General features: G+C 67.5%; 97 protein-coding genes and 2 pseudogenes (2 of these 99 running past the window's edge). 51 read left to right on the top strand and 48 right to left on the bottom strand.

All coding sequences use genetic code 11. From position 1 onward, the window contains the following. The 9 genes from AC24R4_RS08105 to AC24R4_RS08145 all read right to left on the bottom strand — a co-directional run. A protein-coding gene (locus AC24R4_RS08105; RefSeq protein ID WP_487522697.1) for an AAA family ATPase crosses the window boundary here: on the bottom strand, positions 1-4453 show its 5' portion. Its footprint begins 1130 nt before the window's first position; the window shows 4453 of its 5583 coding nt (coding positions 1-4453); it begins with the start codon at positions 4451-4453; the stop codon falls past the left edge of the window. A 39-nt stretch (positions 4454-4492) separates the two neighbouring features. Then, positions 4493-4858 (bottom strand): response regulator transcription factor, encoded by a 366-nt coding sequence (locus AC24R4_RS08110; protein WP_487522698.1) that lies wholly within the window; start codon positions 4856-4858, stop codon positions 4493-4495. Positions 4859-5115: 257 nt separating this feature from the next. Next, positions 5116-6210, bottom strand: coding sequence for a porin (locus tag AC24R4_RS08115; protein WP_400394582.1), 1095 nt, complete (start codon positions 6208-6210; stop codon positions 5116-5118). After that, entirely contained in the window at positions 6197-6475 is a 279-nt protein-coding gene (locus AC24R4_RS08120) for a XapX domain-containing protein (RefSeq protein WP_400394581.1), read from the bottom strand. The genes AC24R4_RS08115 and AC24R4_RS08120 overlap by 14 nt, the downstream gene beginning before the upstream one ends. Positions 6476-6537: 62 nt before the next feature. Further along, positions 6538-8154 (bottom strand): MFS transporter, encoded by a 1617-nt coding sequence (locus AC24R4_RS08125; RefSeq protein WP_400394579.1) that lies wholly within the window; start codon positions 8152-8154, stop codon positions 6538-6540. Continuing rightward, entirely contained in the window at positions 8151-8585 is a 435-nt protein-coding gene (locus AC24R4_RS08130; protein WP_400394578.1) for a DoxX family protein, read from the bottom strand. The genes AC24R4_RS08125 and AC24R4_RS08130 overlap by 4 nt, the downstream gene beginning before the upstream one ends. Positions 8586-8633: 48 nt before the next feature. Next, positions 8634-10505 carry an amidohydrolase gene (locus AC24R4_RS08135; protein WP_400394576.1) on the bottom strand — a complete coding sequence of 624 codons (1872 nt, stop codon included), beginning with the start codon at positions 10503-10505 and terminating at the stop codon, positions 8634-8636. A gap of 88 nt (positions 10506-10593) precedes the next feature. Further along, positions 10594-11508, bottom strand: coding sequence for an alpha/beta fold hydrolase (locus AC24R4_RS08140; protein WP_400394584.1), 915 nt, complete (start codon positions 11506-11508; stop codon positions 10594-10596). Positions 11509-11755: 247 nt separating this feature from the next. Continuing rightward, a complete protein-coding gene (locus AC24R4_RS08145) occupies positions 11756-12442 on the bottom strand; it encodes a hydrolase (protein ID WP_153947043.1) in 687 nt (228 codons plus the stop codon). 594 nt (positions 12443-13036) lie between these two features. Between AC24R4_RS08145 and AC24R4_RS08150 the strand changes: the two genes are divergently transcribed. Then, positions 13037-13696 (top strand): response regulator transcription factor, encoded by a 660-nt coding sequence (locus tag AC24R4_RS08150; protein ID WP_487522699.1) that lies wholly within the window; start codon positions 13037-13039, stop codon positions 13694-13696. Between the two features lie 67 nt (positions 13697-13763). Here AC24R4_RS08150 and AC24R4_RS08155 read toward each other — a convergent pair whose 3' ends face one another. After that, on the bottom strand, positions 13764-15017 hold the full coding sequence (locus AC24R4_RS08155) for an Hsp70 family protein (protein WP_400395139.1): 1254 nt from the start codon (positions 15015-15017) through the stop codon (positions 13764-13766). A 570-nt stretch (positions 15018-15587) separates the two neighbouring features. On the opposite strand from AC24R4_RS08155, the gene panE reads away from it, so the two are divergent. Further along, positions 15588-16511, top strand: a complete 924-nt coding sequence (gene panE, locus AC24R4_RS08160; RefSeq protein ID WP_400395137.1) for a 2-dehydropantoate 2-reductase — start codon at positions 15588-15590, stop codon at positions 16509-16511. Between the two features lie 2 nt (positions 16512-16513). Here the strand turns inward: panE and AC24R4_RS08165 are convergent, their stop codons facing one another. Next, the gene (locus AC24R4_RS08165; RefSeq protein ID WP_487522700.1) at positions 16514-18649 is read right to left on the bottom strand and encodes a putative bifunctional diguanylate cyclase/phosphodiesterase; all 2136 of its coding nucleotides are present in this window, start codon (positions 18647-18649) and stop codon (positions 16514-16516) included. Positions 18650-18988: 339 nt separating this feature from the next. After that, the gene (locus AC24R4_RS08170; RefSeq protein WP_487522701.1) at positions 18989-20566 is read right to left on the bottom strand and encodes an EAL domain-containing protein; all 1578 of its coding nucleotides are present in this window, start codon (positions 20564-20566) and stop codon (positions 18989-18991) included. Positions 20567-20799: 233 nt separating this feature from the next. On the opposite strand from AC24R4_RS08170, the gene AC24R4_RS08175 reads away from it, so the two are divergent. The 4 genes from AC24R4_RS08175 to AC24R4_RS08190 all read left to right on the top strand — a co-directional run bounded on the left by AC24R4_RS08175 (position 20800) and on the right by AC24R4_RS08190 (position 24697). Then, positions 20800-22026, top strand: a complete 1227-nt coding sequence (locus AC24R4_RS08175; protein WP_487522702.1) for a cytochrome P450 — start codon at positions 20800-20802, stop codon at positions 22024-22026. A gap of 20 nt (positions 22027-22046) precedes the next feature. Further along, positions 22047-22403, top strand: coding sequence for an antibiotic biosynthesis monooxygenase family protein (locus tag AC24R4_RS08180; protein WP_400397412.1), 357 nt, complete (start codon positions 22047-22049; stop codon positions 22401-22403). 144 nt (positions 22404-22547) lie between these two features. Then, the gene (locus AC24R4_RS08185; protein ID WP_487522703.1) at positions 22548-23675 is read left to right on the top strand and encodes an extracellular catalytic domain type 1 short-chain-length polyhydroxyalkanoate depolymerase; all 1128 of its coding nucleotides are present in this window, start codon (positions 22548-22550) and stop codon (positions 23673-23675) included. 89 nt (positions 23676-23764) lie between these two features. Beyond that, positions 23765-24697 carry a LysR family transcriptional regulator gene (locus AC24R4_RS08190; RefSeq protein WP_487522704.1) on the top strand — a complete coding sequence of 311 codons (933 nt, stop codon included), beginning with the start codon at positions 23765-23767 and terminating at the stop codon, positions 24695-24697. A gap of 92 nt (positions 24698-24789) precedes the next feature. On the opposite strand, the gene AC24R4_RS08195 is transcribed toward AC24R4_RS08190, so the two are convergent. Both AC24R4_RS08195 and AC24R4_RS08200 read right to left on the bottom strand, forming a co-directional pair. After that, complete coding sequence (locus tag AC24R4_RS08195) at positions 24790-25116, bottom strand: 2Fe-2S iron-sulfur cluster-binding protein (protein ID WP_400397584.1); 327 nt, start codon at positions 25114-25116, stop codon at positions 24790-24792. Positions 25117-25120: 4 nt separating this feature from the next. Next, positions 25121-25726, bottom strand: coding sequence for an IMPACT family protein (locus tag AC24R4_RS08200; protein ID WP_400397581.1), 606 nt, complete (start codon positions 25724-25726; stop codon positions 25121-25123). Between the two features lie 196 nt (positions 25727-25922). On the opposite strand from AC24R4_RS08200, the gene AC24R4_RS08205 reads away from it, so the two are divergent. The 4 genes from AC24R4_RS08205 (at position 25923) to AC24R4_RS08220 (ending at position 29994) form a co-directional block, all read left to right on the top strand. Beyond that, on the top strand, positions 25923-27908 hold the full coding sequence (locus tag AC24R4_RS08205) for a PhoX family protein (RefSeq protein ID WP_487522705.1): 1986 nt from the start codon (positions 25923-25925) through the stop codon (positions 27906-27908). A 120-nt stretch (positions 27909-28028) separates the two neighbouring features. Continuing rightward, on the top strand, positions 28029-28652 hold the full coding sequence (locus tag AC24R4_RS08210) for a DUF938 domain-containing protein (protein ID WP_487522706.1): 624 nt from the start codon (positions 28029-28031) through the stop codon (positions 28650-28652). Between the two features lie 122 nt (positions 28653-28774). Further along, the gene (locus AC24R4_RS08215) at positions 28775-29314 is read left to right on the top strand and encodes a hypothetical protein (protein WP_487522707.1); all 540 of its coding nucleotides are present in this window, start codon (positions 28775-28777) and stop codon (positions 29312-29314) included. Next, the gene (locus AC24R4_RS08220; RefSeq protein ID WP_487522708.1) at positions 29311-29994 is read left to right on the top strand and encodes an RES family NAD+ phosphorylase; all 684 of its coding nucleotides are present in this window, start codon (positions 29311-29313) and stop codon (positions 29992-29994) included. The genes AC24R4_RS08215 and AC24R4_RS08220 overlap by 4 nt, the downstream gene beginning before the upstream one ends. A 21-nt stretch (positions 29995-30015) precedes the next feature. Here the strand turns inward: AC24R4_RS08220 and AC24R4_RS08225 are convergent, their stop codons facing one another. From AC24R4_RS08225 to AC24R4_RS08250, 6 genes are all read right to left on the bottom strand, one after another. Then, positions 30016-30780 (bottom strand): sulfite exporter TauE/SafE family protein, encoded by a 765-nt coding sequence (locus tag AC24R4_RS08225; protein ID WP_487522709.1) that lies wholly within the window; start codon positions 30778-30780, stop codon positions 30016-30018. A gap of 233 nt (positions 30781-31013) precedes the next feature. Continuing rightward, entirely contained in the window at positions 31014-31982 is a 969-nt protein-coding gene (locus tag AC24R4_RS08230) for a tripartite tricarboxylate transporter substrate binding protein (RefSeq protein ID WP_400395448.1), read from the bottom strand. A gap of 124 nt (positions 31983-32106) precedes the next feature. Further along, positions 32107-33528 (bottom strand): efflux transporter outer membrane subunit, encoded by a 1422-nt coding sequence (locus AC24R4_RS08235; RefSeq protein ID WP_400395450.1) that lies wholly within the window; start codon positions 33526-33528, stop codon positions 32107-32109. Beyond that, positions 33525-34724 carry an HlyD family secretion protein gene (locus AC24R4_RS08240; protein WP_487522710.1) on the bottom strand — a complete coding sequence of 400 codons (1200 nt, stop codon included), beginning with the start codon at positions 34722-34724 and terminating at the stop codon, positions 33525-33527. The genes AC24R4_RS08235 and AC24R4_RS08240 overlap by 4 nt, the downstream gene beginning before the upstream one ends. After that, a complete protein-coding gene (locus AC24R4_RS08245) occupies positions 34721-36379 on the bottom strand; it encodes an MFS transporter (RefSeq protein WP_487522711.1) in 1659 nt (552 codons plus the stop codon). The genes AC24R4_RS08240 and AC24R4_RS08245 overlap by 4 nt, the downstream gene beginning before the upstream one ends. A 105-nt stretch (positions 36380-36484) precedes the next feature. Further along, positions 36485-37429, bottom strand: coding sequence for a LysR substrate-binding domain-containing protein (locus tag AC24R4_RS08250; RefSeq protein ID WP_400395594.1), 945 nt, complete (start codon positions 37427-37429; stop codon positions 36485-36487). Between the two features lie 156 nt (positions 37430-37585). Between AC24R4_RS08250 and AC24R4_RS08255 the strand changes: the two genes are divergently transcribed. The 5 genes from AC24R4_RS08255 to AC24R4_RS08275 all read left to right on the top strand — a co-directional run bounded on the left by AC24R4_RS08255 (position 37586) and on the right by AC24R4_RS08275 (position 45584). Continuing rightward, on the top strand, positions 37586-38758 hold the full coding sequence (locus tag AC24R4_RS08255; protein ID WP_153947062.1) for a CaiB/BaiF CoA transferase family protein: 1173 nt from the start codon (positions 37586-37588) through the stop codon (positions 38756-38758). A 9-nt stretch (positions 38759-38767) separates the two neighbouring features. Further along, complete coding sequence (locus AC24R4_RS08260; protein ID WP_487522712.1) at positions 38768-39610, top strand: HpcH/HpaI aldolase/citrate lyase family protein; 843 nt, start codon at positions 38768-38770, stop codon at positions 39608-39610. Positions 39611-39984: 374 nt separating this feature from the next. Then, positions 39985-41268 carry a TolC family protein gene (locus AC24R4_RS08265; RefSeq protein WP_153947156.1) on the top strand — a complete coding sequence of 428 codons (1284 nt, stop codon included), beginning with the start codon at positions 39985-39987 and terminating at the stop codon, positions 41266-41268. Continuing rightward, positions 41252-42451: an efflux RND transporter periplasmic adaptor subunit gene (locus tag AC24R4_RS08270; protein ID WP_400394642.1), complete on the top strand. Its 1200-nt coding sequence runs from the start codon at positions 41252-41254 to the stop codon at positions 42449-42451. Before AC24R4_RS08265 ends, AC24R4_RS08270 begins: the two co-directional genes overlap by 17 nt. Positions 42452-42461: 10 nt before the next feature. Then, complete coding sequence (locus AC24R4_RS08275) at positions 42462-45584, top strand: efflux RND transporter permease subunit (protein ID WP_400394639.1); 3123 nt, start codon at positions 42462-42464, stop codon at positions 45582-45584. 85 nt (positions 45585-45669) lie between these two features. Here the strand turns inward: AC24R4_RS08275 and AC24R4_RS08280 are convergent, their stop codons facing one another. Next, the gene (locus tag AC24R4_RS08280; RefSeq protein ID WP_487522713.1) at positions 45670-46929 is read right to left on the bottom strand and encodes an MFS transporter; all 1260 of its coding nucleotides are present in this window, start codon (positions 46927-46929) and stop codon (positions 45670-45672) included. Positions 46930-47040: 111 nt separating this feature from the next. Between AC24R4_RS08280 and AC24R4_RS08285 the strand changes: the two genes are divergently transcribed. Next, the gene (locus AC24R4_RS08285) at positions 47041-47985 is read left to right on the top strand and encodes a LysR substrate-binding domain-containing protein (protein ID WP_487522714.1); all 945 of its coding nucleotides are present in this window, start codon (positions 47041-47043) and stop codon (positions 47983-47985) included. Between the two features lie 26 nt (positions 47986-48011). On the opposite strand, the gene AC24R4_RS08290 is transcribed toward AC24R4_RS08285, so the two are convergent. Beyond that, positions 48012-48368 carry an ElaB/YgaM/YqjD family protein gene (locus AC24R4_RS08290; RefSeq protein WP_487522715.1) on the bottom strand — a complete coding sequence of 119 codons (357 nt, stop codon included), beginning with the start codon at positions 48366-48368 and terminating at the stop codon, positions 48012-48014. Between the two features lie 366 nt (positions 48369-48734). Here AC24R4_RS08290 and AC24R4_RS08295 point away from each other — a divergent pair, with 366 nt between their 5' ends. Then, a complete protein-coding gene (locus tag AC24R4_RS08295) occupies positions 48735-49184 on the top strand; it encodes a hypothetical protein (protein ID WP_487522716.1) in 450 nt (149 codons plus the stop codon). 35 nt (positions 49185-49219) lie between these two features. Here the strand turns inward: AC24R4_RS08295 and AC24R4_RS08300 are convergent, their stop codons facing one another. Both AC24R4_RS08300 and AC24R4_RS08305 read right to left on the bottom strand, forming a co-directional pair. Then, positions 49220-49741 (bottom strand): MarR family winged helix-turn-helix transcriptional regulator, encoded by a 522-nt coding sequence (locus AC24R4_RS08300; protein ID WP_153947070.1) that lies wholly within the window; start codon positions 49739-49741, stop codon positions 49220-49222. Positions 49742-49965: 224 nt separating this feature from the next. Beyond that, a complete protein-coding gene (locus AC24R4_RS08305) occupies positions 49966-50706 on the bottom strand; it encodes an SDR family oxidoreductase (RefSeq protein ID WP_400397159.1) in 741 nt (246 codons plus the stop codon). A gap of 113 nt (positions 50707-50819) precedes the next feature. On the opposite strand from AC24R4_RS08305, the gene AC24R4_RS08310 reads away from it, so the two are divergent. The 3 genes from AC24R4_RS08310 (at position 50820) to AC24R4_RS08320 (ending at position 56018) form a co-directional block, all read left to right on the top strand. Continuing rightward, positions 50820-51743 carry a LysR family transcriptional regulator gene (locus AC24R4_RS08310; RefSeq protein WP_487522717.1) on the top strand — a complete coding sequence of 308 codons (924 nt, stop codon included), beginning with the start codon at positions 50820-50822 and terminating at the stop codon, positions 51741-51743. A gap of 40 nt (positions 51744-51783) precedes the next feature. Next, a complete protein-coding gene (locus AC24R4_RS08315; protein ID WP_487522718.1) occupies positions 51784-54693 on the top strand; it encodes an HD domain-containing phosphohydrolase in 2910 nt (969 codons plus the stop codon). A gap of 107 nt (positions 54694-54800) precedes the next feature. Continuing rightward, positions 54801-56018, top strand: coding sequence for a bifunctional alpha/beta hydrolase/OsmC family protein (locus AC24R4_RS08320; RefSeq protein WP_487522719.1), 1218 nt, complete (start codon positions 54801-54803; stop codon positions 56016-56018). 22 nt (positions 56019-56040) lie between these two features. Here AC24R4_RS08320 and AC24R4_RS08325 read toward each other — a convergent pair whose 3' ends face one another. Further along, positions 56041-56991, bottom strand: a complete 951-nt coding sequence (locus AC24R4_RS08325) for a LysR family transcriptional regulator (RefSeq protein ID WP_400394753.1) — start codon at positions 56989-56991, stop codon at positions 56041-56043. Positions 56992-57084: 93 nt separating this feature from the next. Here AC24R4_RS08325 and dsdA point away from each other — a divergent pair, with 93 nt between their 5' ends. From dsdA to AC24R4_RS08350, 5 genes and pseudogenes are all read left to right on the top strand, one after another. Continuing rightward, positions 57085-58413 (top strand): D-serine ammonia-lyase, encoded by a 1329-nt coding sequence (gene dsdA / locus AC24R4_RS08330; RefSeq protein WP_400394755.1) that lies wholly within the window; start codon positions 57085-57087, stop codon positions 58411-58413. A 54-nt stretch (positions 58414-58467) separates the two neighbouring features. Next, positions 58468-59448 carry a Bug family tripartite tricarboxylate transporter substrate binding protein gene (locus AC24R4_RS08335; RefSeq protein WP_400394756.1) on the top strand — a complete coding sequence of 327 codons (981 nt, stop codon included), beginning with the start codon at positions 58468-58470 and terminating at the stop codon, positions 59446-59448. A 74-nt stretch (positions 59449-59522) separates the two neighbouring features. Further along, the gene (locus AC24R4_RS08340; RefSeq protein ID WP_400394761.1) at positions 59523-60998 is read left to right on the top strand and encodes an amidase; all 1476 of its coding nucleotides are present in this window, start codon (positions 59523-59525) and stop codon (positions 60996-60998) included. Between the two features lie 2 nt (positions 60999-61000). Next, positions 61001-61192, top strand: a pseudogene (locus AC24R4_RS08345) (hypothetical protein); the annotation flags it as partial. An 18-nt stretch (positions 61193-61210) separates the two neighbouring features. Continuing rightward, on the top strand, positions 61211-62125 hold the full coding sequence (locus AC24R4_RS08350; RefSeq protein WP_487522720.1) for an alpha/beta fold hydrolase: 915 nt from the start codon (positions 61211-61213) through the stop codon (positions 62123-62125). 123 nt (positions 62126-62248) lie between these two features. Here the strand turns inward: AC24R4_RS08350 and AC24R4_RS08355 are convergent. From AC24R4_RS08355 to AC24R4_RS08365, 3 genes and pseudogenes are all read right to left on the bottom strand, one after another. Further along, positions 62249-63061 (bottom strand): annotated as a pseudogene (locus tag AC24R4_RS08355) (YoaK family protein); the annotation flags it as partial. A gap of 118 nt (positions 63062-63179) precedes the next feature. After that, positions 63180-64133, bottom strand: a complete 954-nt coding sequence (locus AC24R4_RS08360; protein WP_487522721.1) for a tripartite tricarboxylate transporter substrate binding protein — start codon at positions 64131-64133, stop codon at positions 63180-63182. 93 nt (positions 64134-64226) lie between these two features. Continuing rightward, a complete protein-coding gene (locus AC24R4_RS08365; RefSeq protein WP_487522722.1) occupies positions 64227-65360 on the bottom strand; it encodes a TauD/TfdA family dioxygenase in 1134 nt (377 codons plus the stop codon). A gap of 139 nt (positions 65361-65499) precedes the next feature. Here AC24R4_RS08365 and AC24R4_RS08370 point away from each other — a divergent pair, with 139 nt between their 5' ends. Continuing rightward, positions 65500-66384: a LysR family transcriptional regulator gene (locus tag AC24R4_RS08370; protein ID WP_487522723.1), complete on the top strand. Its 885-nt coding sequence runs from the start codon at positions 65500-65502 to the stop codon at positions 66382-66384. Positions 66385-66560: 176 nt separating this feature from the next. On the opposite strand, the gene mdcH is transcribed toward AC24R4_RS08370, so the two are convergent. The 7 genes from mdcH to mdcA are packed head-to-tail and all read right to left on the bottom strand — an operon-like array spanning position 66561 to position 72697. Continuing rightward, positions 66561-67484 carry a malonate decarboxylase subunit epsilon gene (mdcH, locus tag AC24R4_RS08375; RefSeq protein WP_487522724.1) on the bottom strand — a complete coding sequence of 308 codons (924 nt, stop codon included), beginning with the start codon at positions 67482-67484 and terminating at the stop codon, positions 66561-66563. After that, on the bottom strand, positions 67469-68125 hold the full coding sequence (locus AC24R4_RS08380) for a malonate decarboxylase holo-ACP synthase (protein ID WP_400396440.1): 657 nt from the start codon (positions 68123-68125) through the stop codon (positions 67469-67471). Before AC24R4_RS08380 ends, mdcH begins: the two co-directional genes overlap by 16 nt. Position 68126: 1 nt before the next feature. After that, the gene (mdcE, locus tag AC24R4_RS08385) at positions 68127-68969 is read right to left on the bottom strand and encodes a biotin-independent malonate decarboxylase subunit gamma (protein ID WP_487522725.1); all 843 of its coding nucleotides are present in this window, start codon (positions 68967-68969) and stop codon (positions 68127-68129) included. After that, positions 68966-69820, bottom strand: coding sequence for a biotin-independent malonate decarboxylase subunit beta (locus AC24R4_RS08390; RefSeq protein ID WP_487522726.1), 855 nt, complete (start codon positions 69818-69820; stop codon positions 68966-68968). Before AC24R4_RS08390 ends, mdcE begins: the two co-directional genes overlap by 4 nt. Beyond that, positions 69817-70125, bottom strand: coding sequence for a malonate decarboxylase subunit delta (locus AC24R4_RS08395; protein WP_487522727.1), 309 nt, complete (start codon positions 70123-70125; stop codon positions 69817-69819). The genes AC24R4_RS08390 and AC24R4_RS08395 overlap by 4 nt, the downstream gene beginning before the upstream one ends. Beyond that, a complete protein-coding gene (locus AC24R4_RS08400) occupies positions 70125-71039 on the bottom strand; it encodes a triphosphoribosyl-dephospho-CoA synthase (RefSeq protein WP_400395152.1) in 915 nt (304 codons plus the stop codon). The genes AC24R4_RS08395 and AC24R4_RS08400 overlap by 1 nt, the downstream gene beginning before the upstream one ends. Then, a complete protein-coding gene (gene mdcA, locus AC24R4_RS08405) occupies positions 71039-72697 on the bottom strand; it encodes a malonate decarboxylase subunit alpha (protein WP_400395154.1) in 1659 nt (552 codons plus the stop codon). Before mdcA ends, AC24R4_RS08400 begins: the two co-directional genes overlap by 1 nt. 262 nt (positions 72698-72959) lie before the next feature. Between mdcA and madL the strand changes: the two genes are divergently transcribed. After that, positions 72960-73355 (top strand): malonate transporter subunit MadL, encoded by a 396-nt coding sequence (gene madL / locus AC24R4_RS08410; protein ID WP_153947089.1) that lies wholly within the window; start codon positions 72960-72962, stop codon positions 73353-73355. A 14-nt stretch (positions 73356-73369) separates the two neighbouring features. After that, complete coding sequence (gene madM / locus AC24R4_RS08415; RefSeq protein WP_400395156.1) at positions 73370-74152, top strand: malonate transporter subunit MadM; 783 nt, start codon at positions 73370-73372, stop codon at positions 74150-74152. Between the two features lie 13 nt (positions 74153-74165). Here madM and AC24R4_RS08420 read toward each other — a convergent pair whose 3' ends face one another. Next, on the bottom strand, positions 74166-75092 hold the full coding sequence (locus tag AC24R4_RS08420) for a LysR family transcriptional regulator (protein ID WP_400395158.1): 927 nt from the start codon (positions 75090-75092) through the stop codon (positions 74166-74168). Between the two features lie 236 nt (positions 75093-75328). On the opposite strand from AC24R4_RS08420, the gene AC24R4_RS08425 reads away from it, so the two are divergent. From AC24R4_RS08425 to AC24R4_RS08450, 6 genes are all read left to right on the top strand, one after another. Further along, a complete protein-coding gene (locus AC24R4_RS08425) occupies positions 75329-76261 on the top strand; it encodes a hypothetical protein (RefSeq protein WP_487522728.1) in 933 nt (310 codons plus the stop codon). Positions 76262-76343: 82 nt separating this feature from the next. Then, positions 76344-76643, top strand: coding sequence for an EF-hand domain-containing protein (locus tag AC24R4_RS08430; protein WP_487522729.1), 300 nt, complete (start codon positions 76344-76346; stop codon positions 76641-76643). Between the two features lie 59 nt (positions 76644-76702). Beyond that, positions 76703-77416 carry a response regulator gene (locus tag AC24R4_RS08435; RefSeq protein WP_487522730.1) on the top strand — a complete coding sequence of 238 codons (714 nt, stop codon included), beginning with the start codon at positions 76703-76705 and terminating at the stop codon, positions 77414-77416. Further along, positions 77416-78723, top strand: a complete 1308-nt coding sequence (locus AC24R4_RS08440; protein WP_487522999.1) for an ATP-binding protein — start codon at positions 77416-77418, stop codon at positions 78721-78723. Before AC24R4_RS08435 ends, AC24R4_RS08440 begins: the two co-directional genes overlap by 1 nt. A 109-nt stretch (positions 78724-78832) precedes the next feature. Beyond that, positions 78833-79594, top strand: a complete 762-nt coding sequence (locus AC24R4_RS08445) for a DUF4410 domain-containing protein (RefSeq protein ID WP_487522731.1) — start codon at positions 78833-78835, stop codon at positions 79592-79594. A 104-nt stretch (positions 79595-79698) separates the two neighbouring features. Continuing rightward, positions 79699-80139 carry a MarR family winged helix-turn-helix transcriptional regulator gene (locus AC24R4_RS08450; RefSeq protein ID WP_249640907.1) on the top strand — a complete coding sequence of 147 codons (441 nt, stop codon included), beginning with the start codon at positions 79699-79701 and terminating at the stop codon, positions 80137-80139. A gap of 15 nt (positions 80140-80154) precedes the next feature. Here AC24R4_RS08450 and AC24R4_RS08455 read toward each other — a convergent pair whose 3' ends face one another. After that, a complete protein-coding gene (locus AC24R4_RS08455) occupies positions 80155-81417 on the bottom strand; it encodes a YbfB/YjiJ family MFS transporter (RefSeq protein WP_487522732.1) in 1263 nt (420 codons plus the stop codon). A gap of 92 nt (positions 81418-81509) precedes the next feature. Continuing rightward, the gene (locus AC24R4_RS08460) at positions 81510-82118 is read right to left on the bottom strand and encodes a TetR/AcrR family transcriptional regulator (RefSeq protein WP_487522733.1); all 609 of its coding nucleotides are present in this window, start codon (positions 82116-82118) and stop codon (positions 81510-81512) included. 239 nt (positions 82119-82357) lie between these two features. Here AC24R4_RS08460 and AC24R4_RS08465 point away from each other — a divergent pair, with 239 nt between their 5' ends. From AC24R4_RS08465 to AC24R4_RS08495, 7 genes are all read left to right on the top strand, one after another. Beyond that, on the top strand, positions 82358-83128 hold the full coding sequence (locus AC24R4_RS08465; RefSeq protein ID WP_487523000.1) for a substrate-binding domain-containing protein: 771 nt from the start codon (positions 82358-82360) through the stop codon (positions 83126-83128). Between the two features lie 300 nt (positions 83129-83428). Further along, the gene (locus tag AC24R4_RS08470; protein ID WP_249640910.1) at positions 83429-84001 is read left to right on the top strand and encodes a hypothetical protein; all 573 of its coding nucleotides are present in this window, start codon (positions 83429-83431) and stop codon (positions 83999-84001) included. Positions 84002-84101: 100 nt separating this feature from the next. Continuing rightward, positions 84102-84305, top strand: a complete 204-nt coding sequence (locus AC24R4_RS08475) for a CsbD family protein (RefSeq protein ID WP_153947099.1) — start codon at positions 84102-84104, stop codon at positions 84303-84305. Positions 84306-84706: 401 nt separating this feature from the next. After that, positions 84707-85663: a DUF535 family protein gene (locus AC24R4_RS08480; protein ID WP_487522734.1), complete on the top strand. Its 957-nt coding sequence runs from the start codon at positions 84707-84709 to the stop codon at positions 85661-85663. Between the two features lie 154 nt (positions 85664-85817). Then, positions 85818-86567 carry a GntR family transcriptional regulator gene (locus AC24R4_RS08485; protein ID WP_400396040.1) on the top strand — a complete coding sequence of 250 codons (750 nt, stop codon included), beginning with the start codon at positions 85818-85820 and terminating at the stop codon, positions 86565-86567. Between the two features lie 44 nt (positions 86568-86611). Continuing rightward, positions 86612-88153 carry an acetolactate synthase large subunit gene (locus tag AC24R4_RS08490; protein WP_400396044.1) on the top strand — a complete coding sequence of 514 codons (1542 nt, stop codon included), beginning with the start codon at positions 86612-86614 and terminating at the stop codon, positions 88151-88153. Between the two features lie 131 nt (positions 88154-88284). After that, a complete protein-coding gene (locus AC24R4_RS08495) occupies positions 88285-89691 on the top strand; it encodes a DUF1996 domain-containing protein (protein ID WP_487522735.1) in 1407 nt (468 codons plus the stop codon). Here the strand turns inward: AC24R4_RS08495 and AC24R4_RS08500 are convergent. From AC24R4_RS08500 to AC24R4_RS08510, 3 genes are read right to left on the bottom strand one after another with little or no spacing between them, the layout of a single operon-like run. Continuing rightward, positions 89688-90554: an HTD2 family dehydratase gene (locus AC24R4_RS08500; RefSeq protein ID WP_487522736.1), complete on the bottom strand. Its 867-nt coding sequence runs from the start codon at positions 90552-90554 to the stop codon at positions 89688-89690. The two genes, AC24R4_RS08495 and AC24R4_RS08500, sit on opposite strands and share 4 nt — an antisense overlap. Positions 90555-90577: 23 nt before the next feature. Beyond that, a complete protein-coding gene (locus AC24R4_RS08505) occupies positions 90578-91951 on the bottom strand; it encodes an MmgE/PrpD family protein (protein WP_400394486.1) in 1374 nt (457 codons plus the stop codon). Between the two features lie 22 nt (positions 91952-91973). Then, the gene (locus tag AC24R4_RS08510; RefSeq protein ID WP_400394484.1) at positions 91974-93143 is read right to left on the bottom strand and encodes an acyl-CoA dehydrogenase family protein; all 1170 of its coding nucleotides are present in this window, start codon (positions 93141-93143) and stop codon (positions 91974-91976) included. A gap of 266 nt (positions 93144-93409) precedes the next feature. Here AC24R4_RS08510 and AC24R4_RS08515 point away from each other — a divergent pair, with 266 nt between their 5' ends. Beyond that, positions 93410-94414: a tripartite tricarboxylate transporter substrate-binding protein gene (locus AC24R4_RS08515; protein WP_400394483.1), complete on the top strand. Its 1005-nt coding sequence runs from the start codon at positions 93410-93412 to the stop codon at positions 94412-94414. 33 nt (positions 94415-94447) lie between these two features. Here the strand turns inward: AC24R4_RS08515 and AC24R4_RS08520 are convergent, their stop codons facing one another. Next, entirely contained in the window at positions 94448-95350 is a 903-nt protein-coding gene (locus tag AC24R4_RS08520) for a LysR family transcriptional regulator (RefSeq protein WP_400394490.1), read from the bottom strand. 135 nt (positions 95351-95485) lie between these two features. Between AC24R4_RS08520 and AC24R4_RS08525 the strand changes: the two genes are divergently transcribed. The 4 genes from AC24R4_RS08525 to AC24R4_RS08540 all read left to right on the top strand — a co-directional run bounded on the left by AC24R4_RS08525 (position 95486) and on the right by AC24R4_RS08540 (position 102101). Next, complete coding sequence (locus AC24R4_RS08525) at positions 95486-96400, top strand: SDR family NAD(P)-dependent oxidoreductase (protein WP_400394481.1); 915 nt, start codon at positions 95486-95488, stop codon at positions 96398-96400. An 825-nt stretch (positions 96401-97225) separates the two neighbouring features. Beyond that, entirely contained in the window at positions 97226-99148 is a 1923-nt protein-coding gene (locus tag AC24R4_RS08530; protein WP_153947107.1) for a PrkA family serine protein kinase, read from the top strand. A gap of 72 nt (positions 99149-99220) precedes the next feature. Continuing rightward, positions 99221-100498 (top strand): YeaH/YhbH family protein, encoded by a 1278-nt coding sequence (locus AC24R4_RS08535; protein ID WP_400394709.1) that lies wholly within the window; start codon positions 99221-99223, stop codon positions 100496-100498. A gap of 64 nt (positions 100499-100562) precedes the next feature. Then, positions 100563-102101, top strand: coding sequence for a SpoVR family protein (locus AC24R4_RS08540; RefSeq protein WP_400394711.1), 1539 nt, complete (start codon positions 100563-100565; stop codon positions 102099-102101). 50 nt (positions 102102-102151) lie between these two features. Here the strand turns inward: AC24R4_RS08540 and AC24R4_RS08545 are convergent, their stop codons facing one another. Both AC24R4_RS08545 and AC24R4_RS08550 read right to left on the bottom strand, forming a co-directional pair. Then, complete coding sequence (locus AC24R4_RS08545; protein ID WP_487522737.1) at positions 102152-103306, bottom strand: helix-turn-helix transcriptional regulator; 1155 nt, start codon at positions 103304-103306, stop codon at positions 102152-102154. 386 nt (positions 103307-103692) lie between these two features. Continuing rightward, positions 103693-106002: a mechanosensitive ion channel family protein gene (locus AC24R4_RS08550; RefSeq protein WP_487522738.1), complete on the bottom strand. Its 2310-nt coding sequence runs from the start codon at positions 106000-106002 to the stop codon at positions 103693-103695. Positions 106003-106302: 300 nt separating this feature from the next. On the opposite strand from AC24R4_RS08550, the gene AC24R4_RS08555 reads away from it, so the two are divergent. Both AC24R4_RS08555 and AC24R4_RS08560 read left to right on the top strand, forming a co-directional pair. Beyond that, complete coding sequence (locus tag AC24R4_RS08555) at positions 106303-106713, top strand: hypothetical protein (protein ID WP_400393055.1); 411 nt, start codon at positions 106303-106305, stop codon at positions 106711-106713. 277 nt (positions 106714-106990) lie between these two features. Beyond that, positions 106991-107272 carry a DUF7696 family protein gene (locus AC24R4_RS08560; protein WP_092597303.1) on the top strand — a complete coding sequence of 94 codons (282 nt, stop codon included), beginning with the start codon at positions 106991-106993 and terminating at the stop codon, positions 107270-107272. 26 nt (positions 107273-107298) lie between these two features. Here AC24R4_RS08560 and AC24R4_RS08565 read toward each other — a convergent pair whose 3' ends face one another. Then, positions 107299-109455: an alpha/beta hydrolase domain-containing protein gene (locus AC24R4_RS08565; RefSeq protein WP_400393058.1), complete on the bottom strand. Its 2157-nt coding sequence runs from the start codon at positions 109453-109455 to the stop codon at positions 107299-107301. A 192-nt stretch (positions 109456-109647) separates the two neighbouring features. Here AC24R4_RS08565 and AC24R4_RS08570 point away from each other — a divergent pair, with 192 nt between their 5' ends. After that, a complete protein-coding gene (locus AC24R4_RS08570) occupies positions 109648-110274 on the top strand; it encodes a LysE family translocator (protein ID WP_400393059.1) in 627 nt (208 codons plus the stop codon). An 11-nt stretch (positions 110275-110285) separates the two neighbouring features. Here AC24R4_RS08570 and AC24R4_RS08575 read toward each other — a convergent pair whose 3' ends face one another. The 3 genes from AC24R4_RS08575 to AC24R4_RS08585 all read right to left on the bottom strand — a co-directional run bounded on the left by AC24R4_RS08575 (position 110286) and on the right by AC24R4_RS08585 (position 112905). Continuing rightward, positions 110286-110960 carry a histidine phosphatase family protein gene (locus tag AC24R4_RS08575; RefSeq protein WP_400393061.1) on the bottom strand — a complete coding sequence of 225 codons (675 nt, stop codon included), beginning with the start codon at positions 110958-110960 and terminating at the stop codon, positions 110286-110288. Positions 110961-111104: 144 nt separating this feature from the next. Continuing rightward, complete coding sequence (locus AC24R4_RS08580) at positions 111105-112103, bottom strand: Bug family tripartite tricarboxylate transporter substrate binding protein (protein WP_400393062.1); 999 nt, start codon at positions 112101-112103, stop codon at positions 111105-111107. A 118-nt stretch (positions 112104-112221) separates the two neighbouring features. Beyond that, positions 112222-112905 carry a TetR/AcrR family transcriptional regulator gene (locus AC24R4_RS08585; RefSeq protein ID WP_400393064.1) on the bottom strand — a complete coding sequence of 228 codons (684 nt, stop codon included), beginning with the start codon at positions 112903-112905 and terminating at the stop codon, positions 112222-112224. 170 nt (positions 112906-113075) lie between these two features. Between AC24R4_RS08585 and AC24R4_RS08590 the strand changes: the two genes are divergently transcribed. Next, complete coding sequence (locus tag AC24R4_RS08590) at positions 113076-113882, top strand: IclR family transcriptional regulator (protein ID WP_400393069.1); 807 nt, start codon at positions 113076-113078, stop codon at positions 113880-113882. Positions 113883-113958: 76 nt separating this feature from the next. After that, positions 113959-114043 carry the 5' portion of an acetate--CoA ligase family protein gene (locus AC24R4_RS08595; RefSeq protein WP_400393065.1) on the top strand. The gene runs 2057 nt beyond the window's last position, so the window shows 85 of its 2142 coding nt (coding positions 1-85); it begins with the start codon at positions 113959-113961; the stop codon falls past the right edge of the window.

The raw sequence follows: 114043 nt of genomic DNA on the forward strand, positions 1-114043 counted from the left end.
TTTCGGCCAGCAGGTCGTCGTAAAGCCGTGCCGTGCGCAGCGAGATGGCCGCCTGCGAGGCGATCAGCTCCAGCACGCGCGTGCGGTCCAGCGTGAAGGCGTCGCGCACCAGACGGTTTTCCAGGTAGAGCGCGCCGATGGCCTCGTTGTGGCGCAGCATCGGAATGCACAGCGCGGAGATATCCGCCATGCCCGCCAGTTCCGCCAGTTCCGCCGGCTCCGCCGGGTTGCCGGCCCGCCCGAAATACGGGTCGGTCGCAAACGGGTTGGCGCCGACCGACGTGCCGGCCATGGCGGCCTGTCCCGTGCGCACCGCCGTATGGAGCATGGTCACGGCCAGTGCGCTGGCGGTGACCGGGTCTTGCGTGACGCGCACATGAATGCCATCGGCCGTGGTGTCCGCGCTGGCCTCGACGACCGGCCCTTCGGGGCGCATGCGGATCAGCAGGCCGCGTTGGGCGCCGGCGTATTCGAGCACGATCGTCATCAGCTTGTCGATCAGGCGGTCGAGACGGATTTCCTCGCTCAGTGCCCGGGATGCCTTGATCACGCTCTCGGCATCGAGCGTCTGCGCGCTAGTGCCCAGATGCCAGGTACGCAGCGGCGTGGCCTCCACGATCTCCGGATGGTCGGATTCCAGTTGCCGTGCCTTCCCGACGGCGCCCCAGCGCAGGTACGCGTCGCGCGCATGGCGGCGATGCGCGGCGGCCGCCGATGCCAGCCCATGCGCGTCGCCGAGCCGCGCCGCGCGCTCGTGCGCCATGGCCGCGACCTGCACGAAGCCGTGCGCGGTGGCATGGGCGATGGACTGTTCGTAGCGCGACATGGCCGTCAATGCGTCGCCTTCCAGCCGGGCCAGCTCGGCTTCCACCAGCAGCGCCTTGTCGGCGAACGTCAATGGGTTGGCCTGGGCCCAGTCGCGCAGCTTGCGGGCGTCGGCACGCAGCATCTGCCAGGCTGCCGCCTCGGGCGCGGCCGGCGATGCGTCGAGCCGGGCGGCAAGCGTCAGCGCACGCATCAGGTGGAAGTCGCGCTGATGGATATGGGCCGGCGCCGACCATGCGAACGTGGCCGCGTGGTCGAGACACCGCGCGGCCGCATCGACGTGGCCGGCCAGCAGCAGCACGTTCGACCGATACACGGCCTGCCAGAACTCGAACGTGCTGAGGCGTTCCTCGGCGGGCGCCTGATCCGTCGGCACGCCGGCGGCCTGCCACGCGAGCGTCCGCAGCCCGTCGACAAACCGTTGTTGCAGCCGCAGGATGGCCTCCACGTCGCCGAACCGGGCGGCGCGTACGAACTGCAGGCCGCGCGCGATTTCGGCCTCGACATCGTCGAGCGGATCGCTCCGCGCCAGCATGACGGCCACGACATGACAGCACGCATAGCAGGCCGTGGTGATGTCGCCGTGCGCCACGCCCGCGGCAAAGCCGGCCCGTGCGCACTCGATCGAATAGGACAGCGGCTGGGTCCACACGCTGAGCTGGTCCAGCGGCAACAGGGTACGCGCTTCGTGCGCGGCGTAGCCGTGACGCGTGGTCAGCCGCCGCGCCAGTTCGCCGTAGCGAAAGCCGTCGTGGTATGCGCCATAGCGGTGGCACACCAGCACGCCGAGCCAGCCCAGCGACGCGGTGGCCGATGCGCTCATGCCATGCGCCAGCGTGAGCCGCATCATCTGGCACAGCGTGGCGAACGCCAGGTTCGGGTCCGTGAAGCTGGCCGGGATCTGCAGCGCCGACAGCAGGCCCATGGCGGCGTCGATGCGGGCGTCGGCCACATCCGGCAGGGCAAGCAGGGCGTCGAGGCGCGTGGCGTCGAGCTGCGGCCGGATCTCGGCATACAGCGCATCGCACAGCGCATCGGAGGGATGCGGCGGCAGGTCGATGCCGAAGCCATGCAGCCCCTCGAGGGCCTGCTGTACCGCCAGTGCATTCTCGGACCGTCGCATGTGAATTTCGATCTTCAGCCGGTATACGCCGGTCTGCCGCAAGGGGCCGGTCGGCCGTTGGAGCAGTTCGGCGGCCAGCGCCAGCGCCTCGTCGAGCCGGCCTTGCAGGAACCAGCAGTGGGCCTGTTCCTCGCGCAGCGAGAACACCAGCCCGTCGGCGGCAGCGGATGGCATGCCCGGCCCGCACGCGCGGCGCAGGCCGCTGTCGATGTACTGCAGCGCCGCGGCGTAGGCGGCCGTGCTGCGAGCGCGCCGCGCGGCGTCCAGAAACAGCGTGGCGATCGCACGGGCGTCGTCGATCGACGTCTGCTGCGTCTCGCCGTGCATCAGCAGGTCTGCGGCACGGAACATCAGGTCGTCGGCCCCACCGTGCCGGGTCGATTGCGCGAGCAGGCGTCCTGCACGCAGGCTGAGCCGCGCGCGAGCGGTCGCGTCGAGGCCGTCGTGTGCGGCTTCCTGGATGCGGTCGTGCGTGAAGAAGTACGCCTGCTCGGCCAGCATCAGCAGCCCTGCGGCGCGCGCCGGCGCCAGCCGGGCATGCAGTGCGCGTTCGGACAGGTCGAAGATGTCGCACAGCAGCGCGACCGGAGTATGGCTGCCTAGGCACGCCATGCCGCGCAGGCAGTCGCGGGTTTCCGCCGGCAGCCGGTGCAGCCGCTGGAGGCACAGTTCGGCCACGTTGTCGGTGTAGCTGCGCTGCTCGATGGCCACCAGGTCGAAATGCCAGCTGTCGCCCTGGGGCGAGCAGTGGATCAGCCGTTCGTCGGCCAGCGTGCGCAGGAACTGCCTGACGAAGAACGGGTTGCCCAGCGTCTTGGCGTGGACGCGCTGCGCCAGGGTCTGCACGGCCGGCTCGGGCATGCGCAGGGCCTCGGCGAGCAACGTGGCGACCGATGCCACCGACAGGTTGGGCACGGCGATGTCCCGCACGGCGGCCTGCTGGCGCAGTGCGGCCAGCGGCGACGCGTCAGCGGTGCGCGCGCTGCAGACCAGCAGCAGGGGCAGCGGCGTCGAGGCATCGGCCAGGCGTGCCAGAAGCTGCAGCGACGGCTGGTCGAGCCACTGGATATCGTCGATCAGCAGCACGAAGGGCAGGTCTGCCTGCGCAAGCGCCTGCACCAGCTGGCGCATGGCGATGCCGACGTGCACATCGGCATCGGCGCCTTGCGCGGCGGGCGGCGCCGGAAAATCGTCCACCAGCAGTCGCAAGGCCGGCGCGATGCGCGCCGCAACCTGCCCGTAGCTGCCCAGGCCCTGCGCCAGCCGCAGTTGCCACATCCGCACCGCCTCTTCAGGCAGGCCGAGGATCTGATGAACCAGCATGCGGAAGGCATCGGCCAGGACGGCGTAGGGCACGGCCTGGCGTGACGGGTCCGCCTTGCCAATCGCGCAGCACGCGCGCCGAGCCTGCATGGTCTGGAGGAAGGCCTGCGTCAGCGTGCTCTTGCCCGCCCCCGATGGCCCGGTCAGCACCGCCACGGCCGGTATTCCACTGGCCTGCACGCTGGCGAACGCGTCGGTCAGGGCGGCAAGTTCGCCATTGCGCTCGTAAAGGCTGTCCGGCAGCGCCAGATCGGCGGAGATGTCGCGCTCGCCGGTTTCGAACGGTTCGATATGGCCATGCGAATGCCATGCGTCGACGCACCGGGTCAGGTCGGCGTGCAGTCCTGCGGCGGTCTGGTAGCGGCGCGACGGGCTCTTTTCGAGCAGCTTGAGCACGATTCGCGAGAGCATGGACGGCACGCCGGGTGCGATGGCATCCGGCGGCAGCGCCGTGCCGGCGACGTGGCCGTGAATCCATTCGCCAAGGTCGTCCGGGTTCCTGACGCCAAACGGCAATTGCCCGGTCAGCAACTGGTAGACGATGACACCCAGCGCGTAGAGATCGCTGCGTGCGTCGATGGCATGCCGGGTGCGCCCCGTATGCTCGGGCGACATGTACGCCGGGGCTTCGCCTGCCAGCATGGTCAGGACGGGGCGGTCGGCGTCGGGCTGCGAGGCGTGGATGGCAAAGCCGAAGCGGCCGATCCGGCAGCGTCCCGCGTCATCGACGAACAGGCTGCACGGTGTGATGGCCCGATGCACGAGACCGCACTCGTGTACGGCCTTCAGCGCCGCGCTGGCACCCAGCGCGATCGACAGCACCTGCGCCACGGGCAGACGCCGGCCTGCCAGGGCGGATACCGGCGTGCCGGCGTGGTCGTCGTAGACGGCCGCCACGCCCTGGCGGTAGCGCGTGAGCGTGCGCGGCACCAGCGCCCATTCCGCGCGCAGCAGTCCGCGCAGTGCGAATTCGGTCTCGATGCGCCGCGCGGCATCGGGCTCCGCGCGCGGGGACGCCGCGTGTGCCAGCATCAGCGTGCTGCCGGTGCGGGCATGCACGCCGCGCGAGAGCGCCACGATGCCATCCTGCACGCAGGCCTCGAAGCGGTATTCCGACAGGGGGAGCGTGTCTTGCGGGCCGTTCCGAAGGTGAGTCGGCGGGCGGGATGCGTCGGTCGTCATGGGGCGGCGCCGGAGAAAAAAGGAGACCTGGGAGCGAACCTAGTTTCCGGGGCGGATCTGCAAGGCGTCCTCGATGCAGCCGATGATATCCGTATCCTGAAAGGGCTTGTTCAGGAAACAGGCCGCGCCGGCGTCGCGGGCACGCTGTTCGTAGCCTTCCTGTGCGAAGGCGGTCATGAAGATGACGGGCATCCTGTGCCCGCGGGCGCGCAGCGCCTCGCACAGGGCGAAGCCGTTCATGCCGGGCATCTGCACGTCGGTGATGACGCAGTCGATGCCGGCGATCGATGCGGATGCCAGCAGTTCCGGGCCGCCGCCATAGAGTTCCGCGGTCATGTCCAGCGAGCGCACCAGTCTGCCCATGGCATGCCGGACGGAGGCGTCGTCGTCGACAATGGCAATCACGGGGGTGGCAGTCACACGGAATCCTTGAGAAGTCTGGAGCGGTGACAGGGGCCACCGCTCGCGCACAGCATAATCCCGCCGGGCCATGCTCGACATCATACGGTGGTATTGCCGGTGTGCCGCCGACAGCGGAAGCCGGCGCAGCAACCATGATCCGCGCGGAAACCCACAAGGATATTCGCTTCGGCCCCGCTCCGCCACGAATCGGAGCGAACCCATACCAAGGTATGAGTGACGCCCCGTGCGTGGCATCCGCCTCAGAAGTTGTGCCGCATGCCCAGGGCGAACGTCTGCGGGTCGGCCCCGGCACTGACGCCCAGTTCGTTGATCGCGAAGTCGTAGACCGCATTCTTCTTGTTGTTGATGCGGCTGTAGAAGACGAACAGCGCCGTGCGTTTGGACAGCGGATAGTCGTAGCCGACCGTGAACTGCGTGGCGCCGGTCTCCGGGCCGCTGCGGAAAAAGCCGATCGTATCGGTGGACGACCCCGTGCCGTTGGCGGCCAGCGCAACGCCCAGCCGCACGCTGCCCGGGCCCAGCTGCTGCACCAGCGACGCATAGTAGCCGTTGCGCTGCAGGTCGCCGGTGTCGGTGCGGTAGTGCAGATGTTCGTAGAGCGCCGAAATGCGCGTGCCCTTGAACAGCTGGTAGGCCACGCCGACCTTCAGCGCATCGTCGTTGCGCCCGGCGGCCTGGTAATGCTGGTGGATCTCGTAGGCCAGCGTGGCGTTCAGCGGCCCCTGGTCGTAGACCACGGCGGCCGAATACAGCGCCGGGTTGCGCGCGACCGTGTTTTTCTCCTCCGGCAGGCCCCAGCCCAGCCAGAGGCTGACGCCGGCCAGCTGCGGCGTGCGGTACTGCAGGATGTTCTTCTGGCGCCGGTCGAACGAGCTGGTGTCCTGCACGTTGTCGGAGCTGGACGTCGAACCGTTGCCGATCAGCGCCATGTAGCCGGCCGTGGTCGGATAGTACGGGTCGTACGCCATGGTCGACTCGGTATAGGGCGTATGCCAGTGCCCCATGAACAGCAGGCCGTAGTCGCCCTGCAGGCCGATGCGCGAATTGCGCGTGGCAATGCCGCCCTGGCCGTTGTCGATCGACAGGTTGCTTTCGATCTGCCAGACGGCCTTGAGGGAACCGCCCAGCCCTTCCTCGCCGCGCAGGCCCCATACCGAGCGGTAGTTGGTCTGGCGGACCACGCTGCCCAGCGACGTGCCATCGGTGGCCGTGCTGGCGCGCGCGTATTCGATGGCGGTGTTGAGCCGGCCGTAGATCGTCACGGAGTCGGCCGCCAGCGCCGAGGCGGGCGCCGCCAGCGCCGCCAGCAACGCCAGCCCGTCAGTGCGCCGCATCGGTCTTTTCATCGGTCTTTGCCGTCAGCGTGGCCGGTCCGGGTGTGCCGGTGATCTTCGGCACGCACTCGGAATGGAACCACGAGAGGGTCACGGGCTCGCCGGCGATCATGCGCTTGATCGGCGGCACCACCTGTTCGCCGATCAGCATGCCCAGCAGGCCGATCAGCGCCACGGCCGGCGGCGCGGGCGAGCGCACCTGCATCAGGGCATAGATGATGCCGACCAGGATGCCGGCGCCAAGAGAGACAAGATAGATCTTCATGATGGTCTCGCAATACAACAACACAACAACACAACAACAAGATAGAACGGCAGATGCCGGGATCAGCGCGTGGCGCCCGGCAGCCCCACGCCCAGCAGGTGCCGCACGCGCGGCGGCTCGCTGGCCACATGGAACCGGGCCACGTCGCGCTGCAGGTCGGCATCGGCATTCGGCACGCGCCGATGCTGGCGCAGGTGTTCGGCCCACGACTCGACCAGGAACCATTCGGTCAGCAGTTCCGGGTTGGCCGGGTCCTCCATGACGCCCCAGTTGAAGGCGCCGTCGCGCAGGCGTTCCTCGGACAGGTGATGGACAGCGCGCAGGAACGCATCGCGGTTGGCCGCCGGAATGCAGTATTCGATCAGGATCATCACCGGCCCGCGATCGTGGGCGATGTCGTCGGCCATCTCGGGTTCGGGCCAGTGATGCGCCGGCCCGAGGTCTTCCTCGCCGCGCGGCAGGCGGATGCGGTTCAGCAGCAGTGCCGCCACGACCAGGCCCGCGCCGGCAATCAGCAGCGCGTGCGGTGTGCCCAGTGCCTGGGCCACAAAGCCCCACAGCAGGCTGCCGCCGGCCAGCGCGCCGTTGAATACCATCTGGTAGACGGCCAGCGCACGGCCGCGCACCCAGTTCGGCAGGATGGCCTGTGCCGCGCCGCCCAGCGTGGTCAGCGCCAGGATCCACGCCGCGCCCAGTACCAGCAGCAGTGGCAGCGCCAGCCAGACCGGCGGGGCGAACGACAGCCCGGCCATGACCACGGCGGTGGCGATGGCGGACACCAGGATCACGCCATCGCCATCCAGGCGCTTCTGCAGCGTGGGCATCGACAGCGCGCCCAGGATGGCGCCTGCGCCCACCGCGCCCAGCAGCACACCGTACAGCCCGGCACCGCCGTGCAGCAGTTGTTTGGCCACCAGCGGCAGCAGCGCCCAGACGCTGCTGCCAAACGCGAAATGCACGGCGGCACGCAGCAGTACGATATGAAGCTTGCTATGGGCCCGCGTGAAGCGCAGCCCGGCGCGGAACGCGCTGAAGAAATGCTCGCGCAGCGGATCGCTCGGCTGCACGGGGCGCTTCCACCAGATCAGCGCGCCGATCACGAACACATAGCTGATCAGATCGGCACAGTAGGTGGCGGCCGCGCCGAACCCGGCCAGCAGCAGGCCGCCCATGGCCGGGCCGATGGCGCGCGCGATATTGACGCCCAGGCCGTTCAGGGCCACGGCCTGGCGCAGCGTATTCGCCGGCACCAGTTCGGGCACGATGGACTGCCAGGTGGGCCCCATCATCGCCGCGCCGATGCCGCCGGCAAACGCCAGCGCAATCAGGATCTCGATCGTCAACCCGTTCTGCCACGACAGGAAGGCCAGCGAACCGCTGACCGCTGCCAGTGCGATCTGGATCACGATCAGGAAGCGGCGGCGGTCCAGGATATCGGACAGCACGCCCGCCGGAATGGCGAGCAGGAAGACCGGCAGCGTGGCCGCCGCCTGGATGGTGGCAACTGCGGCCGGCGACGACGACAGGTCGGTGGCCAGCCACGCACTGGCCACATCGCGCATGAAGCTGCCGATGTTGCCGAGGATCGTGGCCACCCAGAGGACGGCGAACGTCGACTGGGCCAGCGGCGCGAACGAGCCGGACGACCTGGCCGTGGAGGGTGCGGCAGCCTGTGTCATGCGCGGCCCCGCGTGCGCAGGTCGTGCCAGGCGACCAGCAGGAAGCCGCCCACCAGGCCCAGGTGCTCGAAGAACGCATTCATCAGCATGAAGTAGGCATCGGGCGGGGCGCTCCAGAAGCGGTTGGCCATGAAGGTGGCGGCCAGCGTGAAGGCGGCCAGCGCCAGCGCGCCAACCCAGCGGTACACGCCGAGCAGGATCATGGCCGGCGCAGCCAGTTCCAGTGCGATCGTGGCCGCCGCCATCGGCACGGCGGGGCTCAGGCCAAAGTGCTGCATCTCGGCCACCGCGCCCGAGAAGTCGAACAGCTTGACGAGCCCGCCTTGCAGGTACGCCGCGCACAGCAGCAGCAGGGCGATCCAGTGCATCCAGCGTGGCAGCCGGTGCGTGGTGTCGCCAGCCGCCGCCAGCGGGGAAGAGGGATAGGGCATGACGGGTCTCCGGTTCGATGCGATGCGGATGGCGGGATGCAGCCGGCGTCAGAACGCCCAGCAGGAGCAGCCCAGGGCGCCCCAGAAGCTGCTTTCGTCCGATGTCGGCACGCTGGACGTCCACGCTTTGGCATGCGCGTGGCCGTGCACGCCGCACGAACTGGCGCAGCCGCAGGCGGTGTTCATCGCCAGCTGCTTGGCCTTGGCCGTCGGGCGCGGCTGGTACTGGCTGCCATGGCGGGCTGGCGACCAGTCCGGCATGGCCGGCGGAATGTCGGGCGAATGGGTGCCGAACTCGTTGTCGCCGTAGACCACCTTGCCGCCCAGCACCGTCATCACGGACGTGATGTCCTGGATGTCGTCGCCCGGCACGGCGAAGTAGTCGGCCGACAGCACGGCCAGGTCGGCCAGCTGGCCAGCCTTGATCTGGCCCTTCTTGCCTTCTTCGGACGAGAACCACGTGTTGGCTTCGGTCCACAGGCGCAGCGCCGTCTCGCGGTCGAGCAGGTTGGCTTGCGGATACATCGACATGCCGCCCACGGTCTTGCCGGTGGTCAGCCAGTACAGCGACACCCACGGGTTGTACGACGCGACGCGCGTGGCATCGGTGCCGGCGCCAACCTTGACGCCCTTTTCCAGCATCTTCTTGATCGGCGGCGTGGCTTCGGCAGCCTTCGCGCCGTAGCGTTCGACGAAATACTCGCCCTGGTAGGCCATGCGGTGCTGCACCGCAATGCCGCCGCCCAGTGCCGCGATGCGGTCGATGTTGCGGTCGGAGATCGTTTCGGCGTGGTCGAAGAACCAGTTCAGGCCGTTGAACGGCACGTCCTTGGCCACCTTCTCGTAGACATCCAGCGCGCGGTCGATGGTCTGGTCGTACGTGGCGTGCAGGCGCCAAGGCCAGCGTTTTTCCGCCAGCAGGCGGATCACCGGCTCCAGGTCGGCTTCCATCGACGGCGGCATGTCAGGGCGCTCGACGCGGAAGTCCTCGAAGTCGGCGGCCGTGTAGACCAGCATTTCGCCGGCGCCGTTGTGGCGGTACAGGTCGTCGCCCTGGCCCGGCTTCACCGTGGAAGTCCAGGTCTTGAAGTCGCTCAGTTCTTCCTTGGGCTTCTGCGTGAACAGGTTGTAGGCCAGACGTACCGTGAGGTTGCCCTCCTTGTGGAGCTCTTCGATGACGTTGTAGTCCTCGGGGTAGTTCTGGTAGCCGCCGCCGGCATCGATCACGCCGGTCACGCCCAGGCGGTTCACTTCGCGCATGAAATGGCGCGTGGAGTTCTTCTGGTACTCGGGCGGCAGCTTCGGACCCTTGGCCAGCGTGGCGTACAGGATGGTCGCGTTGGGCTTGGCCAGCAGCAGGCCGGTGGGATTGCCGCCCTTGTCGCGGATGATCTCGCCGCCCGGCGGGTTCGGGGTGTCCTTGTTGTAGCCCACGGCGCGCAGCGCGGCGCCGTTCAGGATGGCGCGGTCGTACAGGTGCAGGATGAACACCGGCGTATCGGGCGCCGCGGCGTTCAGTTCCTCGATGGTCGGCAGGCGCTTTTCGACGAACTGGTGCTCGGTGAAGCCGCCGACCACGCGCACCCATTGCGGCGCGGGCGTGCGGGCGACCTGGTTCTTGAGCATGCGCATGGCGTCGGCCAGCGACCGCACGCCGTCCCAGCGCAGTTCCATGTTGTAGTTCAGGCCGCCACGAATGATGTGCATATGGCTGTCGATCAGCCCGGGAATGGCCCGCCGGCCATTCAGGTCGATCACTTTCGTCCTGGCAGCCGCGAGCTTCATGATCTCGTCGCGCGTGCCGACGCTGAGGAAGCGGCCGTCCTGGATGGCCACGGCGTCGGCTTGCGGGTTGGACTTGTCAAGGGTGGTGAACTTGCCGTTGACCAGGATGAGATCGGGAGTCGGGTTCGGTGACATGGCGAAAAGCTCCGAAGAGGCTGCCGCGCCGAGCGCGGCGGCCGAGGCGATGAATTGCCGGCGGGTGACTGACATGGTTTCAGGCGGCTCAGGCGTTCAGGAAGGCCAGCAGGTCGGCATTGACCTGGTTGGCGTTGATCACGCACATGCCGTGCGAAGCGCCGGGGTAGACCTTCAGCGTGGCGTTCTTGACGATCTTGGCCGACAGCTTGGCCGCGTTGTCGATCGGCACGATCTGGTCGTCGTCGCCGTGCAGGATCAGCGTGGGCACGTCGATCTTCTTCAGGTCCTCGGTGTAGTCCACTTCCGAGAACTCCTTGATGCACAGGTACTGGCCCAGGATGCCGCCGGCCATGCCCTGCGCCCAGAAGGCGTCGATGGTGCCCTGCGATACCTTGGCGTTGGGGCGGTTGAAGCCGAAGAACGGCGTGGCCAGGTCCTTGTAGAACTGCGAGCGGTTCTCGGCAACGCCCTTGCGGATGTTGTCGAACACTTCCAGCGGCAGGCCGTTCGGGTAGGCGGCGCTCTTGGCCATGGTCGGGGGCACGGCGCCGATCAGCACGGCCTTGGCCACGCGCTTCGTGCCGTGGCGGCCGATGTAGCGGGCCACTTCGCCGCCGCCGGTGGAGTGGCCAACCAGCGTGGCACCCTTGATGTCCAGCGCGTCGAGCACGGCGGCCAGGTCATCGGCGTACGTATTCATGTCGTTGCCCTGGGCCGGCTGGTCCGAGCGGCCATGGCCGCGACGGTCGTGGGCGATCACGCGGAAGCCCTTCTGCACCAGGAACAGCATCTGGGCGTCCCACGCGTCGGCGTCGAGCGGCCAGCCGTGCGAGAACACCACCGGACGGCCCGAGCCCCAGTCCTTGTAGAAGATGCGCGTGCCGTCCTTGGTGGTCACGTAGTGACCCTGCTTCGACTGGCGGCCTGCGGCCGGTGCGGCTTCCGCGGCGGCCGGCGTCAGCGCGGCCATCGATGCCACGGTGGCAGCGGCTGCGCCCATGGTGCTGCCAACCAGCAGCTTGCGACGCGACGCGTCGTGTTGTTCGGCCTGGGATTGGGGGGCGACGTTGGACATGAGATTTCCCTGCGAGAATGAGTTCAGATTGTTTGAGTTATCGGCCCGGCGCGCTTCCTGGTTTTTCGCCGGCCGTGCTGCGATGGAGTGAACTTTAGCGGCGCGAATGCGGTGACTGCCGCACTCGCGCTGTACATTTCATTCAAATAAATTGAATGCTGATGGCGCGCGGTTAGCGGGCCGGCACCGGCGCGATGGATTCATGCGGCGTGCCGGTGCGCTGGGCGGCCTTGTGGACCATCGTGTAGGCGTAGTCCACGCCCATGCCGTAGGCGCCCGAGTGTTCCTTGACGAGCTTCATCACGGCGTCGTAGGTGTCGCGGTGCGCCCAGTCGCGCTGCCATTCCAGCAGCACCTGCTGCCAGGTCACGGGCACGGCGCCGGCCTGCACCATGCGCTGCATGGCGTAGTCGTGGGCTTCCTTGGTGGTGCCGCCCGAGGCGTCGGCCACCATGTAGATCTCGTAGTCGCCTTCCAGCATGGCGCACAGGGCGAAGGTGGTGTTGCAGACTTCGGTCCACAGACCCGCCACCACCACCTTCTTGCGGCCGTTGGCCTTCAGGGCGTCACGCACCTTCTGGTCGTCCCAGGAATTCATCGACGTGCGTTCCAGCGTCTTGGCATTCGGAAACACGTCGAGGATTTCCGGGTACGTGTAGCCCGAGAACGATTCGCTTTCGACGGTGGTGATGGTGGTCGGCACGTTGAAGATCTTCGCGGCCTTGGCCAGGCCCACCACGTTGTTCTTCAGCGCCTGGCGGTCCATCGATTGCACGCCGAAGGCCATCTGCGGCTGGTGGTCGATGATGATCAGCTGGCTGTTCTGCGGGGTCAGTACTTCGAGCTTCGGGTTCGACATGATGAAAATTCCTTGAAACGAAGGTTGGGGCTGGGCGCGGACGGCGCAGCGTGCGCTGGCCCGTCCGGCACCGGGGTTGCATCGAAGTCGTCATGCCTGGGCACAGGCAAGATGCGACCCGACGCAAGACTAGACGGCACATGCGTCTGCAGCCATTGGCCCATCGTATTAGGCGATCGTGTCTACGGATTAGCGGTCCGCCGCGGCGTCCGCGAGCGAACTTGCAGGCGCCGGGCAGGCGCCGGGCAGGCGGCGACCGGCAGGCGTGCGATCACGCCAGTGGACAGGACTGGACATGGGCAACGGGGGGGGCGACGGGATAACAAGGCACGCGCAGGGTAGGCGGGCGCGTGCGGCCTGGCCATACCCACTTGGTATAGGTCTTGGCGGGGCCGCCGACAAGCAGGGTTTTGCGGGCCGTTTTGGCGGCGCTGTCCACTCAGCCAATGGTATGGGTGGCGAAGCGGCGCCCGCTGTGCTGAAATGCTGGGCGCGCCCCGGCCCATGTCGCCCCCGTGCGCGCGGATTTCGCCTGACTTGCCGCCCGTCGGGCGGCACCGCAACATGCCCTCAAGGACCTTGGAGAACAGAGCCGTGACATCCCAGAGCGGGGACCCTGCCGGTACGGGCGCCGACGACGACGCGATGGTGCTGATCGTCGATGACGACGCCATGCTGCGCGCCGGCCTGGGCAATCTGTTCCGTTCGGTGGGGATGCAGGCGGCGCTGTTCGGCTCGGCAGCCGAGCTGCTGGAATACCGCTTGCCTGATGTGCCGTGCTGCCTGGTGCTCGACGTGCGCCTGCGCGGCCCGAGCGGGCTCGACCTGCAGACCCGCCTGGCGCAGATGGGGGTGCATATCCCGATCATCTTCATGACCGGCTACGGCGATATCGCCATGACGGTGACCGCCATGAAGGCGGGCGCCGAGGATTTCATGGCCAAGCCGTTCCGCGACCAGGACCTGCTCGACGCCGTGTCGGCGGCCATCGAGAAGGACCGGCTGCGTCGCCGGGGCCTGCGCAAGGTGGAGGAGATTCGCGGCAATTACGCCACGCTGACGCCGCGCGAGGCGGAAGTCATGGGCATGGCCGTCTCGGGCCTGCTGAACAAGCAGATCGCCGGGGAAATCGGCATCAGCGAGGTGACGGTGAAGATCCACCGTGGCCAGGCCATGCGCAAGATGCGCGCCCGCACCTTTGCCGATCTGGTGCTGATGGCCCAGCAGATCGGCCTCTGCAAGGCCGAGCAGTAGGTCTCCATCGGTCGGCGGGCCGGCAGGCCGGTCTGCCAGCGTCCCCGGCGCGCGCCAGGGATCGGGCTCAGCCGAACTTGCGGGCCGCGTCCAGCGCCAGGCCTGAACCGATACCGCCAAACAGGTCGCCTTCCACGCGCCGCGCACCGGGCAGCAGCCGCGCCAGTTGCTCGCGCAGCATCGGTACGCTGCTGGAGCCCCCGGTGAACAGGATGGTATCCACCGCATCGGCCGGAACGCCGGCCGTTTTCAGCATGCCCTTTACGGTGCTGGCCGTCTTGTCGACCAGTTTCGAGATCGATTGGTCGAAATCGTCGCGCGTGACTTCCAGCGTGGTATCGGGCGCGATGCGCGCGAGGTCCATGGTGGTGAGCGGCGCCTCGGACAGCGCAATCTTGGCGGCCTCCACCTGGATCGCCAGCCAGTGTCCCGCGCGGTCCTTGATCAGGCGGATCAGGCGGTCCAGCTTCTCGGTTTCGGCGGCATCGCGATAGTTGTCCATCACGATGGCCCAGGCGCGGCGCGTATAGACCAGGTTGATCGTGTGCCAGCTGGCCAGGTCGAAATACTGGCCCGACGGCATCGCCTTGCCGTTGCGCAACTGGCTGTTCAGGCCCAGCATCGGCATGACGCTGGCCAGGCTCAGTGCGCGGTCGAAGTCGGTGCCGCCGATATGCACGCCGCCATTGGCCAGGATGTCCTCGCGGCGGTCGGCCTTCTTCGCGCGCTCGGGCGACAGGCGCACCAGCGAGAAGTCGGACGTACCGCCGCCGATGTCGGCCACCAGCACCAGTTCCTCGCTGCCGATGCTGGCCTCGTAGTCGAAGGCGGCCGCAATCGGCTCGTACTGGAAGGCGATGTCCTTGAAGCCCGCGTCGCGGGCAATCTCCGCCAGCGTGTCTTCGGCAAGCTGGTCGGCGGCGGCGTCCTCGTCGATGAAGTGAACGGGGCGCCCCAGCACCGCCGCGCTGAACTGGCGGCCGGCAGCGCGCTCGGCGCGGCCCTTCAGTTCGCCGATGAAGTGCGCCAGCAGCTTGCGGAACGGCATGGCCTGGCCCATGACCTCGGTGCTGTCGTCCATCATCGACGTGCCCAGCAGGCTCTTGAGCGACCGCATCATGCGGCCCTCGTAGCCGGCCAGGTAGTCGGCCAGCGCGGCGCGGCCGTAGCTGACGAGCGGATCCTCGGCGTGGAAGAAGATCACCGATGGCAGCGTGGACTTGTCGTCTTCCAGCGGCAGCAGCATGGGCGCGCCGGGACGCAACCAGCCGACGGTGGAATTGGACGTGCCGAAGTCGACGCCGCAAGCGTTTGAGATCATGGGAATGCAGGAGTTCAGGTACAGCAGGATGCAGGCGGCACGCTTGTCCGCAGCCATTTGGGGGGGCGGACCGGGTGCCGTTGCGTGGGGCGCTATTGTAGGGGTTTTCCTGGCATGGGGTGGAAACCCACAGCGCGGCATGCCATCGGGGATCACCCCATACGGGTTTGTGCCAACTGTTCTGCACACCGGCGTTGCAGTCTACTGAAGTCGCAGGTTGCAGTGTGACTGACCGGTTCGACACCACCGGCCAGCCGTTTGGAAAACCGACTGGAGACAATACCATGGTGACCAAGCAGGACGAATCACGCATTTTCCGCGAACTGGTGGCGCTGGCCACGCTGGAGGCACTGGGCGGCGCCATTGCACTAGGCTTCGTGTTCAATCTGCTCACATGACGCGACGCGACGAAGGGGGCCGCCACTGACGGCCCCTTGTCCGTTTCCGGCCGTGTTCGGCCCCTGGGCGGCCTGACCGGCAGGATCGGTGAGCCTCCCGGCAGCCTTGCCGGAACCCCACTAGAATGGCGCATCGCCCGGCAAGGTGCCGGGCCAGACCTGGGAGTCTAGGATGCGTATTCTGGTGGTCGGTGCCGGCGCGACGGGCGGCTATTTCGGAGCACGGCTGTTGCAGGCCGGGCGTGACGTGACCTTTCTGGTGCGCGCACGGCGGGCTGGGCAACTTGCCGAGCATGGGCTGCGCGTCAAGAGCCCGCACGGCGATTTGCATATCGCCAAGCCCCCTGTCGTTCTGCCGGAGCAGATCGCCGCGCCGTACGACGTGGTACTGCTGAGCTGCAAGGCCTATGACCTGGCCGGCGCCATGGATTCGATCACCCCGGCCGTGGGCCCGGACACCGTGATCGTGCCCCTGCTCAACGGCATGCGCCACCTGGACCAGCTCGATGCCCGCTTTGGCGCGGCCCGCGTGATGGGCGGCCGCTGCATGATTTCGAGCACGCTCGACGACCAGGGCACCATCCTGCATCTGTCGACATTCCACATCCTGTCGTTCGGCGAGCGCCCGTCGGGCAATAGCCCGCGCGCGCAGGCGCTGGCCGAAGTGTTCGGCAACGCGGGCTTCGACGTGCAACGCAGCGACGCGATGCTGCAGGACATGTGGGAAAAGTGGTTTTTCCTGGCCACGCTGGCGGCTTCCACCTGCCTGATGCGGGCCACCATCGGCGACATCCTTGCCGCGCCGCGTGGCCGCGAGACCATCGCGGCCCTGCTGGACGAATGCGCCGCCATCGCGGCGGCCAACGGCTATCCGGTGCGCGAGCCGGCGATGCAGCAAGCCAGGACCACGCTGTTCACGGAAGGCTCGCCGATCACGGCATCGATGCTGCGCGACGTGGAGCGCGGCGCCGCCATCGAATCGGACCAGATCGTCGGCGACCTGCTTGCACGCCGGGGCAGCACCGACGCGCCCACGCTCGCCATGGCACTGACCCATCTGAAGGCGTACGAGGCCCGCCGGGCGCGCGGCGGCTGACGTCAGGCCCCGCCGCCGTCGATGCTGGCTTCGCTGTTCGCGGTGGCCGTGGCCGTGCGCGCGCGCAACCAGGCCAGCAGCTCGGCTTCGGGCATCGGACGCGCCAGCAGGTAGCCTTGCATGGCATCGCAGCCGATGCCGATCAGCGTCTGCCGGTCGGCTTCGTGCTCCACGCCCTCGGCCACGACCTCGAAGCCGAACGAGCGCCCGAGATTGAGCACCGCACGCATCAGATCCTGGTTGCGGGGCGACTGCGCGATATCGGTGATGAAGCTGCGATCCACCTTCACGCATGCCGCGCCGAGCTGGCGCAGCGCCCCCAGGCCGGAATAGCCCACGCCGAAGTCGTCGAGCGCAATCGCCACGCCGGCCTTGGCCATGTTGGCCAGCTTGCCTTGCACGGCCACCACGTCGAGCGCCACTTCCTCGGTGATTTCCACGGTCAGCAGGCCCGGTTCGATCCGGCAGGCCTCCAGCGTCGACAGCAGCAGCTGGTCGATCTCGACCTGCGCCATTTCGCGTGGCGACAGGTTGATGGCAATGGGAATGCGTGGCCCGCCCTGGGCCCCGATGGCCTGGGAAAGGCGGCAGACCTTTGACAGCGTGGCGCGCAGCAAGGTCTCGGACAGGCCGGACGCCGCGGCCACCGACACCAGTTCCGGCGGCGGCACCCAGCCATGGCGCGCATGTTTCCAGCGGATCAGCGCCTCCAGGCTGCGCACCCGCGTGCCGCCTTCGGCAAAGATCGGCTGGAACCACACCTCCAGCGTGTCGTCGGCCAGCGCTCGCGGCAGGTCGCGTTCGATGTCGCGCTGCATCTGCAGGTGCCGGTGCAGGTCGTCGTCGAACACGTACACGCTGTTGCGGCCCGCCCGCTTGGCCGCGTAGAGTGCCGCGTCGGCGAACAGCAGCATGTCGTCCAGGCAGATGTCCGGCCCGCGGCAGATGCCGATGCTGATGCCCACCGCACAGAATTCGTAGCCGTCCAGCGGCTGGCGCACGGCCTCGATCAGCCGGGCGGCCAGCGTCGAGGGGCAATCCGCGTTGTCGATCGGGTCGTAGAGCAGCATGAACTCGTCGCCGCCCATGCGGCCCACCAGCATGGCGGGGCCGGCCACCGCCTCCAGGCGCCGCGCCACCTCGCGCAGCACGCCGTCGCCGGCCTTGTGGCCGAACGCGTCGTTGATGAGCTTGAAGCCGTCCAGGTCCAGCAGCAACAGGCAGTGCCGGCCGCTCAACCCGTTGGCAAAACGCTTGTTGGCCCGTGCGAAGAAGCCGCTGCGGCTCAGCAGGCCGGTCAGCGGGTCCAGGCTGGCGAGCGTCCACATTTCGTCGGCACGATTCACCGCATGGTCATGCGCGATACGCAGGGAATCCTGGATGGCAGTGGCCTCGTTCTTGAGCCGGATCGAATGCCGGATCTGCCGTTCGCTTTCCAGCGTGCCCCGGATGAGCGCGGCCAGGTAGAGCAGGGTGGTGGCGGCCAGCCAGTACCTGTCGAAATCGCCAAACAAGACCAGGCTGGCGGCCGCCGACAGCAGCGGTGGTGTGATGAAACAGAGCGGAATGGGCGCGTACGCAAAGCCGTGGGTCACCGCACCGGCCGTGATGCCGCAGACCACGGTCAGGTAGAACAGCGTCTGCGGCGACGTGTAGCCGTCGCACAGCACCGGAATGGCCGCCCATGTCAGGCCCGACAGCAGCGCCAGCGTGCAGTGGATGCGCAAGTGGCGTGCCACCGTGCGTGCCAGCCGGCCATCGTCCGGCCGTGTGATGCCGGGCGCCGGGCCCACGGGCACCTGGCACATCCAGATGCGCAGCACATTCCAGAGCAGCGACATCACGAACCACACCGCCGCCGTGGCGCCGCGCCCGGCGTGCCAGGCCACGGCCAGCACGCTCAGGCCCAGGATGATGTTGATCGGAATCGACAGCCGGACCGTGCGGCGCACGGCCAGCAGCTGGTCGTGGCGCGTCTGCCAGGGCAGGGCCGCCTCCACGGGATTGACCGGCCCGCTGGCCGCACCGCCGCCGCCGGTATGTCTGCCGAGGCTCCCGCCGAGGCTTCCGCCGTTCGCCCCGTCGGCGGCGCGCAGGCCGGCCAGCGCGGCGCCCTGCGCACGATCTGTTTGTGTCATCGATTCATGCCCGCCGCCGATCGCGTGCCCCGGGCGTTGTGCGCCTCAAGGCTGGATGGCGGTCTTCCGCGTCCTGACTACCCGGTTGCTGTTTTTCTGATGTGTGCCCTGCGCCGCGACGGTTGCCATCGTCGACGACAGGTTCATGAACCGTGGTGCCCGTCAAACTCCGCCATGCCGGCCCTGTCCCCGATGCCGGCAATGCGGAACCTTCGTTCCGTCAGGTGTTGATGGCTCAAGGCATGGTGGTGTGCTCGTCGATGGTGGATCGCACGCGCTCGCGCGGAAGGAAACGGCGAGTATAGGTGCAAACTGGCGCGCGGACGCCGGCATCGGCGCTCAGGCTTCGACGGCGGTGCCCGCGTGCTGTTGCCAGAACGCCAGGAATTCGGCCACCGGCATGGCCTTGCCGAACAGCCAGCCCTGGCCGTACTGCACGCCGCGTTGCCGTAGCGCCACGCGCTGGGCTTCGGTTTCGATGCCCTCGGCCACCATATCGATGTCCAGCGCACGGGCCATCCCGATGATATGGGGCCCGACCGACTTCGACGGGGCATCGGTCGTCATCGAACCGACAAAGGCCTTGTCGATCTTGATACCGTCCACGTCCAGGTCATGCAGATAGGCCAGGCTCGAATAGCCGGTGCCGAAGTCGTCGATCAGGATCGGGTGGCCGACCTTGCGGAAGGCCGCGATCATCTCGCGGCAGGCGGTGTCATTGGCAAAGCCGCGCTCGGTGACTTCGATCCAGATCTGCCCGGCGCGCACGCCGGCGCGCGCCAGTGCCGCGCTGATGGCGGGCAGCGTGTCCTGTGCGCGGAAGTCGTCCGGCGAAAGGTTGATCGATACATGCATGGCCGGATCGGCGGCCAGGTGCGGTCCCAGGTCTGCCAGCACGGCCTCGATCACGCACTTGGTGATGGCATGGATGGCACCCACCGATTCGGCCATCGGGATGAAGCGGTCGGGCAGCGACACCGAGCCGTCCGGCATGCGCCAGCGCACCAGCGCCTCGGCGCCGACGCAGTGCCCGTCGTCGAGCGCCATCACGGGCTGGTAGACCGCGAAGAACGCCTTGCGGCGGATGGCGTCCTGCAGCAGGTACGCGGGACTGCGCAGGCGCCGGCCCCAGCGCAGCATCAGCCAGGCGGCCAGCGCGCTGACCAGCAGCGCCACGGGCAGGCCGACGACCAGCAGTTGCCGCCAGGTGCCGGTCATCGCGTCGAGCGGCTCGTAGGCCACCACGGCGAATGGCAGGTGTTGCGACGGCTTGACGTCCAGATAGCGGTCCCGCCGCACCTTGCCGTCGAGGTTCTCGGCCCATGCGCGCTGCAGCGTGGCCGTATCGGTGTCGCCCCAGATCGCCACGGCCTTGCCCGATTGCGTGTCGATCATCCCAAGGCGAATCTGCGCGTCGAGCGGCACGATATCAATAAAGAACTGCGCGTCGACCACGGCGACGTGCCGGCCCACGCGAAACTGGACGGCCGGCGGCGGCTCCCCGGCGGCATCGATGCGATACACGGCCCGCAGCGCCGGCAGCGCGGTCCAGCGCGGGTTCTGGCCTTCGATGCTGCGCAGCGCCCCCGGCACCGATGACGACGCGCACAGCAGCTGCTCGCCATCGAGGAAGACGATCTGCCGTGCGTAGCGGTGATGGAGGTCGGCCTCGCGCATGGCGTCCAGATGGGCCTGGGTGCATGGCGTGCCGCCGAACTGGTCGGCCTGGCGGGCGGCTTCGACGGCATCGCGCGCCACCACTTCCACACGCAGCAGCGCACGTTCGGTGAAGGCGTCCACACGCTGGCGGAACAACTGCTCGGCCAGCTCGCGCGATACCCATGTGGTGAGCGCCACCGGGCCGCAGACGCCCAGCGCGATCGCGCAGAACATGAAGAGCCAGAGGCGCCGGGTCATGGGGTCAGGGTGGTTGGAGTGCGAGGCAGCATAGCAGAACGGTCTCCATGACATATCTGATATTGCGCATGCAGCGAACGGCTGTCGGGCTGCGGCGCGTCCGCCTCTGGCGGCAGCTTGACCGGGGTCACGCGCGGCGCGGGCCGCGCATTCGATATTTCACGACAGGACGAACCTTTTCCGGTCCGCGCGCTGCGAATATGGCCGTATCGCCCATTCAGCCGGAAACCGTGATGGATTCGTCCCTTGATGCCTTGCACACGCTGTGCTCTCCTGGCGTGGCGCGCGCCGCCCATGCCAGCCCCGCAGACCCCATTGCGGCGGTCACCCATCCAGACCCCTATCCCTGGTATCGCCGGCTGGCGCGCACGCATGCGTTCCATTACGACGCGTCGCTGAAGCTGTGGGTGGCCGCCAGCGCCGCCGCCGTGGCGGAAGTGCTGGGCTATCCCGATGCCCGCGTGCGTCCGCCTGGGCAGCCGGTGCCGCCCGCGTTGGCCGGTGGCCCGGCGGGCGACCTGTTCGGCCGCCTGGTTCGCATGACCGACGGCCCCGCCCACGCTGCCCTGAAGGCCATCGTGCTGCGCCATCTGGCCGGGCTAGACCTGGGCCTGGTGCGCGTGCGCGCCCATGCGCTGGCAGCGGCGCTGCCGCGCATGACCGACGACGATGCGCACGAAGCCACGCGCTGGATGTTCACCTTGCCCGTGCTGACCGTCGCGGACCTGCTGGGCCTGCCGCTCGAACGCGACGCCGATGGCCATGTTTCCACGCGGGTGGCCGGCTTCGTTTCCACCTTTGCGATGGCGATGTCGCCGCTGGCCACGCCGGCCGAAGTGGAAGCGGGCGCGGCGGCCGCGCAATGGCTCACGCAATGGACGCGCGACGGTACGCCGTCGGCGCCTGCGGGAAGCCTGCTGCACGCGCTGTCGCAGGACACCGCGCTGGCGGGCATCGACACCCCAACGATGGTCGCCAACGCCGTGGGGCTGATGATCCAGGCGTGCGAGGCCACCGCCGGCCTGATCGGCAACACGCTGGTCCATCTGGGGCGGACCGGCCAGCCCGCGGGCCCGGACAGTTGCACCGATGGGCTGGTGGCACACGTGGCCCGCGTGGACCCGCCCGTGCAGAACACGCGACGCTTCATGGTCGCCGACGCCATGGTGTGCGGCCAGCCCGTTCGTGCCGGCGATGCGGTGCTGGTGCTGCTGGCGGCCGCCGCGCATGACGCTGCCCCGGAAGTGGCCCCAGGGGCGGCCCCACCAGCGGCGGCCCGCCCCTGGACATTCGGTGCCGGGCGTCACGGCTGCCCCGGCGATGCGCTGGCCCAGGTGCTGGCCGCCTGTACCGTGCAGGCGCTGCTGTCGCGCGGGATACAACCGGCGCGACTGGTGGATCGCGTACGCTATCGGCCATCGGTCAACGCCCGGATTCCGCAGTTTCACGTACAACCCTGAACCATAAGAAGGAGCCCCCGATGATTGCCGTGATCTTCGAAGTCGAGCCTGCGCCCGGACGCCAGGACACCTACCTGGACATTGCCGCCCACCTGAAACCGACGCTGGAGGCCATCGACGGCTTCATCTCGGTGGAACGCTTCCAGAGCCTGACAAACCTGGGCAAGCTGCTGTCGCTGTCGTTCTTCCGCGATGAGGCGGCCGTACTGGCCTGGCGCAATACCCTCGACCACCGGCAGGCGCAGGCGGCCGGGCGCGGCGGCGTGTTCGCCAACTACCGGCTGCGCGTGGCGCAGGTGCTGCGCGACTACGGTCTGCGAGAACGCGACGAAGCGCCGGCCGATAGCCGCGCCGTGCATGACGCGGGCGGCCGTTGAGCGTCCTGCTTGACGGATTGACCGCATCCGGGCGGTCTCCGACGCGCCGGTTCATGACAATCTGACATATTCGTCCCGTAGACTCGTGCATCATCGCAGCGGAGGTCTGGCCACGCAGCAGCGGAAACGAAAGGGCGATGCGGCATGAAACGGCGCACGAGCGGCACCAAATTATGGGCAACGCTGAGCAAGCAGGCGACGCGCAGCGCACGCCAGTTCAGCCGCACGGTCACCCGGACCGTGACCGATCCGATGGTGCGCGCGGCCCGGCAGCAGAGCCAGGCCGTCAGCAAGGCCATGGGCCGCGCCGTGGGCAAGGTGGCGCGCCAGGCCCTGACCGGCGTGGTGACACCGGCGCGCGCGCCGGTCAGCAAGCGCGGCGGATCCTGGGAAGAAGGCCTGTGGGGCTTCAGCCTGGGCATCGGCAGCGTGGGGCAGCGCCGCTACCGGGTGTTCGTTCCGCCCGGCGTCAGCGCGGCCCGGCCCGCGCCGTTGCTGGTCCTGCTGCACGGCTGCGGGCAGGATGCCGCCAGTTTTGCCGCGTGCGCCCGTGTGGCCACGGTGGCGCGCGACGCGCGCTGGGTCGTGCTGATGCCCGAGCAGTCGGTACACGCCAATGCCCAGCGTTGCTGGAACTGGTTCCGTCCCGCGGCGCGCGGTGCATCGGAAACCGCGCTGCTGATGTCGATGATCGACCATGTCAGCCAACGCTACGCCATCCTGGCCCATCGCGTCTGCGCCTTCGGCCTGTCGGCCGGCGGCGCCATGGCGATGATGCTGGGCCTGCGTTATCCGGATCGCTTTGCCGCCATCGGTTCCCATTCGGGCGCCGCGCCCTTTAGCGCCACCAATGCCACGCAGGCGCCAAAGGCCATGCGCGGCGATCGGGCGCCCGACGCCGTGGCGGCCCGCCTGGCGCTGGCCGGGCGTTCCCCACCCCCGCTGCTGTTGCTGCACGGCGACGAAGACAGCGTGGTGTCCTACGACAACGCCACGTCCACGGCGGCGATGTGGCTGGAACTGTTGCCACCGGGCGCCCCGGCCCCCAGGGCACTGCCGGCCAGGCGCGTACGGCGCGGCACGCGGCGCGCGGTGGACGTGTTCGACTGGCAGGCCGGGCCGCGTCCCTATCTGCGCGTGGTAAAGGTGGAAGGGCTGCGCCACGCGTGGAGCGGCGGCGCGCCCGGACAGGCGTTCTCGGACCCCAGCGGGCCCGACGCGCTCAAGATCGCGCTGCGCTTCTTTTCGGTCAACGGGCGCCAGCGGGATTGAGCCCGATAAACGGGCGGTGAATGCGGTCTTTCGAGGACAGGTCGAGCCAGCTGTGATAATCGGGTACGACTTTCACTTATGCAGTGAAAATGATCAGACTCGACGACCTTCATCTTTTTGTACGAACCGCGGCGCTCGGCAGCTTTTCGAACGCTGCCCGCGAGGCCGATCTGCTGCCCGGCCAGGTCAGCGCAGCCATCCTGCGGCTGGAAAAGGAACTGGATATCCGACTGTTCGCCCGGTCGACGCGCAGCCTCCGGCTGACTGCGGAGGGCGAGCAATACCTGCCCTATGCCGACGAAGTGCTGGCGATGCTCAAGGAAGGCCGGGAGCGCATGCATGGCGAGCAGACGACGCTGCAGGGCACCCTGAAGATTGCCGCGCCTTCCGACCTGGGGCGCAATGTCCTGTTGCCACTGCTGACGGCGTTTCAGGCATCGCACCCCAAGCTGGTGCTCCGGCTGTCGTTGTCCGACCAGGTCACCGATGTATTCCGGGACCCGGTGGATATCGCCATCCGCTACGGCGCGAACGAAGGCGCCAGTTACGTGGCGCTGCCGTTGGCCGAGCACAATCGGCGCGTCCTGGTCGCTTCGCCGGACTACCTGCAACGCCATGGACGTCCGGCATCGCTGGATGACCTGCTCATGCACCAATGCCTGCCGTTTGTGCTGGGGGGCCGCCTGTACGATCGCTGGCACTTTCCTGCGGCCGGCATGCGGCGACAGATCACGATCAAGGGCACGCTGCTATGCGATGACGCGGAGATCGCGCGGCGCTGGGCCATCGACGGACGCGGCATCGCGTACAAGTCGTGGATAGATGTCTGTGCCGACGTCGAGCAGGGCCGGCTGGAACTGCTGCTGCCCGAGCAGCCTGGCGAGCCGGTGCCGCTCAATCTGGTATGCCCGCACCGCCGGCAGTTTTCGCCTGCCGTGCGGTACCTGCACGCCATGCTGCGCGAGCGATTGCTGGAGATGAGCGAAAAGATGCGTACCTACACGCGCGATACCGTGGGCTGAGCGTGGGCGACAGGTTCGCGGGAAACGCCGTCGGCGACTATCGCGTCACCCACTGAAGCCTATAGGAAGGTGCCAGACCTGCGCTGGCGCGATCACCCCGCGCCGACCGGCTCGAACACCACGTCGCCGGTCGGGCAGGCCACGCAGGGCAGGATGTAGCCGTCGTCCTTCTCGTCCGGACTCAGCCCCGGCCATTCGATCCGATACCGCACGCTGCCCGCGTGCAGCTTGCTTATGCAGGCGCGGCAGGTGCCGTTGCGGCAGGAACTGGGCAGGCTCACGCCATCGAGCAGGGCGCTTTCGAGCAGGCTCAGCGACGCCGGCGCGGCAAAGCGCACCGGGCCGGGCAGCACCTGCGCCGTGAATTCCCGGTTGTCGTCCAGGATGTCGGCTGGCATGCCGGATTGCGATTCGGCCATGGCGCTAGTCCTCATCGGCCGGAAACCCGGCTCGCCCGTGGGTGGCATCGCGCAGGGCTGCCTGCGCCTGCTCACGTAGCGCGGCCGGCAGGCGGATGACCAGCGTGGCCAGCGCGCCATAGCGGGTCTCGGCCAGCGTGCAGCCCGTATCGGCCGATTGATCGATCCAGCGGCGCACGCGCGGTTCGTCGGGGTAATCGACCAGCACGGTCAGCGTGGCGTAGGCGATGCGTTCGATCCGCTCCGCATCCTTGAGCGCGCCCGCGATGGCGTCGGTATAGGCCCGCACCAGCCCCCCGGCGCCCAGCTTGACGCCGCCGTAATAGCGCACCACGGCGGCCAGCACGCCGTCCAGGTCGTGATGGCGCAGGACCTCCAGGATGGGCCGGCCGGCCGTGCCGGACGGCTCGCCGTCATCGGACATGCCCGACTGGCCGCCCGCCAGCAAGGCCCAGCACACGTGCGTGGCCGTGGGATGCCGGGCGCGCAGGTCCGCGATCACGCCCATGGCCGTCTCGCGATCGGGCACCGGCACGGCCAGCGCGATAAAGCGGCTCTTGCGTATCTCGATGTCGGCGTGTACCGGGGCGGCTAGCGTGAAGGTCGGCAAGACAGGGCAGGGAAGTCGACAGGCAGGAGGGCGAGTGTAGCGCAGCCGGCCGGGGCACCAAATGCGTGACAGTTTGCTGACCATCAAACATCTGTCATGAAAGGGCCTTACCATCCGGACGGGCAGATGTCGTTCCTGCCACAGCGCATCGCTTCAGAAGAACGGCCAGACACCCACCAGAGCCCACTTCCACCCCATGTCCGACCAGACCGTCAATGCCCGTCGCCGCGCCCTGAAAATCCTGGGCGGCGCCCCGATGCTGCCTCTTGGTGCCGCTGCCGCCAGCCTGGCCGGCGGCATGTCCGCGATGGAGGCCGCCTTTGCCGCCGCGCCCCGCCGCAAGGCCGCTGCCTTCGCCTCCGCCACGTTCACCGGCATGGCCGCGCCCACGCTGGACAACGCCGCGGCCATGGCCACCACGACGGTGGGGTCGTCGCTGAAGGTGTCGTACACCGACGGCACCTGGCAGGACTACACGCTGGCCTACCAGCCGTTCTTCGTCACCGGCGACCTGGTGCCGGACGGCAAGGGCGGCAAGGTGCTGGCCGGCGGGTATTACGACATCCAGAACCGTCCGATCATGGACGGCTCGGTGCCGGGCAAGGCGCGTCAGTTCTATTCCGATGCCCCCGACGGCAGTTCGGTGCTGACGCTGCGCAACGCCCGGGTGCGCGGTGTCAAGGGCAACGCGGTATTCGCGGTGGTGCAGTTCGAGTACACCACCCGCGACCAGGCCGATGCCGAAATGCACGGCATGCTGCCGTCGCCCATCGCCGTGCTGACGCTGGACCAAGACCCCAAGACCGGCAAGCTGAGCCTGGTGCAGTATCACAATGTGGACACGTCAGGCGTGAACGGCCTGTGGATCACCTGCGGCGCAAGCCTGTCGCCTTGGAACACGCACCTGTCGAGCGAGGAGTACGAGCCCGACGCGGCCAGGGCCGCCACCGACAAGAAGCTGCGCGGCTTCAGCCGGCACCTGTATGGCGATGCGGGCCGCGCCAATCCGTACCACTACGGCCACCTGCCGGAGGTGACCGTGCACCCCGACGGCACCGGATCGATCCGCAAGCACTATTGCCTGGGCCGCATCTCGCACGAACTGGTGCAGGTGATGCCCGACGAGCGCACCGTGCTGATGGGCGACGACGCCACCAATGGCGGGTTGTTCCTGTTCATCGCCGACCGTCCGCGCGACCTGTCGGCGGGCAAGCTGTATGTGGCCAAGTGGCACCAGACATCGGGCACCGGCCCGGGCGCGGCCACACTGTCGTGGATTCCGCTGGGCAGTGCCAGCAGCGACGAGATCCGCAGGCTCGCGGACGGCGGCATCCAGGTCACCGACATCATGGACGTGAAGTTCAAGGACCCGGAGGATGCGAGCTTCACGCGCATCCTGTTGGACGGCAAGCCGAACTGGGTGAGGCTCAAGCCGGGGCAGGAGAAGGCCGCCGCATTCCTGGAAACGCACCGCTACGCCGCACTGGTGGGCGGCAGCCTGGGCTTCACCAAGATGGAAGGCACGACCGTCAATATCGCGGACAAGAAGGCGTACTCGGCCGTCTCGCGCATCGATACCAGCATGCTGGCCGGCCACGCCGCCAATGCCGGCGATATCCGCGTGGAAGGCCCCTACTCGGGCGCCGTCTACGAACTCAATCTGCGCGGGGCGCAGTCGGACCGGGCGGGCGCGCGCATGGACAGCGAATGGGTGCCGGTCGACATGGCGGCCGTGCCGGCGCTGGTGTCGGAAGACCTGGGCGGCGGCCCGAAGAAGGCGCAGGACGCGCTGGGCAACTACGCCAATCCGGACAAGGTGGCCACGCCGGACAACCTCAAGTTCTCGGAGACACTTCGCACGCTGTTTGTCGGCGAGGACAGCAACACGCATGTGAACAACTTCCTGTGGGCCTACAACGTGGACACGAAGCAGCTGTCGCGCGTCCTGTCGTGTCCGGCGGGCGCGGAATCCACGGGGCTGCACGCGGTGGACGAGATCCACGGCTGGACCTACATCATGACCAACTTCCAGCATGCCGGCGACTGGGAAAAGGGGCTGCACGACAAGGTGAAGGGCACGCTGGACCCGCTAGTGCGCGCCAACTACAAGGACCGCTTTGGCGCGGCGGTCGGCTACCTGACGGCAACGCCGTCGGCGCTGCGGCTGAACCGCCGCGCCTAAGCGCGGCACAAGACGCGCATCAGAGGCGTCTTGCGCTGTCTGACCACGCAGGTACGGCGGGCCTGCTACCCTGTGGGCTGGCGCCCGGCACATCGTCGGCGCACGTCCACAGGAATCCCCATGACACAGCCCGCCGCAGACCTGACCGCGCGCCGCATGGCGCCCGCAACCGACCGCAACCGCGCGCCTATCCTGGCCGTCTTGCGCGACGCCCTGCCGAAAACCGGCACGGTGCTCGAGATCGCCAGCGGCACCGGCCAGCATGCGGTGTACTTCGCGGCCGCGCTGCCCGGGCTGACCTGGCAGCCCAGCGATCCCGATGCCACGCACCGCGAATCGATCGCGGCCTGGACGGCCCACGACAAGGCCACGAACGTGCGGCCGCCGCTGCCCATTGACGTGAGGCAGGAGCCCTGGGGCATCGACGCGGTGGATGCCATCGTCTGCATCAACATGATCCACATCGCGCCCTGGGCCGCCGCCGAGGCGCTGTTCGCCGGCGCCGGCCGGCGCCTGTCCCCCGGTGGCGTGCTGTATCTCTACGGCCCCTACCGCCGCAACGGCGCGCATACCGCACCCAGCAACGAAGCGTTCGACCGGCAGCTGCGCGTGGCCGATGCCGATTGGGGCGTACGCGACATGGAAGCCGTCATCGCCCTGGGTGCGGCGCACGGCTTGACCTGTGCGGAACCGATTCCCATGCCGGCCAACAACTTCAGCCTGGTGTTCCATCAGGCCGGTTGAGGGCGGCGCGCAACGGAATGTTGCGGAAGCGTTAAGGATTGCCATAATCCTGTTGCGGTGCTTGAGCGGCCCCCACGGCATGCGTAGCCTTGGTCTCGTGGTGACAACCAGGAGGTCTCAGTATGTTTGCCGAAGCCGTAGCGGTAATCCAAGCCCAGGAGGTTCGCAGCGTTTCGCGAAACAGCCACGCCACCAATCTGGCTGGCGATCTTTTGAAAGCAATGCGGGAATTGTCCGTACTGCCGCTGACAACGCTGACACCTGCGGAAGTTATCGAAAGCCACTTCGCCGGCATGTCGATGGACGATCTGGTGCGCGAGTTGGCGGCGGGGCGGCTCTGTGGAGGGCGGGGCAGGGAGGCGAACGACCTGGAATTTCCTGCATGGCAGTTCGTCAAGCCGGCTCCGCAACTGTTGCCGCCCGTCATGCGCGCGGTACACGAGGCGGGCGCCGTGGATCCGCGATACTTCTGGACTATCCGGTACGAGGGACTCTTCGACTTGACGCCGGCGGAGCTCCTTTGCGGAAAGCTCTTTGTGACCCGCCGCTCCGTCTCCATGGAACAGGCCGACTATCTCGCCAGATCTGATAAAGAACGCCAACGGATCGTGGTGGCACATCATGAGGCACTGCTGGCGGAGCGGGAGGGGCCTCACGCATGAATGTCACCCATTCCGCAAGCCTCGGTATCGAGATGCCAGCTCGCGCGCATCTGAAGGAAGTCCTTGCTGCCGGTGTGTGTGTACTGCGTCGCGGCACGTGGCTTGTCAGGGCAGCCCGAGCGCAGGCATCCGTGTTGCCGGACACGGTCAAGACAGCATACCGGTGGGGACCTCCGGATTCAGCCCGAGACAATGATGCGCGCTTGCCCTTCCACTGGTTATACGTTGCTGAAGATTCGAATACCGCGATCTGGGAAGGACGCTTCTGTGAGCGCAGTGAAGAACGTCCAGGGTTCTTTCATGTGCAACCGGATGCGGTGGAGCGAGGGATTATCGCGCTTTTCCGGCTCGAGGCCGATTTTCGGCTACTGGAACTTGGCGGGCCAACAGCGGCCCGGCTCGGCATATACGACCAAATATCCGAGCCCAACCACACCTGGTGCCAGCACTTCGGCATCGAACTGCACCACGTCCTTGCCGAGCTCCATGCAGACACCGGCGCCATCGGCATACGCTATCCCTCACGGAAGCTACGCAATCGCTCGGCCATTGCCATTCATTCCGAATACATGAGCGTGTGGCGGCGTGCGATCACGATACGCACGGTCAGATTCGAGGATATGCCAATTCACCGGCAACTGTGCCGCGATCCGTGCTATCTCCCGCAGGACCGCCGATAGCCGTGTTGCGTGGCAGGCTGCCTACCCCCGCACCAGCATGACCAACGCCGTTGCAATCAGGCATATCGCGAATGCTGCGCGCAGGCGCCGTTCCGGCATGCGGTGGGCCAGTGCCACCCCCCAGGAGATCGTCAGCATGCCGCCCAGCGACAGCGGGATGCCGCTGGTCCAATCCACATGGCCGGCGTGTGCATAGGTCAGCAGCGCCACTATCGCGCCGGGTGTGACCAGGGCCAGGGCCAGTCCCTGGGCGGCGGCCTGGCGCATGCCAAACAGGCCGACCAGGGCAGGGGCGGCGACCACGCCGCCGCCTACGCTGAAGAATCCGGAGAACGCGCCGCCGACCACGCCGACGGCCGGAATCCAGGATGCCGATACCCGTGCCTGCTGGTGCGTCGCGGCGCGGCCGGGCAATAGCCGCCAGAGAAAATAGAGGGCCAGGCCGATCATGAACACGGCGAAGATGCGGCGCAGCAGTGCAGCGTCGATCGACGTGGCGAGCCTTGCGGACAGATAGGTGGACAGCATGGCGGACAGCCCCAGGACGATTGCCGTCTTGAGGTCGATGTCGGCACGCTTGCGGTATTGCCAGAAGCCGATCACCACGTTGGGGGCGATCATGACCAGCGAGGTGCCTTGCGCCAGTTGCTGGTCCATGCCGTAGAGGAGGCCCAGCGCCGGAATGGCGATCAGGCCGCCGCCGATGCCGAACAGGCCGCCCACCCCACCGAGCAGCCCTCCAAGTCCGAAGATGAGCAGGGCGGACAGCAACGAATGGTCAGGCATGGCGAATCAGGGGCACGGTACGGAGCAGGCAAGCGCACGATGATACGCGGACATGGCGCAGACATTCGGGAAATCACCGACACGATGCCGGTCGCGCAGGGCCCGGATCGGCGGCCGACGCTCCACTCCCGCGGCAGGAGGGCAGAGCGCCGTACTACGGTTAAAGCTGGCTGAAGCCCGTTGAAGCCGGCTGAAGCCGATGGAAGCGGTCCGGGCGAGCCGTGCCGGGCGGCTCAGTCCACCTGGGCCCCCGACTGCTTGACGATCTTCGCCCACTTGTCGATATCGGCGCGCAGCGTGGTGGCCAGCTGCTGCGGCGTGCCGCCGAGCGTTTCGGCGCCCTGTGCGGCCAGCTTGTCGCGCAGCGATTTGTCGGCCAGTGCGGCCTGCATGGCCGTGGACAGCTTCTGGACGACTTCCTTCGGCGTGCCGCGCACCGCGAACAGGCCGACCCACAGATCGCCGCTATAGCCGGGCACGGTCTCGCCGATGGCCGGGATGTCGGGCGCGAACGGCGACCGTTTGGCCGAGCTGACGCCCAGTGCGCGCACCTTGCCGGCCTTGATGTGCGAAAGCACCGAAGGCAGGCTGGCAAACGCCATCGGCACCTGGTTGCCCAGCACGTCGTTCAGCGCCGGCGCCACGCCCTTGTAGGGCACATGCTCCAGTTTGATGCCGGCCATCGTGTTCAGCATCTCGCCCAGCAGGTGGTTCAGCGTGCCATTGCCCGCCGATCCATAGCGATAGAAGTCGGGCTTGGCCTTGGCCATCGCGATCAGTTCCGACATCGACTTGGCTGGGAAGGCCGGATTCACCACCAGCACGTTGGGCACCGTGGCCACCAGCGAAATCGGCTCGAAATCCTTGACCGGGTCGAACGGCACGCTGCGGTACAGCGACGGATTGATGGCCTGCGTACTGCTGATGGTCATCAGCAGCGTATAGCCGTCGGGCGTGGCACGCGCGGCGGTCTGCGTGCCGATGTTGCCGCCGGCACCGGGGCGGTTTTCCACTACCACCTGCTGGCCGATCCGCTGCGACAGGTCGGCCGCCACCAGCCGCGCGACGATGTCGTTGGATCCACCCGGCGCCTGCGGCACGATCATCTGGATCGGCTTCGAGGGGTAGGTGTCTGCCTGGGCGTGGCCGATGGCGGCTGCCGCCAGTGCCACGCCGGCCAGGGCGCGAAGGGTACGGGTCATGCTGTCTCCTGATGAAAGCGGCCCGGCCGGTGTTCTGGGGTCTTGCCGGGTGTTGTGGGGCCCACTCTAGCCCAGCCCCGCACGCAGGAGAAATTCAATCGGCGACTGGCGCCATAAGCTTTTCTTATTGGCCGGTGCCGCCAGCCGGCTGCCAGCCGCCGCCCATCGCCTGGTACAGGGCCACGCTGGCATTGAGGCGGTCCGCGTGAGTCTGGATCAGGTTCAGTTCGGCACTGAACAGCTGGCGCTGGGCGTCCAGCTGCTCCAGATAGGGCGAGTACCCGGCACGATAGCGGTTGGTGGCATGGCGCAGGGCCGCCGCCAGTGCGTCGCGCTGCTCGCGCAGCCGCGCTTCCTGTTCGCCCAGCTTCTGCACCGCGGCCAGGTTGTCGTTGACTTCGCGGAAGGCGGTCAGCGCCACGCGGCGGTAGGCATAGGCGGCCTCGTCGCGCTGCGCGGCGGCGGCATCGGCGCCGGCCACGATGCGGCCGCCCTCGAACAACGGTGCCAGCACGCTGCCGCCGAGCGTCCAGATCCGGACCGGATTGGCCAGCCCCGTTGCATAGACCAGTCCGGCCGAGGCGGTCAGCGGAATGCGGGGCAAGTAGGCCTTGCGGGCGGCGGACAGGCTGGCATCGGTGGCGGCCAGCGTGTATTCGGCCTGGGCAATGTCGGGCCGCCGCCGCAGCAGTTCGGACGGCAGGCCCGCCGGCACGGGCGGCTGCTGCAGCGCCTGCAGCGGCAGGCCACGGGCGATGGCGCCCGCATCGGGATTGCCCACCAGTACGCCCAGCGCGTTTTCCTGCCTTGCCACGGCCAGTTCGGCCTGGGGCACGGCCTGGGCGGTCGATTCATATTCCGCCCGCGCCTGTTCGTATTCGAGCTGGGACGTGTACCCGGCCCGCGCCCGGTCGCGCGCCAGCCGCAGCGCGTCGGCGCGCGACGTCAGCGTCTGGCGCACCACATCGAGCTGGGCATCGAGCGCCCGCAGCGTGATATAGCCGCGCGCGGCGGCGGCCGAGACGGACAGGATGGTGGTGTCGCGCGCCGCCTCGCTGGCCAGCAGGCTGTTGCGCGCGGCCCCCACCGAATCGCCGATACGGCCGAACAGATCGACCTCGTAGGAAGCATCCAGCGCCAACTGGCCGGTGTTGGCGGTGCGGGCCGTGCCGAATGCGTTGATGGCGCGGCCGCGTGTGCCGCTGGCCGTGAAGTCCAGCGTCGGGAACAGCGCGGCGCGGGCGATGCGTGCCTGGGCATCGGCCTGGCGCACGCGTGTCACGGCGATGGCGACGTCGTCGTTCTGGCCCAGCGCCTGGGCCACCAGCGCGGTCAGCGCCGGGTCGCCGTAGGTCTGCCACCATTCGCGCTCGATGGCGACGGTGGGGCCGGGGTCCACGCGCCAGGCGACCGGCGGCGCGACGGGCTCCGGCACGGGCGGGCGCGGTCCCATGCAGCCGGCCAGCAGCAGGCCGATGGCGGGCAGCACGGCGCGGCGCGTCAGGCGCAGCGCGATGCAGGCGGAAGGACCAGGCGTTTGCGTCATGGCGTGGGTGGCGGATGGGTGCGGGTGTCGACTTCGGCCTGCACCGACATGCCCGGACGCAGGCGATCCGCCATCGGCTGATCGGGGTCGATGGCAATGCGCACCGAGATGCGCTGCGCCACCTTGACGAAATTGCCGGTGGCGTTATCGGCGACGATCACCGCGAACTCGGAACCGGCCGCCGGCGACAGGCGCTCCACGCGGCCGGTCAGGCGCGCGTTGTCCAGCGCATCGACGCGGAACGTGGCCCGCTGGCCCGGCGCCATGTGGGCGGTCTGGGCTTCCTTGTAGTTGGCGATGACCCAGCGTTGCGGCGGCACCAGAAACATCAGCTGCGAGCCCGATGTCACGTACTGCCCCAGCCGCGCGCCGATCTGGCTGAGCCGGCCGTCCTGCGGCGCGATGACAACGGTGTTCGACAGGTCGATGTCGGCCAGCTGCAGGGCGGCCCGCGCCTGTTCGACGGCAGCCTTGAGGCCCTCGCGGCCCACGATGATGGCTTCCACGTCCTGCCGGGCGATCTCCACCGCGGCGCGCGACTGCTCGACGGCAGCCTCGGCCTGGCGCAGCGCCGCCCGGGTCTGATCGCGTTCGCGCAGCGACACCGAGCCGTCGGCCACCAGTTCGTCCACCCGCTTCATGTCGGCCTGGGCGCGCAGCAGCTGGGCGCGGGCGTTGTCGGCATTGGCCAGCTGCGACTTCACGGTGGCCTCGCGGGCGCGCTGGGTCTGGTCGGCGTTCGCCAGATTGGCAATCTGCGTGTTCAGCGATGCGCGCGCCTGTGCCACGCGTTGGCGATAGATGCGGTCGTCGATGCGCAGCAGCACCTGGCCCGTCTTGACCAGGTCGAAGTCATGCACCGGCACCTCGGTCACATAGCCGCTCACCTGCGGGCTGATGATGGTGGTCTGGCCGCGCACATAGGCGTTGTCGGTGCTCTGGATCGACGGCGAGAACGGCGGCAGGCCCCAGGCGTACAAGATGATCAGCACGCTGACCAGCGCCACGACGACGATCAGTGCCGTCAGCCGACGCGATCCGCGGGGCGGCGCCCAGCCCTTGGGCGAAGCATCGACCTCCACCGGGTCTTCGAGCCGTTCGGGTTTGCCGGCCGGGGACGGGGCAGGGGAGCGATCGGGCTGCGCTGGCGATCCGGACGAGTCGGGCGGTTCTGGCGGGTCGGGCGGTGGGGTCAAGTGCCTGTCTCCGTGGAGGGCGGGGTTGGCGATGGCTTCTTCTCTGGAATATGTCCCGGCACCACCCGGTTCAGGTACAGCGCCAGCAGCCAGACAAAGGTGACGGTGGACAGGATGCCGATCACCAGGAAGACGTCGTTGAACGCCAGCACGTTGGCTTCGCGCGTGACCTGCTGCGCCAGCGCCATGGTGCCTTCGGTCTGGCGCAGCACCGGGTCGGCCAGCACGCGGCTGTAGACGTTGGACAGCAGTTGCAGGCGCGCGGCGTCGAGCGGGTCGGACAGGCTGATGCCTTGCACCAGCGCATGCGAATGGAATTTCTCGCGCCAGGTCTGGAACGTCCCCAGCAGCGCCGACCCCGCCAGCCCGCCCAGCGACTGCGTGATGCTGAACAGCGCCGAAAAGCTGACGAAATGGCTCATGCCGCGCTGCAGCGCGCTGCCCATGCCGATCAGCAGCGTCGGCCCCAGGAAATAGACCGCCGCAAAGGCGATCAGCGACTGCGTGAAGTACATGTTCTGCGGCCGCGTCAGGTTCGTCGAGCCGGCATCGACGAACGCGCCGATCGCGATCAGGATCAGCGAAATGCGGATCGGCCGCCCGAGGTTCTGCGGATTCAGGGTCAGGGCGCTGGCCGCGATGCCGGCCACCGTGGCCATCGACACGACGATATACAGCGAGATCAGCTGGTCGTTGCCCATGCCCAGCGCCGTCAGCAGGCCCACCGCGCCATACGGCTGTTCGGACAGCAGGATGCGCACCGACGTGGCCACCACGGCAAAGCGGATGATCGCCATGCTGCCCAGCCACCGCGTATTGAGTAGCGGATTCACGCGGTTGTGCTCGATCCACAGCGCCGCCGCGATCAGGATCACCGCGCCGCACAGCGCGTAGCCCAGCCACGGCGCCTCGGTCCACCACAGGATGCGGCCCTGGCCCAGCACCGCGCACAGCAGCGCCATGCCCGGCGCGAACAGCGCGAAGGTGACGAAGTCGAGCGGCTCGAAGGCCTTGATCCGCTCGCTGGGCGGCAGCGGCAGCAGGGCCACCGTGACCAGCGACAGCAGCGACAGGCCGAATTCGAACTGGTACAGCGTTTGCCAGTTGCCGGCTTCGAGCATGCCCGTGGAAAACGTCCGCGCCAGCGGCGTGGCCAGCTGCGGCACGCCGAAACCGATCACCACCGCGCGCATGCGATGCCGCGCCGGCAGCGACTGGATGATGTAGTAGAGCGCCAGCGTGGACATGCCACTGGCGGCGATGCCGTTGGCGGCGCGCGCCAGCAGGGCGGTGCCGAAGGTGTGGGTCAGCAGGTGGGCGCCCGTGATCAGCGCGTAGGACAGCAGGAAGACCTTGGTGAACCGCTGCAGGCCGTACTGCTGGCGGAACTTGATCACCAGCATCGACATGCAGACATTGGTCATGACATAGACCGTGGACAACCACGCGGCCTCGTCGCTGTACAGGCCGAACACCCCCTGGATGTTGTTGAGGTTGGCCACCACCAGCGCGTTGCCGAAGGCGCCGGTCAGCCCGATCAGCACGCCCACGCAGAAGTAGGCGACGCGCCGTGGCGTGGGGTGGTCCGGCGTGGCGGGCGACCCCGGCATCGACGGCCGTTCATGCGGCTTGAACTCGTAGCTGGCAGTTGCCATGGCTGACTGGTAGGCGACGAACGACGTGGGATGTGGCGATGATGCGGGAGGAACCGGCGCGTGGCAAGCGCGGCCCGGGGCGCCCTGCCGGGCGGTTGTCCGGGGTCAGCCCTTTTGCAATGCTTGCAATGCCGGCGGCGCCAACGAACCGCCTTGTGCAATTCTCTCCTTGACGATGTCGCGCAGGATGTCGGCAACGGCTTCCGCCGCGTTCGAACGCGGCAGCGCGCGCGGCCAGCACAGCGACAGCGTGCGGCGCAGTTCGGGCACGATACGCCGGCGCGGCACGGCGGCATCGTTTTCGTCCAGCGACGAGGCCGGCAGGATCGTACAGGCCAGCCCTTCGCGGGCGGCGGCCAGCAGGAACGGCAGCGAATCAAGGTCGGCTACCACGTTCAGGGCGATGCCGGCCTGGGCGAAGCGCCGCTCCACCACCTCGCGCAGACCCTGCGATCCGCTAGGCAGTACCAGTGGCAACGCGTCGAGCGCCTTGAGCGCCACCGTCTCGGTGGCCTTGCCGCGCGGCGCCGGGCCGGGTGGTGTGCCAATCAGGTAGAGCGGTTCGCTGGCCAGCGGCTCGGGCTCCACCGCGCGCGACGGGGTGTCGCGGAACAGGATGGCAAAGTCGAGCCGGTTCTGGTTCAGCAGTTCGGAGATATAGCCGCTCATGCTTTCGAAGAGCTGCAGCCGCACCTGCGGATAGCGTTGGCGTACGGCCCGCACCAGGGCCATGCCGAAGGCGGCGGCAGCGGTGGTGGGCAGCCCGATGGCCACGGTGCCCGAGACCTCGGTGCCGGCCACGCGTACATCGGCCCCGGCAATCTCGATCTGGCGCAGGATATTGCGCACATGCCGGTAGAGCGTCTTGCCGGCCTCGGTGGGCCGCACGCCCTTGGCGCCGCGATGCACCAGCGGCACGCCGAACTCGTCCTCCAGCGCGGCCAGCTGCTGCGACAGCGCGGGCTGTGCCACGCACACCACCTCGGCGGCCCGCGTGAGGCTGCCGTGGTCGACGATGGCCACGAAATAGCGCATGGCGCGGATGTCCATGATGGTGGGTCTCTCCCCTTCGACTTATCAGATATGAAAACGCCAGGGTATTGATTCTACTTATGGTGCCTTCCGCATTCCCTATTTCACACGGCCGGCGCCGGCAGGTAGATTGTCGGCATCGCGCCATGCGCATCTTTCGCCCCCGACACTGCCATGTCCAGACCGCTTGAAGGCATCACCGTAGTCTCGCTCGAACAGGCCATCGCGGCGCCGTTCTGCACCCGCCAGCTGGCTGACCTGGGCGCGCGCGTCATCAAGATCGAACGTCCCGGCCCCGGGGATTTCGCGCGTGCCTATGACGGCCGGGTGCGGGGGCTGTCGTCGCACTTCGTCTGGACCAACCGTTCGAAGGAAAGCCTGACGCTGGACGTCAAGGCGCCCGGCGCGGGGCCGGTGCTGGAGGCGTTGCTGGAAAAGACCGACGTGCTGGTGCAGAACCTGGCGCCCGGCGCTTCCGCGCGGCTGGGGCTCGACTATGAAACGCTGTCGAAACGCTATCCGCGCCTGATCGTCTGCGATATTTCGGGCTACGGCGGCGATGGCCCCTATCGGGACAAGAAGGCGTACGACCTGCTGGTGCAGAGCGAGTCGGGCTTCGTGTCCGTGACCGGCACGCCGGAAGAGGGCGTCAAGGCGGGCGCATCGGTGGCCGATATCGCGGCCGGCATGTACGCCTACAGCAACGTGCTGGCGGCGCTGATCGAACGGGGCCAGACCGGGCGCGGCAAGCGCATCGACGTGTCGATGCTCGAATCGATGGTCGAGTGGATGAGCTTTCCGATGTATTACGCATTCGAAGGCGCCGAGCCGCCGCCGCGCGCGGGCGCCGCCCACGCCACGATCTATCCGTACGGGCCGTTCCCGACCGGCGACGGCAAGACCGTCATGCTGGGCCTGCAGAACGAGCGCGAATGGGCGGTGTTCTGCAAGGTGGTGCTGCAGGAGCCCGATCTGGCCACGCAGGCTGACTTTGCCACGAACAGCCTGCGCAGCGCCAACCGCGCGCAGCTGCGCGCCCGCATCGTCGAGGCCTTCAGCCGGCTCAGTGCCGCCGAGGTGGTGCACCGCCTGGAAGAGGCCAGGATCGCCAATGCCAGCGTCAATACCATGGCCGATGTGTGGCACCACCCGCAACTGGCCGCCCGCGCGCGGTGGCGCCAGGTGGACACGCCGGCCGGACCGATTCCGGCGCTGCTGCCGCCAGGCATGACCGATGCGCGGATGGATGCCGTGCCGGGCGTCGGCCAGCACACCGATGCCATCCTGGCCGAAGTGGGCTGCAGCGCGGCGCAGATCGCCAGCCTGCACGCCGACGGCGTGGTCTGAGGAGGCGGCATGAGCGCAACTCCTGCCCAGGCGCGTGTCCCGCGCAGCTATCTGTTTGTGCCGGCCTCGCGGCCGGATCGCATCGGGAAAGCCATCGCGGCCGGTGCCGATGCGGTGATTGTCGATCTGGAAGATGCCGTCGCACCCGATGCCAAGGCCTCGGCGCGCGACGGCTTGTGTGCAGCATGGCGCACACTTCAACAGCAGGCCGACGCGGCGGGCGTGGCGCTGCTGCTGCGCACGAACGGCGCCGATACGCCGTATTTTGGCGACGATCTGGCTTTCTGCTGCACGCAGGCGGTCCAGGCCATCGTGTTGCCCAAGGCCGACAAAGCGTCGCTGGCGGCACTTCGTGCAGAGTTGCCGGATACTCCTTGCCATGCCTTGCTCGAAACCGCCGCCGGGTTTGCCGATTTACCGGATGTGGCGCGGGCGTCAGGTGTCACGCGTCTGCTGTTCGGCAGCATCGACCTGATGTTCGACCTCGACGTGGGCGACGACGACCTTCCGCTGCACTTCTTCCGCAGTGCCCTGGTGCTCCATTCCCGGGCCGCCGGCCTGCCGGCGCCGGTGGACGGCGTCTGCACCGCCATCGGCGACGCCCAGGCGCTGGCTGCCGATACGTTGCGTGGGCGTCGCTTTGGGTTCGGCGCGAAGCTGCTGATTCATCCAAGCCAGGTAGCCGGCGTGCACGCGGCGCTGGCGCCCGCCGATGCCGAAGTGGCGTGGGCGCGCCGCGTGGTGGAGCAGGCTGCAGCGGCGCAGGGCGCCGCCATTGCGGTGGACGGGAAAATGGTCGACCGGCCGGTTCTTGATCGCGCGCAACGTATTGTCGCGGCGGCAAGCCGTTAATGTTTCGCTAATAAAGCTCCGGGGCAGCCATTTACGGCCGTACGGCGCCAATCGGTGTTTTCCCTGACCGGTGGGTTCGATGCAAATGTCGAAATTTATCGACAGGATGAAAGCAATTTGTAATGGGGTTGCTGTCAAATGCGCATGGGAGATCGTGCGCTGCCATGCATGCGGTATTAATGGACTGGACGCCGGGTAAAACAGAACGATAAAAGTCACTTACCCGGTCCACCATTCGGCTGGCACGGTCGTTTACTCCAGACCGCAAGTCGAATTGAGCCAGACCGATCGTGCATTTTCCTGCTGTTTTCCGTGCCGCCGCGGCAACGCTGCTTGCCCTGGTGGCCAGCGCTGGTCACGCCGCCAGCGCGCCAATGCCGCCCGACGGCCCCTGTGTGCCACCCCCACCGAAGGCTGCCCTCACGCTGGCGCAGGCCCGGCTTGACGCGTTGCGCTGCAACCGGGACATCATCGCCGCCCGCCGTAACGAAGAGGCCAGCCAGGCCGACATCCAGATTGCTTCCCAGCGGCCCAACCCGGTGCTGAGCCTGGGCGTGGCCAATATCAACCCGCACCTTGGCGTGGGCGCTGGCAACCTGCGCAGCAAGACGGTGGATTCGACCGTTCGCGTGGACCAGGTCATCGAGACGGCCAACAAGGGCAACCTGCGTACCGAGGTCGCCCGCAAGGCCAGCGCCGCCGCCGGCGAGCAGACCCAGGCGGTGGTGGCCCAGCAGCTGGGCGCCGTGGACCAGGCCTGGTACGAAGCCGTGGTCAGCCAGACCCGCGTGGAGGTGCTGACCGAAACCGTCGGGCTCTACGGCCGGACCCAGCAGGCCAACGAGGCGCGGCTCAAGGCGGGCGATGTGTCGCGCGCGGACGTGACCAAGCTCCAGCTCGAAACGCTGCGCGCCCAGAACGACCTGCGCGCCGCCATGGCCGACCACAGCAGCGACAAGGCCGCGCTGGCCGCCGCCATGGGCGTGCCCGGCACGCTGATGGACAACCGCCTCGTGGCGGACTGGCCGGCCCCCGATGCGCCGGTGCCGCCGTTCGATCCCGAAGTGCTGCAGCGCCGCCCCGACGTGACCGCCGCCGAAGCGCGGCTGGCCGCTGCGTCGTCGCAGCGCGACCTGGCCCGTGCCGGCCGCGTGCCCGACGTGACCGTGGGTGTGCAGTACGAGCACTATCCTGTTTCGGAAACCAACACCACCGGCAGCGGCAACAGCTACGGCGCGTTCGTGTCGATCCCGCTGTTCGTGCGCCACAGTTTCGGCGGCGAGGCGCGCCGGGCCGAGGTCGACTACTACGCGGCGCTGGACGACCGCAACCGCATCCTGCTCGAGGCCCAGAACGAGATCGGCCGGCTGCGTGCGCAGCTGGACGCCGCCCGGGCGTCGTTGCAGCAGATGCGTGAATCGGTGCTGCCGGCCGCCGAAAGCGTGGCCAACAGTGCCGAATTCGCCTATTCCAAGGGGGCCAGCGGCGTGCTGGACCTGCTGGACGCACGCCGCGCGCTGCGCCAGACCCGTGTGGATGCCGTGGAAGCGCAGGGCAACTATGCCAAGGCCCTGTCGGCCTACCTGACCGCGCTGCAATCCACCCAATCCGATATCAACAAGCTTCCCCAGGTTCGTACCGATGCGTCGCGCCCATAATTTCCCGTCTCTCTCCGGCCGTTTCCGCATGGCCGCCGTGGTGTCTCTGTGCGCGCTGGCGTTGGCCGGCTGTGGCAAGAAGGAAGTCCCGGAAAACGATGACGAGCCGAAGATCTCCGGCCAGACCATCACGTATCCGGCCAGCGTGAAGGCGCTTTCCGGGGTGGTTGGCCAGCCCGTGCAAAGCGGCGGCGACCGCATGCTGAGCATGCCCGGCCGCCTGGTCTGGAACGAGGACAAGACCGTGCGCGTGGCCACGCCGTTCGTGGGCCGCGTGATGGAGATCATGGTGCAGCCGGGTGCCACGGTGAAGGCCGGCCAGGCGTTGGCCATGCTGACATCGCCCGACTTCGGCGTGGCCCAGGCCGACGCCCGCAAGGCTGCGGCCGACAGCGCCGTGGCCGCCAAGTCACTGGCCCGCCAGCGCGAGCTGTACCAGGCCGGCGTGATCGCCCAGAAGGACCTGGAGCAGTCGCAGGCCGACAACGCCCGTGCCGCCGCCGACCTGGCCCGCACGCAGGCCGCGCTGCGCATGTATGGCGCGGGCAGCGGCGACGCCGTGAACCAGCGTTTCGCGCTGCGCAGCCCGATCGACGGTCTGGTGGTGGAACGCAATATCAATCCCGGCATGGAAGTGCGCCCGGACCAGCAGCCCAATGCGCCGCTGTTCCTGATCACCGATCCCAGCACGCTGTGGGCCCAGCTCGACGCCGCCGAGGCCGACCTTGGCCTGTTCAAGCCCGGCATCAACGTCCAGCTGGTCAGCGCCGCCTATCCCGGCGAGACCTTCACGGGCACCGTGGTCAAGATCGCCGACTATGTCGATCCGGCCTCGCGCAGCGTGAAGGTGCGCCTGGTGGTGCCCAACGCCGACCGCCGCCTGAAGGCCGAGATGTTCGTGACGGCCAAGCTCCAGGCCGCGTCGTTCCAGGGGATTGCGGTACCGTCCAAGGCCGTGTTCCTGGCCGACAACAAGAACTACGTGTTCGTGCGCACGTCGGCCACGCCGTTCGTGTTCGAGCGCCGCGAGGTCAAGCTGGGCGTGTCGCTGCCGGGCACGACCGAAGTGGTGGCGGGCCTGAAGGACGGTGACGTTGTCATCACGGATGGCAACCTCTATCTGCAGGACATCCTGCGCGATGCCACCGCGGTGAATGCCGCGCGTGCGGCCGCCAAGCAATAAAGGCGGCCCGATGATCCAACGTATCGTTAGCTTTGCGCTGCACCAGAAGCTGTTCGTCTGGCTCGGCCTGATCATCTTCGTCGCGGGCGGCCTGGCCGCCTTCAAGAACCTGCCGATCGAGGCCTTCCCGGACGTCTCGGACATCCAGGTCAACATCATCACGCTGTACCCGGGCCGTGCCGCCGAGGAGGTGGAGCGTCAGGTCACGATTCCGATCGAAACGGCACTGGCCGGCACGCCGAATTCGGTGCGGGTGTTCTCGCACACCCAGTTCGGCCTGTCGTTCATGATGGTGACCTTCAACGACAAGGCCACCGACGTCACCGCGCGCCAGCAGATCATCGAGCGGCTGCGCAGCGTGGACCTGCCCGACGGCGTGCAGCCGGAGCTGGCGCCGCTGTCCACCGCCATCGGCGAAATCTTCCGTTTCCGCCTGACCGGCAAGGGCTATACGGCGCAGGAATTGCGCACGCTGCAGGACTGGGTGGTCGAAAAGAACATGCGCCAGGTGCCGGGCGTGGCCGACGTGGTGACCATTGGCGGTTCGATCAAGCAGTACGAGGTGAACCCCAATCTGGGCCGCATGCGCGACGCCAAGATCTCGCTGTCGCAACTGTTCACGGCGCTGCAGCGCGGCAACTCGAACGCCGGTGGCGGCGCGGTGGCCCATGGCCGCCAGCAGTATCTGCTGCGTTCGCTGGGCAGCTTCCGCTCGTCGGCGGACATCGCCAACGTGGTCGTGGCCGAGAACAACGGCACGCCGATCCTGGTCAAGGACATTGCCGAGGTAAAGATCGGCTCGGCGCCGCCGCAGGGCCTGATGGGCCAGGACAACGAGGACGACATCGTCTCGGGCATCGTGGTGATGCGCAAGGGCGAGAACCCGTCGGTGGTGCTTGAGGCACTGAAGCAGAAGATCGAACTGCTGGACTCGCAGATCCTGCCCAAGGGCGTGAAGATCGTGCCGTACTACGATCGCTCCACGCTGATCGACAAGACGCTGCACACGGTGTTCGGCAACCTGGTGGAAGGCGCGCTGCTGGTGCTGGCCGTGCTCTACCTGTTCCTGGCCAATGTGCGCGCGGCGGCGATCGTGGCGCTGGTGATTCCGCTGTCGCTGCTGTCGACGTTCATCGGCCTGACGTGGGTCGGCATTCCGGCCAACCTGCTGTCGCTGGGCGCGATGGACTTCGGGATCATCGTCGACGGCGCGGTGATCGTCGTCGAGAACATCTTCAAGCGGCTGGGCGAGCTCAAGGAGCAGCAGATCAAGGACAGCCGCGCGCGGCTTTACGCGATCCTGCAGGCCACCACCGAGGTGGGCCGGCCGACCGTGTTCTCGATGATCATCATCATCGCGGCGCACATCCCGATCTTCACGCTGCAGCGCCACGAGGGCAAGATCTTCGCGCCGATGGCGTACACGGTGACCGGCGCGCTGATCGGCTCGCTGATCCTGTCGCTGACCGTGGTGCCGCTGCTGTGCCACCTGCTGCTGACCAAGAACATCGCCCACGACGACAACTTCGTGGTGCGGTACTGCAAACGCATCTACGAGCCGATGCTGGCCTGGGCGCTGGACAACAAGAAGAAGGTGGTAGGCATTGCACTGGGCCTGCTGGTGGCGACCGTGGGCGTGGGCAAGTTCCTGGGCAGCGAATTCCTGCCCGAGCTGGACGAAGGTTCGATGTGGGTCAGCTTCGACCTGCCGGCGTCGGTGTCGCTGGTCGAGGCACGCGACCAGGCCCGCATCCTGCGCAACGTGATCCGCAAGACGCCCGAGGTGAACACCACGATTTCCAAGGTGGGCCGCCCCGACGACGGTACCGATCCCAAGCTGATCAACACGGTCGAGATCCTGGTCGACCTGAAGGCCGACAAGCAGTGGCGCGCGGGCTTCGACAAGCGCAAGATCATCAACGAGATCAACCACAACCTGCGTCAGCTGCCGGGCATCGAGCCGAATTTCTCGCAGCCGGTGCGCGACAACATCCTGGAAAGCATCTCGCAGATCAAGGGCCAGATCGTGATCAAGGTGCAGAGCGACAGCCTCGAGCACAACAAGAAGGTGGCCGACCAGATCCTGGCGAACGTGCAGTCGGTCAAGGGCGTGATGCGCGCGTTCATCGACCGCGACGGTGAACTGCCGCAGTACGTGCTGGAATTCGATCGCGCCCAGGCGGCCCGCTACGGCATCAACGTGGCCGATGTGCAGGACCTGATGGAAAGCGCGTTGGCCGGCAAGGCCGCCACCGAACTGTGGGAGGGCGAAAAGCACTTCAGCGTGGTGGTGCGCCTGAAGCCGGGCGAGCGCGAACTGCCGAACCTGCCGAACATCTTCATGCAGACCGCCGACGGGGCGCAGGTGCCGCTGTCGCAGCTGGTGACGTTCCGGGCGGCGTCCGGTGCGATGAACATCAGCCGCGAGAACGGCCAGCGCACCACGTCGATCGGCATCTTCATCCACGACCGCGACATGGGCAGCGTGGTGAAAGACATGCAGGAGCTGGTGAAGAAGAACGTGAACGCCGAGGACGTCAAGATCAGCTGGTCGGGCGAATTCGAGAACCAGGAACGTGCGATGGCGCGGCTGTCGATCGTGGTGCCGCTGTCGGTGCTGCTGATCTTCCTGCTGCTGTTCAATGCGTTCCAGTCGTTCAAGAGCGCGGCGCTGATCATCTCGAACATCCCGTTCGCGCTGATTGGCGGGGTGTTCGCGCTGTTCCTGACCGGCATTCCGCTGTCGGTGTCGGCGGCCATCGGCTTTATCGCGCTGTTTGGCCAGGCCGTGCTGAACGGCGTGGTGATGGTGACGTACTTCAACCAGCTGCGCCAGGAAGGCATGCCGGTGCGCCAGGCCGTGCTGACCGGTTCCATGGACCGTCTGCGCACGGTGCTGATGACGGCCATGCTGGCCATGCTGGGCCTGTTCCCGATGGCCGTCTCGCGCGCCATCGGCTCGGAAACGCAGCGTCCGCTGGCCATCGTCATCATCGGCGGCCTGATTACGGCCACGCTGCTGACGCTGATCGTGCTGCCGACGCTCTACGAGTGGATGGTGGGGCGCAACTGGCCGGACGAGGAAGGCCAGTCGAACAACGAGAACCGCCTGAACGACTCGATGGCGCATTGAGCAGGGCTCGTGAAGCCGTAACCAAGACCGGGGCAACGCGCCCCGGTTTTTTTTCGTCCGTGCGGCGCGGATGACCGGCCTGGCTTCAGCGGCTGGCTGGCCGCGGAAAGAGCGGCCAGGCGCCGAGCGCCACCACGGCCGTCGTTGCCCAGACGACTGGCCATGAGGTCATCGCCAGCCAGTGCGGCAGCGCAAGGGGCGTGAGGAAGAAGCCGAAGAACACCACCGTGTTGGCCATGCCCAGCGCGGTGCCCGCCCGGTCGGCGCCGGCCATGGCCGCCAGTTCGGTGTAGCCGACGCCGTGCCAGGCGGATACCGCGATGCCGGCCAGCGCCAGCACCACCGGCAGCAGCGCCATCCACCGGCTGTCCGCCGCACTGCCGTGCACGCAGCCGGCCAGCAGCAGGAAGGCCATCGCGGCGATCAGCGTGCAGGCACGCAAATAGGTCCGGCGATTGCCGTGCCGGTCGGTCCAGCGGCCGCTCCAGATGCGCGTGAGCATTGCGCCGGCCTGGATCGTGACCAGCGTGGTCGTGATCGCACCCAGCCCGGCCTGTGCGTAGTCATGCAGAAAGATCGAGGTGAAGGTCAGCACTGCGAATTGCGGCACGCAAAGCAGACCGATGGCCAGCACGATGCGCCAGACGCCTGCCCGGCCGAGCGGGTTCGGGCTGCGCAGCTGCGCCGCGGAGGTGGCCTGGAAGTCGGGCGGTTCATGGAGCCAGCACCAGGTCAGGAGGGCGGAGACGCCGCACAACAGCGCGAGCCACCCATAAGCCCAGGTAAAGCCAACGGTTGACGCCAGCCATGGCAGGGTCAGCGCCCCGATGCCGCCGCCCATCGGCACGGCAGTCTGGCGGATGCTCATGGCAAGCCCGCGTTCGCCTTCGTGAAACCAGCGCATGACCGCGCGCCCACTGGCACCGTTGACGCTACCGCCCACCAGCCCGACCAGCGTCATGGCCACCACCAGCCATAACAGCGAGGGGATATGCGCGGCGGTCGCCGTCATGGGCGACAGCCATAGGGCCATCGCCAGCAGCGCCGCGCTGGTGGCGGCCAGTCCGCCCAGCAGCACCGGGCGGTCGCCCCAGCGGTCGGCGGCCACGCCCCACGGTAGTTCGGACAGCGCGGTGCCCAGGCCGATCGCGCCGACGGCCAGGCCGACTTGCGCGGTGTCCAGGTGGTAGCCCGTGCGCATCCAGACGGCGGTGGTCGGAATGCCGCTGACGGCGGCCAGTACGCTGGCGTTGGCCGCCACGCCGACGCCCAGTACCTTCCAGCGATGGGAAGGTGTCAGGCGCCGGGCTGGCGGGACGGGAAGCGGAACGGTGTGCGAGGACATAGGTGACAGGGGACTCCGAAGCTGTTTGACGTGATCCAGTCTGTCACCGAGAATTCATCCTGAAAATCGGAAAATTCTTCACAGTTCGTTCGATAAAACAGGATGGTTGCGATGTCCCGAACCAATCTCGATCTGGCTGCGTTGCGCAGCCTGCTGGCCGGCATGGAACTGGGCAGCTTTGCCCGCGCGGCGGATCGCGTGGGCCGATCCACGTCGGCCATCAGCGCCCAGATCCGCAAGCTCGAGGAACAGGCTGGCACGCCGCTGTTCCGCAAGGCCGGGCGCGGATTGGCGCTGACGGCCGCTGGCGAGGCGATGCTGGGTTACGCGCGCCGTCTGGTGGAGCTCAACGACGAAGCGGTCAGTGCGGTACGCGGGGTGGATCTGTCGGGCGGCATCCGCCTGGGGCTGCAGGAGGAATTTGGCGAAGGCCTGCTGCCCGAAGTGCTGGGCCGCTTCGCCCGCGCCCACCCACGGGTGCGCATCGAGGCGGTGGTGTCCCGCAATGCCGACTTGCTGGAGCGGATCGACAGCGGACGGTGCGATCTGGCGCTGGTGTGGGCCGACATGCATCCCGCCGTATCGGACGATGTGGCCGGGTACGCGATGGGGCACCGGTACGTGGAACGGATCGACGACGTGCCGATGTGCTGGGTCGGCGCCGCAACCGGCGCGGCGACGATGCCTTGGCAGCTGGGCGATGGCGAGCCGTTGCCGCTGGTGGCCTTCGACCGCCCGTGCCAGTTTCATTCGGCGGCGGTGGCCGCGCTGGACCGTGCAGGCATTCCGTGGCGCATCACGTTTTCGAGCCCGAATCTTGGCGGGCTGTGGGCCGCCGCCGCTGCGGGGCTGGGCTTGACGGTGCGCTCGCGCTACGGACTGCCCACGGGCGTGCGGGCGCTGCAGGCCGGGGAGCATGGCCTGCCTGCGCTGCCGTCGATGTCGCTCGCGATGGTGCGCGCGTCGGCCACGATGCCGCCCGAGGTGGAGCGGCTTGCCGACATCCTGCGCGCGGCGCTGCCCGGCACGCCGGTGCCGGACGCCCTGGCCGCCTGATTCAGCCAGCCGCCAGGGCCTGCGCGTCAGTCATCGTAGCGGTCGCCATGCCGGGCCGGCCGGCATAGCAACGCGCCCAGCAGGACGCCAATTCCCAGCGCCATGCCCAGCGCCTTGATCGGCTCCCGGTGCGTATAGTCGGTCACGCATTCCTGGCCGCGCGACACGCTGTCGCTGACCGATGCCTTGATCGACGCCAGCTTGTCCGTTCCCTGCGCGGCCTTCGCCAGGAAGGTCTGCTTGGCGGTTTCGATTGCCTCGCCGGTCAGGTTCGGCAGCTGGGCCAGAAGGTCATCGAGATCCTTGGCCAGCTGCCGGGTATCGGCCTGGAGCTTCTGCTGGGTGCTGGATACATTGGTGTCGTTGGGGTCAAAGGCGGCCATGGCGTCTCCTCGCTGGGTGCGTATGCGGAAATCTGCTGGCGCAGGTTTCATACCAGCGGCCAATGCACGGGCGCAGCGCGGCTCGCGGCCCTTTGACCCGGCAACCGGCAGCGCCGACTTACCGACGTTTGTAATTTGCGCCATGGCGCGCTGGGTGCGCTGGTGCGCTGCGAATATCGGCGCGTCCTGTGCCCCGCGGTGTATGAGAGCAATCTGAATCTGGCCGCGATGAGACAAATACGATTTCGGCTTTCTTGTCGCTGCGGTATGGTGGTCCCGTGTGATGAAGTCCGCCCAAAACGGAGCGGGCCACGACGGGCAACCTTTGTTCAGGGGTCAATCATGAGGATTCTTCGAACTGCCGCAATGGCAGAACACTGCGCCAATGACGCAATCGATGCGAAGCCGCACCGGGGCAGGTCGCGGGCACCGGGCGATGCGGGCGGGCCGCCACCGGGCCGCTACGGCGTGGCGGAGTGGGCGCCCGTTCTGGCGATGGTCGGCGCAGGCGTGACGTTCGTGCTCTACATCATGACCACGATCAACGCGTCGATGGCAGACAAGCTGGTTGCCGTGACGCGAAGCATCGAGCGCATCCATGTGCGTTTCGACGAGATGGACAAGCGGTTCAACGGTCAGCTGGCAGCCATGGACCAGCGTGATGACGGCAGGTTCGCTGCCATGGACAAACGGCTGGAACGCCTGGAAGTGCGAGCCGATCGGACCGACGAGCGGCTGACCAGGGTGGAGGCACAAAGGACAACGATGGACACGAAGCTGGATCGCGTCCTGGAACACGTCTCTAGGCGCCGCTAACTACGCCGGTGCCGCCGTGGCTGGCAACGGTGCTGCTATGCCTTGCCGGGGCCCGTGCAGATCCCGTGCAGCTTGCGCAGGCCAGCATAGAGGCCCTGCCGCTCCTCGGGCGTCAGCAGCCGGATCACGGAAGCCTGGCCGCGCCGCGCCAGTGGAATGACCTGTGCATGAAGGGCCGCCCCGGCTTCGCTGATCTTGCAGGACAGGCGCTTGCGCGGCGTCGTGCCCTCCGATTCCAGCGTGACGAGGCCACGGTCTTCGAGCAATCGCAGCGTGCGGCTGACCAGGGCCTTGTCCGACGTCGATTGCTTGACCAGTTCCGCGAAGGACATCGGCTCGCCGTGGGCCAATAGCGCCAGAATGCGCCATTCCGGCACGGTCAGGTCGAATTGCGTCGCATACGGCTCGGTGACGCTGCTGCGCAGGGCGGTCACCAGCTGGCTCAGCATGGTGGTCAGGAAGTCGTTGACGTTCAGCCCGGTGCCGGCTTCGTCGAGGTGCGACCAGGGATCGATGCCCTCGGTGGTAGCCGGAATGTGCTGGGTAGTGCTGGACATGTACGGGGCGCTAAAAAGGTATGCCGGGCAATTGCCCGGAAAACGCCTGCGATTGTCTCACACCGCTTGTTGTTCGCAACTTTATGGCGCCGTACGTGTTGCAACGGTCCCGCATGCGTGCGGGCATGACGGTCAATGGCCCCCCGACCGTCATGCGGAGGAGGGGCCATGCCTAGCGGAGCATCGATGTCGGCGCTTGCGCGCCGAGCGACCGAAGTTAGGCGTTACGCCGCGAAGCCGCCGTCCACGTTCAGGCTGGCGCCGGTGACGAAGCTGGCTTCCGGGCCCGCCAGATAGGCGACCATGCTTGCGATTTCATCCGGGTGGCCGTGGCGCGGCAGGGCCATCAGACCATGCAGCGATGCGGCGAAGTCGGAGTTCTCGGGGTTCATGTCGGTGTTGACCGGGCCGGGCTGCACGTTGTTGACCGTGATGCCCTTCGGGCCCAGATCGCGCGACAGGCCTTGCACCAGGCCCTTCAGGGCGGACTTGCTCATGGCGTAGGCGGCGCCGCCGGCGAACGGCATGCGGTCGGCGTTGGTGCTGCCGATGTTGATGATGCGGCCACCTTCGCCCATGTGGGACAGCACGGCCTTGCTGGCCACGAACACGGCGCGGACGTTGACGGCCAGCGTCTTGTCGAAGTCTTCCAGCGAGAAATCCTCGACCGCGCCCAGGAACAGCACGCCGGCGTTGTTGACCAGGATGTCGATCTTGCCGAAATGCACGGCGGCATCGTTGATGGCGTCGGTAAGCGCGGCGGCGTCGGCTGCATCGGCGCGATAGGCCCTGGCGCGGCCGCCGGCTGCCTGGATCGACTCCACCAGCGCCTGCGCGGCGGCGCCGGAGCTCTGGTAGGTAAAGGCAACGGCGGCGCCGTCCCGGGCCAGGCGGCGTACCACGGCAGCGCCGATGCCGCGTGCACCGCCGGTGACGAAGGCAACTTTGTTCGAGAGCGAGGTCATGATCGTTTCCTTGTTCAGTGAGAGTTGGTGAACGGAGTATGGTTGGTGGTATCCCCTACCGGTAGTCATAAATCCGGATCAACTTTTTCAACCGTTGGTATAAGCTTGCCGCCATGGAAGCCTTGAACCTGCTCGAATCGTTTATCCAGAGTGCCGAAACGGGCAGCTTTTCGGCTGCAGCCCGCCGGCTCGGCCTGACGCCCGCCGCCGTCAGCAAGAACGTCGCCCGGCTTGAGGACCACCTCGGGCTGCGGCTGTTCCAGCGCAGCACGCGCAAGCTCACGCTGACCATGGGCGGGGAGCAGTTCTTCCGGCAGGTATCCGACCCCTATTCCTCGTTGCGCGATGCGTTTGCCAGCGCCGCGCAGGAAGACGGCAAGCCGGCCGGGGTGCTGAAAGTCAGCATGGGCGTGGCGTTTGGGCGCGAATACCTGGTGCCATTGCTTGGCGAATTCCTGGCGATGTATCCGGCCATCGTTCCGGACTGGCATTTCGAGAACCGGAGCGTGGACCTGATTGCCGGCGGCTTCGACGCGGCCATTGGCGGCGGCATCGAACTGACCGAGGGCGTGGTGGCGCGCGAACTGGCGCGGACCTACGTGGTGGCGGTAGCCTCTCCCGCCTACCTGGCAGGCAAGACCCTTCCGAAGCATCCGTCGGACCTGTCCGCGTTCGACGGCATCGTGCGCCGGTCTGCCTCCACCGGCCGTCTGCGGCTGTGGAACCTGCGCAACCAGATTGGCGAGGAAGCCCTGGCCGAGCCGCGTACCCGGCTGATCTTCGACGACCCCGAAGCCATGGCCCACGCCGCGATGCAGGGGCTGGGCGTGGCGCTGCTGCCGATGCCGCATGCCGCGCCGTGGCTGGAACGCGGCGACCTGGTGCGCCTGGTGCCTGGCTGGTGTGCTGACAACGGCCCTCTGGCGCTTTACTATCCCAACCGCAAGCTGCTGCCGCCCAAGACGCGCGTGTTCATCGAATTCGTCGTCGATGCCTTCCAGCGCAAGGGCCTGGCGCGCAGATTCGACGGACGCTGAACTGTCATTTCACGAAGCACCCCACATCGGGAGGGGCTGTATGGCAACGGCAGTGCGACGGAGCGTGCGGCTCCATTTCCATCTCTGGACGTGGTTCGGCTCGCTGGTGCTGCTGGTGGGGGCGCTGATTTGCAGCATCAACTACGTGATGACCAAGGACGCGCTAGAGCGGTCGGTCACGGACACCACCCAGCGCGTCAGCCGCGAGAGCCTGGAGGAAGTCGAGAACCTGTTGCAGCCCGCCCAGATGGCGGTCCGGCTGCTCACCCACAGTTCGCTGGCCGATGCCAGGTTGTTGGCGCAGCGCAAGCAGCGCATGGCGCTGATGCGCGACGCGCTGGAAAGCTCGCCGATCCTGCAGGCGCTGTATATCGGCTACGCGGACGGCAGTTTCTTCTATATGCGCCCGCTGCGCGACGAGGGCGAGCGCGCCGCCTACAAGGCGCCGCCGCGCGCGGCATTCCTGGTGCAAAGCGTGGACCGCGACAGCGGTCGCGCAGTGGGTCGGTACTATTACCTGGCGCCTGACCTGGATCCGATCGGCGAGGCCGATGCCGCCGACTTTGCCGGGCGCTACGACCCGCGCACGCGGCCCTGGTACGCCTCGGCCATGGCGTCCGGAACGCTGGTGCGCACCGATCCGTACATGTTCTATTCCGACCGCGAATCGGGTGCCACGCTGGCCTTGCGCACCGCTGACGGGCGGGCCGTGGTTGGCGGGGACTTCCGGCTGGACGCGCTGGGCCAGCTGTTGAACCACGAAACGCTGACGCCGCGCGCGGTGCTGGCGCTGCTGGACCGCAAGGGCAAACTCGTCGCGATCAACCGTACGACGCCCGATTCCGTGGCCGCGCCCGATACGGTGATCATGGACCCGGCGGGTCGTCCCGAGGACTACGGCCTGGCCGTACTGACCGGCCTTGCCGCCAGGGTGGCGGCGCCCGGCGACCCGCAGGCCGTTGCCCACCCCATGCAGCTGGAACGTGCCGATGGCGAAGACTGGTACACGTCGGTGGACTGGCTGGACCCCAAGGACCCCAATTCGCTGCTGCTGGTGTCCGCCATTCCGCAGGCCGAGCTATTGCACGATGCCCGGCAACACGCCGCGTGGGGCATGGTCATGACCGGGCTGGTGCTGCTGCTGGCATTGCCGGTCACCTGGCTGGTCGCGCGCAGCGTGGCGCGGCCGCTGCAATCGCTGGCCGCCGAGGCCGACGCCATCCGCCGCTTCGATTTCGTGCGTCCCGTGTCGGTCCGCTCGCAAATTGATGAAGTGAACGATCTGGCCATGACGATGGACCAGATGCGCGGCACCATCCAGCGCATGCTGCACGTCATGGGGGCCGTATCGGCCGAGCACCGCCTCGACCGGCTGCTGCCGCTGCTGCTGCAGGAGACGCTGAGCGCCGCAGGCGGACAGGCGGGGGCGCTGTACCTGGCCGCCAATGAGGACGAAGGCCTGCGCCCCGCCGTGGGCTTCGACCGCAGTGGCACCGAAGTGACCACGATGAGCGAGACGCTGGCGCAGGACACCCTGGCGCTGGTGCGCGCGGCCGTGCGCGAAGGCGCGGCGCGCGCCGGCCATCTGACATCGGCCGACGTGGCCGCCGCGCGGCTCGATGTGCTGGCGGGTGCCGCGCCGGTACACGCCGCCGTCATTCCGCTGATCAACCGCCAGCAGGCGCTGCTGGGCGTCGTGCTGGTGCTGCGCGATACGCCGATCGAAGCTGCGCAGCTGGCATTTGCCAGCACCATGGCCAGCCTGTCGGCCGGCGCGCTGGAGGTGGGCGAGCTCACCACGGCGCAGCGCGACCTGTTCGATGCGTTCATCCGCCTGCTGGCCGGCGCCATCGATGCCAGGAGCCCGCACACCGGCGGCCACTGCGCGCGCGTGCCGGAACTGGCCAAGCTGCTGGCCCGGGCCGCCTGCGATGCCACCGAAGGGCCCTACCAGTCCTTCCACCTGACCGAAACGGAATGGGAGGCGCTGCACGTGGCCGCCTGGCTGCATGACTGCGGCAAGGTCACCACGCCCGACTACGTGATCGACAAGGCCACCAAGCTCGAAACGCTGTATGACCGTATTCACGAAGTGCGCATGCGCTTCGAGGTGCTGAAGCGCGACGCGGAAATCGCCTGCCTGCAGGCCGTGGCCGATGGCGAAGATCCGCAGGCCGCGCGCGAGCGGCGCGATGGGCTGCTGCGCCAGCTCGACGAGGAATTCGCGTTCGTGGCGGCGTGCAATGTGGGCGGCGAGCAGATGGAGGCCGGGGACCAGGCCCGCCTGCGGCAGATCGCCACGCGGACCTGGCGGCGCACGCTGGACGACCGGCTCGGCGTCTCGCACGAGGAATTGACCCGCCGGCACAGCATGCCGGCCGCGCCGCTGCCGGTCATGGAGCCGCTGCTGGCCGACCGTCCGGATCATCGGATCGAACGTGCCGCAAGGGACCAGATCGCCGACATCAATCCGTGGGGGTTCCGGCTTCGCACCCCCGAGTATCTCTACGACCGTGGCGAACTGCACAACCTGACGATATCGCGCGGTACGCTGACCGCCGAGGAGCGATTCAAGATCGAGGACCATATCGTGCAGACGCAGATCATGCTGTCGCGCCTGCCGTTTCCGAAGCATCTGCGCGACGTGCCGGAGATTGCGGGCGGGCATCACGAAAAGATGGATGGCACCGGCTATCCGCGTGGTCTCAAACGCGACCAGATGAGCCCGTTGGCCAGGATGATGGGGATCGCCGATATCTTCGAGGCGCTGACGGCTGCCGACCGCCCATACAAGAAGGCCAAGACGCTGTCCGAAGCCGTGGGCATCATGACCCGGCTGCGCGACCAGCAGCATATCGACGCCGAGCTGTTCGACCTGTTCATCGCGGCGGGCATCCATCGCGCCTACGCCGAACGCTACATGGACCCCGCGCTGATCGATATGGCCTGAGCCAGGCGCCAGGCGCCAGGCGACCGCGCCGATGGCGCGCCCTCACGCGAAGCCGGTGCGTGGACTATGCTTCGGGAGTTCGGGCAACGCGTGTCGAGGGGGCAGTGATGAGCGTCGAGAAAATCGAGATTCCCGGCAGTCAGGGCGGTACGCTGTCCGGCCGGATGGAGTGGCCCGATGGCCCGGTGCGCGCGCATGCGCTGTTTGCGCACTGCTTTACCTGTGGCAAGGACAGCCTGGCGGCCACGCGCATCGCGCGGGCACTGACGGCCCAGGGCATTGCCGTATTGCGCTTCGATTTCACGGGCATCGGGGCCAGCGAGGGCGATTTCGCCAGCACCAATTTCTCGTCGAACCTGGCCGACCTGGAGGCCGTGGCCATGTATATGCGTGCGCGCGGCCAGGCGCCCACGCTGCTGATCGGCCATAGCCTGGGCGGTGCCGCCGTGCTGGGCATGGCCCGTCGCCTGCCCGAACTGCGCGCCGTGGTCACGATCGCCGCGCCCAGCGATCCGCGCCATGTGCTGGGGCTGCTGGGCGACAACGTCGAGCGCATTCGCGCCGAAGGCGAGCTGGAGGTCAGGCTGGCGGGGCGTCCGTTCCGCATCGCGCGGCAGTTCATCGACGATGTTTCCCGTCACACGCTGCTCGACGAGGTGGCCCACCTTGGCAAGCCGCTACTGGTCCTGCAGTCGCCGACCGACGACACGGTGGAAGTGCAGAACGGCCTGGCGATCTTCGAGGCCGCCGCGCAGCCCAAGAGCTACGTGGCGCTGGACGGCGCCGACCACCTGCTGCAGAACCGCGCCGGCGCGGCATATGCGGCCAGCATGATCGCGGCGTGGGCCCAGCATTACCTGCCCACGCTGACCGAGGACGTCCAGGCCGAAATTCCCGAGCCGGGCGTGGTGGTGGTGGCCGAGCGCCATCGGGGCCGATACCAGCAGACCGTACGCGTGGGCGGCCATGCGTTCGTTGCGGACGAGCCCGCTGCGCTGGGCGGCGACGATGCCGGTCCGAATCCCTATGAGCTGCTCTTGTCGGCGCTGGGTGCCTGTACGTCGATGACGATGCGCATGTACGCCGAACGCAAGGCGTTGCCGCTGGAGCACGTGGCCGTGCAGTTGCGGCACGAAAAGATCCACGCGAAGGACTGCGCCAGCTGCGAGACCACCGTGGGCATGGTGGACCGGATCGAGCGGCGCATCGCGATCAGTGGCGAGCTGACCACGGAGCAGCGCGCCTCGCTGATGGCCATTGCCGACAAATGCCCGGTGCATCGCACGCTGGAGTCCGAAGTCCACATTGATACGATGCAGGCCTAGCCACCCGCGCTAGCCAGGCGCCCTAGCCGATTCCCAGCACACGCCGGCGCGCGGCGTCGAATGCCGCGCCCTCGGCCACTAGCCAGGCTTCCACTTCGGCCACCTGGGCGGTCTGCCCGTGCGCGCAGACAAAGTGGTACGACGCGTGGCTGCGCGCGTGGATGCCCCAGAGGTCCACCAGGCGGCCCGATTCCAGGTCTTCCAGCACCAGCGCGGAACGTCCCATGGCGACGCCTTGCCCGGCCAGCGCGGCATTGATGGCCAGTTGCGACAGGTTGAATCGCTGGCCGTCCGATGCGTCGGGCAGGGTCAGGCCGGCGTGGCGCAGCCAGCATTGCCATTCCTCGAACTCGCCGGCGCCATCCCACGGGGTTACGTCGTGCAGCAGCATGCCGGCGCGCAGGCCTTCGGGCGATCGCAGTTCGGGGTGCGCGTCGAGATAGGCGGGGCTGGCCACCGGGATCAGCCATTCCTCCAGAAACTGATGCGCCTTGAGGTCCGGATAGCCGCCGGGATCGAAGCGCACGGCGGCCTCGGTGCCGTCGCGCAGCATGCGCGAGCGGTCGAGCGCGTGGAATTCGCCATAGACGCGCAAGCCGATGTCCGGATGCTGGCGGAAGAAGCTGCCCAGCCGGGGCGTGAGCCACACCATCGCGAATGACGGCGAGCACGACAGCGCGATGGGCTGCTTGTCGCGCGGCCTGCGCAACTGCGTCAGCGTGCCTTCGATGGCCTGGAACGACTCGCGCAGCACAAAGCGCAGGCGCTCGCCTTCCGGCGTCAGCACCAGCGCGCGCGGCGTGCGCAGGAACAGCGGCCGGTCCAGCCATTGCTCCAGTTGCTTGACCTGCTGGCTGACCGCGCCCTGGGTCACGCACAGCTCGGCGGCCGCCTGGGTGAAGTTGCAATGTCGGGCCGCCGCCTCAAAACAGCGCAGCCAGCCCAATAATGATGCAGAAAGCGTATTGGCCATTAGTCAGGCTAATGCTCGGATCAGTACAAATGGTTTGTCACGACGGTGTAATGGGACAAGAATGAAGTCACCCCATCCGCTTTTCCTTGCTTCATGCCGACCGATTTTTCCATACTCCCGCAACAACTGCTCGCCGATCTGCAGGCCGCCCGCCCGGTCTTCTGGGGCAACCCCCACCGTAGCGACGCTGCGGCCGTACCCACCGTCGTGGAAGGGCGCGGCATTAGTCTAGCTGATGTGAAAGCGGCCCGGGCACGCTTCGACAGATTTGCGCCGCTGCTGGCGCGGCTGTTTCCCGAACTGCAGGGCAGCGCAGGACGGATCGAATCGGACCTGCTGCCCGCGCCGGCCATGCAGCGTGCGCTCCGTCTGCCCGCGTCGGCCGGCGCGCTGTGGATCAAGGCCGATCACAGCCTGCCCGTGGCCGGGTCGATCAAGGCGCGCGGCGGCATTCATGAAGTGCTGGAGTTTGCCGAGTCGCTGGCGCTCGAACACGGCCTGGTGACGCGTGACGCTGACTACGGCGTGCTGGCCGAAGCCCCGGCACGCGCGCTGTTCGGCCGCTACCAGGTGGCGGTGGGCTCCACGGGCAACCTCGGGCTGAGTATCGGCGTGATGGCCTCGGCGCTGGGCTTCCGTGCGGCCGTCCACATGTCGGCCGACGCCAAGGAATGGAAGAAGGCGCGCCTGCGGGCGCGTGGCGTGGCCGTGGTGGAACACACGGGCGACTATGCCGCCGCCGTCGCGGCCGGGCGCCGCGAGGCCGATGCCGACCCGTACAGCTATTTCGTCGACGATGAACGGTCGCTGTCGCTGATGCTGGGCTACAGTGCCGCCGCCCTGCATCTGCATGACCAACTAGCCGGGGCAGACGTGAAGGTCGATGCCGCGCACCCGCTGTTCGTCTACCTGCCATGCGGCGTGGGCGGCGCGCCAGCCGGCATCGCCTTCGGATTGCGCCAGCTTTATGGCCCGAATGTGCATCCGGTCTTTGTCGAGCCCACGCAGTCGCCGTGCTTCCTGGTGGAAATGCTGACGCCCGGCGCCACGGTGTACGACGTGGGCCTGACCAACCGCACCGAGGCCGACGGGCTGGCCGTGCCGCAGGCGTCGGCGCTGGCCGCGGAGGCCATGCGTGCGCTGCTGGCCGGGGTTTGCACCGTGGCCGACGACACCCTGTTTGCCGACCTCCATCGCGTGCGCGAAGCCGAAGGCTTGCGCATCGAGCCGTCCGCCGCGGCCGGCTTCAGCGGCCCGGGCATGCTGACCGGCACCGAAGCCGGGCGCGCCTACCTGTCACAGCATCATCTGGACGGCGCGATGGCCCATGCCACCCATCTGGTGTGGACGACCGGCGGCCTGTTCGTGCCGCCCGAGGAATACGCGCGCTTTGCCGAGCGTGGCGCGGCGCTGGCCGCCTGATAGTCCCCTGAACCGAATCCCGATCTGTCGATTGCATCGTTGCGGAGCTTGATCATGACCCGTTTGCCTTCCCAAATTGCCCACGCCGTCGTTGCGTGCAGCCTCGCAGCCGGTGCCTCGCTGGCGTTTGCGGACACGTTTCCGTCCAAGCCGATCCAGCTTGTGATTCCGTTCCCGCCCGGTGGCGCCACCGACGTGATCGGGCGCCTGGTCGGCAAGAAGCTTGGCGACAAGCTTGGCCAGACCGTGGTGGTCGACAACCGCCCCGGCGCAGGCACCATCGTCGGCGCCAGCTACGTCGCCAAGGCCGCGCCGGACGGCTATACGCTGCTGGCCAGCTCGGGCACCACGTTCACGGTGAACCCGCCCATCCACGCCAAGCTGCCGTACGACCCCGTGAAGAGCTTCGAGCCGATCGGGTTTATGGGCCGCACCGGTCTGATCCTGCTGGCCAACAAGGACCAGCCCGTCAGCAACCTGAAGCAGCTGGTGGCCGCCGCCAAGGCGCAACCGGGCAAGCTGACGTACGGGTCGTTCGGCAGCGGCACCACGGCCCAGTTCGCCGGCGAGATGCTGTTCAACCTGGCCGGCGTGAAGCTGCTGCACGTGCCGTACAAGGGCAGCGCGCCGGCCATGACCGACCTGATCGGCGGGCAGATCCCGTTCACGGTGGATACCGTGGCCGCCGCGATCCCGCAGGTGAAGTCGGGCAAGGTCAAGGCCATTGCCGTGACCACCGCCAGGCGGTCCGCGCTGCTGCCTGACGTGCCGACGGCCGCCGAAGCGGGCTATCCCGGCATCGACGCCGACACCTGGCTGGCGCTGGTGGCGCCGCGCGGCCTGCCGGCCGACGTGAAGCTGAAGCTGGAAAAGGCACTGGCCGACGTGATGGCCGACCCGGAAACGCGCAAGGCGCTGACCCAGGCGGGCTTCGAACCGCTGGATGGCAACGGCGCGGCGGTGTCCGCATTGATTGCGAAGGAACTGCCGCTGATGCGCGCCACGGCACAGCGTGCGAACATTACGGCCGATTGAGACGGCCTCTGGAGACAGTCGTGAACGAAGCACAGAAGACGCTGGTGGCGCGCCCGGCCACCGAGCTGCGGCGCATGATCGGCAGCAAGGAAATTTCGCCGGTCGAGCTGCTGGACGCCTGCATCACGCAGATCGGACAGGTGAACCCGTTCCTCAACGCGGTGACCGCCACCTGCTTCGACCGCGCCCGCGAAGAAGCCCGCGCCGCCGAACGGGCGGTGCTCGATGGCAAGCCGCTGGGCCTGCTGCACGGCCTGCCGCTTGGCGTGAAGGACCTGGAGGCCACGGCCGGCCTGCTGACGACGTACGGCTCGCCGCTGTACCGCGACAACGTGCCGGCCGAAGACAATGTGCTGGTGGCGCGCCTGCGCGCTGCGGGGGCCATCGTGGCCGGCAAGACCAATATCCCGGAAATGGGCGCCGGTGCCAATTCGCGCAACGACGTCTGGGGCGCCACGGGCAATCCGTTCAATCCGAACCTCAACGCGGGCGGATCGTCGGGCGGCTCGGCCGCCGCGCTGGCGGCAGACCTGCTGCCGGTCTGCACGGGCTCGGACACCGGGGGGTCGCTGCGCATCCCGGCCGCGAAGTGCGGGGTGGTGGGCTTCCGTCCGTCGCCGGGCGTGGTGCCGAGTTCGCGCAAGCTGCTGGGCTGGACGCCGATCTCGGTGGTGGGGCCGATGGGCCGCACCGTGGCCGATGCCTGCCTGCAGCTGGCGGCCTCCGCCGGGGTATCGGCCAGCGATCCGCTGACCTACCCGCTCGATCCGCAGTCGTTCCTGGCGCCGATGCCGGTGGACCTGGGCAGCCTGCGCGTGGCGTACACCGAAGACTTTGGCTGCTGCGATGTCGATGACGGCATCCGCCGCACGTTCCGCGAGAAGATCGCCGCGATGCGTCACCTGTTCCGCCGTTGCGACGCCATCGATATCGACCTGGGCGAAGCGCACCGCTGCTTCGACGTGCTGCGCGCGGAAAGCTTCGTGGCCGGCATGCGCGACGCCTACGCGCGCGACCCGTCGAAGCTGGGCCCGAACACGCGGGCCAACTACGAGATGGGCGCGCGCATGTCGCTGCTGGACAGCGCCTGGGCGCAAGCCGAACAGACGCGCATCCTGCAGCGGTTCCAGCAGTTGTATCGCGACTACGACGTGATCCTGTCGCCGACCACGCCGGTGTCGCCGTTCCCGTGGACGTCGCTCTACGCCGAATCGATCAATGGCGTGCGCCAGGAGAACTATTACCGCTGGCTGTCGCTGACGTACGTGGTCACGCTGACCACGCATCCGGCGCTGTCGCTGCCGTGTGGCCGCGATCACGCGGGCATGCCGTTTGGCCTGCAGATCGTGGGCGGTTTCCGCAAGGACCACGAGACGCTGGGCGTGTCCCACGCGATGGAGCAGGCATTCGCCGCCATGCCGTCGCTGCGCCGCCCGCTGCCGGACCTGGCCGCCCTCAAGCCGGCCGAGCCCGCGCTGACGTCGATCGTTACCGCGCCGCCGGTGCTCGACGCCAAGGTGAAGCAGGGCAAGGAAGCGTCGGCGGTCTAGGCCCGCTGCGCGATGGCTGTCGTGGACGGCCAACAGCCGACGCCGATACGCGGGTCGATGCTATCGTGGCGTTTTCGCGGATGGCGGCCGCCTTGGGGCCACGTCCGGTGGAAGCCGAGATCCACCCGGTGTTTGTGCTGCCGGCGGGCCAGGGCGTTCGCGCGGCGGACGCCGTGGCGGTGCTCGGCGCGTAACGGACAGGAGAGCGCAGGATGACGGATATGGCCGCCAGTGAAGCGGAATCGATCGACACCATTGCAGCCGCAGGCGCGCCGGATGTGCGCGAGGCAGCCGGGTTCGTGCACCGGCTGACGCAGTCCGGGCATATTCATTCCACCGATGTTGGCGGCTGCCGCATCGTCTGGCGCCGCTTTGGCGCGGGGCGGCAGGTGCTGCTGGTGCACGGCGGCCACGGCAGCTGGCTGCACTGGGCGCGCAATATCGAGGCGCTGGCCGCGCGGCATACGGTCTGGGTGCCCGACCTGCCCGGCTTTGGCGCCTCGGGCGATCCGGCCGATGGCGAGATGGCGACGCTGGTGGCTACCGTAGCGGCCGGCTTCGCGCAACTGCCGGTGGAAGGGCCGGTGGATCTGGTGGGCTTTTCGTTTGGCGGGTTGACGGCGTCCTACCTGGCCAGCGCACTGCCCAACGTGCGTGGCCTCGCGCTGATGGGGCCCGGCGGCCACGGCGGCGTGCGGCGCCAGACCATCGACCTGGTGGACTGGCGGCGTGCCGGCGATGCCGCCGCGCTGACCGGGGCGATGCGTCACAACGTGGCGGCGTTCATGATCGCGGACCCCGACAAGATCGATGCGCTGGCGCTGCTGGCCTATACCGAGTCGTGCCGGCACACGCGTTTTCGCAGCAAGCAGATTTCCCGTGCGGGCGGCCTGGCCGCCGCGCTGGACCGCTTTCAGGCCCAGACCCAGGCCGGTGGCCGCGTACTGATCGCCTACGGCGAACACGATGTGACGGCCGACCCGTCGGCCGTGCTGGCGGCATTGGTCGATGGCCGGCCACACCGGCAGGGCGTGGTGATCGATGGCGCCGGCCACTGGGTCCAGTACGAGGCCCACGACGCGATCAACACCTTGCTGCTGGACTGGCTGGCACGCCCGGCGGCCTGATCCCGTGGACGCCACCGATGCGCAGCGCCGGGCGCGGGGCCGTCCGGCCAACCTGCGCGACCTTGCCGAGCCCGGTCAGTCTCGAGGTGGGGGCGGCGGTCCGATGAACTGGCGTCGCGCGCCCCAGCGGCGCGCGCGCCTGACCAGGTGGTGCCGGTGGGCGCGCAGCAGGGCACGCGTCAGCACGTCGTCGGCCACCGGCATGATGGCGACGACCAGCAGCAATGCCGCCAGCGGCAAGGTGGCCGAATAGCCGATGGCGCTGAAAGCCTGCGCGCCGGCCAATCCCCCCAGGAAGAACAGACCCACCAGCACGGCCAGCAGCCGCAGCTTCTGCCGGTCGGCCATCACCGGCTGCGGTCCCGAGCGCGATCCAGCGGGCGCGCCGGATCGCGCCAGGCCATTCCAGTAGCACAGCTTGCCGAGTTCGATGCCGATGTCGGTGACCATGCCGGTCACATGGGTGGTGCGGATTTCCGCATTCGACAGCTTGGTGATCAGCGCATTCTGCAGCCCCATCATGAAGCACAGCAGCATCACGGTGGCGGGCACGAACAGCCATTCCATGTCGTCCAGGTGCGTGCCGAGCAGGCCGAAGCCCACCAGCAGCACGGCTTCGAACAGCAGCGGAATGGCGTATTCGCTGCGCAGCCGCGCACGGCGGGCCCAGTGGATCAGCATGGCGGAACAGGCCGCGCCGCCGATGAACGACGCCAGCGCGCCGATGCCGTTGAGCACCATGCCATAGCGATGGAGCACCAGCTCGTCGGCAATGGAGGACACCACCCCTGACATGTGCGAGGTGTATTGATGGACCGCCAGGAAGCCGCCCGCGTTGGCGGCGCCGGCCACGAAACACAGCACCCTGGCCAGCCGGCGGTTTGACACCGGGTTGCGGCGGTGGGCGGTCAGACTGCGCAGATACCCGAGTGGCATGGCGGCAAGGGCGGGGCGACGGAAGCCCCCATCATACGACCGCGCGGGCAGCGCGTGCATCCCGCTCGAGCACGGGCAGTTGCGCGCCGCATACAGGCGCTGCGGCCAGCGGAGTGCTTCAGGTCAGCCGCGTGTGTGTCACCGCCACCACCTTGGCCCATCGCGTGATCTCGCCCTGCAGGAACTGCGTGAACTGTGCGGCGCTGTTGCCAACCGGGTCGAGCCCCTCGCCGGTCAGCCGCTTGCGCATGGCCGGCGATGCCACGGCCGCTGCGGCGGCGGCTTCCAGTTCCTTGACCGTTTCGGGCGCCATGCCGGCCGGCCCGAGCAGGCCGTACCACGACCGATAATCGAAATTCGGGATCACATCGGCAATCGGCGGCAGGTTCGGAAACGCCGGCAGCCGCTGCGGGCAGCTGACCCCCAGCCCCTTGATCTTGCCGGCCTGCAGCAGCGGCTGCACGGTGGCCACATTGCCCAGCAGCAGGTCTGCCTGGCTGCCCACGACGTCGGCCACGGCCGGGCCGGCACCCTTGTACGGGACGCTGACGATATCGACGCCGGCCTCGTGCTTGAGCATTTCGCCGGCCAGGTGGTTGGCGCTGCCCACGCCGGCCACGGCCAGGCTGATCTTGCCGGGCCTGGCCTTGGCCAGCGCGATCAGCTCGCGCACATTGTTTGCCTCCAGGCCGGGGCGGGCCACCAGGATCAGCGGGGAGCTGGCAATCAGCGAAATCGGCGTGAAGTCCTTGATCGGATCGAACGGCTTCTTCTCGAACAGGGCCGGGTTGATGGCATGGCTGGTGAAGCTCAGCAGCAGCGTGCCGCCATCGGGCTCGGCCTTGGCCACCGCCACGGCGGCGATATTGCCGGCCGCGCCGCCACGGTTCTCGACGATAAATGGATGCTTGAGGCGCTGTTCCAGGTCGGCCGCCAGCGAGCGGGCGACGATGTCGGTGCCGCCGCCCGGCGTGGCCCCGACCAGCAGCCTGGTCACGGAGGGGGCGGCGTGAAGGTCGGGGGGCAACACCAGCGCCGCCGAGAGCAGCGCCAGAAAGTCGCGTCGTTGCATGGGTTGTCTCCGTTTCTCTTTTATGAAGCCGGCGCCTCGTCAGGTGGGCGCCGTGAGGGTACGTCACGGCGGCCGGCCGCCTTCTTTGCGATATCAGGCGGGGGTCGCCGCCGTGCTGGCGGCGGCGAGGTCTGCGGGGCTTGCCGGCCAGGGCATCAACGGCATGCCCATCGTGGCGGCCTGGCGTTGCTCGAAGGCATCGAATGCCGCGGTGCGGGCGCTACCACGCAGGCCGCCACGCACGGCGCCGGCGCGCACGTCGGTGAAGTAGACGGCCCAGTCGTCAGGTAGCGGCTGCGAACCGGGCACGGCCAGCCACAGGCGCAGCAGGTGACGCTTGCGGTCGAATTCCTCGTAGTCCTCGAAATTGGTGCGCGAATGCACGGTCACGTAGTTGTTCAGCAGCTGCATGTCACCCTGTTCGAGCTGCATGGCAAAGCAGAGCTCGGGATCGGTCAGCAAGGTGTCGAGCAGGTCGAGAGCCTCGATCTGCGCCGGGGTCAGGCGCGGCACGTCGTCGAAGTCGCGCTGCGCGGCCACCACGTTCTTGCGGTTGATGCGCAACGCGAAGGCGGTCGGGTGGCTGCCCAGGATCGGCAACGGGTAGTAGGGCGGCTGGGACGGGTCCTGCGCGCCCTGGTAGCTGTAGTAGAACGGCTGCTGCAGTACCGAGATCAGGTCGGGGCGGCGCTGGGCCACCGCGTCGCGCAGGGCGATCGAGCTGACCACCTTGCTCTCGCCGCCCGATTTGGCGGCGCGGCGGCAGATCAGGCCCACGATATCGCCCGAATCGGTATGGAAGTCGAGCCCCGCGTTGGTGTTGTAGCCGCGGCCGTTGGTGGTCTTGTAGGCCGCACCCACGTCGCGCACATCGTTCATGAAATCGCTGGCCCGGTTCTGCGTGCGGGCCACGCCCATATGCAGGCCCATGCCCCAGTAGGCCAGGCGGGTGTCGTCCTCGCTCCATCGGTCCACCGGAAAGCCCTTGACCAGGCACATGCCCCAGCGGCCCTGGGTCATGTCCACCGCGCGCGCCAGCGCCTGGCGGGCGCCGTCGTCGAGCGGGAAGTCGTCACGGGTCATGTCCAGCGGCGCCTTGCCGACGGCCTTGGCGTGGGCCAGGGCGTGATCGAAGCTGGCCACGTCGGCGGCCGTCAGGCGCAGGACCCAGGAAGTGTCGCGCTGGGCATCGGCGGCGCGCCAGGCTTGGGGGCGTTGTGCAGGCATCGGTATCGTCTTCTTTATCGGTTCAGGCCGGGGTTTGAGTGGGGCCGTGACAGCCTTGCGCCACATCGTGAAGCCAGTCTATGCTTGGCTGGCACCAAGAAAAAGTGATGTTGTTTGACGTCCTTGATAAGGAATGTTGATGAAGCTGGAGACCTTCGCCACGCTGGCGGCCGTGATCGAGGAAGGGTCGTTCGCGGCAGCGGCGGCCACCATGCACCTGACGCCAAGTGCGGTCAGCATGCAGATGAAGCAGCTGGAGCAATACCTGGGACAGCCGCTGTTCGATCGCTCCGGGCTGCAGGTGCGGCCCAATGCGCTGGCGCGCGAGGTGTCGGCGTCGATGGAAGGGGGGCTGCGGCACCTGAACACGCTGCGCCGGCGGGCCAGCGTGGCGGTGGAAGGCGCGGTGCGGTTCGGCGTGATCGAATCGATGCAGCCGGTGCTGCTGCCGGGTACGTTGCGCTACCTGCGCGAACGCTATCCGCGCCTGACGGTCAAGCCGCTGCGGGGCCGCAGCACGGGCCTGATGGAGATGGTCAAGGCCGGCCAGCTTGACGCGGCGGTGGTGGCGCGCCCCGAATCGGGCCGCGTGGCCAGCCTGCGCTGGTATCCGGTGGCGACGCGCGAACTGATGCTGATTGCGCCGCCCGATGCCGGCAGCCGCAACGAATCGCCGGCCGATCTGCTGGCCCGCTACGACTGGATCCGTTATGACCGGGCCACCGTGTCGGGCGCGATGGCGGCGCGCCACGTCCACGGACTGCTGCCGGACAAGCGCAGCGCGATGGAGTTCGACAGCGTGACGGCCATCGTGGCGATGGTCAGCGCGGGCCTGGGGGTGTCGGTGGTGCAACTGATGGACCCCACCGTCGTGGACCGCTACCCGGTGCGCCGCATCCGCCTGGGGCCGGACGCGCCGGTGCTGCAGATGTCGCTGGTGCTGCGCAAGGCGGACGAGGACAGCCGGCTGTTGCAGGCGCTGCGCGAGGCGGTGGAGGCCACGTTGAAAACGCCGCGCGACTAGATGCTGTGGTTTTTTGGCCTGTTGGTGGGGCGGAAGAGGGAAGGGGGCGTTGCGCGTCGCCAGGCGATATGTCGGCAAGCAGAGCCTCGGTGCCCTCTCCCCCGACCCCTCTCCCGCGTTGCGGGAGAGGGGAGTACCGTTATCACCCGGCCACGGGGGGTAGAGGAAAGCCGCGATCAGGCCGCTGCCTCGCGCGCCATCAGCAGCCGCACGCTGTCCGCGCGGGTGTCCGCCAGTGCCACCGCTTGCGGAAACAGCGGCTGGCACAGGCGGGTCAGCACATTGCCGGGCGGCATTTCCACCGCCAGCCGCATGTCGCAGGCGCGTGCCAGCAGCATCGTTTCATGCCAGCGCACCGGCAGCGCCATGTTGCGCGCCAGGTCTTCGGCAATGCGCGCCGGGTCGCGCAGTTCGCGCGCCGCGCTGGTGCTGAAGTAGCGCAGCGTCGGGCGGCGGCACGCGATGTCCGCAAAGGCCCGCCGCAGCGTCGCGGCGGCATCGTCGAGCAACGCGCAATGCGACGGCACCGCAATCGCCACCCGCTGCGCCGTGCGCGCGCCTGCCGCCAATGCCAGCGCCGCCACGCGCGCCATGGCCGCGTCCGATCCGGCGACGACCATCTGGGTGTCGGCGTTGTAGTTGGCGATATAGACCGGCATGCCGGGCCGATGCACATCGGCGACCACGGCCTCCAGCGGCCCTTGTTCCAGCCCCAGGATCGCGGTCATGCCAAAGCCCGACGGATAGGCGGCCTCCATCAGCCTGCCGCGCTGTGCAACCAGCCGTACGGCATCGGTAAACGGCAGCACGCCGGCCGTGACCGCTGCCGCGTAGGCGCCAATCGACAATCCGGCCACGGCATGGGCCTCGGCGCCATCGTCGAGCAGGGCGCGGGCGCTGGCCACGCCCGCCACCAGCAGGCAGAGCTGTACCGATACCGTGGACGCCAGATGCGCGGCATCGTCGTGCAGCAGGATGTCCGCGCGCAGCACGTCGCTGGCTTCGGCCAGCGTACGCGCCGCGGCAGGATGATCGGGCAGCGCATGGAGCATGCCGGGGCGCTGGGCGCCCTGGCCGGGAAAGGTCAGCAGGGTGGGCATGGCGCGCGCCAGGGGTCTTCGCAGAGCACGGGGCCGGTGTCGGTCTTCAGCAGCACGCGGCCCCCGGTACGCAGCCGCTCGCGCAGCGCAAAGGCGCCATACGGGGTGGCCACCTGGATGTCGAGCCGCACGGCATCGGTATCGGCATCGATCAGCGATTGCAGTGTGGCCAGCGTGGCGGGCGATAGCGGCGCGGAGGCGTCCAGCAGCAAGTCGATATCGCTTCCGGGGTGCAGCACGTCGATGCCGGAAGCCAGCGAAAAGCCGACGGCGCCCGTCACGCCCCACGGTTGCGGCAATGCGCCCAGCTGCCGGGCGAGCGCATCCAGCGCGTGCAGCGCCGGAATCTCGTCACGGCGCGGATGCAGGCGCCAGAAGCCTTCACGGGCGATGTCGAATGGCGAGACCACTGTCGCGCACTGGTTGGCGTCGATCCAGCCGGCGTGCCGCTGCGCGCGGGTGCGGCCCCGGACCCCTACCGGGATACGGGCCGGGAGGCGCCCGGCCGTGTCGCGGTCGCGCCGCACCACCAGCGGCGCCTGCGCCAGCCAGTCCGCATCGGCCCAGTCCGGCAGCGATCCCTCGGCGATGAACGCCGCGGGATCGCGCAGCCAGATCAGGTCGTGCGGCTGGAAGTGCATGTCAGTCCCGGTCCTGCCACTGGCTGGCCAGCAATGCGCGGGCCTGACGCGTGGCGCTGCGGTTTTCGCCGTGAAGGCGACTGCGCAGGTTGCGCTGCGGATCGGCGTCGATGTCGGCCAGTGCCGCGGCCAGCTGGCCCTGCACGGCGGCCAGGTCCTGCGCGGTGGGGGCGGCGGCGTCCTGCACGGCGACGGTGCGCCACAGCAGGCCCAGCGTGGCGTAGTTGTCGAGGTCGTAGGCCATCGGCGGCACGGTGGCGGCAAACGCCTCCAGGTCTTCGACACTGCGCAGCGTGATGCGCGCGGCGGCTTCCTTGCCCATTGCGTGGACCTGTACGCCCGGGTCGCGCAGTGCCAGGATGCGGTTGGCCTGGTAGCCGTGCGCCAGGAACGCCCCCGACATCGCCTTGCCCACCAGCAGCGCAATCACGGGATGCCCCTGCAGCCGCGCCGTGGCATAGGCAGCGGCCGCGCTGGCCAGGGCCTGATGGATGCCGAACGCTTCCTCGCGCCGGCCATAGGCCTGGCTGGGGGTATCGACAATGGCGACGATGGCGCGCTTGACCGGGAGATCGCGGTCGGCGGCCACGGCGTCATAGACGGCGCGCGCCAGCGACCAGCCTTCGAGCAGTCCTGCCTCGCCCTGGCGCGCACGCGGGAACGGGCTGGCGGCATCGGGCACCACGGCGATCAGGCGCGCGGCGCGGCCGGCGGTCTCCACGTCGGCCACCTGGACCGATGCCGGATAGCCGGGCAGTCGCGCGGCGTTGCCGCTCAGGGCGGCCAGCCAGGTGTCGCCCCGGCTCGTGGCGCGGGGTGCCGATTGTGTGGGCGTGGCGCTCATTGACGGTCTCCATAGAGGCGGCGCACGGTGGCCGGGTCCGGTTGATGGACGGTATCGCCAGCGACATAGGCGGCGATGCGTTGCAGATAGTCGGCGTAGCGTTCGCTGCGCGCGGTGTCCTGCACGGGCGCGGATGCCAGTTCGGCCACCACGTCGCGGATTGCGGCGGCGTCGTCGTCGACATAGCGGTCGGCCAGGCCCGTGGCATGGCGTTGTTCGCCGCCGGTCAGGCCCCAGATGAACGGGCGGTCGCGCGAATCGTATTCGCCCACGCCGGCCTCCTGTTCGATCACGGCCGGCCCGTTCAGGCCCAGGCGCGCCTCGCGCGTGACCACCAGCGCGCTGCACAGGCCGGCGGCAATCGACATGCCCCCGAAGCACCCCACCTGGCCGGCGATCACGCCGATCACCGGCTGGTAGCGGCGCAGGTCGACGATGCCGGCATGGATCTCGGCAATCGCGGCCAGCCCCAGGTTGGCCTCCTGCAGGCGCACGCCGCCGGTTTCGAACAGGATGACGGCACGCGTGGGCACGCCGCGGCGGTTGTCGTCGGCGGCCAGCTCCAGCGCGCCGGCAATCTTGGCGCCACCCACTTCGCCCAGGCTGCCGCCCTGGAACGAACCTTCGATGGCCAGCACCACGGCGGGCTGCCCGTCGATCCGGCCCTTGGCGACGATCACACCGTCGTCGCCTTGCGGCACGACGCCCTGGCGTTCCAGCCACGGCGAGGTCAGGCCATCGAACGGCCCGGCCAGTTCGCGGAAGGTGCCGGGGTCCAGCAGGGCGCGGGCGCGTTCGCGTGCGCCGAGTTCGACAAAGCTCTCGCGGGACAGCAGGGCGGCGCGGGTCATGTCGGCTCCTTGCCGTCGAGGGCTTCGAACGCCTCGGCCAGGCGCATGCCCACCACGCCGGGCGTGGCGCCGAAGTCGTGGATGCGGATCTTCATCGCGGCGCGCGGTCCGGCGCCGAACACGCGGTTGAGCTGGGCATCCCAGACGCGGCCGTATCCGTTGATCGACGTGGTCACATCGATCAGGGTCTTGCCGGCTTCACAGGGCTCGATGATGACTTCCAGGTCGCCAGAGCCGACCACGCCCACCAGCACGCGGTGCGCGGCCGGGGCGCCTGCGGCGTATTCGAAACGGAGCTGTTCCATCAGTGTTCTCCAGATGGCGCGCCCGAGAGCCCGCCAAGCCGATCAAGAAAAAGGGTGGCGGCCAGCAGGTCGGCGCTGCCGCCCGGCGATGCACGGCGCGCGTGCATCGTGGCTTCGAGGTCGTGCAGGCGTCGGCGTCCGGCCAGCGTGCCGATGCCGCCGGCGTCGAGCACGGCGTCGGCGCCGGCCTGTACGTCGGCCAGCCCGGCACGGCCGGCACGCGCCAGCACGCAGGTGTCGTCGAGCCGCGCCATGATGGCCAGCAGCGCGTTGACCTGCGCCGTGGGCTCGGCGTCGCCACGCGCGCGGGCCTCGCGCAACATCGGCAGGCCGATGCCCATCACGTGCGGAAAGCCGGCCTCGGCCTGTTCGCGCGCGCCGCCCACGCCGTAGGCGGCACGTGCCAGCTCGCCCTTGTTGCCGGTGTGGGCCGGACGATGGCGATCGGGCATGCGGGCGATGACCGCGGCCATCTGGGCAATGGCCTTCGCGTTGGGCAGGGCACCGCGCGTCTTGCCAAGCCAGCCCGCCGCACCGGCCAGCAGGCCCAGTGCCCAGATGGCGCCGCGATGCGTGTTCACGCCGCCTGTGGCGCGCAGCATGGCGGTTTCGGCCTCGCGGCCCAGCGCGCCCAGCCGCTCGCGCAGCGCCACGTCGATGCGGCGCGCCTGCTGCCCGGCCACGGCCATGGCCGAGAAGCTGTCGCCCAGACTGTGCGCCGAAGCGATCATCAGCGTCAGCGACATGTCGGCATGGGTGCCGTTGCCGCGCGCGTCCACCAGGCCGGGCTTGGGCGCCAGCCGGGCTTCGTCGACCAGCACGGCGACGGCCAGGCCGCCAATGGCGCCGGCCAGGCCGGACGGCGCGACATCGCCATGGGCGGCCGGTGGGAGAGGGGCAAGCGCAGCAGTCATCACCAGCTCCTGAAGCGGGCCGGCGGGTTGTAGAGGCCGCCCGACCATTCCACCAGGTCGGCCATGCTGCGCGCGGCCAGCAGCGAGCGCGTGGCCTGCGCGCGATGCACACCCAGGTCTTCGGGCAGCGCGATCAGGCCGTCGCTGCGCATCTGGCGCGTGGTGGCCGGATCGTGCCGCATGCCGATCGGCGTGACGCCGGCCACGGCGGCGATCATGCGGCGCCGCTCTTCCAGCGACCGCGCCTTGTACAGGTAAGCGATGCCCTCCTCGGTCAGCACGTGCGTGACGTCGTCGCCGTAGATCATGACCGGCGCCAGCGGCATGCCGCTGTCCTTGGCCACCTGCACGGCATCCATCGATTCCACGAAGGTCGGCTTGCCGCCGGCCTGGAACGTTTCCACCATCTGCACCACGAGCTTGCGGCCCCGGGCCAGCGGGTCGTCGGTTTCGATCAGGTCCAGCCAGGCGGGCGTGGCGTGGCGGCGGCCGCCCGGGTTGTGGCCCATGTTCGGCGCGCCGCCAAAGCCGGACAGCCGGCCGCGCGTGACCGTCGAGGAATGGCCGTCGCCGTCGATCTGCAGCGTGGAGCCGATGAACAGGTCCACCGCGTACTGGCCGGCCAGCTGGCACAGCGCGCGGTTCGAGCGCATGCTGCCGTCGCGGCCGGTGAAGAACACGTCGGGGCGCGCGGCCACGTAGTCTTCCATGCCCAGTTCGCTGCCGAAGCTGTGCACGCTTTCCACCCAGCCCGATTCTATGGCCGGGATCAGCGTCGGGTGCGGGTTCAGCGTCCAGTACTTGCAGATCTTGCCCTTCAGGCCCAGCTGCTCGCCGTAGGTGGGCAGGATCAGTTCGATGGCGGCGGTGTTGAAGCCGATGCCGTGGTTCAGCGACTGGACGTTGTGGCGCTCGTAGATGCCGCGAATCGCCATCATCGCCATCAGGATGTGCACCGGCTTGATCAGCCGCGGATCGCGCGTGAACAGCGGCTCGCAGAAGAACGGCTTGTCGGACTGCACCACGTAGTCGATCCAGGAGCCCGGGATGTCCACGCGCGGCAGGCCGGCCGGATCATCGACGATCTCGTTGACCTGGGCGATCACGATGCCGTCACGGAACGCCGCGGCTTCCACCAGGGCTGGCGAATCCTCGGTGCTGGGGCCGGTGTACAGGTTGCCCTCGCGGTCGGCCTTGTAGCCGGCCGTGAGCACGATCTGCGGCGTCAGGTCGACATAGAGCCGCGAATACAGCTCGATATAGGTGTGGATGGCGCCCACTTCGAGCAGGCCGTCTTCCAGGAACTGCGAGATCCGCACGCTCTGGGCGCCCGCGTAGGCGAAGTCGAGCTTGCGGGCGATGCCGCGCTCGAACAGGTCCAGGTGTTCCACCCGGCTCACGCTCGGGATGATCATGTGCAGGTCATGCACGCGCGACGGATCGGCCTCGGCGAGCGCGCGCGACAGGAAATCGGCCTGCTTCTGGTTGTTGCCCTCCAGCACCACGCGGTCGCCGGGGGCCGTGATGGTTTCGAGAAAGCGCACGATGTCGCCGGTGGGCACCACCTTGCCCGTGGCGATCTTCGCGCCCAGGTCCTGGCGGCGCCGCTTCTCGGTGCGGCGCGTGTCCCATTGTCGTTCCGGTATCGGATTCAGCATGACGTCTCCGGTGTGCTGCGGTCGTTACGGCAAAGATAGGCCACGCGGCGGCGGGCGAACAATCAACGTCGGCGACGGACCGTTACGGCGGGCGTAACTAAACCCTTCACCCCACGGTAACGGGACGATTAACCGGACCGTAACGATCGAGCGCCGCTGGTTGATTGATGCGGCGCGCCGCCGTTCCTAGAGTTGTCTGCAAATGTCCGCCCCACCGGGGATGCGGCGCCCGCCATACCAACCATACCAACTGGAGACAACCATGATCATCTACGGAACCGCTTTACTGGCCATCTGCCACCTGGTGGGCCTGTACCTGGGCGATTTGCTCGGCGCAGCCATCGGCGTCAAGTCCAATGTGGGCGGGGTGGGCATTGCCATGCTGCTGCTGATATTCATCCGGCTCTACCTGCACGACCGGGGGCTGATGCCCAGGGAGACCGAGGCCGGCGTGGGCTTCTGGGGGGCGATGTACATCCCCGTGGTGGTGGCCATGGCGGCCCAGCAGAACGTGGTGGCCGCGCTGCGCGGCGGCCCGGTGGCCGTGCTGGCGGCCATCCTGGCCGTGGCGGCCTGCGCCTGCCTGATCGCGCTGCTCAGCCGCACCGGCGATCACGAGCCGCTGCCGCCGCTGCCGGCCGAAGCCGTTTCGCAATAAGCCGGGAGATCGCCATGACTATCGCTGCGCCGGCCATGATGTTCGACAACGTCCTGCTCCACAACGGCCTGGTGACCGCCTTTGCCACGGTCGGCATCGTGATGTGGGTGTCTTCACAGATTTCAAGGCGGCTGACGAAAGGGCGCCTGCATGCGTCGGCCATCGCCATCATGATCGGCCTGGGGCTGGCCTATTACGGTGGCGTGGTCACCGGCAAGGAAAAAGGCCTGGCCGATTTCGCGCTGTTCTCGGGCATCGGCCTGATGGGCGGCGCCATGCTGCGCGACTTCGCCATCGTTGCCACGGCCTTCGAGGTGCAGGTGCGCGAGGCGCGCAAGGCGGGGATGGTGGGCGCCGTGTCGCTGCTGCTGGGTACCGTGGTGCCATTCATCGTCGGCGCGCTGGTGGCGCGGGCGTTCGGCTACAGCGACGCCGTCAGCATGACGACCATCGGCGCGGGCGCGGTGACCTACATCGTGGGCCCCGTCACCGGCGCGGCGCTTGGCGCCAGTTCGGACGTGATGGCGCTGTCGATCGCCACCGGGCTGATCAAGGCCATCATCGTGATGGTCGGCACGCCGTTCGCCGCGGGCTTCCTGGGCCTGAACAACCCGCGCGCCGCCATGGTGTTCGGCGGGCTGGCCGGCACGGTCAGCGGGGTCTCGGCCGGACTGGCCGCCACGGACCGCCGGCTGGTGCCCTATGGCGCGCTGGTGGCCACGTTCCACACCGGGCTGGGCTGCCTGCTGGGGCCGTCGGTGCTGTACCTGGCCACCAAGGCGATCGTGGGAGGCTGATCCCGGGGCTGGATCAGCAGGGCGGGCGGCCGCCGGACTGCGTCAGCATGCGGCAGACGGCGGCCAGCGCCAGCAGGTTCGGATCGCGCTCGCGGCGGCGCAGGAAGCTGAGCCCGATGGTCTGCTTCATGCCGTAGTCGGCCGTCAGCGGCACGAAGGCCACGTTGCGCGCGAACACGTCGCGCACGCGGCCCGGCAGCAGCGAGTAGCCGATGCCGCCGCCCACGAGGTTCATCAGCGAGAAAATGTCGCCCACCTTCATCACCACGTTGGGCGTGAAGTCGGCAATGCGGAAGGCCTCGGCAAAGCCGCTCGATGTCACGAACCCGTCACCGAGCGACACGAACGGCTCGTCGCGGCACAGGCGCAGGTCCACGGCGGGCAGCTTCGCGTAGTGGGAGTCGGCCGGCGCGGCAAAGAAGATGTCGTCCTCGAACATCGGGATCGACTCGATCTCGGCGCTCGGCTCGGGCAGCCCCATCAACGTGGCGTCGATGGTGCCCTGGCGCAGCTTGTCGAGCAGGTCGGCGTTGGAGCCCAGCACCAGCTCGGTCTGCAGTTCGGGGCGGCGCATCTTGATGCCGATCACCACCTGCGGCACCGTGCGGATCGTCAGCGAATAGAGCGAGCCGATCTTGAGCTGGTCGGCCGAATAGCCGGCGGCCTCGCGCGTCACACGTACGCCATCGGCCATGGTCTTGAGCACGTCGCGCGCCACGTCGGCCAGCACGTGGGCCGCTTCGGTGGGCAGCAGGTTGCGGCCCTCGTGGCGGAACAGTGCGCAGCGCAACCCTTCCTCCAGCGAATGCAGGGCCCGGTGCACGCTGACGGTGCTGACCTCCAGCACCTCGGCGGCCTTGGCCAGGTTGCCGGTGTCCATGAACGCGAGCAACGCTTCGAGCTTGCGGAACGTGATGTCTTCGCTGATGCGTTCGGGCATGGTCTGGGGGCGGCGGGACGGAAGTCGGGACAGGCCCAGATGATCGCACACCGGGCCGGCGATGTGCATGGCGCACGCGGCGGGACACCTTCCCGCGGCCAATCATGTCGCCCGGTTACACCGGGCCGGCGTGACATATCCCGACATGAATGCCAGGGCGACAGCCAGCGATCCGCCTCCTAGAGTTCAGCCCGTCGACGCAACACCACGCGTCAATCGAACCGAGAGGACACACCATGGCCAACCGCCTCCTGATTGCCGCAGCCGGATCGCTGATGCTGCTTGCCAATGCTTCGGCCTTCGCCTGGAGCGGCGGTCACTTCCATGCCTATACGCCGCGCGGCGAGTTCAGCGGCGGCCATGCGATGTCCTGCGGCGGCGGCAGTTGCTCGCATGCCGGCGGCGCCGTGGGCCCCTGGGGGCGGACGGCCACCAACACCGGCACGGTGACGCGCAACGCACCGGGCCAGTTCTCGAATGCCGGCACGGCGGTCGGGCCGAACGGTCGTTCGGTGCAGCACGACGGCAGCACCAGCTGCGCGGGCGGCACCTGTGACCATACGGGCGACATGACCGGTTCGAACGGCCGCACGGCCAGCACCAGCGGCAGCGTCACGCGCGACGGCCCGGGGCAGTACCGCTCGTCGGGCACCGTGACGGGCGGCAATGGCAACAGCTGGAACCATTCGGCCGGGACGAACTGCGCCGGGAACACGTGCGATCGGTCCGGCACCGTCAGCAACAGCGCTGGCGGCAGCGTCACCCATGCCGGCAGCGCCACCCGCGTGGCGCCGGGCGTGGTGACGACCGGCGGCGGCAGCACCGTCTACCACGGGGCGACGGTCAGCACCGGCAGCACGGTCGTGGTGGGCGCTGCCCCGATCTATGTGCCGCCGCCTGCGCCGGTGGTCGTGGCGCCGGTGCCGGTGCCGGTGATAGTGCCGCCGCCCGCACCCGTGGCAGTGGTGGCCCCGGCCGCTCCCGTCCTGCCGCCCCCTCCGCCGCCCGTGGTGATGCCTGCGCCCGTGGTCGTCACACCGCCCCCGCCGGTGCGCGTGGCGCCCGTCTTGGTGGCGCCGCCGCCGGTCTATGTGGCGCCGGCCCGGGTGGCCGTGCTGGTGCCGGGGCACTGGGTGGGCGGCGTCTGGGTACCCGCGCACTACGCCTGAGCGGCGACGTTCGCCGCAACGATTTCAACCTCGCCGGCCAGGGCAAGCACGCCAGATGCCGGCAAACCAACGGAGTTGCATCATGAAGAAGATGATCACGGTAACGATCTTGTGTATTGTTTCTGCAGGGGCCGGTGCGCAAGGCCTGGCGGGCGGCGGCGGTGAAAACCGCATGGCACGTACCGAGCAGGTGCTGTCCGAACTGCAGACCCGCTTTGCCAACGCCAACACCACGCGGGACGGCAAGCTGACGCGCGCACAGGCGCAGGCGGGGATGCCGATGGTGGCGCGGCACTTCGACGAGATGGACACGCACCACGCGGGCTATCTGACGCTGCCGCAGATCGAGGCGTTCATGGCCCAGCGCATGCGGTCGCGTTGAGGGGGGGCGGGGCCAGCAGGTCAGTCCAGGATCAGAAGCACAAGAACCGGAGGGGCGGCATGGACCAGGGACACCGCATCATCGTGCTCGACGACGAGGCCGAGCTGCGCAACATGCTCCAGCGTTTTCTGACCGGCCATGGCTTCCAGGTGCGGGCCGTTGCCGATGGCAAGCAACTCAACCGCTACCTGCAGCGCGAGCCCTACGACCTGCTGGTGCTGGACCTGATGATGGAGCCCGAGGACGGGCTGTCGATCTGCCGCCGGCTGCGCGCCGAAGGCCAGACGCTGCCCATCCTGATGCTGACGGCCAAGGGCGACCCGGCTGACCGCGTGGTCGGCCTGGATACCGGCGCCGACGACTACCTGGCCAAGCCCTTCCTGCCCGATGAACTGGTGGCGCGTATCCGCGCGCTGCTGCGGCGCCAGAAGATTGCCGCGGGCGACCCGACGGTGACCAGCCAGACCCTGAGCTTCGGGGAATTCCGCTTCGATGTCGGCAAGCAGACGCTGACGCGCGGCGGGGCGCCCGTGGAAGTTCACTCGGCCCAGATGCTGTTGCTGCACGCGCTGGGGTCGTCGCCCAACCGCGGGGTCAGCCGCGAAAACCTGCTGGCGCGCGCCCGGGGCCGCGACCACGACGCGCTGGACCGCAGCATCGACGTGCAGATCCTGCGGCTGCGCCAGATCGTCGAGGAAGATCCGTCCCGGCCCCGCTTCATCAAGACCGTCTGGGGCGTCGGCTACATGCTGGTGGCGGGCGTGGACGCATGATGCGTCGCATGCTGCCGCGATCGCTGCTGGCGCGCAACATCGTCCTGCTGGTGATCCTGGTCTTCCTGACGCAGGCCTGTTCGCTGTTCGTGCTGCTGCACTACGTGCAGCGTCCGCGCGTGGAGCGGGCCGCCGCCGTGTTCTCGCACTACGTCATGCTGATGGACCGCGCGCTCGCCACCATGCCAGCCGGCGAGGCCCGCGCGGCCGTGGCGCGCATGGGCGGGCAGACCGATCCGCCGCCCGACGATCCACCCGGCGCCGACACGGCCCACCCGTTCCGTACCTGGCAGCGCGACGTGTTCATGCGCGCGCTGCGGCACGACCTGGCGCGCCATACCGATGTGCGCTGGCAGGGCGGCGACGACGACGAAAAGCTCTGGATCCAGGTGCATGCCGCCGGATCGCCCACGTGGATTGCGCTGCCGATGACGGCCGACGCACAGGCCAGCGGCATCACGGCCGCCATTGCGCTGTCGGCGGCGCTCGCGCTGCTGGCGGCGTTGACCGGCTACCTGCTGCAGCGCCATTTCAACCGGCCGCTGCAGGACCTGGCGCAGGCGGCCAACCGCATCCATGCGGGCGAGATGCCCGAGGCCTTGCCGACCAACGGCCCCACCGAAATCGCCGAGGTCAGCCGTGCCTTCAACGACATGACCGAGGCATTGCGCCAGGCCGAGAAAACGCGCGCGCTGATGCTGGCGGGCGTTTCGCACGACATCCGCACGCCGCTGACCAAGCTGCGCCTGGCCATGGCGATGACGCTGCCGCGCGGCACCGACGACGCCTTCGTGGCGTCGGTGGAAGGGTATCTCGATCACATCGACATGATCCTTCAGCAGTTCATGGACTACGCCGGCAGCGGCGAGAAAGAGGCGCCGCAGCCAGGTGACCTCAATGCGCTGGTGCGTCAGCTGGCAGCCGATTTCGCGGGGCTGGGGCACGAATTCGAACTCGACCTGGGGCCGCTGCCCCCGGTGGTGTATCGGCCCACCAGCATGCTGCGCCTGCTGATGAACCTGATGCAGAACGCGATCAAGTACGGCAAGACGGGCCTTTTCGTGCGCACGTGGCAGGACGGCCGGCAGGCCCATGTGGCGATCTGCGATCGCGGCACGGGCCTGGGCGCGGCGGATCTGGAGCCGTTGCGCGCACCGTTCAGCCGGGGCAGCAATACGCATGGCGAGGGCGGCACGGGCCTGGGGCTGGCCATCGTCGAACGCATCGCGCGGCTGCACGGCGGCGCGCTGTCGTTCCGCGAGCGCGAAGGCGGTGGGCTCGAGGTGGTGGTGTCGCTGCCCGCGTGACATGGGATGAAATAGTTATCGCCTGGCCTGTTGCGCGGCTTCGTCCAATACTGGGTCTGCCGGCGCCGATGTCCGGTGCCAACCGCAACCCCCAGCAAGGACCCCTATCATGACGAACACTTTCCAGGCGCTCTCGCGCACCGCCAGGCAACTGACCATCGCCGCCGTGGCTGCGGCATCGATGATGATGGCTGGCGGCGCGTCGGCCACGACGATGATCTCCGAAGCGTCGGTGCCGGCGTCGCTGTCGCACGTGCAGGCCGACGTGGTCTATGTGCGTGGCTTCGACGTGAGCGCCAGCCAGGTCAAGGTCGACAACACGATGATGCACCGGATCAAGGCGATGGCGTCTGGCGACGCTGGCGGCAGCGCCCAGGACCCGGCCGCGCTGGCCGCGCGCAATGCCACGGCCGACGAGATCGTCCGCCAGCTTCAGGCCAAGGGGCTGCATGCCGTGCGTCTTGATGGCCCTGTGCCCGCCGATGCCAACGCCCTGATCGTGGAAGGCCGCTTCGACAGGATCGACGAAGGCAATCAGCGCCGTCGCACGATGATCGGTCTGGGCGCGGGCAAGAGCGATGTGTCGGCATCGGTCCAGGTGCTGTACCAGCCAGCACATGCCCAGCCGATTCCGCTGGCGCTGTTCGATACCAGCGCCGACAGCGGCCATCTGCCCGGCGTGGCCGAGATGGCCGGCGTGGGCGCGGCGGCCAGCCACGTGGCCACGTCGGCGGCGGCCAGCGCCGGCTTGCACGGGGCGACCGGAGCCCGGCGCGACAGCGTTGCCGGCGAAGCGCAGCGCGTGGGCGATGCCGTGGTCAGGCAGGTGATGGCCGTGCTGGGCCAGCCGGGCGGGGCCGCACGTATCTGAATCGTCCGTTCGAAACCGATCGAAACGATGGGCGCCCCTGTGGCGTCCTTTTCTTTTTCTGACGCCTCAGATACATTGGCATTTCCTGATTTGCCTGAAATGCCGTGAAACACTACACACGCGAAAACTTCCAGCTAACGCAAAGTGTCGGCTTTCACCTGAACCGGGCACGCAACAGCCTGCTCATGGAGATGGATGCCGCGCTGCGCCCGCTGGACATTACCGCCCAGCAGATGGGCATCCTGCTGTCGCTGATGCGCGGGATGGCCAGCACGCCGCTGGAGGTCAGCCGGCTGCTGGGCATCGACACCGGCCTGATGACGCGCATGTTGGACAAGCTCGAAAACAAGGGCCTGCTGCAGCGCCAGCGCAGCGACGAGGACCGTCGCGTCATCCACCTGATCCTGACCGACAAGGGCAGGGACGTGGCGGCGCAACTGCCCCATATCGCGCCCGAAGTGCTCAATCATCGGCTGCGCAATTTCTCCGAGGCCGAATTTGGCGAGTTCATGCGCCTGCTGCAGAAGTTCGCGGACGGCAGCTGAGGCCGCCGTCCGGATTCATGGCTGGGCACGCTCCGGGGCCGTCCGCCGCACGGTGAAGTCCGCCGCGAACGCGACGGCCATGGCCACCGCGCCGCACGCGAAGATCAGCGTGTAGTTCTCGTGGGTATGCGAGAACAGCCAGGCGTAGCCGTAGCCGCCCAGCGCCTGGAACAGCGCGAACGATGCCGTGGCACGGCTCCAAGCGGCGCGCTGGGCCGTGGGGTCATGCGGCAGCAGTTCCTGCACGCGGCCCAGCACCATCGGCACGATGCCGGGGGTGAAGGCGCCGAGTACGATGGTGGCCGCCCACAGCGCCGCCGTATGGTGCGACAGCGCCAGCAGGCTCACCGCCAGCCCCTGCAGCACCATGGCAATGCGGTAGCCGTTGCCGAAGCCCAGCCGGCCGCCCAGCCAGCTGCTGACCACCGGACCCGCAATCGCGGCGATGCCGTACAGCACCCAGTATCCCGCGCCCACCGACGCGCCCTGGCCCAGGCCGCGTGCCACGTAATCCACCAGCAGCACCATCGCCGGCACAAGTCCCAGGGCATTGGCCGCGTACTGGATATAGATCACGCGCAACGCGCGCCGATGCGACCCCAGCGCGCCGTCGGCCGCATGCTGGCCGGCCGGGGTGGCCATCGGCATGCCCGGCGGCGTGTCGGTGGCAGGCCAGCCCGCCCAGCTCAGCGCGGTCAGCAGCAGCGACACGGCGCCAAGGCCGAACCACGTCGTCCGCAGGCCGAGCTTGAGCAGTTCCGGCACCAGCGTGCCCGATGCGGCAATGCCGATACCGAGCCCGAGGAAGATCATGCCGCTGACAAAGGCGCGCCGGGCCGGCGCGATATGCGGCAGGATGGCCGTGGCCACCAGCACCATGATTGCGCCGCCCGACAGGCCGGACAGGAAGCGCCAGACAAAGAACCAGCCGACCGATAGCGGAAACGCGCACGCAAAGAACGCTGCCGTGACGGCCACCATCAGCCAGCGCAGTGCATGACGGTTCGACATCCGCGCGGCCAGCGGCCGCCCCAGCAGCGCGCCGGCCAGGTAGCCGGCAAAGTTGGCGGCGCCCAGCGTGACCGTATCGGCTGCGCTGAACCAGTGGGCCTGGATCAGCGCCGGAATCAGCGGCGTGTAGGCAAAGCGGGCCAGGCCGATGGCCACGAGGCTGGCGGACAGGCCGGCAAACGCGGCATGGAGGGCGCGCGTGTCGAGCGATCGGCTGTCGGATGGGGCGCCCGGAACGGGAACGGCGGCGGGGGCATCTTGTGACATGGTTTTCCTTCACGAATGTCGGGGCGAACGTCTCCGCCACGCGGCGCCGGGCCGCGTGGGAGCGTGTCGAAAATCGGGGGAGTGGGGCGGTTCTAGGCCGGCGGGCCGTCTGCCGCCTGCAGGCCCAGCGACGCCAGTGCGGGGCGCACCGAGGCCTCCAGCAGCGCGCGCTCCGGCATGACGCGCGACAGCACGCGCATGCCGACCTGCAGTGACAGCAGCATGGCCGCGGCGTCGTCGGGGTCATGGACCGCGGCGATGGTGCCTTCGGCCTGCGCCGCGCGGATCATCCGCCCGAAGAAGGCGCGCAGCAGCGACAGTTCCAGCGCCACGGCGGCCTTCAGTTCGGGGTCTTCGTTCGAGGCCTCCAGCGCCGTGTTGATCAGCATGCAGCCACGGTGCGGCAGCTCGGTGGCGCCGCGTTCGACGCTTTCGGCAAAGAACTGCACCAGCGCCTGCGCCGGCGGATAGCTGGCCTCGATGCGGTCGATGCGTTCGCGCAGCGTGCGGTTCAGGTAGTCGTCCAGTGCCTGCATGAACAGCTGCCGCTTGTCGCCGAAGGCGTTGTACAGGCTTGGCTGGGTCAGCCCCATGGCCTGGGTCAGCTCACGCGTGGACGTGGCGTGATAGCCCTTGGCCCAGAACGTGGCCTGGGCCGCGGACAGCGCCGCGTTCGCATCGAATTGTCGGGGTCGTGCCATGGTGGATCTCGTTTTGTATCGATCTGTATGAAACGTAGGGCTGATTATAGAGCGATCGATACAAAACGCAAGGTCGTTCCGGGCCGGCCGCCTTCAATATCCGTGAAGGGGTCTTCTTGAAATGTGACTTTGCGGCGCCGCCCCGCCATCCCTTATAGTCTGCGGGTACCGCCTGACCGATAAGGAGAGAAAAGAACATGAGCAAGACCAACTGGATGGCGGCGGGCGCTGCTGCGGCAATGCTGCTGGCGCCGGGCGTCCATGCGCAGTCCACTGCCCAGCCACCCGCGCAGGCCCCGACGCAGGCGCCCGATCTGCACGTGATGATTTCTGGAGGATTTACGGCCGCCTACCAGAAGCTGGCGCCCGGCTTCACTGCGCAGCACGGTGCCCGGCTAAACACCGAGCACGGTCCGTCGATGGGCAAGTCGCCCGAGGCCATTCCGAACCGTCTGGCGCGCGGCGAGCATGCCGACGTGGTCATCATGGTGGGCTATGCGCTGGACGACCTGATCAAGAAGGGCGTGGTCGATCCGCAGTCGCGCGTGGAGCTGGCGGACTCGCGCATCGGCATGGTGGTGCGCCAGGGTGCGACCGTGCCCGATATCCGCACCGTGGACGCATTGCGCCAGACACTGACGCAGGCGAAGTCGATCGCCTATTCGGACAGCGCGAGCGGGGTCTATGTGGAGCGCGAGCTGTTCACGAAGCTTGGCGTTCCGGCGCTGGCCGCCAAGGCGAAGAAGGTGGAAAAGATTCCGGTGGCGTCGACGGTGGCCAATGGCCAGTACGAGATCGGCTTCCAGCAGGTGGCCGAACTGCTGCCCGTACCCGGTGTGACGTTTGTGGGCCGCATTCCCGAGGAAGTGCAGTCCGTCACGCGTTTCGCGGGCGGCGTGCCGGTCAAGGCAGAGCACCCCACCGAGGCGAAGGCCTTGCTGGAATTCCTGGCGGCGCCTGCCGCGCAGGCCGTGGTGAAGGAAACAGGTCTCGACTCGGTGCCCCACTGAACGCGACGCCGTTTTTAAAGGGCTGCAGTCATTGCCCGGGGCCGGCTCATGCCGGCCCTTTTTCATTGGCCGCCACCTCATGCCGCATCGCGTGCTGGCCGTCCCGCTGTGACACTTGCATTAAGCAAATGTGATGCTGTGGGAATTGTCTTACGAGTGTTTCAGCAGCGGCCTTCTGCTTCGACGGGGTGGCAAAACATAACCTGCAACTACAGCGGGGCCACAACGCAATCCAGCAGCTTGCAACGCGGAGATTGCCGGGCCCGATAAGTATCCACCTCGAGAAAGGAGCACGACATGATCGCAAAGAAGTGGCTGAGTGCAGCAGTATGTTCGTTGATGGTGGCCGCGCCGATGGGCATGGCCTATGCGCAGGCGGGTTCGAAGGCGGACTATGACGCCGCCGTGAAGCAGGCCGATGCCGACTACAAGACGGCCAAGAGCAAATGTGACGGGATGTCCGGCAATGCCAAGGACGTCTGCAAGGCCGAAGCCAAGCGCGACCACGACGTGGCCAAGGCCAACGCCGAAGCCAAGCGCGACGGCACCGAGAAGGCGCACGCCAAGGCGTTGAAGACCAAGGCCGACCGCGACTATGACGTGGCCAAGGAAATGTGCGACGACAAGAAGGGCAACGACAAGGACGTGTGCGTGAAGGAAGCCAAGGCATCGCACGAACGCGCCCTGGGTGAAGCCAAGGTCGACAAGGCTGCCGCCACCGGTACCAGCACTGACGTGGCCGAGGCCCGCGCCGATGCACGCAAGGACACGACCAACGCCGCCTACAAGGCCGACAAGGAAAAGTGCGATGCGATGTCCGGCGACGCCAAGGACAAGTGCCAGGCCAATGTGAAGGCCAAGTACGCCAAGTAACAACGCAAGCCAGCCCGCTACGGGCAGACGCGCGAACCGGCACGTATATGACGCCGCAACGCAATGATCCACAGTCCACTGACACACGAAGGAGCCAGATATGAACTGGGACCAGATCGAAGGCAAATGGGATCAGGCCAAGGGCAAGATCAAGGAAAAGTGGGGCAAGCTGACCGACGACGACATCACCGTCATCAACGGCAAGCGTGACCAGCTGGCCGGCCGGATCCAGGAACGCTACGGCTATACGAAGGAACGGGCGGAAGAGGAAATGAAGGCCTGGGAGCGGGACGTTCGCTGGTAAGCCAGCACGTCCCGGCCCACAAGGCCGGACCACGCGTCATGCGCGGACACGTGTGACGATCAACAGGCGGGGCCTTCGGGCTCCGCTTTTTTTATGGATGAGGCCAGGGTGCCTGCTCCGGCATTGTTACGGGCGTGTCGATAATTTGTAACAATGTCAACCTACAATATTTCAAGGCGTTACGGCATATTACGAGATGGGCCGCCTTCCCCACGAACAAATCCAATCCAGGCGGGTCGTTCGCGTTGCGCCGGATGCCGGCCGCGACGGCAAGGGTCGTCACTGCGTGATCAGGTCTCGAAGAAAGATCGGCATGCCAACCAGGGGAGCAGTTAGTCGTGCATGGACCAGTTTCATGTCTGCAGAGCCTTCAGAGCCACGCAGGGGGATTTCTTCATCTATTGCCGGCCGATTATTTGCGCTATCTCGGCACGGTCGCGTCGGTTTCAACGTTCTGTTATCCGACCGGCAGCCGCAAATGGCTGTCGCGGCGCATCAAGCTTGTCGCGCTGTCGGCCATCCGTCGCAGTACGGCACAGTCCTGGCTGCGCGAGGCGTCTTCGTGCGCGCTGCTGGAGCGCGTGATTGCCGCACGGCCGGTGGTGCTGGAAAAGCCGTTTCGGCCGCTTGGGGCCTACGGCCTGTGCTTTGGAGAGCGCGCGCGGCTGGTGCTTGAGCATTTTTCGCTGATGCACGATGCGCTACCGGCTTGCGTCTGCGATCGTATCTACCTGGGCGGCGGACTGGACTGGGCCTTCGGCGATGGCCGGTACACGCTGCGGCTGACCGACTCCGGGCCGAATCCCCGGGAAGGCGAACTCGGGCTTTACTGGATCGACAACGAAACGGGGGCCAGCCTGGCCCAACTGAGCTTTTACCTGCGACGCGCCGCCGATGGCGTGGAACTCTATATAGGCGGGCTGCAGGGCCCGATGAACGACGCCAGCCGGGACTGGATCCGCGCCGCCACCAAGGCGTGCGAAGGCCTTCGGCCGAAGGACGCGCTCATGCAGGCGCTGCTGGCACTGGCTGACCAGATTGGCGCGCGCCGGATCGTGGCGGTGTCGCGCGCCAATCACGTCGGACGCCAGCGCCACCGTCCCCGCGAAATCCAGGCGGACTACGAAAGCTTCTGGGCCGAATACCACGGCACGGCGCTGTCGAGCGGCAACTTCGAACTGCCCGTGCAGCAACCCGAGCGCGACATTACGGAAGTGGCGTCGAAGAAGCGTTCGGCGTGGCGGCGCAAGCAGGCGCTGGCGGCATCGATCCGCCACGCGGTGGCGCTGGGCCTGCGTCCGCAGGCCGATGCGGCCAGCAACGATGGGTTTGCGCTGGCGGTCATTCCGGCAGCCTGAACGCCGGCCGCCAATCTGGGTGCGCGGCGGCCCGCATGGCAGAACCGGCGGGCGTAAACCCTAGTAGTCTAGCCAGCTAGACTTTTAATAGAGTCCGGTATCGGCCGGAAGCGCCGGTGCAGTCATGCGCCGGCCGGCCGCGCCATGTACCCCGATGCCGGACGCCACCGACCTTCTTTCCCGCAGCCGCGAGCCCGTCTACCTGCAGCTCGCCACGATATTCCGCCGCCAGATCGAGAGCGGCGCGTGGCGTCAGGGCGAGCAGTTGCCATCGCTCGATGCCCTGTGCCGCCAGTACGGCGTGGCGCGCATGACAATGCATCACGCCATTTCCCAGCTCGATGCTGAAGGGCTCGTGGCGCGCTCGCGCGGCCGCGGCACCTTCGTCAAGACGGCCGGCCGTGCGCGCCGCCCGCTGGCGCTGCCGATCAGCTGGGACCAGGCGGTGGCGGTGGGTGACCAGCTATCCACCGAGGCCATGGTGGAATCCACCGCCGATGTGCACCTGCCCGACGATCTCGGCATGCCTTGCGACGCCCGGCGCGCCGACGCCTACCATTTCCTGCGCCGCGCGCATCGCCTGGAAGGCCGGCCGTTCGCCGTGGGCGAGGTCTATATCGCCGCCGATGTGTTTGCGCGCGAGCCCGAGGCGTTCCGCCAGGGCGCGTCGGTGCCCGTGCTCGACCGCTTTCCCGGCCTCAAGGTCAATGCCGCCCGGCAGCGCCTGTCCATCGTGCCGGCTGGCGCGGAATGCGCCGGGGCGCTGGAGCTGGCCGTCGGCGCGCCCGTGGCCGAACTGCGCCGCTTTGCCTGCGTCGACGATGTGATCGTCTATTACGCGCGTATCGAATTTCCCACCGAGTACGTCTGCCTGGATTTCGACCTGCTCGCCAATCGTTGCTGACCACCGCCAACCGCATGGAACCCAAGATGGAGACACAAGACAAGATGAACGGCGCAGAGAGCCTGGTGAAGACGCTGCTGGCCTGCGGCGTGGATACCTGCTTTGCCAACCCCGGCACGAGCGAGATGCATTTCGTGGCCGCCCTGGACCGCATCCCGGGCATGCGCTGCGTGCTGGGCCTGTTCGAGGGCGTGGTGACTGGCGCCGCCGACGGCTACGCGCGGATGGCCGACAAGCCCGCCGCCACGCTGCTGCATTGCGGTCCCGGCCTGGCCAACGGCCTGGCGAACCTGCACAACGCCCGCCGCGCACAGACGCCGATCGTCAACATCATTGGGGACCAGGCCACTTACCATCGCCCGCTCGATGCGCCGCTGACCGCCGATACCGAAGGCTGGGCACGGCCCGTATCGGTGTGGACGCGCACCGCCACGCATGCCGCGTCGGTGGGTGCCGATGCCGCGGCGGCCGTGCAGGCCGCGCGCAGCGCGCCCGGTGGCGTGGCCAGCCTGATCCTGCCGTCCGACGTGTGCTGGGATGAGGGCGGCCAGGTGGCCGCGCCGCTGCCCCCGCTGGCCGTGCCGAAGGTGTCGCCCGACGCCGTGCAGCATGCAGCGCGCATCCTGCGCAGCGGGCAGCCGACGCTGATCGTGCTGGCCGGCAGCGCGCTGCGCGAAGGTGCGCTGGCCGACGCCCACCGCATCGCCGCTGCCACCGATGCCCGCCTGATCACGCCGATGTCGAACGCGCGCGTGACGCGCGGTCGCGGCCGGCTGGCCGTCGACCGGATTCCGTACTCGGGCGACGCCGCGCGCCAGAAGCTGGCCGGCATCCGCAACGTGATCCTGGTGGGTGCGCCGCCTCCGGTCACGTTCTTCGCCTATCCCGGCAAGTCGCCGCGCCCGTATCCGGAAGACGCGACGATCCATGTGCTGGCCCGCGCCGAGGAAGACCTGGGCGAGGCCCTGGCGCGCCTGGCCGACGAACTCGGTGCGCGCCAGGCACAGCTGCCTGCGTCGGCCGCGATGCCAGTGGCGGCCGCAAAGGGCGCGATCACGTCCGAAGCGGTGGCCCAGTCGCTGACCGCGCTGCTGCCCGAGCAGTCCGTGGTGGTGGAAGAAAGCGTGAGCTTCGGCCGTGCGTTCTATCCGGGCACCGTCCACGCCGCGCCGCATGACTGGCTGCAACTGACCGGTGGCGCGATCGGTGCCGGCCTGCCGCTGGCCACGGGCGCCGCCATCGCCGCGCCGGATCGCCGCGTGGTGGCGCTGCAGGCCGATGGCTCGGGCATGTACACGCTGCAATCGCTGTGGACCATGGCGCGCGAAAAGCTCGATGTGACCGTCGTGCTGCTGGCCAACCGCAAGTACGCCATCCTGCTGGGCGAACTGGCTGGCGTGGGCGCCAACCCGGGCAAGACGGCGATGGACATGCTGGATATCGGCAATCCGGACCTCGACTGGGTCAAGATGGCCAACGGCATGGGCGTCGAAGCGGCACGCGCCGACAGCATGGACGCGTTCAACGACCTGTTCCAGCACGCCAACCAGCGCAAGGGACCGTTCCTGATCGAACTGGTGATCTAAGAGGGCCCGTCACCCCCGGCCCGGCCCCGGCATGGGCCGGGGCTGACCCATGATGTTCCATGATGTTCCATTGCCCCGTGGATGGCCGCGCAGCAGCATGACCCTGCGTACTTCGTCCAAGGGGGCACATCATGAAGAAATCGGGAATGCAGTGGGCCGCGCTGTGCTGCGGCCTGGCGATGGCGGGCGGCGTCTCCGCGCAAACGGTGGCCAACGCCGATGCCACGGTCATCTGTGATTATTCGCACACGCTGGCGGACGACCCGATCGTCTACCCGGGCAAGCCCGGTATCGCCATGACCCACGACTTCCTCGGCAACACGACGGCCAACGCCTTGTCGACGCCGGAGACGCTGCGCGCCGAACATGGCACGACCTGCGAGAACGCGGCCGACACCACGGCGTACTGGGCGCCTGCCCTGAAGTTGCCCGATGGCAGAATCGTGCCGCCCACGTACCAGAAGACCTACTACTCGAACGTGGCGGTGCCGTCGGGGCGCCGCGTGCGCGTGGAGCCGCTGCCGGCGGGATTACGGATGCTGGCCGGCGACCACAACGGCGCGCTGCCCAATCCGCGGATCTCCTTCCTGTGTAACGGACGCGGCTATACCAACACGATTCCCACCGACTGCGTGCCCGATCCCGAGAAAGGCACCCAGTTCAATATCGGCGTGAATTTCCCGACGTGCTGGGACGGCCGGAACCTGGCGCCCATCAAGGGCGTGATCGAAAACGTGGTGTATCCGGACAACCAGGGCGTCTGCCCGGTGACCCATCCGCTCCACATCCCGGAGGTGAACTTCAACCTGGCCTACATGATCGGGCAGGTGACCGACCTGACCGAGGCCCGGTTGTCGATGGATCCCACGCTGGACGCGTTTGGCAGGGTGGTGGCGCAGAACTGGGGCACGCTCTACACCGCGCACGCCGACTTCTTCAACGGATGGCGCGACGAATCGCTGCGCTACATGGCCGACTATTGCCTGAACGCGGGCCGGCTCTGCAACAAGCAGGTGCCCTACGCGTACAGCGAAGCGCTTGGCGATGCGACGGTACGCGGCGGCGACACGGCGGACAAGAACTATGGGAACGACCTGTCGCTGTACGCCCAGCGGGCCAGCGGCACCACGCCGGAGTCGATGATCTACATGAAGTTCCGCATCCCGCAGGGTGCGGCCAACGTGCCGTCACGCTTCACGCCCGACTATCAGCTGCGGATCTACGGCGGCAACACGACCGACAAGACGGCCGCCATCATCCGCCTGTACCGCGTGTCGACGGACTGGACGGAAGACACCATCACGGCCAACAATGCGCCGCCCTGCGAGGGCACCATGGCGGACATGTACCTGGACAACGTGATCCAGTACCGCACGTTCAAGGTCAGCAAGGCCATCAACGAAGCCATTGCGGAAGGCAAGGACACCATCGCGTTCTGCCTGCGCGGCAACGGCGATCGCATCTACACGTTCGGCAGCCGGGACACCGACAACCCGCCGCTGCAGCTAATGATGACTCTCAATCCGATCAATCACTAAGCGCGGCTTTCGGTCTCGGCCCAGCCCGACATGGCCTGCCCGCCGGCGTTGTCGCCGGTCCACAGCAGCACGCGGCCCGGCGTGCCGGCATCGTCGGCACCGCCCACGGCCACGGTGTCCTGGTGGAACAACGGCGCCAGGCCGCGGAAGCCGAAGCGCGTCACGCGCGCGTCGGGACGCTCGTGGCGCAGCAGTTCCAGCATCAGCATGGCCTGCAGCGGGCCATGCACGATCAGGCCGGGATAGCCTTCCACGTCGCGCACGTAGTCCAGGTCGTAGTGGATGCGGTGGGCGTTGAACGTCAGCGCCGAGAAGCGGAACAGCAGCGTGGGGTCGGCCTGCAGCGTGCGGCCGAACTGCGCGGTCTGCGCCAGTGCCGGGCGCGGCAGCTGGGGCTGCCCCTTCGGTGGCATGGCACGGTAGACGATGTCGTGCCGCTCGGTCAGCGCGGTTTCGCCGCCAACCGTGAAGACGTGATCGACGGACACGAAATACAGTTCGCCGGTGCGGCCGGCCTTGTGCTGCACGTCGGTGATGGTCGACGTACGGGTGACCGTCTCACCGACCCGCAGGCCACGGTGGAAGGACAGCTCGCTGCCGGCCCACATGCGGCGCGGCAACGGCACGGGCGGCAGGAATCCGCCCAACGTGGGATGGCCATCCTGCCCGAGCGTGTGCTGCGGCGCGCGGGGCAGGAAGTACAGCCAGTGCCACAGCGGCGGCAGCGGCTGGCTGGCGATGGCTGGGCCATCGAGATCGAAGGTGGCCGCGAGCGCGTGGACCGGCTCGGCCGCCAGGGTCTCGGTGCGCGACTCCGAACGGCCGATCCATTCGCGCAGTTGTTCGAGCGTAAGGGTGGTCATGGCAAGGGGTAGTCAGTGGGCGGTTAGCGGCTGGCGGGCAGCCAGTCGTTGACGTTGGCCTGCTGGTCCAGGCGCCAGACACGGTCGATGATGGTGCGCATTTCGGCCTCGCTGGCCCCGTGGCGGAACGCGCCCAGCTGGACGGCCTTGGCTTCGAGTTCGGGGCGCGACAGCGTATTGTCCGGATCGCCCTTGGGCACATCGACCCTAGCCTCCAGCGCGCGGCCGTCGGTGGTGCGCACCGTCACCCGGCCGATCCACTGGCGCGGGTAGGCCGCGTTGATCTCGTCGTCCAGCGCCATCGTCACCTTGTTGCAGAACGCCGCGATGCGCGGGTCCTGCAGCGCGTGCTGCTCGAACTCGCCCAGGCCGGCATGCGTGTGCACGGCCACCAGGCCCAGCACGGTGCCCATCGAGAACTTGGCCTGATGGATCGTCACCGGATTGACCACCGGGCCCAGCACGTCGATGGCGCCCTGGTGCACGTGCGCGGTCACGGCGTCGATCTGTTCGGCCTGCAGGCCTTCGCGCTGCATCAATGCCTTCAGCGCATCGGCCGCCGGGTGCGTGTGGCGGCACGAGGCAAAGAACTTGAACGACGTCTCGGCCGTGGCCCAGCGCGTGCCGAGCCCGTCGGTCAGCGCGGCGGGGTTGGCGTCGCTCGACATGCCGGCCGCCATGCCCTGCGCGCCTTCCAGAATCTGCTTTGCGCCGGTAAAGCCCGCGCGGGCCAGCCACGCCGACTGCAGGCCATCGGCGGCGGCCTTGGCGGTATGCAGTTGCTTGGAGTCCGCCGCATCGCGCAGGAATTCCCACAGCCCGGCGGCCTGCGTGCCGGCGGAGCCCAGCGCCTGGTTGATGCCTTCGGCGTCCAGCCCGTACAGCTTGGCAACGCCGGCGGCGGCGGCCAGCGTGCCAACCGTGCCGGTGGTGTGGAACACCCGGTAGTGCGAGCGGCCCATGAATTCGCCGATGCGGATGCCCGCCTCGTAGCCGGCGATCGATGCCAGCAGCACCTCGGCGCCGGTCTTGCCCTCGGCCTGCGCGGCGGCCACCACGGCCGGGAAGACCACGGCGGCCGGGTGCAGCACCGAGCCGTTGTGGACGTCATCCTGCTCCACCACGTGCGACGACGCGCCGTTGATCAGCGTGGCGAAGTAGGGCGACGTGCGGCGGCGGTCGACAAAGACCTCCGCATCGCCCGACTGCGGCCCCATGGCCGCGGCGAATTCCTGGATGCGGCGGATGGCCGGCGCGTCCTTGCCGGCGATGGCGGAAGCGATCCAGTCGAGAAACAGGTCCTTGGTCCGTTCGACCACCGGAGCGGGCACGTCGGAGAGCTTCAGTTGCGCCAGGAACTCGCAGAGCTGGCGCGTCGGATAGGTGTCGTTGGGCATGTTCGGCGTTGGCGTCGGGCGGTCAGAACGAACGCGGCAGTTCGAGCACGTGCTCGGCCACGTAGGACAGGATCAGGTTCGTGGAGATCGGCGCCACCTGGTACAGGCGCGTTTCGCGGAACTTGCGCTCGATGTCGTATTCGGCGGCGAAGCCGAAGCCGCCGTGCGTCTGCAGGCACACGTTGGCGGCCTCCCACGACGCGTCGGCCGCCAGCAGCTTGGCCATGTTGGCTTCCTTGCCGCACGGCTTGCCGGCGTCGAACAGCTGCGCCGCCTTGTAGCGCATCAGGCTGGCCGCTTCCACGTTGACGTAGGCGCGCGCGATCGGGAACTGCACGCCCTGGTTCTGGCCGATGGGCCGGTCGAACACGATGCGCTCGCGTGCATAGCCGCTGGCGCGTTCGACGAACCAGTAGCCGTCGCCGATGCATTCGGCGGCAATCAGGATGCGCTCGGCATTCAGGCCGTCGAGGATGTACTTGAGGCCGCGGCCTTCCTCGCCGATCAGGTTCCCCGCGGGGATTTCCAGGTTGTCGAAGAACAGCTCGTTGGTCTCGTGGTTGACCATGTTGCGGATCGGCTGGACGGTCAGGCCGTTGCCGATGGCCTCGCGCAGGTCCACCACGAACACCGACAGGCCTTCGGACTTCTTTTTCACCTGGTCCAGCGGCGTGGTGCGGGCCAGCAGCAGCATCAGGTCGGAGTGCTGCACGCGCGAGATCCACACCTTCTGGCCGTTGATCACGTACTTGTCGCCGCGGCGCACGGCGGTGGTCTTGAGCTTGGTGGTGTCGGTACCGGTGGTGGGCTCGGTCACGGCCATCGACTGCATGCGCAGTTCGCCCGAGGCGATGCCGGGCAGCCAGCGTTGCTTCTGCGCGTCGGAGCCGTGGCGGAGCAGGCAGCCCATCACATACATCTGGCCGTGGCAGGCGCCCGAATTGCCGCCGTTGCGGTTGATCTCTTCCATGATGACCGACGCGGCGGTCAGCGGCAGGCCCGAGCCGCCATAGGCCTCGGGGATCAACGCGGACAGCCAGCCCGCCTGGGTCAGCGCCTGGACGAATTCCTCCGGAAAGCCGTTGTGTTCCTCGATGCGCTGCCAGTACGCGGAGTCGAACTGCTGGCAGAGGTCGCGTACGGCCTCGCGGATTTCGGGGTAAATCTGGTCTTGGTCCTGTGCAGCATGCATGGCAATGTCCGGTCTATGTCGGGGGTGGGGCCATTATTCCCGAGCTGCCGTGGCAGCAACATTCGCATTTGCTGAAGCGCGGCTTCTGTCCGGCTTAGGGATGGGGGCAGGGACCGGCTCAGGGTAATCCCGTGGCTTTTCCGGGGCCGTGTCCTCCCTTCGGCAAATCGGAATTGTGTGCCGCGCCCATTGCTTGCACCCTGCGGCTCACGATTCCAGAACAACCAGACGCGTGCCATACGCGCAGACCAGACAGGAGACAGTGAATGACGTTCTACCGGCAACTTTCAGCATCCGTGACCTGGGCCGCACTGGCGGTAGCCGCCGCGGCCGTTGCGGCGCCAGGCATCGCACGGGCGGCGGACGCCTATCCGTCGCGGCCGATCACGATGGTCGTGCCGTTCGCGGCGGGCGGGCCGACCGATGTGGTGGCGCGCTCGGTGGCGGCGGCCATGTCGAAATCACTGGGCCAGAGCGTGGTGGTGGAAAACCGGCTTGGCGCCGGCGGCACGGTATCGGCCGCCTACGTGGCCAAGTCCGCACCGGATGGCTATACGATCCTGATCCACCACAACGGCATGGCCACGGCCCCGGCGCTGTACTCGAAGCTGCCGTACAAGCCCCTGACCGATTTCTCGTTCGTGGGGCAGGTGGCCGATGTGCCGATGACGCTGCTGGGCCGGCACGACCTGCCGGCCAATACGCTGCCGGAGCTGGTCAGCTACATCAAGCAGAACCAGAGCAAGGTGAATCTGGCCAACGCGGGCCTGGGCGCCGTGTCGCAGCTGTGCGGCATGCTGTTCCAGAAGGCGATCGGCGTGGACCTGCAGACGATTCCGTACCAGGGCACGGCACCGGCGCTGACCGCGCTGCTGGGTGGCCAGGTGGACATCCTCTGCGACCAGACCACGCAGACGCTGCCCCATATCAAGTCGGGCAAGGTCAAGCTGTACGGCGTAACCACGGCCGAACGCATTCCGGCGCTGCCCGATACGCCCACGCTGCGCGAGGGCGGGCTGAAGGGCTTCGAAGTCAAGGTCTGGCATGGCGTCTATGCGCCGAAGAACACCCCGCCGGCCGTGATCGACAAGCTCAATGGCGCGCTGCGCACGGCGCTCAAGGACCCGGCCGTGGTGGCCCGCATGAAGGATCTGGGCGCGGTGATCGTGCCGGCGGACAAGCAGACGCCGGAAGGCCTGCATAGCTGGCTGGCGTCGGAAATCGACAAATGGTCGCCGATCATCAAGGCAGCGGGCGTGCGCGCGGATTAAGCCGTCCCGAGGAGGGGCCCCCACAAAAACCGCCTACACCGGCTCTCGCGCCGCGTCGGCCAGATAGCGGATCAGGGTTTCCGCGAACTGCGGCAGCTCGCGGCCGGGCCGGCGCACCAGGCGCAGTTCGCGCCGGGCCCAGTCGTCTTCCAGCCGGATAAAGCGCAGCACCTTGCGACTGGCGTAGCGCCGTGCGCAGCTGTTGGGCACGATGGCGATACCCGCGCCGGCCTCGACCATGCGGCACACCGCATCGAAACTGCCCACCTGGATGCGCAGGCTGATGCGCTTGCCCATGCCGCTGGCAATACGGTCCAGGAAGGTCTGGATGGCCGACGACTGGTTCAGCCCCACAAAGCGGCACGTGTCGAGCAGATCGGCGAAATGCAGCGCCTTGAAGGCCGGCAGCGGATGGTTGACCGGGGCGATCACGATCAGCTCGTCGCTGCAGAGCTGCATGGTGTCCAGGTCGGCCGTGGCGACTTCCCCCGCCACGATGCCCAGGTCCGCCGCGCCGTTGCCGACCGCCGAGACGATATCGGCGGACAGGTGTTCCTCCAGTTCGACGTCGACATCGGGGTTCTCGGACAGGAAGTGCGACAGGCCATTGGCCAGGAAAGAATTGGTGGCCGTGGTGTTGGCCAGCAGCCGTACGCGGCCCTTGACGCCCTTGGCGTAGGGCCGCAGGTCCGCATGCAGGCATTCCAGCTGGCGGAACACCTCGCGGGCGTGGCGCAGCAGTTCGTCGCCGGCCGGCGTCAGGCGCACGCCCTTGACCTGGCGGATCAGCAGCTGGGTCTGGAAGGCCTCTTCCAGTTGCTTGATGCGCGAGCTGGCGGCCGGCAGCGACAGGAAGCTGCGTTCTGCAGCGCGGGTCAGGTTCTCGGTTTCGCCGACGTTGAGGAAGAGGCGCAGGTCGGTCAGGTCGTAGTGCATGGGTTCAGCGAGCGTGAAGCCCACTTTTGTCATTCGTGAATTCCAGAAACTCCGCCGACAATTTATCGTATCCGCGTTGGCAATAGAACGGGTGACGTTCCGGAACCCGGCAATCTCGCACGCAAGGAGTCGAAGATGAGTGGAATGATGGCAGGCAAGGTCGTGGTGGTGACGGGCGCAGGTGGCGGCATCGGCCGGGGCATCGCGCTGGGCATGGCCGCGGCCGGTGCGCGCGTGGTGGCGAACGACCTGGGTGTGTCGATGAGCGGGGAAGGCGGCGATGCCGGGCCGGCGCAGCGCGTGGTGGAGGAAATCCGCGCGGCCGGCGGCGAGGCCGTGGCCAATACCGACAGCGTGTCCTTGTGGGCGGGCGCCAACGCCATCGTCCAGTGCGCGCTCGACAATTTCGGCCGCATCGACGCCGTGGTCAACAACGCCGGCAACCTGCGCGACCGCATGTTCTTCAAGATGAACGAGGAGGAATGGCGCTCGGTGATCGACGTGCATCTGCACGGCACGTTCTTCGTGAGCCGCGCCGCGGCCAACTATTTCAAGGATCAGGAAAGCGGCGCCTTCGTCCACATGACGTCGACGTCGGGCCTGATCGGCAACCTGGGCCAGGCCAACTACTCGGCCGCCAAGCTTGGCATTGCCGCGCTGTCCAAATCCATTGCGCTGGACATGGCGCGCTTCAATGTGCGTTCGAACTGCATCGCCCCGTTTGCCTGGAGCCGCATGACCAGCTCGATCCCGGCCGAGACCCCCGAGGAAAAGGCCCGCGTGCAGCGCCTGCAGAAGATGGAGGCCGGCAAGATCGCCCCGGTGGCGGTGTTCCTGGCCAGCGATGCGGCCGGCGAGGTCAATGGCCAGATCTTTGCCGTACGCGCCAACGAGATCATGCTGATGAGCCAGCCGCGGCCGGTGCGCTCGGTGCATACCAGCGAGGGCTGGACCCCTGAGACCGTCGCCGAGATCGCCATGCCGGCAATGCGTTCGAGCTTCTTCAAGCTGGATCGGTCACCCGACGTCATCAACTGGGACCCGATCTGATCCGCCCCCCTGCTGTCGGCCTTCCGCAGGACGTCTCTCGACGTCGCCGCCCTCTTCGCCACGCGCTGCGGTGCAGCAATTCGCCCGCGCGTGGCACGCATTCTGCTCATCCCCCGTTCATGGGGGCCTCACGCACTCGGACTGTGCGATGCGGGCCGGGCTCCAACGCTAAATCGGTGCATGCGCGTCTGCCAACTGGCACTCCCGGTCGGACAGTGCTGATGGGTGCGACGCGTGGTCGCAGCGAATGACGCACGGGTAGCCACGACGCGCTCAGGGGCATATGGCACAGGAAGCTTGAGGAAGACACCCGTCAGCAGTGAGCGGCGTGGGCCAATGCACGGCACCATGAAGCGGGTATTGCGCAGGTCGATATGCGAAAAGCGGTGCATATCGTGCATTTGGACGAGACGGGCGGAAAGGTCATCCATCCACAGCCGCGACGTGGGTGTAGGACCATTGCCGACAGCGCCTGTCAGATGTTTCTGGATTTGATTTGTCGTTACACAACACGCTGTGCAGGACGCACTCGAAAGGTGTAATGTGTGTCACAAGCATGGTCGATGGCCCGTCGCGGCGGGGTGATGAAACGAGTGTGCAGTCGCAATGCGTGCATGGCATGAGCGTGCATCGGAGCGACTGAACCGACAGGCAACTGAAGTCAACTCGGGATTCACGTTCACCGTTATTTGACTATGATGAAGTAAAGACTTCGCAACTTGGCAACTCCACCAAGCCGGGGTGGCGGAAAGCAAAGTTGCCGCGAAGTCTTAAGGGAGTAGAACTACCTTCGCCTCGGACGTGGGACTCTGACGGGAGTGAGGTATGGACATTTTTGGCCACTACGCCACGCGCTTCGAAGCTCGCAAGGAAGAGGAATACAGCATCCAGGAATACCTGGAGATCTGCAAGAAGGATCCTTCTGCCTACGCGACTGCCGCCGAACGCATGCTCGCCGCTATCGGACAGCCTGAACTGGTGGATACCCACCACGATCCGCGCCTGTCCCGACTGTTTTTCAACAAGGTTATCCGGGTCTACCCGGCGTTCCGCGACTTCTACGGGATGGAAGACACGATCGAACAGATCGTCTCCTTCTTCAAGCACGCGGCGCAGGGCCTGGAAGAGCGCAAACAGATCCTGTACCTGCTTGGGCCTCCCGGAGGCGGCAAGTCGTCGCTGGCCGAGAAGCTCAAGGCGCTGATGGAAGAGATTCCGATCTACGCGCTCAAGGGTTCGCCCATCCATGAATCGCCGCTCGGGCTCTTCTCGCCAGAAGAGGACGGCAAGATCATGGAGGAAGACTATGGCATTCCGGTGCGCTACCTGAATACCATTCCGTCGCCATGGGCCGTCAAGCGGCTGCACGAGTTCAACGGGGACATCACCAAGTTCCGTGTGGTGAAGCTGCGCCCGTCGGTGCTGGCGCAGATTGCCATCTCGAAGACGGAGCCGGGCGACGAGAACAACCAGGACATTTCGTCGCTGGTGGGCAAGGTCGACATCCGCAAGCTCGAAGACTTCCCGCAGGACGATCCGGATGCCTATTCGTATTCCGGCGGCCTGTGCCTGGCCAATCGCGGCCTGCTCGAGTTCGTGGAAATGTTCAAGGCGCCGATCAAGGTGCTGCACCCGCTGCTGACCGCCACGCAGGAAGGCAACTACAAGGGCACGGAAGGCTTTGGCGCGATTCCGTTCGATGGCGTCATCCTCGCGCACTCGAACGAGGCCGAGTGGCAGACGTTCAAGGCCGACAAGAACAACGAGGCTTTCCTTGACCGGATCTATATCGTCAAGGTGCCCTACTGCCTGCGCGTGTCCGACGAGGTGAAGATCTACGACAAGCTGCTGCGCAGCAGTTCGCTGTCGGCGGCGCCCAACGCGCCCAACACGCTGAAGATGATGGCGCAGTTCGCCGTGCTCACGCGGATCAAGGAGCCGGAGAACTCGAACGTCTTCTCGAAGATGCGCGTCTATGACGGCGAAAGCCTCAAGGACGTGGATCCGAAGGCAAAGTCGTATCAGGAGTATCGCGACTACGCCGGCATCGACGAAGGCATGAACGGCTTGTCCACCCGCTTCGCGTTCAAGGTGCTGTCGAAGGTATTCAACTTCGACAATACCGAGGTGGCGGCCAATCCGGTGCATCTGCTGTACGTGCTCGAACAGCAGATCGAACGCGAGCAGTTCCCGCCGGAGCAGGAAGCCAAGTTGATGTCGTACATCAAGGAGTACCTGACCACCCCGTACGTGGAGTTTATCGGCAAGGAGATCCAGACCGCGTACCTGGAGTCGTATTCCGAATACGGCCAGAACATCTTCGACCGTTACGTGGTGTTTGCGGACCTGTGGATCCAGGACCAGGAGTATCGCGATCCGAATACCGGCGAGATCCTGGACCGCAATGCGCTGAACGACGAACTGGAGAAGGTGGAAAAGCCGGCCGGTATCTCGAACCCGAAGGACTTCCGCAACGAGATCGTCAACTTCGTGCTGCGGGCCCGTGCCAACAACGGAGGCAAGAACCCGGTCTGGACCAGCTACGAGAAGCTGCGGATGGTGATCGAAAAGCGCATGTTCTCCACCACGGAAGACCTGCTGCCCGTCATCTCGTTCAATGCCAAGTCGTCGCGCGAGGATCAGGAAAAGCACGAGAACTTCATCAACCGCATGGTTGAGAAAGGCTATACACCCAAGCAGGTTCGGCTTTTGGTGGAGTGGTATCTGCGCGTCAGGAAATCATCGTAACCGGTTCCGGACGCGGTCTTTATCCACGGCGCGCTTTTCCTGGCGTCTCTTACCACGGCGGACAGACGGCATATGGGTACGGTCATCGATCGGCGCGAGAACGGCGGCAACAAGAGCGCCGTCAACAAGCAACGCTTCATCAAGCGTTACCGCGAGCAGATCCGGCAGGCGGTGGCGAAGGCGGTGTCCGGCCGGAAGATCATGGACATCGAGCAGAGCGGGCAGGTGTCCATTCCGGTCAAGGACATCTCCGAGCCGATCTTCCACCACGGCCAGGGCGGCAAGCGGGAGTGGATTCATCCCGGCAACAAGAAGTTCGTCCGGGGTGACAGCTTCGACCGCCAGCAGCAGGGCAGTGGCGGCACGGGGTCGCGTGCCAGCGACAGCGGCGAAGGCGAGGACGATTTCGTCTTCACGCTGTCGCGCGAGGACTTTCTCAATTTCTTCTTCGAGGACATGGCGCTGCCAGACCTGGCCAAGCGCCACCTTGCCAAGATTGCCGAGGTGCGCAAGGTGCGCGCCGGCTTCTCGATCGACGGCACGCCATCGAACCTGTCGATCCTGCGCACCATGCGCAGTTCGCTCGGGCGGCGCATTGCGCTGTCCAGCCCCTACATGAAGCGGTTGCACGAACTGGAGATCGAGTACAACGAGGTGCTCGAGAAGGAAGGGCCATACTCCGAACAGGCCGAGGCGCTGATGGAGAAGATGCGCCACCTGCGTGCCCAGGTGGACCGCGTGCCGTTCATCGAAAAGCTCGACCTGCGCTACAACAACCGCGTGCTCAAGAAGCGGCCCCAGGCGCAGGCGGTGATGTTCTGCCTGATGGACGTGTCGGGCTCGATGGACGAAAGCCGCAAGGACCTGGCCAAACGCTTTTTCATGCTGCTGTACCTGTTCCTGAAGCGGAACTACGAGCGCATCGACGTGGTGTTCATCCGCCATCACACGGTGGCCAAGGAGGTGGAGGAGGAGGATTTCTTCCATTCCCGGGAATCCGGTGGTACCGTGGTTTCGAGCGCGCTGAAGCTGATGGTGGATGTGATTCATGACCGCTATCCGCCCAGCCAGTGGAACATCTATTGCGCCCAGGCGTCGGATGGCGACAACTGGGCAGGCGATTCCGAACTGTGCGGCCGCCTGCTGCGCGAGTCGATCCTGCCGCTGGTGCAGTACTACGCATATGTGGAGGTGGCTTCGGAAGAGCCGCAGAATCTCTGGGAAGAGTACCTCACGGTAAAGAACCAGTTCGAGCACTTTGCGATGCAGCGCATCATCGGTGCGGACGAGATCTACCCCGTGTTGCACGACCTGTTCCAGAAACGCGCGGCCTGGCCGGCCGCCAGATAGCAGGGCATTCGGCAGCAAACCGGCGCTGCGCGCGGCGCGGGCCGGCATGTCACTGGGGAAGTCTATGGCCTATCTTTCTACGGGCTCGGAGTGGACCTTCGAGCTGATTCAGCGTTATGACCGCGAAATCGCCCGCATCGCCGGCGAGTTCGGGCTGGACACCTATCCCAACCAGATCGAGATCATCACGGCCGAGCAGATGCTTGACGCCTATGCATCGGCGGGGCTGCCGGTCGGCTACAGCCACTGGTCGTACGGCAAGCACTTCCTGGCGTCCGAACGCGGCTACCAGCGCGGCTACATGGGGCTGGCCTACGAGATCGTGATCAATTCCAATCCTTGCATCGCGTACCTGATGGAAGAGAACACGATGCCGATGCAGGCGCTGACCATCGCGCACGCCTGCTATGGCCATAACTCGTTCTTCAAGGGCAACTACCTGTTCCGCACCTGGACCAACGCGGACGCGATCATCGACTACCTGCTGTTTGCCAAGAACTACGTGGCCGAGTGCGAGCAGCGATACGGCGAGCAGGAAGTCGAAATGCTGCTCGATTCCTGCCACGCGCTGCAGAACTACGGAGTGGACCGCTACAAGCGGCCCAAGAAGCTGTCGATCACCGAAGAGCAGGCGCGGCAGACGGAACGCGAAAACTATCTGCAGATGCAGGTCAACGACCTGTGGCGTACGCTGCCCAAGCACCGGCCCCACGCCCTGCGAGAGGAAGAGGAGGCTGCCGAGTTCGAGGTTACCTTCCCGCCGGAGCCGCAGGAGAACCTGCTCTACTTCATCGAGAAGAACGCGCCGAAGCTGCAGCCGTGGCAGCGCGAGATCGTGCGCATCGTGCGCAAGGTCGCCCAGTATTTCTATCCGCAGCGGCAGACCAAGGTCATGAACGAAGGCTGGGCCACGTTCTGGCACTACACCATCATCAACCAGCTGTACGAGGAAAAGCTGGTCAACGATGCGTTCATGCTCGAACTGCTCCAGGCGCATACCAACGTCATCTACCAGCCGCCGTACCACAGCCCGTACTACAGCGGCCTGAATCCGTACACGGTGGGGTTCCTGATGTTCCAGGACCTGCGACGCATGTGCGAGAACCCGACGGAGGAAGACCGCCGCTGGGCGCCCGAGATTGCCGGCAGCGACTGGCGCCAGACGCTCGACTTTGCGATGCGCAACTTCAAGGACGAGAGCTTCTTGCTGCAGTTCCTGTCGCCGCGCGTGATTCGCGAGCTGAAGCTGTTTTCGGTGCTGGACGACGACCGCGAGGGCAAGCTGCGCGTGACGGCCATCCACGACGACGAAGGCTATCGCGAGATCCGCCGGCTGCTGGCGACCCAGTACGACCTGTCGAACATGGAGCCGAATATCCAGGTGACCAATGTCGATATCGGCGGCGACCGCTCTCTGACGCTGCGCCATCTGCAGCAGGATCGCCGTCCGCTGGCGCAGAACTTCGACGAGGTGATCCGCCACGTCACACGGCTATGGGGCTTTACGGTGCGGCTGGAAGTGGTCTACGAGGACGGCCGGCGCGAGCTCAAGTACGAGTGCAAGCCGGAGCGCCGCCACCAGCAGCATCGCAAGGCAGCCTAGCGCTCATGGCTGGGTCCCCGCCGGAAGGGCGGGGACTATCCGGGAAAAGGTTATCGGGACCGAGCCTGGCCACGCGGCCGGGCCGGCGAGCAGGCGCCCGCGCGCTCCAGGTCCACGCCAGGCAGCAGGTGCAGCAAGCGCACCAGTTCCGACTGGCGGTGCGTGCCGGTCTTGCGCAGCGTATCGCGGATGTGTACGCGCACCGTGTGCGGTGACAGGAATTCGCGTTCGGCAATCTCGTTGAGCGTTTCGCCGGCCGCCAGGCGGATGGCGATGATGCTCTCCTTGCGCGACAGGCCGAACAGCGACGTCAGCACGCCGGCGTCCAGCACCGAGCGCGATTCGGAGTTGCCCAGCAGCATCATGGCCATCGGCAGCTGCCACGGGCCTTCGACCGGCTGGCGCGACACCAGCGGCATGACGATGATCGGCACGGGCTGGCCGCCCGAGGTGATATGCATCCACGAGCCCGCCGCGGCATCGCCATGGCGGCCGCCGTGCACGGCGCCGTCAAGCAGCCTGGTCAGTACCGATTGCAGCGATTCGGGATGCGCGCTCAGCACGCCGTTGTCGAGCGCCAGGTTGGAATCCGCCTGCACCAGGGCCTCGGCCCAACTGTTGGCGTAGCGCACCCGCATGTCGGCCTGCAGCACCATCACGCCGAAATCCAGCGTGTCCAGCCCCGCGAGCCCCATCGACGCCAGCCCGCTCAGCTCGAAATTGCGGTGCTGCATGCGGGCCGCCCGTGCCCAGTGCGGCATGACCTGCGCCACGCGCTGGTTGCAATCGACCGCACGGCAGCTGTCGCAGCCGGGGGTTGCGCTCATCCAGACGCAGACATCGTGCGTGTCGAAGAGGCGGATGCCATTGGCCAGGCCGTTGCAATCGAACGGCGTCGGGCCTTCCGCATCCGGGCCCGGCAGCATGCCGGCGTCGGCGCTCGCGCCCGCCAACGCGGCATGCGACGGCAGCGCCCGCATGCTTTCGGGCATGGTGCTGGTGCTGGTAAAGCAGCCGTGTGGGGTGACCCCCAGACGCGCCTTGCCGGCAAGCTTGTCCCATATCAGGTAGCTAGGGCTGGCGGAACAGGTGTAGTCGGAAAACAGGTCGAGCGCCGCGGGCATGGCCGCCACGTCCATGGCAGATTCATAGATGCAATCGACCAGACGATAGAAGACGTCGTCGGCAGACAAGTGTTCGCCCATTTCTTTTTTCCCCGGTGGCAAACGCCTTTTTCCTCAAGACCGCTGCGTCGAGGCGCGGTCATTCTTTTGTATGTCATCACAGTGCCGGGCCGGATTGACTGGGAGCGCGTGAACTCGGCAATGTGTACGGCGATGATCCTGCAAAAACACGGTGCCGGAATATCCCGCCAAGGGAGGGGTGTGCTTGCCGTTTTCCGGCGCCACGCCTGCGTTTCCGGCATCCGGGCACGCGGCAGTGGCCGCGGCGGATTGCTGAAGTTCGCGAGATAGTAATGCGGTGACACGCGTATTTCAAACGATTCACGGCGAAGTTCGCGCGCCGCCATGGCGCAAATGCGACAACGTCCTGTCAAGGCGCCCGGGTCTTCACATTTGGGGCGCGCAACTCAGGCTTTGCCTTTGGCGGAGGTGACTAATTCAGCGCCTGCGCCCGCTGCGGCCGTCAAGGCCGCTTTGCCGGTGGCGCCGTTGCCGCCGCCGTCGACCTGCACGGTCACGTAGGGCGCGGCCATGCGAATGCCCTCGGCGTCGAAGTTGCGCTTGAGGCGCACGTTGAAGGCGCGCGAGATTTCGGCCTGGGTCAGCGGGCGCGTCTTGAATTGCGCAAGCACCACCTGGCCGTTCGGATCGAAGCGGTCCAGGCCCAGGATATCCAGGCCGGACAACAGGTTGCGGGAGTAGCGGTGGTCACGGGCCACCTCGGCGCCGGTCTCGCGAATGATCTCCAGCGCGCGGTCGAAGTCGCTCTGGTAGGCGATGGAAACGCTGAATACCGCGAACGCGTAGTCGCGCGACAGGTTCTTGACTGCCTTGATCTGGCTATAAGGCAGCGTATGTAGCGCACCCTTGCCATCACGCAGCCGCAGCGTGCGGATCGTCATGCCTTCCACAACCCCGGCGTGGTCGGGCAGCTCGATGGAATCGCCAATGGCGATCGAATCCTCAATGACGATAAAGAGCCCGGTGATCAGATCCTGCACCAGACTTTGGGCGCCAAAGCCGATGGCCAGGCCCACCACGCCGGCACCGGCCAGCAGCGGCGTGACGTTGACGCCCAGGTTGGCCAGCACCGCAATCATCGCGACCACCAGCAGGGCCACGAAAGACGCGTTACGCACGAGCGGCAGGATGGTCTTCGCGCGCAGGCTGGGCTGGGCGGCGCGATTGTTGGTGGGAGACAGCGACTGGGTGATTGCCGTATCGATCAGCAGCCAGACCAGCCAGGCCAGCAGCACCACGCCGATCACGCTGAGCACGGACCGCGTGATATGGCGCCCCAGCACGGTGGAGTCGGCCAGCATCATCAGCGACGTCCCCCAGATGCGCGCATTGAGCTCCAGGAATGCCAGCCAGATGATCACGCGCACCAGCGCCACCCCGAAGCGGCCAAAGCGCCGCAGGTAGGCCGAGCGCCGGCGGTCGCGCAGCCGCGGCGCCCGTACCGACGCCTTGGGCGACCGGCCCGCCACCAGCGTGAGCAGCATGGCGCCGACGAACAGCGCCACCGTGATCACGGCCCGGCGCAGGAATTCGTCGGCACGTCCGGTGGCCATGATGGTGCCAATGACCGACGCCGCCACCACCGCCAGCATGGGCAGGTACCACGCCTGGCCGGCCATGCGCAACAACTCCATCAGGGCCGGATGGTCCTGGCGGAATGCAAACGGGCGGAACGCGATCAGTTGCCCGATGGCCCGGCGAAACCGCAGCGTGAAGACACCAATCAGCACGGCAGCCAGGATATTGGCGAAGGTGCTAACCAGCGCGGACAGGTTCACGCCCAGCGCGGCAATGACCCGGGCGTCGGTGTTGGCTTCGCCCAGCGCGGCCAGGGCGCCCGTGACGAACAGCAAGATCGGCGAATGCCTGAGCAGGTCGCGCACGGCGTGGGAGCGGTGGCCCGACTGGAACAGCGCGAAGATGACCTGGCAGACCGCCGACATCAGCGCGCCGGCCACGATGGCATAGGCCACCAGCACCGCCCCCATGCTGGCGGGCGTCCGGCCGAAGACCTTGTAGGCCAGCAGCACCGTCAGCGCGAAGGCCACGATCCATGGCCCGATCCGGCGCAGGAAATAGATGCCGACATCGACCCACGATGGCACGACCGGCAACTGGGTGGGGCGTGCCGGACGCAGCCTGTTGCGGTGCAGCCGGCGCGACAGCTCGAACAGCAGCCAGCCCGTCAGCGCCCAGCCAGCCAGCACGATGCCGAATTCGCGCCACGATTCCAGGGCCGCCCGCGTATGGCCGATCGTGATCGCCTCGCGCATTTCCTCGCCGGCAAAGCGGAAACGCCAGCGCCAGTATTGCCAGGGGCCACGATCGCGGTGCGGGGTGCTGTCGATGTCCTGCAACGCTTGCGCCACCGCGCCAATCAGTCCGGGAGCCGGGGCGCTGGCGGCCGCGGCCGGGGCAGAGGCATCCAGGCCCTGGCGCAAGGTCTGCAGCTGCGTGACCAGTGCGCGCCGTTCGGCATCGTTCTGCAGCGTGTCGATGACCTCGTCGAGCGACCTGGCCAGCGCCGCGCTGGCGGCCGGCGCCGACGCGGGCTTGTCGGCGGGGGCCTTGATGGCATTGAGCAGCGGCGAACCGGCGCCGAAGGCTGGGCTGCTCAGAAGCAGCATCAGCAGAAGGGCGCGGAACCAGGCCATGGCCCGGGTCAGGGCGGTCAAAAGGGGGCGCGAGCTGTGCATGTAAGGGACGCGGGCGGAAAGGGTCGCCGTCAGATGGCCAGCATGCGCGTCACTGTAGCGCATCGCAGCAGGCCGCCGGCCGCGCGTCGGCCCGGCGGCGCTCGATGGCAGGTTTCCTGAATTCAAAAAAACTGAATAACTTGTCCGCGAATGCATCACTTTTGGCGGAAGCCGCAGGCCTATAGTTCTGTTCATGGACGGCGCGCAACGCAACGCAGGCAGAAAGCCACGACGGCATCGCGCACCGGGACCATTCATACAAACTGAATAAATCTGCAAAATCCTTTACGGAGAGAAATCATGACCAAGACCACCGCCCTCAAGATCGCATCGACCCTGGTTCTGTCGCTGGCCGCCCTTGGCGCCGCTCAGGCAGAAACGGTATCGGCAGACAAGTATGGCTACACGTTCCGCACGACGGTTTCGGCCGACAAGTACGGGTATGAATTCCGCACGCACGACGTCTTCACCGACGGCGCCCGCGTCGGCAAGCCCGATACGTTCACCGACGGCGCCCGCACGGTAGCCGGTCTGGACAAGGCAGGCGTTTCGGCAGCCCCCGGACGCACCGCCGACCCGTACCTGGACGGCGCCCGCAATGCCGACCCGTACACCGACGGCGCGCGCTTCGTCGCCGGCCTGGATAACGTGGGGGTCTCCGCTGCCCCGGCCCGCACCTTCGATCCGTACCTCGACGGCGCGCGTGCATGATGGCTGTTACCCGAAACGAGCAAGGCGTTACGTAACCCGTAACGCCTTTTTTGTTTGTGGAACGTCCGCCGGCGGCCGTGGCCAGGGGCCGCAAACGCCCGTCTGAAGTGGGGTAACGATTCCAGGAACGCCCGTGCGGCGCGGCCTGGCGGGGCGCCGATTGAAACGCGGGTATGGAAACCGCGCCGGCCCCGCAAGATTGGCATGTCGTTTGCAGATCCTGACCGGACAACACGATTTGAAACGCAGCGCCAGACTTGCCGACCGGGAGACCATCATGTTCCAGACCGTTGCCGCCCACCCCAATGCCGTGATCGTGCGCGATGCCGCCATCGTCGCCGCCATCGATGCCGCCATGCTGAGCCGCCGCGACGAATACAGCGGTCAGCCGATGGCATGGAAGATGTTCTGCGAGGCCTCGCACGTGGCCACGCTGAACGACGTGCTGCGTTCCGCCTTTATCGAACGCGTGGCCAACGAGCGCGGCGCCGACGTGGCACTGCGCCTGAAGGCCAAGGCGGAGTCGATCCGGGCGGAGGCGATCGCGCGCCTGATGTAGGCGCCGCCACCGCCGCCCGATCCGCCTTACGGCAACACCGGGTTCGCCACCGCGCGGGCGATGATCGCGTCGGCATCGCGTTGCAGCAGGAAGCGTTGCCCCACCAGATCGTTGGCCGCAGCGGTCACCGCGGCCACATAGCCGGCCTGGTTGGTATAGAGCGACTCCAGCGACGGGCGCCCATCGCCGGCGGCGATGCGTGCGGCTTCGGTCTTGTGGAACGGAATGAACGATCCGGTCAGGTTGGACAGGTCGACAATGCCCGCCGTGGCCACGTAGTTGAACTCCAGGCTGGTGCCGACCGGTGCGCGGGCTTCCACGCTATGGATGCCTGCACGCGGAATGCCGGTGGACGGGTCGGTCTGCGGCACCAGGATCGCGTAGTCGCGGTTCAGGTAGGCGGGCGGCAGGATCGTGGCGATGCCCGATTCATCCTCGCGCCGGTACTGCGGCCCGAAGTCCAGCAGCGGATAGCCGTTGTAGCGCGCCAGGTACTGGAAGTCCGGAATCGTCGTCGATACGCCAGACACCGGCCAGCTTGTGCCCTTCATTGCCGGCAGCGTCAGGCTGGCGGGACGTACCAGCGTGCCGTCGGCCAGTGCCGGCACCTGGCTTGCAGGCGGCGTCGTGCCCTTGACCACCCAGTCCTCCAGGTCGATGAACAGCGCACGGAACGTGTCGTTGTGGTGGATCACCGTGCCAGCCGGATAGACATTGCGCGTGGGGGCGAACGCGATGCTGCTGGCGCCCCCCGCGCCGCCGTGCTGGGTGCCCGTGTAGTAATAGATGCGGACGTTGTCGGGCTGCTTCAGGTCACGGAAACCGTTGGCATCGGTCAGCACCGGCGAGCCCTGCAACTGCCAGAACTCCGTGCCCGACAAGCCGAGGAAGAACTTCGGGCAGGTGTTGCTGGCCGAGCATCGCGCCATCACACCGCCGGTCTTGCCGGAGACGTCGTCCACGTAGTTGGCATCGAGCCCGCGCGGCGCGGTCTGGCCGAACGCCGTGTGGTCGGTGCGCAGGCCGCCGCCGCCGCCCGGCACCGCAAAGCGCGTGTTGATGTTGGTCTGCCGCGCGGCCACATGGGCGTAGATGCCGTCGAACACCTTCGAGCCGTCCAGCGCCCGGTTGAAGCCCAGGTGCAGGAACGTCTTCATGGCATTGCCCGACTGCGACGTGCCTTGTCCGATGGCGTACCGGATGCGGCCGGCCAGCGGATTCGGCGTGCCGGCGCTATCCACGGTCCTGGTGCGGAAGAAGCTGACCGTATCGCGCAGCGCGGCCAGGCCCACGCCCATGACCTTGGGGTCCTTGGCCACGTAGACCAGTTCGTACAGGTATTGCGGATCGAAGCCGCCGCGCAGGCAGATGTTGGCGGGGTCGGCGGTGCCCGGGAACGGGTTGCCCGCATCGCATTTGGCGAATTTCCAGTCACTGGCCGGAATGGCCACGCGTGGATCCGTCTCGTTGATGCGCCGGGTCAGCGAATAGCCGGGCTGCGTGTTGTCGAGGCTGGCGGGCGCGTAGGGCAGCATCGTGCCGTTGAACACGCCGCCCGGCAGCGACATCATCGGCGTGGCTGCGGTGGGGACCAGTTCCGAGCGATAGGTGCCGGTGATCGACGTGCCGTCGGCATTCTTCGCCACGGGTACCGTCACGGTCAGGCGCGCCGCGGTGGACTTGGGCACGTCGCCCTGCCAGGCCGAATAGAGCAGCACGTAGCCGCGTTCCAGGTACACCGCGTCGCTGGGCGAGGCGGTCGGGTTGGGCATCGTCAGGATGTTGCCGCGGTTCGGCGCGTCGTAACGCAGCACGCCGCTGGCCTTGCTCATGTCCTTCGGCTTGAGCATGACGAAGTCAGCCGAGTATTCGACCATGCCGTTGGCGTTGACCGGTGCCAGCGCCAGGTCCTGGATGACCGCGTTCCGGGGGTCCTTCGGATCGACTTCGCCGCTCACGGTGCCGGTGACCTGCTCGTACTGCCCCACGCTGCCGTAGGTGCCGGCAAAATCCTGCGTGCCGGTGATCTTCAGCGTCACGCCCGGCGTGCGGGCGGCCGGGGTACTGGTGCCGCCATTGCCGCCATTGCCACTGTCGTCGCTGCCGCCGCAGCCCGCCAGCAGCGTTACCGTTGCCGCAAGGGCGAGCGCCGCCGCGTGCCGCCCATGTGCACGTGCATCCATCGATGTCTCCTCGTCTTTGTTTTCGAATGGCCGTCCCGTCATGCGCGGGAGGGCGACTCGAATATAGGCCGACAGCATTGTGCTGATAAATTGATTGTTTGAATGGATTGATCGATCCAGTCGAAAAGCGGCGGCTCGCCCGCCGTGCGGCCATGGGCTACCATGGCGTCTCACATTTCGCGGAGCGCCCGCATGCCACCGTTAGAAACGCTGCTGCCTTTCCTGGGGATCGCCGTGCTGCTGAGCCTGGCCCCCGGCCCCGACAATATCTTCGTCCTGTTGCAATCGGCGATGCACGGCACGCGCGCCGGGCTGACCGTGGTGCTGGGTCTGTGTACGGGGTTGCTGGTGCATACGGCCGTGGTGGCCGTGGGCCTGGCCGCGCTGCTGGCGGCATCGGTGGTGGCGTTCACCGTGCTGAAGATCGTTGGCGCGCTCTACCTGGTGCATCTGGCGTGGCAGGCGTTTCGTGCGCCGGTGGGCGACATCGGCAAGGACGCCGCCGCGGCGCGCCCGGTCAGGAACATGTATCTGCGCGGCGTGGTCATGAATCTGACCAATCCCAAGGTGGTGATCTTTTTCCTGGCGTTCCTGCCGCAGTTCGTCAACGCAAGTCAGGGGCACGTGGCCCTGCAGATCATGGTGCTGGGCTTTGCCTTCATCGTGGCCACGCTGCTGGTGTTTGGATCCATCGCGTGGTTCTCGGGCCTGTTCGGTCGCGTGCTGATGCGTTCGGCGCGGGTGCAGCGCGCCGTCAACTGGTTTGCGGGAACGGTATTCCTGGCGCTGGCTGGCAAGCTGGCGCTGTCGCAACGCTGACGCGGTGCCGGTCAGGCGAACGTGATGGCGCGGCGCCGCTCGGGGTGTTCCAGATGCGGCACGTTGTTGAAGCTCAGCAGGCGCTGCGTGCCGCGCCCGACGATCAGTTCGCAGAAGCCGGTGTTGCGGAACTGCAGGTTCAGCTCGATGGCGGTCTGGGCGGGTGCGCCAAGCAGGTCGGCGATGGCCCGGCCAATGGCGCCCCCGGAGCTGACCACCAGTAGCGCATCCTCGCGCGCCGCGCCTTCCGTGGCCGTCGACAGCGCGGCCTGCATGCGCGCCCCGAACGCTTCCCAGCTTTCGGGCATGCCGGCCAGCTGGTCCTGCGTCCAGGCCGCGAATGCCGCGCGGAACGTGCGCCAGTAATCCTGGTAGTCGCCGTTCTGGTGGGCCCGGTGATCGGCGCCCTTGGTGAAGCTGCGGTAGAGCGATTCGCCGTCGTATTCGTTCAGGCCCGTGTGCGTGTCCACGGCGGTCCCGGCGGCGCCCATGCCGTGCAGGATTTCGGTGGCGGTGTCCTGCTGGCGCACCAGCGATCCGGCCACCACGCGCTTGAACGTGATATCCCGCCCCTTGAAATATTCGCCAAGCCAGCGGGCCTGCTGGCGGCCGACGTCCGACAGGCAATCGTAGTTGGCGGCGCCAAACGAGGCTTGGCCGTGACGGACCAGGAAGAGCGTGGCCATGATGTGGGCATCTGCAAAGAGGATATGGCGCGATTCTAGTCGGGCGATGCCGGCGGGCCCAGCATGACCCGCCGGAATTCATGACGGCCATGGTTTCGCTGCATGCCGCGCACACGGCGGCATGCAGCAGGCAAAGGCGCGAAGTCAGTCGAGCGTCACGCCGGTATCGGCGGTCAGCTTCAGCACCACCGGCAGATAGGCCTTGTAGGCGCGTTCGGCCTCGCCCGGCGTGTTGCCAATCGGCTCGGCGCCCATTTCGTCGATCTTTGCCTGCATCTCGGGCGTCTTGACCAGCGACGCCACTTCGCGGCCCAGCCGCTCGACGATGGCCTCAGGCGTCTTCGCCGGCGCCAGCAGTGTTGTCGGGCCGACGATCTTGTAGGCCGCATCGCCATAGCCGGCCTCGGCGAACGTCGGCACGTCGGGCAAGGCCCGGGCGCGCGTGGTGCCGGCCACGGCCAGCGGCCGCAGCTTGCCGGTGGCGATGTGCTGGCGCAGCGTGGTGACCGAACCGATCGTCACGTTGACCTGGCCGGCCAGCAGGTCGGTCACCATCGGCCCTTCGCCGCGATACGGCACATGCAGGATGTCAACGCCGTAGGTCTTGTCCATGTAGGCCTGGATGGTGTGTGGCTGCGTGCCCGGCCCCCACGATCCCATGCGCAGCTTGCCCGGCTCTTTCTTCGCGTAGGCGATCAGCTCGTTGACGGTCTTGACCGGCACGCCGCTGTTGACGGCCAGCACCGTGCGGGCCATCGCCACGTCCGAGACCGGGCGCAGGTCGGTGCGCGGGTCGTAGGGCAGCTTCTTGTAGAGCGCCAGGTTGGCGGTGATCGGCCCCGGAATCGTCATCAGCAGCGTGTAGCCGTCGGGCGCCGCCTTGGCGACGAAATCGGTGCCGATAATGCCGCCCGCGCCGCCCTTGTTTTCCACCACCACCGGCTGGCCGAGCCGCTTTGACAGCCCGTCGGCCACCTGGCGCGCCAGCGTGTCGGTCAGGCCGCCGGCCGGGTAGGGCACCACCAGGCGGACCGGCTTGGTCGGATAGTCGCCCTGCGCAAGTGCGGCCAGCGGCAACAGCGACATCGCCGCGCAGGCGACGCGAGCCGCCCACCACCGGCGCGGCAGCGTGGTTTGCTTCATGGTGTGTCTCCTCTTTTTGTGCCCGGTCTGCTTCCCAGACATGCCGCTATGGTTGCGGCTGCTGCGGGCGGTTGGACGGATGAAGCGAGGGAAAGCGGTGCGGGGGCGGCCCGGCCCGTCAGGCTTCGATGCCCAGGTAGCGGCCCACCATGCGCGCCATTTCGCCGGGCAGGCGCTCGTCATCGAGTTGCAGCGGCCCCGGATTGTTCAGCACGGCGTTGACGAGCATCCCGAACACCATCTGCATGGCAAACCGCACGCGCAGCTCGGCTTCGTCGGCCGGCCCGGACAGGCGCGGCACCAGCAGGATCACGAGCCGCTCGATCAGCGCCTGCCCGTTCTTCTGGTGCGGCAGCCACTGCTCCGGATGCGTGGTGGCGTGTTTGAGTGATGCGCGAATCACGCCACGGTTATTGCGGCAGCCGTTGACCATGAAGCGCATGGTCTTGTCGAGGATCTGGGCCGCCGGGGCTTCCTGCCAGCGATGCTCGGCCATGTAGCGCGCCACCGACGCATCGGATTCCTCCATCACCGACGCGCGCAGCGCATCGAAGAACGCCATCTTGTCGCGGAACCGGCCGTAGAACGCACCCACCGACACCTGACAGGCGGCTGCGATCTGTGCGACCGACACGGCCGCGAAATCGCGTTCGGCCAGCAACTGGCGCCCCGCTGTCAGCAGGGCCTGCTCGGTTTCCCGCGCCCGGCGCTGGCGCGGCGGTTGCAGGATCGACGACGTATCGACCCGGGGAAAGGCCGATACGGAAGTGGCGGTTTCGTTACCTGGGGAAGTAGCTTGCATGACGATTTTCCGTATGCGAATTCGAATTCGGTTTTGCACCTTACGTTTCGGCCGCGCGCACCGTCAAGTCGGGGTTTACGCTCCTGATTTCCAATATATGGAAATACGTTCCGCTTTTTGACACGATGCCGAATCGACGCCCACACTGGAATCCAGGAGACGACATGCCCATGAACACCCCGGTCGAACAATTCATTGCCGAACGCCGCCGCGAAGACCCTTCGTTCGGCGGGCTGCTGGCCAAGGGGTTTGCGCTGCTGCGCTGCTTCATCGACGATCCGCGCCCGCTGGGCAATGGCGAACTGTCGCAGCGGCTGCAACTGCCCCGCGCCACGGTGTCGCGCATCTGCCGCACGCTGTTCGAACTGGGCTATCTCGACTGGGACCCCAAGCTCGACAAGTATTTCGTCGGTGCGCAGGTGCTGGCGCTGGGCTATCCCTACCTGGCCGGCCTGCAGGTGCGCCACCTGGCACGCCCGCTGATGCAGGCGCTGGCCAACCAGGTGGAGGGCGCGGTGTCGATGGGCGTGGCGCACCGGCTGGACGTGACGTACTTGGAGTCGTGCACGCACATGGAAGGCACGTCGGCGCGGCCGGCCGTAGGCGCGGTACGTTCGGTACTGACCACGGCAATGGGGCGGGCCTTCCTCTGCACGCTGTCGAAGGGCGAGTTCGAGAAGCTGATGATGCTGGCGCGCACCGAGCGTCCGGAGGAATTCGGCGTCTGCTACGAGACCGTCTGCCACAACGTGGCGCACTACCCCAAGCGCGGCTTCACACTCAATGAAGGCGATGCCGGCGAGGACATCCACGGCGTGGGCGTGTATTCGCGCATCACGTACCTGAACCGGCCGCTGCTGTTCAACTGCGCGCTGCCGGGTCTGCGCGTCAGGCGCGGCATGATGGAAAAGCGCGTGGCGCCGCTGCTGCGCGAGATGGTGCGCGCCATCGAGAACATGGCCGGCGTGGGACGCTAGCCGCCGGATGCGGGCCCGGATCGCCCGCACGACAGAACGCCGTGGCATGTACCGCGGTGTCATCAACGGAGACACCATGCTGGACCTGCAGCCCTTGTTGTGCCCGCGATCGATCGCGGTGATCGGCGCATCGACGCAGCCCGAAAAGGTGGGCGGCGTGC

Source organism: Cupriavidus sp. CER-90 (genome assembly GCF_057652055.1).

Excerpts from the sequence above, each read along its gene's own strand:
- AC24R4_RS08310 (WP_487522717.1), top strand. The coding sequence starts at position 50,820 with ATGGAAGCCTTGAACCTGCTCGAATCGTTTATCCAGAGTGCCGAAACG.
- mdcH (WP_487522724.1), bottom strand. The coding sequence starts at position 67,484 with ATGCCCACCCTGCTGACCTTTCCCGGCCAGGGCGCCCAGCGCCCCGGC.
- AC24R4_RS08260 (WP_487522712.1), top strand. The coding sequence starts at position 38,768 with ATGAGCGCAACTCCTGCCCAGGCGCGTGTCCCGCGCAGCTATCTGTTT.
- AC24R4_RS08590 (WP_400393069.1), top strand. The coding sequence starts at position 113,076 with ATGAACACCCCGGTCGAACAATTCATTGCCGAACGCCGCCGCGAAGAC.
- AC24R4_RS08210 (WP_487522706.1), top strand. The coding sequence starts at position 28,029 with ATGACACAGCCCGCCGCAGACCTGACCGCGCGCCGCATGGCGCCCGCA.
- AC24R4_RS08185 (WP_487522703.1), top strand. The coding sequence starts at position 22,548 with ATGAAACGGCGCACGAGCGGCACCAAATTATGGGCAACGCTGAGCAAG.
- AC24R4_RS08225 (WP_487522709.1), bottom strand. The coding sequence starts at position 30,780 with ATGCCTGACCATTCGTTGCTGTCCGCCCTGCTCATCTTCGGACTTGGA.
- AC24R4_RS08545 (WP_487522737.1), bottom strand. The coding sequence starts at position 103,306 with ATGGGCGAACACTTGTCTGCCGACGACGTCTTCTATCGTCTGGTCGAT.
- AC24R4_RS08195 (WP_400397584.1), bottom strand. The coding sequence starts at position 25,116 with ATGGCCGAATCGCAATCCGGCATGCCAGCCGACATCCTGGACGACAAC.
- AC24R4_RS08555 (WP_400393055.1), top strand. The coding sequence starts at position 106,303 with ATGACCAAGACCACCGCCCTCAAGATCGCATCGACCCTGGTTCTGTCG.
- AC24R4_RS08525 (WP_400394481.1), top strand. The coding sequence starts at position 95,486 with ATGAGTGGAATGATGGCAGGCAAGGTCGTGGTGGTGACGGGCGCAGGT.
- AC24R4_RS08250 (WP_400395594.1), bottom strand. The coding sequence starts at position 37,429 with ATGGACATCCGCGCCATGCGCTATTTCGTGGCCATCGTCGACCACGGC.
- AC24R4_RS08140 (WP_400394584.1), bottom strand. The coding sequence starts at position 11,508 with ATGGGCGCAGCCGCTGCCACCGTGGCATCGATGGCCGCGCTGACGCCG.
- AC24R4_RS08340 (WP_400394761.1), top strand. The coding sequence starts at position 59,523 with ATGATCGGCAGCAAGGAAATTTCGCCGGTCGAGCTGCTGGACGCCTGC.
- AC24R4_RS08420 (WP_400395158.1), bottom strand. The coding sequence starts at position 75,092 with ATGCCCGAACGCATCAGCGAAGACATCACGTTCCGCAAGCTCGAAGCG.
- AC24R4_RS08540 (WP_400394711.1), top strand. The coding sequence starts at position 100,563 with ATGGCCTATCTTTCTACGGGCTCGGAGTGGACCTTCGAGCTGATTCAG.
- AC24R4_RS08445 (WP_487522731.1), top strand. The coding sequence starts at position 78,833 with ATGACGAACACTTTCCAGGCGCTCTCGCGCACCGCCAGGCAACTGACC.
- AC24R4_RS08295 (WP_487522716.1), top strand. The coding sequence starts at position 48,735 with ATGGCAGAACACTGCGCCAATGACGCAATCGATGCGAAGCCGCACCGG.
- AC24R4_RS08495 (WP_487522735.1), top strand. The coding sequence starts at position 88,285 with ATGAAGAAATCGGGAATGCAGTGGGCCGCGCTGTGCTGCGGCCTGGCG.
- AC24R4_RS08530 (WP_153947107.1), top strand. The coding sequence starts at position 97,226 with ATGGACATTTTTGGCCACTACGCCACGCGCTTCGAAGCTCGCAAGGAA.
- AC24R4_RS08300 (WP_153947070.1), bottom strand. The coding sequence starts at position 49,741 with ATGTCCAGCACTACCCAGCACATTCCGGCTACCACCGAGGGCATCGAT.
- AC24R4_RS08465 (WP_487523000.1), top strand. The coding sequence starts at position 82,358 with ATGCTGCTGGCGCCGGGCGTCCATGCGCAGTCCACTGCCCAGCCACCC.
- AC24R4_RS08175 (WP_487522702.1), top strand. The coding sequence starts at position 20,800 with ATGGATTCGTCCCTTGATGCCTTGCACACGCTGTGCTCTCCTGGCGTG.
- AC24R4_RS08280 (WP_487522713.1), bottom strand. The coding sequence starts at position 46,929 with ATGTCCTCGCACACCGTTCCGCTTCCCGTCCCGCCAGCCCGGCGCCTG.
- AC24R4_RS08180 (WP_400397412.1), top strand. The coding sequence starts at position 22,047 with ATGATTGCCGTGATCTTCGAAGTCGAGCCTGCGCCCGGACGCCAGGAC.
- AC24R4_RS08460 (WP_487522733.1), bottom strand. The coding sequence starts at position 82,118 with ATGGCACGACCCCGACAATTCGATGCGAACGCGGCGCTGTCCGCGGCC.
- AC24R4_RS08515 (WP_400394483.1), top strand. The coding sequence starts at position 93,410 with ATGACGTTCTACCGGCAACTTTCAGCATCCGTGACCTGGGCCGCACTG.
- AC24R4_RS08360 (WP_487522721.1), bottom strand. The coding sequence starts at position 64,133 with ATGCAACGACGCGACTTTCTGGCGCTGCTCTCGGCGGCGCTGGTGTTG.
- AC24R4_RS08265 (WP_153947156.1), top strand. The coding sequence starts at position 39,985 with ATGCCGCCCGACGGCCCCTGTGTGCCACCCCCACCGAAGGCTGCCCTC.
- AC24R4_RS08510 (WP_400394484.1), bottom strand. The coding sequence starts at position 93,143 with ATGCATGCTGCACAGGACCAAGACCAGATTTACCCCGAAATCCGCGAG.
- panE (WP_400395137.1), top strand. The coding sequence starts at position 15,588 with ATGCGTATTCTGGTGGTCGGTGCCGGCGCGACGGGCGGCTATTTCGGA.
- AC24R4_RS08425 (WP_487522728.1), top strand. The coding sequence starts at position 75,329 with ATGGCCAACCGCCTCCTGATTGCCGCAGCCGGATCGCTGATGCTGCTT.
- AC24R4_RS08305 (WP_400397159.1), bottom strand. The coding sequence starts at position 50,706 with ATGACCTCGCTCTCGAACAAAGTTGCCTTCGTCACCGGCGGTGCACGC.
- AC24R4_RS08270 (WP_400394642.1), top strand. The coding sequence starts at position 41,252 with ATGCGTCGCGCCCATAATTTCCCGTCTCTCTCCGGCCGTTTCCGCATG.
- AC24R4_RS08400 (WP_400395152.1), bottom strand. The coding sequence starts at position 71,039 with ATGACTGCTGCGCTTGCCCCTCTCCCACCGGCCGCCCATGGCGATGTC.
- AC24R4_RS08570 (WP_400393059.1), top strand. The coding sequence starts at position 109,648 with ATGCCACCGTTAGAAACGCTGCTGCCTTTCCTGGGGATCGCCGTGCTG.
- AC24R4_RS08315 (WP_487522718.1), top strand. The coding sequence starts at position 51,784 with ATGGCAACGGCAGTGCGACGGAGCGTGCGGCTCCATTTCCATCTCTGG.
- AC24R4_RS08505 (WP_400394486.1), bottom strand. The coding sequence starts at position 91,951 with ATGCCCAACGACACCTATCCGACGCGCCAGCTCTGCGAGTTCCTGGCG.
- AC24R4_RS08395 (WP_487522727.1), bottom strand. The coding sequence starts at position 70,125 with ATGGAACAGCTCCGTTTCGAATACGCCGCAGGCGCCCCGGCCGCGCAC.
- mdcA (WP_400395154.1), bottom strand. The coding sequence starts at position 72,697 with ATGCTGAATCCGATACCGGAACGACAATGGGACACGCGCCGCACCGAG.
- AC24R4_RS08335 (WP_400394756.1), top strand. The coding sequence starts at position 58,468 with ATGACCCGTTTGCCTTCCCAAATTGCCCACGCCGTCGTTGCGTGCAGC.
- AC24R4_RS08220 (WP_487522708.1), top strand. The coding sequence starts at position 29,311 with ATGAATGTCACCCATTCCGCAAGCCTCGGTATCGAGATGCCAGCTCGC.
- AC24R4_RS08535 (WP_400394709.1), top strand. The coding sequence starts at position 99,221 with ATGGGTACGGTCATCGATCGGCGCGAGAACGGCGGCAACAAGAGCGCC.
- AC24R4_RS08145 (WP_153947043.1), bottom strand. The coding sequence starts at position 12,442 with ATGTCGAACCCGAAGCTCGAAGTACTGACCCCGCAGAACAGCCAGCTG.
- AC24R4_RS08390 (WP_487522726.1), bottom strand. The coding sequence starts at position 69,820 with ATGACCCGCGCCGCCCTGCTGTCCCGCGAGAGCTTTGTCGAACTCGGC.
- AC24R4_RS08485 (WP_400396040.1), top strand. The coding sequence starts at position 85,818 with ATGCCGGACGCCACCGACCTTCTTTCCCGCAGCCGCGAGCCCGTCTAC.
- AC24R4_RS08290 (WP_487522715.1), bottom strand. The coding sequence starts at position 48,368 with ATGGCCGCCTTTGACCCCAACGACACCAATGTATCCAGCACCCAGCAG.
- AC24R4_RS08120 (WP_400394581.1), bottom strand. The coding sequence starts at position 6,475 with ATGAAGATCTATCTTGTCTCTCTTGGCGCCGGCATCCTGGTCGGCATC.
- AC24R4_RS08550 (WP_487522738.1), bottom strand. The coding sequence starts at position 106,002 with ATGCACAGCTCGCGCCCCCTTTTGACCGCCCTGACCCGGGCCATGGCC.
- AC24R4_RS08245 (WP_487522711.1), bottom strand. The coding sequence starts at position 36,379 with ATGGCAACTGCCAGCTACGAGTTCAAGCCGCATGAACGGCCGTCGATG.
- AC24R4_RS08350 (WP_487522720.1), top strand. The coding sequence starts at position 61,211 with ATGACGGATATGGCCGCCAGTGAAGCGGAATCGATCGACACCATTGCA.
- AC24R4_RS08125 (WP_400394579.1), bottom strand. The coding sequence starts at position 8,154 with ATGACACAGGCTGCCGCACCCTCCACGGCCAGGTCGTCCGGCTCGTTC.
- AC24R4_RS08170 (WP_487522701.1), bottom strand. The coding sequence starts at position 20,566 with ATGACCCGGCGCCTCTGGCTCTTCATGTTCTGCGCGATCGCGCTGGGC.
- madM (WP_400395156.1), top strand. The coding sequence starts at position 73,370 with ATGACTATCGCTGCGCCGGCCATGATGTTCGACAACGTCCTGCTCCAC.
- AC24R4_RS08440 (WP_487522999.1), top strand. The coding sequence starts at position 77,416 with ATGCGTCGCATGCTGCCGCGATCGCTGCTGGCGCGCAACATCGTCCTG.
- AC24R4_RS08235 (WP_400395450.1), bottom strand. The coding sequence starts at position 33,528 with ATGACGCAAACGCCTGGTCCTTCCGCCTGCATCGCGCTGCGCCTGACG.
- AC24R4_RS08285 (WP_487522714.1), top strand. The coding sequence starts at position 47,041 with ATGTCCCGAACCAATCTCGATCTGGCTGCGTTGCGCAGCCTGCTGGCC.
- AC24R4_RS08490 (WP_400396044.1), top strand. The coding sequence starts at position 86,612 with ATGAACGGCGCAGAGAGCCTGGTGAAGACGCTGCTGGCCTGCGGCGTG.
- AC24R4_RS08320 (WP_487522719.1), top strand. The coding sequence starts at position 54,801 with ATGAGCGTCGAGAAAATCGAGATTCCCGGCAGTCAGGGCGGTACGCTG.
- AC24R4_RS08365 (WP_487522722.1), bottom strand. The coding sequence starts at position 65,360 with ATGCCTGCACAACGCCCCCAAGCCTGGCGCGCCGCCGATGCCCAGCGC.
- AC24R4_RS08560 (WP_092597303.1), top strand. The coding sequence starts at position 106,991 with ATGTTCCAGACCGTTGCCGCCCACCCCAATGCCGTGATCGTGCGCGAT.
- AC24R4_RS08130 (WP_400394578.1), bottom strand. The coding sequence starts at position 8,585 with ATGCCCTATCCCTCTTCCCCGCTGGCGGCGGCTGGCGACACCACGCAC.
- AC24R4_RS08275 (WP_400394639.1), top strand. The coding sequence starts at position 42,462 with ATGATCCAACGTATCGTTAGCTTTGCGCTGCACCAGAAGCTGTTCGTC.
- AC24R4_RS08155 (WP_400395139.1), bottom strand. The coding sequence starts at position 15,017 with ATGATCTCAAACGCTTGCGGCGTCGACTTCGGCACGTCCAATTCCACC.
- dsdA (WP_400394755.1), top strand. The coding sequence starts at position 57,085 with ATGCCGACCGATTTTTCCATACTCCCGCAACAACTGCTCGCCGATCTG.
- AC24R4_RS08325 (WP_400394753.1), bottom strand. The coding sequence starts at position 56,991 with ATGGCCAATACGCTTTCTGCATCATTATTGGGCTGGCTGCGCTGTTTT.
- AC24R4_RS08475 (WP_153947099.1), top strand. The coding sequence starts at position 84,102 with ATGAACTGGGACCAGATCGAAGGCAAATGGGATCAGGCCAAGGGCAAG.
- AC24R4_RS08255 (WP_153947062.1), top strand. The coding sequence starts at position 37,586 with ATGTCCAGACCGCTTGAAGGCATCACCGTAGTCTCGCTCGAACAGGCC.
- AC24R4_RS08435 (WP_487522730.1), top strand. The coding sequence starts at position 76,703 with ATGGACCAGGGACACCGCATCATCGTGCTCGACGACGAGGCCGAGCTG.
- AC24R4_RS08500 (WP_487522736.1), bottom strand. The coding sequence starts at position 90,554 with ATGACCACCCTTACGCTCGAACAACTGCGCGAATGGATCGGCCGTTCG.
- AC24R4_RS08585 (WP_400393064.1), bottom strand. The coding sequence starts at position 112,905 with ATGCAAGCTACTTCCCCAGGTAACGAAACCGCCACTTCCGTATCGGCC.
- AC24R4_RS08215 (WP_487522707.1), top strand. The coding sequence starts at position 28,775 with ATGTTTGCCGAAGCCGTAGCGGTAATCCAAGCCCAGGAGGTTCGCAGC.
- madL (WP_153947089.1), top strand. The coding sequence starts at position 72,960 with ATGATCATCTACGGAACCGCTTTACTGGCCATCTGCCACCTGGTGGGC.
- AC24R4_RS08455 (WP_487522732.1), bottom strand. The coding sequence starts at position 81,417 with ATGTCACAAGATGCCCCCGCCGCCGTTCCCGTTCCGGGCGCCCCATCC.
- AC24R4_RS08115 (WP_400394582.1), bottom strand. The coding sequence starts at position 6,210 with ATGCGGCGCACTGACGGGCTGGCGTTGCTGGCGGCGCTGGCGGCGCCC.
- AC24R4_RS08370 (WP_487522723.1), top strand. The coding sequence starts at position 65,500 with ATGAAGCTGGAGACCTTCGCCACGCTGGCGGCCGTGATCGAGGAAGGG.
- AC24R4_RS08190 (WP_487522704.1), top strand. The coding sequence starts at position 23,765 with ATGATCAGACTCGACGACCTTCATCTTTTTGTACGAACCGCGGCGCTC.
- AC24R4_RS08135 (WP_400394576.1), bottom strand. The coding sequence starts at position 10,505 with ATGTCACCGAACCCGACTCCCGATCTCATCCTGGTCAACGGCAAGTTC.
- AC24R4_RS08205 (WP_487522705.1), top strand. The coding sequence starts at position 25,923 with ATGTCCGACCAGACCGTCAATGCCCGTCGCCGCGCCCTGAAAATCCTG.
- AC24R4_RS08575 (WP_400393061.1), bottom strand. The coding sequence starts at position 110,960 with ATGGCCACGCTCTTCCTGGTCCGTCACGGCCAAGCCTCGTTTGGCGCC.
- AC24R4_RS08430 (WP_487522729.1), top strand. The coding sequence starts at position 76,344 with ATGAAGAAGATGATCACGGTAACGATCTTGTGTATTGTTTCTGCAGGG.
- AC24R4_RS08580 (WP_400393062.1), bottom strand. The coding sequence starts at position 112,103 with ATGAAGCAAACCACGCTGCCGCGCCGGTGGTGGGCGGCTCGCGTCGCC.
- AC24R4_RS08565 (WP_400393058.1), bottom strand. The coding sequence starts at position 109,455 with ATGGATGCACGTGCACATGGGCGGCACGCGGCGGCGCTCGCCCTTGCG.
- AC24R4_RS08380 (WP_400396440.1), bottom strand. The coding sequence starts at position 68,125 with ATGCACTTCCAGCCGCACGACCTGATCTGGCTGCGCGATCCCGCGGCG.
- AC24R4_RS08165 (WP_487522700.1), bottom strand. The coding sequence starts at position 18,649 with ATGACACAAACAGATCGTGCGCAGGGCGCCGCGCTGGCCGGCCTGCGC.
- AC24R4_RS08230 (WP_400395448.1), bottom strand. The coding sequence starts at position 31,982 with ATGACCCGTACCCTTCGCGCCCTGGCCGGCGTGGCACTGGCGGCAGCC.
- AC24R4_RS08520 (WP_400394490.1), bottom strand. The coding sequence starts at position 95,350 with ATGCACTACGACCTGACCGACCTGCGCCTCTTCCTCAACGTCGGCGAA.
- mdcE (WP_487522725.1), bottom strand. The coding sequence starts at position 68,969 with ATGAGCGCCACGCCCACACAATCGGCACCCCGCGCCACGAGCCGGGGC.